The organism is Stenotrophomonas sp. 96582_Sma, assembly GCF_056480905.1.
Map to the genome: position 1 here is coordinate 2,586,159 of NZ_CM151122.1, position 114,588 is coordinate 2,700,746.

Sequence of the window (114,588 nt, forward strand, 5' to 3'; positions counted from 1 at the left end):
GCGGCATCATCGCCGCCGGCGAACGCCCACCATCCAGCGCCGGCGGCCAATGTGGCCACCGTAGCGGCAATGATCCAGGTCCTGCGGTTGCTCATCGAAACGCCCGGCTGCGTGCAGTCGCCCAATGCGACCGCCGAAACCGCAGTCTGGAAGCCGCGGATGGACGTTTCTTGGAGCCACTGTGGAGATTGCATGGAGGCGCGGCAGCCGTTCAGGCACCAGCCCCGCGCCTGAATGCTGCAGCCTGCGTCCACGCAATCTCGACACAATCTCGACCGAGTCTCCATCAACGGTCGCTAGCCTCGTCGGCCTCGCCGACTGCCCGCCTGCCGTGTCCCTTTCCCATCCAGACCTGCCACCCATCGATGTGCGCCGTGCCTACCTGGCGTGGTGTGCGCCTTCGCCGTGGTTGATCGCCGTCGTGTTGGCATCGACCACCAGCTGGATGCTGGCCGCGCCGGATCCGTTACCCCCGCTGCTGGCGGGCTTCGGGGCCGCCGCCCTGGTGGGGTTCCGCAGCGATGGGCCCGGTGGCACCGGCCGTTCCGGCGCTCTCGCGTCGCTGGCGCTGATTGGTCTGGCGGTCTGGGCGGCAACGCACCCGGTCGCCGACGTCACCCTGCATCTACTGGTCGCCCTTGCCACTCTCGCGATCGTCGCCCTGCTGGCACTGCGCCTGCGCGCCATCCTGGGCATGGCCTCGCGGCTGCAGGCCCGGGTAAACACCACCCCCATGGCATCGCGCTGGAGCAAGCTGCCGGCGGCGGTGTCCACCCTGGTGCTGCAGCAGCTGCGCGGCCCAGGTGCAGTGGAACCCAGCCTGCAGCGCACGCTGGTGCTGGCCACCCTGGCCTGGGCTGCCAACGAAGAGGCGCAGGACATGCAGTGCCGACGATGACCCTGCCCCAGATCCCGCCCTTGCCCACCCTTGCCCCGAACCCGCAGCACGCAATGAAACACGATCTCCGTACCCGACAGGCACCGTTGGTGCTGATTGCCGAAGATGAGGGCGAAATCGCCGACATCCTCAGTGCTTACCTGGCCCGTTCCGGCCTGCGCAGCGCCCGCGCCGCCGACGGTGAGGCGGCACTGGCCAGCCACCGCCAACTGCGCCCGGACCTGGTGCTGCTGGATGTGCAGATGCCAAAACTGGATGGCTGGCAGGTGCTGAGCGAACTGCGACGGATCGGCAACACCCCGGTCATCATGCTCACTGCGCTCGACCAGGACGTGGACAAGCTGACCGGGCTGCGCGTGGGCGCCGACGACTACGTGGCCAAGCCATTCAATCCGGCCGAGATCGTCGCCCGCATCCAGGCCGTGCTGCGCCGGAGTTCCCGGACCGTGGTCGAAGCGCCCAACGGACTGATCCGCCAAGGGCCCTTCGAGATCGACCTGCGCAGCCACGAGGTGACCGTGCGCCATGGCGAGCAACTGCACGCACTGACCTTCACCCTCACCGAGTTCCGGCTGCTGGTGCACATGGCGCGTGCGCCACGGCAGGTACATGCGCGGGCCGATCTCCTGCATGCCTGCCTGCCCGAGGGCGACGCGCAGGAACGCACCGTCGACAGCCATGTCAGCAAACTGCGGCGCAAGCTGGAGGATGTCGGCGTGATCGGCATTCCCGCCACCATCCGCGGCGTCGGCTACCGCTTCCTGGACTGAATGATGAACCCCAAAGGCAAGAGCATCGGACGCCAGATCACGCTGTCCATCACGGTGGCCTCGCTGTGTTCGACGGTGCTGTCGATCAGCGGCTTCTACCTGTTCTATTACCTCATGGAGGTGTTCTATCCGCGCTGGTACGACGAGCCGGAAACGATCATGCCGTCCGGGCTGGAATGGCTGTGGATCGGATTGACCGCCACCGTGGTCGTCATCTTCGCCACGCTGGTCGCCTCGCGCCTGACCCGGCGCATCATCACGCCGTTGAACTCGGTGGCCGAAAGCCTGCGCCGGGTCGCCAGTGGCGATCTGGAAGCGCGTGCACGCGGTGGTGATACCACGATGGCCGAAGCGGCCACGCTGGTCAGCGATTTCAACTCCATGGCAGAACGGCTGAGCCGGATGTCCGAGAACCGGGTGTTCTGGAACGCGGCGATCGCGCATGAACTGCGCACGCCGATGACCATCCTGCGCGGCCGCCTGCAGGGCATCGCCGAAGGCGTGTTCGAGCCGGGGCCTGAGCAGTTCAACAGCATGCTCACCCAGCTGGAAGGCCTGACCCGCATCATCGAGGACCTGCGCGTGGTCAGCCTGGCCGAGAGTGGCCACCTGGATCTGCGCCTGCAGCGCAGCGATGTCAGTGTGCAGGTGGCCGCGGTGGTTGAAGCGATGTCCGAGGCACTGACCGAGAGTGGTTTCTCGGTGACATTGGACGCACGACCTTCGCTGGCCGACTGCGATCCTGCACGCATCCGCCAGGCAGTACTGGCACTGTTGGAGAATGCACGACGCCATGCCATTCCCTGCCCGCTGCGGGTGTACGTGACGCTGGCCGAAGGCCATTGCACCGTCACGGTGGAAGATGGCGGCCCCGGTGTGCCGGACGACCTTCGCGACAGCATCTTCGAAGCCTTCCAGCGCACGGATGTTTCCCGCTCGCGGCAGAGTGGTGGCTCCGGGCTTGGCCTGGCGGTGGTGCGTGCGATTGCCGTGGCCCATCACGGAACAGCGCTATGCCGGGCCACCGAACGTGGTGGCAGTGCCTTCGAAATCCGCTGGCCGGTGCATGCCCGCCGTTGAGGCGGTAGACACTGCCCTGGTAGCGGCCCACCTTGGTGGACATTCGCATCGCTGAACGGCGCCGGTTTCTCCACGCAATCTCCATCGTCCCTCCATGCCTTCTCCAAAGGGCTGCAGATACTGGGCGCGATCCGGGAGATGGCAGGCATCCGTCCCCTGCTCTGACTCCGACCCACCCAGGCACCCGCATGAAACCCCCACACGATCCGGCGGCCGCCGCCGGCAGCATCGGCCAGCAGAACGCGGCCGCCACGCTCAAGGCCATCCTGCGAACCTATCCGTGGCAGCTCACCGGCACCTTTTCGCTGGTGGCGCTGGAAAATGCGCTGCTGCTGGCCTATCCGCTGTTTGCCGGCTTCGCGGTGGACGCGATCATCCGCGGCAACATCGGCCACGCAATCTCCTACGCCGGCGTGGTGCTGCTGTTCTGGCTGGTCGGTGCTGCCCGCCGTGCGGTCGATACCCGTACCTTCACCCGCATCTATGCCGACCTGGCGGTGAACGTGGTGCAGGCGCAGCGCAGGCTGGGCCACGCCACCTCCACCTCGGCCGCACGCGTTGTGCTGGCCCGTGAGTTCGTCGACTTCTTCGAAAAGCACGTGCCGATCATCGCCACCGCGCTCGTATCAATGTTTGGTGCGGCGGTGATGCTGCTGGTGATCGAACCGCTGGTGGGCGCCGCGAGCCTGATCGCCTTGCTCGGAGCGGTGTTGCTGATGCCGTCGTTCGCACGCCGCAACGAGCAGCTGCATGGGCGACTGAACAACCGGCTGGAGCATGAGATCCGCCTGGTCGACCGGGTCAGTCCTTCGGTGCTGCGTCGCCACTACACCACGCTGTCGCGGCTGCGCATCCTGCTCTCCGATCGCGAAGCCAGTGCCTTCGTAGTCGTTGGCGCAGCGGCAGCGGTGCTGTTCGCGCTCACCATCGGCCGACTCGCCACCACCGACGGTGTGACGCCGGGTCATGTGTATGCGGTGATGACCTACCTGTGGACGTTCGTCGGCAGCCTGGACGATGCACCGTCGATGGTGGATCAGCTGGCGCGCTTGAAGGACATCGGCCGCCGCGTCAGCCCGGGCATGGAAGATGCGGAGCGCAAGGATGTCGCTTGACCGGTAGATGCCCACCTTTGTGGGCACCGACACATCGCGGAGCCAACCAAGGTTGGCGACTACCGGGGCAACGGTGCCAACCAGGATTGGCGGTTACCTCGCGGAAGGACATCGGCCGCCGCGTCAGCCCCGGCATGGAGGATGCGGAGCGCAAGGACGCCGCGTGACCGGTAGATGCCCACCTTGGTGGGCAACGATGTATCGCGGCGCCAACCAAGGTTGGCGACTACCGGGGCAACGGTGCCAACCAGGATTGGCGGTTACCTCGCGGAAGGACATCGGCCGCCGCGTCAGCCCCGGCATGGAGGATGCGGAGCGCAAGGACGCCGCGTGACCGGTAGATGCCCACCTTGGTGGGCAACGATGTATCGCGGCGCCAACCAAGGTTGGCGACTACCGGGGCAACGGTGCCAACCAGGATTGGCGGTTACCTCGCGCCTGCCGTGCGCCCGCACATCGCCAATGCACCGATGATCAACGCTTCCATGCTGCGGTCGAACTCGGCCTCCTGCGCCTTCCGATCCAGCGGGCGTCGCGTGGTATCCACCACCGCATGGCGTGAGTACACGGTGTCGGCCAACGCCACGGCGTGATAGGCCACGGTCGACAGCAGCCACGCCGCCTGCTCGAGCGGCAGATCATGCACGCGGCTGAATTCGGCATGGTGGCGCTGGATGCGCGCCAGCATCTCCGGTGTCTTCGCGCCGTGGCTGACCAGGAACGGCGCCAGGCCCGGATTCCCGTCCACCAGCGTCCGCAGTGAACGTTGGAACGCACGCAGATCCTCCTCGATGCTGCGCCGGCCAGCGGCATCCAGTGCCGGTGCCTGCCAACGCTCGAAGATCGCCTCGGCCACCAGCTCGCGCAGTGCCGCCAGATTCGCCACATGCTTGTACAGCGCGATGTGGCTGACCCCCAACGCCGCCGCCACGCCCACGAAGCTCAGCCCCGGCAGCGTCATGGCAATGCCGGCGTCGGCGATGCGCTCGCGGGTGATGGTGGGCGGTCGCCCACGGGCAGCGGTCTTTTTCGGTGCAGCCATGCGGTAACGGTTCCTGCGCGGTGCGCGGGCAAGGGCCGTCATGGTGGTCCGCAGCGACGCCGTGGTCAACGCGTCGCTGCGGTCCGTGGACAGGCCCCGGTTGCGGCACGATCAATTTAGTTTACTATGATGTAACTAATTCGCATTTGCAGTGTCCAGGATCGTTGTCGATGTCCGCGTCCCCCACTTCAATCACCCCGGCCGGGCCGCTGCGCGGCGCCGACCATGATCGCGGCCTGCAGGCGCTGCAGGTCCAGGTGGTCGCGGTTGCACAGCCGTGCGCCAGCCTGCTGCGCCTCGTGGTCCAGCTGCCGGAACATGCAGAACTCGCGCCCTGGCAGCGTGCCAACACCGCCGTGCGCATCCAGCTCGGCGCCACGTTCGGCGATGTGTCACGGATCTACACCGTGCGCAGCCTCGATCCCAACACCCGCCAGTTCACCCTGGACGTAGTGCTGCACGAGGCGCCGGGGCCGATGCTGGCCTGGGTACGTGCGCTGCGCCCCGGTGATGCCTTCGATCTGACCGGACCGCGCCCCCATCTGCAGGTACCGCAGCGCGAGGGCACCTGCGCCCTCCTGTTCGCCGACCCAAGCGCCATCCCTGCCCTGTTTGCATTGCTGCAGCAGTGGCCGGCCGACCTGCGCGCAGAGGCCTGGATCGCCTCGGATGATGCATTCCCGGTAGACGAACTGCCCGCCATTGAAGGTGTCCGCGTGCTCCGCCTCGCCACCGGTGACGTGCCGTTGCTGCAGCAGGCGCGCCAACTGCGGCCGGAACCCGGCAGCACGGTCTGGGCGGCCGGCGAGCGCGAGGAAATGCGTGCCCTGCGCCGCCACTTCATCGAAACGGTCGGCCTGCCACGCAGCGACGTTGCCGTGGCCGGCTACTGGAAACGTGGCGAGACCACCACCGAGACCGACCAGCGTCGCCGCCGCAACTACGAGCGCGTGCTGGCACGCGGCGGTGGCCTGCAGGACCTCGACGACCTCGCCGACGATATCTGATCCACCCCGCAGTATCCGCGCCCCGCGCTTCGTTCCACCCAGCCACAGATCGCCCACGCACCTCGCGTGCAGCACTGCCACAGCGGCAGTGCCGTGCCCTCTGCCAGCCATTCCACAGCCCGCGTCGTCCTGCCCCTGCAGGTCACAGACGGCGCCGTGCTGGCCGATCGCACGACCCACCACACGAGAACCGCCATGTCCCTCCCCCTGCGAACCCTGCCCCTCCCACGCCGCTCGGCGCTGTCTCTGGCCGCCCGTGCGGCGTTGCTGCCCACCCTGCTGATCGCCACCGCCGCACACGCCAACGATGCACCCGATGGCGCCCGCCAGTTGCCCACCGTGAACGTGCGCGCCGACAAGACCGCACCCACCGATACCTACGCCGGCGGCCAGGTCACGCGCGGCAGCGGCGTCGGCCTGCTCGGCGAGCTCGACTTCATGGACACGCCGTTCAACACCACCCGCTACACCGCCGACTTCATCGACAACATCCAGGCGCCGGACCTGGTGCGGGTCATCGCACTGACCGACCCCAGCGTCTACAACAGTGGCTCCAGTGGTGGCATCACCGACTACTTCAACATCCGCGGTTTCGGTGTCGCCTCGTCGGATATCGGCTTTGGTGGCCTGTACGGGCTGATCCCCTACTACCGCGTCACTCCCGAACTGGCCGAGAGCATCGAAGTGCTGAAGGGCCCGTCCGCGCTGCTCAACGGCATGCCGCCCGGTGGCTCGGTGGGCGGTGCGGTTAACGTGGTACCCAAGCGTGCAGGCGACACGCCGCTGACCCGCTTCACCGCCAGCTACGGCAGCGACGCGCAGTGGGGCGGTCACCTGGATGTCGGCCGCCGCTTCGGCGCGGACAAGCAGTTCGGCGTACGCCTCAATGCCGTGCATCGCGACGGCGACACCGCCACCGACCACCAGCAGCACAAGACGCAGCTCGCATCGCTCGGCCTGGACTGGCGTGGTGAGCGCTCGCAGGTGTCGCTGGACCTGTTCAGCAGCCGCGACCATGTGGATGGCCTCAACCGTGGCGTCTCGCTGGCGCCCGGCCTGGCCGTGCCCCGCCCGCCGAAAGCCAGCACCCTGTTTGCACCGGACTGGACCTTCAGCACCGTCAAGGACCAGGCCGCCGCACTGCGCTGGTCGTTCGACATCAATGACTACCTGCAGGCGCATGCCAGCTACGGCCACGGCCATACCGATTTCGACTCCATCGCCAGTGCCACCACGCTGATCACCAACACCGCCGGCGACTTCCGCAACAACTTCGCCCACCAACGCTTCATCTACAGCAAGGACACCGCCGAAGCCGGATTGTCGGCGCGTTTCCGCACCGGCGCGGTCGATCACGCGCTGGCCATCAGTGCAGCCTGGTACCAGCACGACCAGAAGTTCGGCTTCAAGCGCAACCTGCTGGCCCGCGATTGGGTAACCAATATCTACACCCCGCAGTGGGGCCCTGCCATCGACCGCAGCTTCAGTGATGCGTCGCTGCCGAAGACCGCGGAAGTGCGCACCACCAGCTTCGGCATCGCCGATACGCTGTCCTTCATCGATGATCGTGTGCAGCTGACCCTGGGCATCCGTCACCAGACCGTGCTCAGCGATACCTTCGATGGCGGCACAGGCAAGCGCACCGCACGCTACGACGCCAGCGCCAACACCCCGGCCGGTGCACTGCTGTTCAAGGCCAGCGACCGCCTGTCACTGTATGCCAATTACATCGAAGGCCTGAGCCAGGGCAGCACCGCCCCGGCAACCGCCGCCAACGCGGGCGACGTGTTCCCGCCGTTCAAGACCCGCCAGCGCGAGGTCGGTGCCAAGTTCGACTTCGGCCGCTTGGCCAGCGCATTGAGCGTGTACGAGATCGAAAAGCCCAGCTCCTACACCGACCCGGCGACCAACGTGTTCTCGTTCGGAGGCCAGCAACGCAACCGGGGCGTGGAATGGACCGTGTTCGGCCAGGCCACCGAACAGCTGCGCGTGCTCGGTGGCATCGGCTGGCTGCAGCCGAAGCTGACCCGTACCCAGGGCGGCGTCAACGAAGGTCGGTTGGCGACGGCCACACCGCAATGGCAGGGCAAGCTCGGCGTCGAATGGGACGTGCCGACCGTGGCCGGCCTCACCCTCACCGGCAACGCGGTCAGCCTGTCCAAGGGCTACATCACTGCTGACAACAGCCAGTGGGTGGCGGGCCGCACCGTGTTCGATCTCGGTGCCCGCTATGCGACGCAAGCGGCCGGCCATCCGCTGGTACTGCGTGCCACCGTGCAGAACGTGACCAACAAGGCGTACTGGGCGGGCAGCCTCGGCTCGGGGCTGGGTACGCCACGCACCGCCCTGCTGTCGGCCACCATCGATTTCTGATCCTCGTTTCAAGGGCGCCACGCCATTGCGCGTGGTGCCCTGGAGAAGTGCTTTGACCGTTTCCCGTACCGCCTCCGTGCTGACCTGGCTGCCCCTGGTCTCACGCATCATCGCCGCGTTGTTCGGCGGCTATGTGCTGGCCGCACTGTGCAGCATCGCGGCACTGGCGCTGCCCATCGATGGTCGCCAGGCCGTGTTCACTGGCATGCTGGCCAGCTTCCTGCTGTACGCCGGCGCCGTGGTCTGGGTGTTCGCGGTGCGCTCGGCGTGGCGCGCGTGGCTGGGCCTGCTCCTCGTCGCGTTGCCCTTGTGGTTGATCGCACAGACGGTCGGCAACGGAGGCGCTGCATGAGCAAGGTCGATCGCACTCCGAAGCCACGCGGCATCCGCCAGACCATGTCCGACCTGCATATCTGGGTGGGGCTGCTGGCCGGATGGATCCTGTACGCGATGTTCCTCACCGGCACCGCCAGCTACTTCCGCGACGAGCTCTCGCGCTACACCCGCCCGGAAATCGCCACACCGTCCGTGTTGCCGGACGCCGCTGTGGTTGCGCAGCGTACCGTCACGGCGATCATGGCCGACACGCCTGCGGCCAGCCAGATCAACCTCAGCCTGCCGAGCACGCGCATGCCGTGGGTGTCGGCGATGTGGGCCAGCCCGGGCGGGCGTGTCCGGCATGGCTTCGACTCGGGCCTGTTCGACGCCAGCACCGGTGCACCGCTGCAGGCACGTGACACCGGCGGCGGCGACTTCTTCTATGCCTTCCACTTCAACCTGCACTACATGCCGGCGATGTGGGGCCGCTGGATCGTCGGCCTGTGCGCGATGTTCATGCTGGTCGCCATCGTCAGCGGCGTAATCACCCACAAGAAGATCTTCGCCGACTTCTTCACTTTCCGCTGGGGCAAGGGCCAGCGCTCTTGGCTGGATGGACACGCGGCGCTGTCGGTACTCGGCCTGCCGTTCCACTTCATGATCACCTGGAGCGGCCTGGTGATGCTGGCGGTACTGTACATGCCGTGGGGCCTGGCCAAGCTGCCGGACAAGCGCCAGCAGGCCGAGGTCGTCAGCGAGATGCGCCTGTTCCTGCCACCGCAGAAGGCCGCCGGCCACCCTGCTCCGCTCACCAACGTCGGTGCACTGGTGCAGCAGGCCGAGCAGCGCTGGGGAGCCGGCGCGGTGGGCAGCGTGCAGGTGCAGAATCCCGGCGACGAGAACGCACGCGTGGCCGTGGTGCGTGCGCAGTCCAGCCGTGTTTCGACCACCCCGAACTATCTGCTGTTCGACGGCAGCGGTGGGCAGCTGCTGCAGATCAAGGAACACTCGGGCGTTTCCGCCGATACCCAGGGCGTGCTGTATGGCCTGCACCTGGGCCGCTTCGCCGATGCCGCCCTGCGCTGGCTGTACTTCATCGTCAGCCTGGCCGGCACCGCCATGGTCGGCACCGGGCTGGTGCTATGGACGGTCAAGCGCCGCGCGCAGCTGCCTGATCCGCAGCGCCCCTACTTCGGCTTCCGCCTGGTCGAGCGTCTCAACATCGCCACCGTCGCCGGCCTGTCGGTGGCGATGGCGGCCTACCTGTGGGCGAACCGCCTGCTACCCACTGCCATGGACGGGCGCGCGGCGTGGGAGGTGCATGTGTTCTTCCTGGCCTGGGCGGCCATGTTCGTGCACGCCACGCTGCGCACACCGAAGCGTGCATGGATCGAACAGTTCCTGCTGGCGGCGTTGCTGCTGGCGCTGCTGCCGGTGCTGACTGCGGTGACCACGCTGCATCCGCTGTGGCGCACGCTGGCCGCGGGCGACTGGGCATTCGCTGGCACCGACCTGACCCTACTGGCATTGGCCGCCCTGCACACGCTGCTGGCCTGGCGCACCTGGCGGCATGCGCCGAAGGTGAGGCGTGCACGGCCGTCTGCCGCGTCACGCACTGCGGCACCGGAGGCCAGCGCATGATCCACGTCATTCTGTTCGTGTTGTCGCTGGCCGCGTTCGCCTGCCTGGCACTGGCGATGGAGCGTCATCAGCGGGACGTATTGCGTCGTGTGCTGAGCGCGCAGGCAACCCAGCAGCTGCGCGCGATTGGCTGGGCACTGCTGGTGTTCAGTACCGTGTTTGCCATGCGCGGGTTGGGCGTGGGTTTCGGTCTGGCCGCGCTGTCCGGTCACACCAGCGTTGCCGCGGGCGTGGTGGTGTTGGCGATGGTGGTGCATGGGCGGTGGAGTCGGTAGATGCCCACCTTGGTGGGCACCCATACACCACGGCGCCAACCAAGGTTGGCGACTACCAGGCCTTAGGAGCGTTGCTTCGGTAGATGCCCACCTTGGTGGGCACCGGGAGCGATAGGCACCCATGCGCCGCTGGGCGCTACAGGAACTCCGCCATGCGCTGCAGTTCGTCTTCAAGCGCGCCACGAAACACCTTGTCGCGGGCCAGCGACTTGCCGGCGTAGCCCACGCTGGACGCCAATTCACCGTCGCGTACGCTGAGATTGGCCCAGCCCACCACCTGGTCGTGCCACAGCACCGGCAGCGCGTAGTAGCCGTATTGCCGCTTCGGCGCAGGTGTGTAGGCCTCGAACTTGTAGACCCAGCCCCACAGCAGCTCGAAGCGGCGGCGGTCCCACACCACCGGGTCGAACGGCGCCAGCAGGCGTACCTCTTCGTCCGGCGCATGCCGGCGCGAGCGCGGGCTCTCGTCGGCCGGCCAGTACCAAGTGGTGCCGTCCAGCGTGCAGCTGGCCAGCTGTTGCTTGGCCAGCATCAACGCCTGCCGGGTCTGTTCGGCCAGATGCGGTGCGCCGTAGCCCAACAGGCGCACCAGATAAGTCAGGCTGCCCGACGGCAGCGGCGCGTACTTGCGTACCACCAGGTCGATCAAAGCAGCCGCACGTTCGATCTGCGCCTGCGCGCTGGCATCGGCTTCCCCGTGCTCAGCCACGGCATAGATGCGGGTGCCGCTGTCGCGCCGCTTCACCCGCAACAGCCCGCGGTAGTGCATGCCCTCCAGCAGGTGCGTGCTGGCATTGCTGGTGCCGCCCCAGTAGTTGGTCACCCGACCATGCGCGAACGCCTGGTCGACCTCACGCGGATGCACGCTGCCACGCTCGCGCACGAAGGCCAGTACGTCCGCCGCGCGGCGCTGGGTTTCGGCATCCCATTCGCGCTTGGACACGCGCGGGTGCATCAGCGCCAGATGTTCGCGCGGCAGGAAGCCGTAGTTCACCAGGCAATCCTCTTCCACTGGCAGGCGCGCATAACGCCGCTCCAGATCACCTGCACGGTAGTCCTTCACCCGATGGCGCAGGGTCAGGTCCTGCGCACGCGCGGGCGCACGGATCGGATCGGCCTGCACGAAGCCCAGGCGACGGATCGCGGTCAGCAGCGTGGTGGGCTTGAACAGCGTGCGCGCCACCGCATGGCGGCGCAGATCATCGAGGGTGGGCGTGGCAGGCATGGCCGCATTGTAGATCCACGCCATGCGTGGATGGGGCCGTGGGGAACCGTGCAACGGCATCCACGCATGGCGTGGATCTACCGAAGTTCCAACACCTGCAGCGAACCGATCACCAGCGCACGCATGCCCTGCTTGAACTCGGTGATCACCTGGCCCTCTTCGTCGTCGGCAATCCCGTAGACCGTATCCGCACCGGCAATGCAGTAGAACGCGATCGTGGCCAGCAGCCAGCGCGCCTTGTCCAGCGGCAGGCCGAACACCTCGGCCACATGGGCCTGGTGCGAGGCGATCTTCTCCAGCATCGGCGTGGTCGCCACCGAACGACGCAGCAGGTACGGCGGCAGCCCGGGGTGCGCTTTCACCACTTCGCACAGCGAATCCACGAACCCCAGCAGGTAAGCCTGCAGACCGCCCGGTGCATCGGCCGACGCTCGCGGAATCTGCCAGCGCTGGAACACCGTGTCGGCCACCAGCCGCTTCAAGGCCTCCAGATTGGCCACGCGCTTGTAGACCGCGGCCTGGGTCACCGCCAGCTCGGCGGCCACGTTGGCCATGGTCAGGTTCGGCAGGCCCAGCTTGATGCCGATGTCGGCCAGACGATCAGGGGTGATGGTGGGCGGACGGCCACGGGCCGACGCCGGGGTTTCAGGGTGCATGTTCATACCGTAGCGAGGGTGCCAGCAAAGGGACCCTCTTGTCCGCTTCATATGGTTTAGTTTAATTTACTCAACTAATTCGGAATGCGTGTGGTTCGCAACACCGCCGCCGTCCGCGATCGAGCCCATGGCTCACTTCCCGCCAGGTCCCCACCCAGCCGACAACCCTGCGCTGCGCCCTCTCCCGTGCTTGCCGATGGCAGCGCGCCAGGCGCGTTCGCACCTGCGATTCACAGGAATCTGGCATGACCGTGTACGACCTTCCCTCTCCGCTGCTACGCGCAGCTGCTGATCCGACCCGCGTGTTGATGCTCCCGCCGGGCATGGCCCGGCGCTACCAGAGCACCCCCAATGCGCGTAGCGGCCAGACGCAGGCGCTGGGCATCCGGATGTCGGCCCTGGCACTGGGCCTGCTGGCATCGTTTGCGGCGCTGGCCGAATCCGCGCCGTCCACCCTGCCCTCGGTGCAGGTGCAGGAACAGCGCCGGGTGACCGGCGACTATGCCGGCGGCCAGGTGGCCTCTGGAAGCCGGGTCGGCCTGCTCGGCGACAAGGACTTCATGGACACGCCGTTCAGCACGGTCAGCTACACCGAGTCCTTCATCCGCGACCGCCAGGCCAAGGACCTGACCGATGTCATCGCCGCCACCGACCCGACGGTGTTCAGCAACGGCGTGACTGGTTCCTGGAGCGAGAACTACGCCATCCGCGGCTTCGCCTCCAGCACCAGCGATACCACCTTCAACGGCCTCAGCGGCATGGCGCCGTACTACCGCACCTCGCCGGAGATGTTCGAGCGCATCGAGGTGCTGAAGGGCCCGTCCGCCCTGCTCAACGGCATGCCACCGGGCGGCTCGGTCGGTGGCAGCGTCAACCTGGTGCCCAAGCGTGCTAGCGAGCAACCATTGCTGCGGGTCAGCGCCAACTTCGCTTCCGATGCGCAATTCGGTACCCATGTGGATGTGGGCCGCCGTCTGGGCGCTGACAAGCAGTTCGGCATCCGCTTCAACGGCGCCTACCGTGATGGCGACGGCGCAGTGGGCAAGCAGAGCAAGAAGGTGCAGCTGGGTTCATTGGCACTGGACTGGCGCGGCGAGCGCGCCCGCCTGTCCGCCGATCTGTACAGCGCCGACGACCGCGTGGACGGCCCGGCCCGTGGCGTCGGCCTGGCGCCGGGCGTGGCGATTCCGCGCCCGCCCCGTGGCGACACCCTGATCAACCCGGACTGGGCCTACGTGGACAGCCAGGACAAGGGCGCGATGCTGCGCGGCGAGCTGGACATCAACGAACACCTGATGGCCTACCTGGCCTATGGCACCAGCAAGACCGACTACCGCTACAACGGTTCGATCAGCGCGCAGATCCTCAATCCAGCCGGCGACTTCAGCACGGTGATCGGCCAGCTCGCCTTCGACATCAAGAAGCAGTCCGGTGATGCCGGCCTGCGCGGCAGCTTCCGTACCGGCAGCGTGAGCCATCAGTGGGCCGCCAACGTGACCCACTACCAGCACACCCAGAACGACTACGGCCGCCGCAGCGTGCCGGGCTGGGACTGGACCACCAACCTCTACAACCCGGTGTGGGGCCCGGCTGCGCCGTTCATCGCGCCGCATATCTCGCACACCGAACTGCGGCTGGACAGCATCGGCTTCGCCGACACGTTGTCCTTTGCCGATGACCGCGTGCAACTGACACTGGGCGTACGCCGCCAGCAGGTGGTCAGCGAGACCTTCAACGTAGCCAGCGGTGCGCGCACCTCGCGCTATGACGAGAGCGCCGCCACCCCGGCCGCCGCCCTGCTGGTGAAGGCCACTGATAAGCTTTCGGTCTACGCCAACTACATCGAAGGCCTAAGCCAGGGCGCCACCGCGCCGATGACCGCCGCCAACGCCGGCGATGTGTTTGCACCCTTCCGCACCAAGCAGAAGGAGCTGGGCCTGAAGCTGGACTTGGGCAGCTTCGCGCACACCTTCAGCGTGTACGAGATCAAGCGCCCGAGCAGCTACACCGATCCGGTCACGAATATCTTCTCGTTCGGTGGCGAACAGCGTAACCGTGGCGTGGAATGGGGCTTCTTCGGCGCGCCCCTGGACGGCGTGCGCCTGCTGGGCGGCGTGGCCTACGTGCAGCCGAAGCTGACCCGCACCGCCGGTGGCGTGAATGAAGGCCGCATTGCTACCGCCGTTGCGCAACGCCAGGCCAAGCTGGGCGTGGAATGGGATGTGCCGGCGCTGGAGGGCTTGACCCTGACCGGCAATGCCACCGCGATGTCAAAGCAGTACATCAGTGCCGACAATCGCCTGTCGGTGCCGGGGCGCACGTTGTTTGATGTGGGTGCGCGCTACAGCACCACGGTGGCGAGCCGACCGCTTGCCCTGCGCGCCAGCGTGAACAACGTGACCAACAAGGCGTATTGGGGCATGCCGTTGTTGTCGAGCCTCGCATTGGGTGCGCCGAGGACGGTGCTGTTGTCGGCCACGATGGATTTCTGAAAGGCATCCACGCATGGCGTGGATCTACTGGCATTCGCCACCTAGAGAGTCGAGCCATGCTCGACTCGCTTCATCAGTAGAGCCAGGCCATGCCTGGCTGCCTCCATGTTGATCCGCCAGAAGCATCCACGCATGGCGTGGATCTACTGAACCTCGGCCTACCCGTTCAACCCGGCTGCAGGCGGAAAATGGCATGGCTGGTCAACGCCAGCGCAGCCAGCTTCAGCCCTTCCATCACTCGATCGCCGACGTACTGGTCCGGGCTGCCATTCTGCCGGGCGCGTTCCGCCGCCAGCAGGATTTCCTGCACGATGCGCAGACCGGCCAGCGCACCATCAGCATCGGCCAACGCCATGCATCGGCCCGGCAGTTGATGGCGCTCGGGCCAAGACTGACCGTCAGCAGCCGCGCCCAACCCGATGCGATGCAGCAGGGTCGTCAGGCTGTTGGGATCGGGCGGGATGTCGTGCCCCTCATCGGCATTGGCCGGGGCGCGCTGATGGGGGAACTCCGATGCATTCATGGCAGGTCTCCGTGCAAGGCATGCAGGACCACCGCCCTTAACAAAGGCGGCGGACGGTACGTGGCTGGAAATCCGGTGGTCGCGTAAGCACTAACCGGCAGGTGGGTTTTCACCCACCTCCACGCACCGCCCGCCATAAAGCTCGAACGGAATGCCAGCCGACGCCGCACAAGGCGACGCCGGCTGGCGAGCGCAAACTACACGCGACCAACGGGGTTTCCAGGCCCCGGCCATCCTTTTTCGATGGCACCCCATCATGAGCACAACGGGGTGGCAGGCGCCAACAACCCAAGTGCAAAGACAGCAACGTTCACGCAGTGGCAGCATTGTCGCATATCGACAATCGAGCCGAAGATTCAACAACTTGCACTACGCCGATGACGGCATGCTTCACCCGCATCGGCATCGCGCATTCCTTGACCGCATCCGGCATTCAGGGACATGCCACATGCCAGTTCCGACATTACGCAAGCAGACGAGCAATCAACGCCAGCACCGCCAGATGCCCCACGTAGTATCCATAAAACGCCCAGCGCCAGCGCGGCAGTTGCCACGGCACCCGCGCCGCCAACAGCAACACAGGAACGGCCAGCAACGCCCAGCCGTTGTGGTTGGCCCAGCACACTGCAGCAAGCCCGATCAGCAGCAGCCACCACGCACCATGGCGGAACGCCAGCCATCCGAGCAGCACGAAGCCGACGCCCGCCCATTGGTAGTCCACCAGCATCGGCGCCATGCCCGCCGCCAGCAGCAACAGCAGTGGGCGATTGCTGGCCAGTGCATGCACCGCCACCGCAGCCAGGGCAAAAGTAAGCAGTATGTTGAGTGGCAACCAGGGACCGAAGGCAAGTGCATGCAGCGGTTGCGCGACCACGCCCCATACGGCCAGGCGACGGATCGACTTGCGCAGGTCTGCACCCGGCTGGGCTAGGTTGCAGGCCATTACCAGTGCAAACAGCGGGAACGCGATGCGCCCCAGTTCGCTTATGACCGGCAGGTAGCCGCCGTAGACCACTTTTGCCACGTGGTCGCCGGTCATGGTCAGCAGTGCGATCCACTTCAGCAGCTCGCGTGCGCCGCTGCCGAGGGTGAGGTTGAAGGTGGACGTCCCGGCCGTGGTCGCTTGCATCGCGGCAGCTTATGCGCATCGGCCAGCCCATTTCCAGCACCGCGCAGGAGCCCGCCGCTGCAGGCCACAGGCGGCGGCGCTATGCTGGCCGCCCCTGCTTGTGAGACGCCTGCCATGCGCACCCTGTACCCCGCCATCGAGCCCTACCGCGAGTTCACCCTGCCAGTGAGCGATCTGCACACCCTGCACATCGAGGAATGCGGCACGCCCGACGGGATTCCGGTGGTGTACCTGCATGGCGGACCGGGTGCCGGCATTTCGCCCACCCATCGCCGCTTCTTCGACCCGGCACGCTACCGCATCGTGCTGATCGACCAGCGTGGCAGCGGACGCTCCACACCGTTCGGCGAGCTGCGCGACAACACCACGCAGGATCTGGTGGCCGACATCGAGAAGGTGCGCGAGCACCTCGGCATCGAGCGTTGGCTGGTCTATGGCGGTTCCTGGGGCTCGACCCTGTCGCTGGCCTACGCGCAGGCACATCCTGAGCGCGCCACTGGCCTGATCGTACGCGGCGTGTTCCTCGGTCGTGAGATCGAGAACCGCTGGTTTGCCGAGGCCAACGGTGGTGCGCGCTGGATCTTCCCGGAGCGCTGGGATCGGTATGAGGCCTATATCCCGGAGGACGAGCGCAACGACATGATCGCGGCCTACTGGACGCGCATGGACAGCGCCGATGAGGCCACCCGCATCGCCGCCGCGCAAGCCTGGCTAGGCTGGGAGGACAACGCCGCCACCTTGCAGCACGAGGTGGATGCGGTGTCCACCGATGATCCGCTGGACACGTTGGCCAAGGCCCGAATCGAAGCGCACTACTTCCGCAACGGCATCTTCCTGGAACCGGACCAGCTGCTGCGCGACATCGATCGCATCCGCCACCTGCCCGGCGTGATCGTGCAGGGCCGCTACGACATCATCTGCCCGCCGCGCAGCGCCTGGGACCTGGCCAAGGCCTGGCCGGAAGCAAAGCTGGAGATGGTGACTTCCGGCCACAGCGCCAACGAGCCGGCGACGGTCGATGCACTGGTGCGGGCCACGGACGCGTTTGCCGACCGCTTCTGACGGCGTGGGTAGTGGCGGCCGCTGACCGGCATCCCGCCGGTTGCAGGTAGAGCCGGCTGTTGGTCGCCTCTACCCAGCCGCTCTGCCCTCCTGTCACGGATTGGCGTCGAACACCACCGTCATGTTGCCCTGCCAATGCGAACCGGGCGACTTCAGCATCTCCGTCACCGCCTCGCGACCAGCGGTAAATCGCAGCGTCGAACGCCGCTGCATCAGATAGCCATCCGGGGTGAAGCGTGGCGCCCGCGCATCATCCGGCAGCAGCGCTGTGTTCTGCGCAGGCCGTCCATCGCGCACAGTGCTCATACCGGGAATCGTCACATCAATCTCCACTGGCGCTATCACGTCGTCGCGGGAGTTGCGTATCCCACAGCGATCACCCGCGTCGTACTCGCAACGAAGCTTCATACTGAAGTCCATCGACGTGGTCAGATGGAACGGCAGTTCCTGACTCAATCGTTTGGGTGGGCGACCATGGTCAATCCACTGCGACCAGCCTTCTTCTGGAGCCAGCTTCACGCTGGGCGCGGACTCTGAGAAGCGCACATTGAAGTCATGCATCACATCAAACACGAAGTTCAATCGTATTGACTCAACCCCCGTAATATTGTCTCCAAGATCAATGTCCGCCCCGGCTCCTCCAGTAGTCCAGCTTTCTGAAGCCTCATATCGCCCCGACTGCAGTGCGGTCGCATTCGGAAGCTCTACATTGAGGCCAATTCCAACATTCCGATATGAGTAGCTTCGGCCGTTTCTAGCAACGGTGCTGAAACATTCCTGAGGATTGGGCGGAGTGCGGACACCCCATCCTCCGTGTGACCAACCTAATCCGCCCGCCCCACGAATAGCGGTGCAGCCCCCCGCAGTACCGTAGTACCAAGGATCCTGACCCCGGCCGAAACTCAAGTACAGCGAAATCGCCATGAAACTGATGGTCACATCGAACTCTGCACCGGTTCTTACTTCCCGGACCGTGACGGCTCTTGGGGCGGGGAAGCGCACGTATGTGGTATCCCTGCGAGATGCTGGATCGCCATCTCCAGACTTGGTCCAATACGTTCTCGCGCCAAGATCGAAGATGTAGGCCCCGCTTCTGTCGCACTCAGCGGGCCGCCAATTGCAGAACCCCCCACGTGGTGTCGTGTTTTCAAAGGAAGTGTTGCCCGGGTTCAGCGCATTCGGCCGAAATTCACCGGAGACAGTCCTCTCCACCACCTGCGCTTCTGCAGGAAATGTCTGCGACAGAATGAACAAGACCACCACACCCATCACCGCTTTCATCTCAACTGAGACCTCCTATTGGTCCTGAATCACTTCACAGCCAATGACACGGGGCAACGAATGCCACCCACCATCAGCACATCCCCCTCCCGTGGATAGCGCCCCTCTTCCATCGTCAGCACGCAGCTCACCAGGTTCGGATAGCGCAGCTCCACCACCGGCGCGCGTGCGCTCAGCTCCAGCGTGAAGAATCCCTCCTCCTGGCTGACGCTGCGCCCGGCATGGTTGATCACTTGTACACCGCGCACGCCGTTGCCGTCGGCATCCAGCACCTGGCCCATTACGGTGAAGGTGCGCAACACATCCACGGTAGCGTGCATCACCCCACCCTTGTTGAGGTGGTAGCTGATGGTTGCCGGTTGCAGCGTGGCCGCGGGAGCATGCCGCCCATGGAAGTCGAACTGCACGTGGCCCGCACGGTACGCGGTTACCGGCACGAAGTTGCGCCCCGGCTTCAACTCCACACCGCCGCCCCGGCTGTCGTCGCCACGCAGCATCACGTCGGAGTAGTCGCTGCGCACGTCGACGATGATGCCGGTATCCACGCTGCCGCTGCGGCCCTGGCCAAGCACCGCAGCACGGCCACCGCCGATCACCAGCGTGCTGTCCAGGTTGGCGCTGCCACTGACGTGGCCCGAGCCCGCGCCACGGTACAGCTGCACATCACCTTCCAGCAACGAACTCTGCAGGTACGCACCTGCTCCAGCGCCAATGCCACTGCGCTCAGTACTGATCATCCCGTTCACGGTCTGCACAAGCTTGCCATCCACACGCTGCGTCGCTGCCGCGCTGACGTAGGTGTCGCGCTGGCCGCCCTCGCCGGTACGACTGCCCAGGCTGCCGCTGTAGCTGCGACGCTCGCTGCCCAGCGATACGCTGACGGTGAGGTCGATCCCGCGCTGACGGCGGTAATGGGTGAAGCGACTGCCAGGGCGGTCGTAGGCCGAGACCCGCCAGTTCACGTCGTGCCTGCCGAACAGGGTCTCCCGACGTCCATAGGACACATCGATGCCGGTGCCTTTGGTGAAGCCCGAGCTGCGCGCCACCCGCAGGCTGGCGTTGTCGCGATGGCTGAAGCGATGGGTGATCGATACCGCGGTGGTGTCCTGCCAGCCCCCGCGGGTTTCCCAACGCGGCACCGAGCCGTCACCGGGCAGGACGCGCTGGCGCTGTTCTGCCCAGCTGCGCGCATGGTTGGCCACTACCGATCCGGCGCGGTAGCGGTACAACCCCTGCAGGTCGACGCCGCGCCCGGCATCACTGGACGTATAGGCATTGGTGTAGGTGCTGAAGCGGTCGCTGGCCTGCCAGTCCATCGACAGCCCCGCCGCGCGGCGCGTGCCGATCTGCTGCACGGTGGCACCGGCCACCGCCCGCGGATGCACCAGGTAATTGACCACCGCACCCGCGGCCAGCCTGCCCTCCTGCAGTGCGCGACCGCTATCGAGCAGGCCCCGCTGTTGGCCAGCGAACACGCTGTAGCGCCAGCGGCGGCTGGGGTCGCTCCATCGACTTGGTTTGTGGATCGACGCGGTCTCACGCGAGGCTTCGTGGCCGTCCTCGATGACCCGCAGTTCCACGTCGTAGATGCCGCCGGGCAGGCGCCGGGTGTCGATCTCCTGGATGCCCGGCTTGACGGCCTGCGTGGACAGGAGGTTGCCGTCGCGCAGGATCTCCACCACGCCTTCGCGGCTGGCAGTGACATAGACCGGGTACACACTGGGGCTGCGCGTGTCCGCCAGCAGCACGTCCGAGGAGCCGAGCATGAAGCCCAGCGCGGTATCGTTCTGCGTGCCGGGTGCGCGCGGCTGGCGGATGATGCCTTCGAAGGTGGGCAGGAAGTAGCCTGCACGCACGAAATGGTCGCCCAGCTCGCGCTGGGCATGCAGGGCACTGAGATAGTGCTCGCGGCTACCCGGTTGGGCGTAGTACTGGTAACTGCCTACCGTGCTCCAGCGGCCGACGCTGCCGCGCAGTTCAGCGCTGTAGCGCGCGGAGGTCTGCTGTTCCTGGCCGCCATGCACGGCCACGCTGTTGCGGACGATCAGTCCATGGCTGCCGCGCTCCGGCAGCGCGACGTGGCGTCCTTCCTTGTGCGCACCTGCTTGGGTCAGCAGGCTGAGCAGGGAATTGGACAGGCTGTAGTGCAGCGCCGCCAATCCGCGACACTGCTGGCTGCACACACCCAGCGCCACCGGCTCGGCCAGCACGTCTGCCCAGCGCGAACGCTCCGTCTGCGGAAGCGGGCTGCCGTGGGCTTCGCCGAAACCGATCAGCTGCACGCGATTGTCTTCGTGCAGCAGCACCTCGGCGTCGCCCAGGTAGCGCCCGTCCAGCTCCACCCGCACGGTGAGCGGATTGCCGAACAGGTGCTCACGGAACTCCGCAGGCATGCGCTCGCGCTGCTCCAGCAGGCTGGGCAGCTCACCCAGCGCAAGACCGGCGGCATGGCTGGACGCGGCAAACACCACGGCGCCGATGCCGGCAGCCAATCGCGCAAGGGCCGGAGATGCGGGACGGACGGGTCGTTTCATGGGCGGATGCCCGTGCCCTCCCGCTGCATCTGCGATGCGGCAGGAAGGGCACGAAGCTGCATGATCGTCAGATATCGCTTTCGAAGATCATGTGGAACTGGCCGCCGTAGCTGCCCTGCTTGTAGCCATCGGTCGGCACGGTGGGGGTAATGGCAAACGCCAACGACTTGCCGGCCGCGGCCTGTGCGGCATTGGCCACCGTGATCTTGGCGGCCGAGGTGGCCGGCACCACCACGTTGTCCAGCTTCACGGCCAGGTCGACCACGTCGGCGGCCGAGGCCATCTGCGCCGGCGCAGACAGATAGGCGGTGATGGCCGCCGGCGACTTGATGTTGATGACACGGCCGGTCAGATCGCCCAGGGTCTGGCGGGCGGTATCCCACGGCAGGTTCTGCGGCAGGCCTTCCCAGCCATCGGGGGTGGACACCTGCAGGCCAGCGGTGTTCGGCACATCAGCGGTGACGTTGACTGTGATCGACTTGGTTTCGGTCGCGGCCAGGGCAATGGCCGGGGTGATCAGCAGGGCGGTAGCCGCTGCCAGCAGGGTGGTCTTCAGGGACATGGATGCACTCCAGGTTCAAGGGTAGGAATCAAGGTGCCAGGCAAGGGCAACGCCGTCCCAGCGGGCGCCTGGCAGGCCCGTTCGGGACAGATCCAACGGTGGAAGTGGGCTTAACGGCGTGAGTCGATGCTGCGTTGGCTGTCGCCTTCGCGAAGCTCGAAGCGCAGGAACTGGTGCTCGGCAGCCTGCAGCGCGTAGCTGTTGCCGGGACGCACATGCGCGATGATTCCCGGCGTGCAGGTATCGGGACGGTCGCGCTCGCACTGGCGCAGGTTGTCCAGCACCACGGTGGCATTACCGCGATTGCGTACCTGCTGTTGCTCGATGAGCGTGTCGTAGTGCGGGTTCTCCGGCGCGACGAAGAAGATCGTGCCGTAGCCGGTGAACACGCGGATGGCCGAGGTGAGCTCCGCAGCCTCCCGGGCCTGCTCTTCGCTGAGCGAGAAGTCCTCGGCCGTTGGCGCCACCGGGATGAAGCGCAACCGGTAGTAGCGCTCCTGGTCACGCGCACCGCGATACACCAGGCGTGTGGCCTGCTGTCCATTGCCTGCGATGATCAGGCGGCTGGGGCTGGCGATGACTCCTTGCGCATCCGGCGTGTTGCGGACCAGCGCTGTGGTATCCACCGGCGTTTCGCTGGCCTTGCCCTCCGCATCGAAGTGCATCTGGGTGACTTCAACCCGCACGTAAGCCGTGGCGTCACCGGTGTTGCGGATGCGCTTGAGCAGGTTGCTGTGCGTGGGTTGCAGGTAGTCGAACAGTACGCCGACGTTGATCTGGGGTGTGGATGCGTGCGCGCTACCAGACAGGATGACCAACAGAATCAATGAGAGAAGACGACGCATGGCGGGCCCGCAGGGAAAGGCGAGCGCGAATTTTCACGACCGCATCACAATCTCGATATGCAAAAAGTTGCAAAAGCCGGACATGTCCTACGCATCTGAAGCGATTCCTAGTCTGCCGGTCCTGACCCGCTGGACCGGCGCCATCGCGGTGAACGGCGCCCTACTTGCGTGCACGCTTGCCTGCATTCTTCGCAACCGGCTTACAGTCCCCCGCCGAAGATCCGGCCGTGGCCACCACACCGGTGGACCGCCCCCTCCTCAGGAGCACGCCATGACCGGTTTCCGCTACCTTCCCGCTCTCCTCATCCTCTCGGCCGGCATTCTGCTGGGCGGTTGTTCCAAAACGCAGGAAGCCAGCAAGGCCACCGCGGCCGAGGACGTAACCGAAGTGAAGTTGATTCCAGCCTATGAATCGCTGGACAAGGACAAGGACGGCATCGTCACCCTGGCCGAAGTCGATGCGGTTGCGCCGGACTGGGCAGAACGACTGCACGCCTGCGATACCGATCGCGACAAGAAACTGAGCCGCGGCGAGTACGATGTGTGCAAGCAGACCAGCACCTCGCATTGATTCCTTGATGCGCCGCCGATTGGCGCGATGCTTGCCCGGCTATACCAAGGTATAGCCGGGCTAACCCACGAGCCTCTAGGACTGCCCCATTCAGGGGCGGACAATAGCGCCACTGGCCAGGGCAACCCTGGCTGGCTCCCTCCCCTCATGGAGACGCAGATGGACCCCGACCCTGCCGGGCGCACCGCGCCCCGTATGCCCGCCTGTTGCCTGTTCCTGGCGCCTGCCCGCCGGTCCCTGCCTGCCTGAGTGACGGGGGATCGCCAGGCGCCGCCTGCCTGGAGATCACCCCCATGTCCTACAAGATCCTCTACATCACCCTACGCCGCCTGATCGGCGAGCGCGATGTTGCCGCCCTGCGCAGCCACCTGCTGCAGCACGGCCCCGTGATTTTCGCCCGTTCGCTGTCGCTCGGTTCGCCGCGCGTGGTCGCCGATGCACTGTCGCTGCTGCCGATCAGCGAACGTATCAACGTGCTGCGCCATCTGCCCTACCCCCTTCGCGATGCGATGAAGCCGCTGTGCATCGGCGGCAGCCAGCGCCTGCACATGCAGCCGTGGTCGCCGGCGGCGCTGGCGATGCGCCACGCCTGAACCGTTGCATCCGTTCCGTTCGTGTTCCGGCCGCGGCCGGCTCTGACATTCAAGGAGTTCCCATGAGCCTGCTCAACGCCTGGTTCAATGCCTTCCTGCGCAGCCGTCGCGCAGGCAACCTGTTCGGCCGTCGCGCCATGCCCGAAGCCGGCTTCGGCCCGGGCAGTGCCGAAGCCGCACCTTTCGCGCTCACCACCGGCCTGGTCACCCTGTCGCAGCTGGACGAGCCGCGCCTGCTGGCTGCGCTCGACTCGCACGTCGATGGCCTCAGCCCGCACGAGGCCGAGGAGCGGCTGGCCACGCTCGGCCCCAACGAGGTGGATCACGAAAAGCCGCTGCCGTGGTGGCGCCATCTGTGGCAGTGCTACCGCAACCCGTTCAACCTGCTGCTGACCGTACTGGCGGCGGTGTCCTGGCTGACCGAGGACATCAAGGCCACGATCGTGATCGGCGCGATGGTGCTGCTGTCCACGCTGATCCGCTTCGTGCAGGAAGGCCGCTCCAACCGTGCCGCCGAGCGGCTGAAGGCACTGGTCGGCAATACCGCACGCGTGCTGCGCCGCAATCCGGGCACCGAGGCCGCCGATGTGGCCGACCAGTACTTCGGTGCGCACCTGCACAGCCGTCGCCCGGCCCGCCTGCTGGACCTGCCGATCCGTGAGCTGGTGCCCGGTGACCACATCGTGCTGTCGGCCGGCGACATGATTCCGGCCGATTGCCGCGTGCTGACCGCCAAGGACCTGTTCGTGGCGCAGGCGGCGATGACCGGCGAGTCGCTGCCGGTGGAGAAGTTCGCGCACCCCGGCGACGGCCTGGCCGGCCTGCTGGAGCAGCACAACCTGCTGTTCATGGGCACCAATGTGGTGTCCGGCACAGCCACCGCCGTGGTGCTGGCCACCGGCAACCGCACCTACTTCGGCACCCTGGCCCAGCGCAGCACCGCCACCGACCGTGCGCCCACCGCGTTCCAGGCCGGCGTCAACAGCGTCAGCTGGCTGCTGATCCGTTTCGCGCTGGTGATGGTGCCGTTCGTGCTGCTGATCAACGGCTGGACCAAGGGCGACTGGACCGAGGCCTTCCTGTTCGCGCTGTCGGTGGCGGTAGGCCTGACCCCGGAAATGCTGCCGATGATCGTCACCTCCACCCTGGCCAAGGGTGCGGTGCTGTTGTCGCGGCGCAAGGTGATCGTCAAGCGCCTGGATGCGATCCAGAACTTCGGCGCGATGGAAGTGCTGTGCACCGACAAGACCGGCACCCTCACCCAGGACAAGATCGCGCTGGAACGGCACACCGACGTGTTCGGTCACGATTCGGAGGATGTGCTGAAGTTTGCCTACCTCAACAGCCATTTCCAGACCGGGCTGATCAACCTGCTCGACCGTGCGGTGCTGGAGCACGTGGAGCTGCAGAGCTCGCTGCGGCTGTCGCAGGACTACCACAAGGTGGATGAGATTCCTTTCGACTTCGAGCGCCGCCGCATGTCGGTGGTGGTGTCCGAACGCGAGGACCACCATGAGCTGATCTGCAAGGGTGCGGTGGAAGAGATGCTGGCGGTATGCAGCACGGTGCGCGAGAACGGCGAGGACAAGCCGTTGGATGAGCAGCGGCTGGCGCGCGTGCGGCAGACCACCGAAGAACTGAACGAACAGGGCCTGCGCGTGGTGGCAGTGGCGATGAAGGAAACCGCCGCCAGCCAGACCGTGTATTCGCAGGCTGACGAATGCGGGCTAACCCTGGTCGGCTACGTGGCCTTCCTCGATCCGCCGAAGGAATCGGCTGCGCAGGCGCTGCAGGCGCTGGCCGCGCATGGTGTGGAAGTGAAGGTATTCACCGGCGACAACGAGCTGGTCACCGCCCGCGTCTGTGCCCAGGTCGGGCTGGACGCGGACACCATCCTGACCGGACCACAGATCGAGCGCATGGACGACGGCACACTGTCGCGTGCATTGCACCACCACCGTGTGTTCGCCCGATTGACGCCACTGCACAAGGAACGGCTGGTGCGCGAGCTGCGTGCGCAGGGCAAGGTGGTCGGTTTCCTCGGCGACGGCATCAACGATGCGCCGGCACTGCGTGCTGCGGACATCGGCATCAGCGTGGACAGTGCGGTGGACATCGCCAAGGAGGCGGCCGACATCATCCTGCTGGAAAAGAACCTGATGGTGCTGGAGGAAGGTGTCATCCAGGGCCGGCGTACGTTCAACAACATGCTGAAGTACATCCGCATGACCGCCAGCTCCAACTTCGGCAACGTGTTCTCGGTGCTGGTGGCCTCGGCCTTCCTGCCGTTCCTGCCGATGCTGCCACTGCAGCTGTTGGTACAGAACCTGCTGTACGACATCTCGCAGATCGCCATTCCGTTCGACAACGTGGACGAGGAACTGGTGCGCAAGCCGCTGAAGTGGAACCCGGCAGACATTGGCCGCTTCATGGTGTTCTTCGGGCCGATCAGCTCGATCTTCGACCTGAGCTGCTTCGCGCTGATGTGGTACGTGTTCGATGCGCGCACACCGGCCGACCAGGGCCTGTTCCAGTCCGGCTGGTTCGTGGTGGGCCTGCTGACCCAGACGCTCATCGTGCACATGATTCGTACGCCGAAGGTGCCGTTCCTGCAGAGCATCGCTGCGCCGCCGCTGCTGGTGATGACCGGCCTGATCATGGCCATTGGCGTGGCCCTGCCGATGAGCCCGCTGGCGGGTTACTTCAAGCTGCAGGCCCTGCCGACCGGCTACTGGCCGTTCCTGGTGGCGATCCTGTTCGGCTACGCGGTGCTGACCACCGTGCTGAAGAAGATCTACATCCGTCGTTACGGCTGGCAGTAAGCGCCCGCCGCCTGGTCCAGGGAGAAACACAATGGACATCAATCCGAACCTGCCGGCGTTCAACGCCGGCGCGACCCTGAGCTCACTGATCAGCCTGTCGGTGGCCTTCGTGCTTGGCACCGTCATCGGCCTGGAGCGGCAGCTGCGCCAACGCACTGCCGGCCTGCGCACCAATACCCTGGTGGCGGTGGGCGCGGCAGTGTTCGTGGACCTCGCTGTGCGCTTCCACGACCTGTACGGCGGCCCGCCGTCGCCGCTGCATGTGGTGGCCTATGTGATCTCCGGTGTGGGCTTCCTCGGTGCCGGCGCGATCATGAAGGACGGTGCGCAGGTGTCCGGCCTGAACACCGCGGCCACCTTATGGGGCTCGGCGGCGGTGGGTGCCTGCGCGGGTATCAAGCTGCTGCCGGAGGCGGTGCTGGCGGCCGTGTTCGTGCTGGCCGCCAACACTTTGCTGCGGCCGGTGGTGAACCGCATCCAGCGGCAGCCGCTGCCGGAGGCGTTCAGCGAGGCGACCTATGCAATCAACGTGGTCTGCCAGCGCGAGCAGCAGGCCGAGGTGCTGGACCAGCTGTTGCTGCTGCTTGAACAGGCGCACTACCCGGTACGCGCGGTGGACCAGCGCCCGTTCGGCGAGCGCGACGTGGAGATTGAAGCGGTGCTGTATGCCACCACGGTGGATGCCGGTGAACTGGATGCGGTGCTGGCCACGCTGGCGACCACCCCCGGCGTGCTGCAGGGGTTCTGGAACGCCAGCCTGGAGGAGTAGTGCCGGCCGCTGGCCGGCAACCTCATGATCCCCGGACGCACCGTGCATCGCCTCGGCATGCCCACCGCTGGGGTAGTGCCGGCCGCTGGCCGGCAACCCCGTGATCTCCGGAAGTACCGTGCAGTTGCCGGCCAGCGGCCGGCACTACCAGGCATCGTTCTGGTTTGTGCCGGCCAACGGTCGGCACCCACCACACAAGAGCACGCCGACCCAGGTCGGCATCCACCAATGCCGGCTTTGCTATCCTTTCCGCCCACGCCCGGGAGCTTCCCCGATGCCATCGCTGTCGCCCCGCCGCCCGCTGGTGCTGCTGGCCCTGATCGTCGTGATGGCGGCGATCTTCCTGATCGACACCGTCACCGATTATGCGGTTGCCGCGGCCTGCTTCTACGCAGCGGTCATCCTCGCCGCGTCGCGCGTGCTGAGCGCGCGCGGGCTGATCACGCTGGCCATCGCCTGCATCGCGCTGACCGCCCTCAGCTTCTTCCTGACCCGCTTCGGCACCTACCGCATCGGCCTGGTCAACTCGGTGATCGGCATGCTGGTGATCGGCATCACCACCTACCTGGCGTTGAAGATGGAAGCGGCCAAGGCCGCAGTGCAGGAAGCACAGGGCCGGCTGCTGCGGGTGGCGCGCGCGTCGACCGTGGGCGAGCTGACCACCTCCATCGCACATGAAGTGAACCAGCCGCTGGCGGCCATCGCCAGCAGCGCCGAAGCCTGCCAGCGCTGGCTGGCGCAGGACCCACCGAACGTGGACAAGGCACGGCAGACCGTGGCCCGCATCCTGGCCGATGCCCATCGCGCCGGTGACGTGATCGCCCGCATCCGCGGCCTGACCCAGGGTGCGGCACCGGAACGACGCGCGTTCGACCTGAACCAGGCGGTGGAGGAAATGCTGGCGCTGTCGCGCAGCGAGCTCGACCAGCACGGCGTGGCCGTGGCCCTGCTGCTCGATGCCGACCTGCCGCTGGTGCAAGCCGATCGCGTGCAGGTGCAGCAGGTGATCGGCAACCTGATCCTCAATGCGGTGGACGCGATGGAAGCAGTGCCGGCTGCCGATCGCCGCCTGTCCCTGTTGACCCAACGCGACGGACAGCGGATCAGCCTCAGCGTACGCGACCGTGGTGTCGGCCTGCCCGCCGATCATCCCGAGCGTGTGTTCGATGCGTTCTGGACCACCAAATCACACGGACTCGGGCTGGGATTGAGCCTGAGCAGGTCGATGATCGAGGCCAACGAAGGCAGGATCCGAGCCGAGCGCCCCAGCGGCGGAGGTGCCTGCTTTGTGTTTGACCTGCCCGTTGCCACGGAACGCCCTCATGCGTAAGCCCGCTGCACCCGCCGCCGATCCGGCACCCATCGTCTACGTGATCGACGACGATCCGTCGGTGCGCGCCGCGCTGGAAGACCTGCTCGCCTCGATGGGCCTGCAGGTACGGGCCTTCGCCTCCACCCAGGCGTTCCTCGAACACGAACTGGAAGATGCACCGGCCTGCCTGGTGCTGGACGTGCGCATGCCCGGCCAGAGCGGGCTGGAGTTCCATCGCACGATGGGCAGCCACGGCCTGCAGCTGCCGGTGGTGTTCATCACCGGCCACGGCGATATCGCAATGGGTGTCAACGCGATCAAGGACGGTGCCATCGAGTTCCTGACCAAGCCGTTCCGTGACCAGGAACTGCTGGATGCGATCCACAAGGGCATTGAGATCGACCGCCAGCGCCGCCGTGACGGCGAGGCGCTGGACGCCCTGCAGCAGCGCTGGAACACCCTCAACCCCGGCGAGCGCGAGGTGGTCGACGGTGTGGTGCGCGGCCGCCTCAACAAGCAGATCGCCGGCGACCTCGGGGTCAGCGAGATCACGGTGAAGGTGCGCCGCGCACAGGTGATGCGCAAGATGGGCGCGCGTACGCTGGTCGACCTGGTGCGCATGTACGACCGCTTGCAGGCAGGTTCCCCATGAGCGTGCATGTCGCACTGCTGCGAGCAGTCAATGTCGGAGGTACCGGCAAGCTGCCGATGGTTGAACTGGTGGCGATGTGCGAAGACGCCGGCTTCACCGACGTCCGCACCTATATCGCCAGCGGCAACGTGGTGTTCCGCAGCGGACTTGACGAAGCCGGCGTGCGGAAAGCCCTTGGCCAACGGCTGCAGGCCTATGCCGGAAAACCGGTGGGTGTATTGGTGCGCTCCGCAGCCGAGATCGCAGCGGTTGCCGCCCGCAATCCGTTTCCGCATGCCGCCGGCAATCGCGTGGTCGCGCTGTTCGTGGATGAGGCACTGCCCACGGATCCCTTGGCCGGGGTGACCGGCCTGCGCGATGAGCAGCTGGCTCTGGGTACCCGCGAGATCTTCGTCCACTATGGCGACGGCATGGCCGACTCACGCCTGCGGATTCCCTATGCCCAGCAGGGCACCGCCCGCAACCTCAACACGGTCGGCAAGCTTGCGGCAATGGCCGCCGCACTCGGCCAGGTCACCGCAGACGGTAGAGGGCGGCGGTAGAGTCGACTGTCAGTCGACTATCGCGCGCAGCGCGGGATTTTCCGCAACCTTGTGGAAGAGCAGTCGACTAACAGTCGACTCTCCCCGGCACGGGCTGGATACCGGACAAGATCACGCCCGTTGCAGGCGGTGCTTCAACCGCGTATCCATCAACCCCACCGCCAGCAGCACCGCGCTGGTCAACCAGCCAGCGGCCAGCAGATGGGTCTGCGGCAGTACGACACCCAGCACGCCCAGCGCCACCGCACCGATCAGATGCGAGTACGGTGCGCGACCGTACACCACGCGCTTGTACAGCGCGCTGCCCAGCAGGTAGATCAATGGCCCTGCAACCAGCACGGCCGCATATACCGGCGTCACCGCAGCGTGCGGGTGGTCCATGACCAGGTCATTGCCCACCGCCGTAGCGATGATCCCGGCGATCAGCAGCGCGTGCACATAGTGGAAGTTGGCCCCCATCCGCCCGGGGTCTTCAGCATGGCTGATGGCCTCGGTGGCGTCGCGGCTGGAGATGCCGAAGTACAGCCACCACATGGCGATCGTGCCGGCGAAGGTGGCAAGCACCGCCGACACCACCGCCCCGCTCCACTGCTCGACTTCGCTGAGCACGCCACCGGTGGCCAGCAGCGTCTCGCCCAGTGCGACGATGACGAACAGCTGGCAGCGCTCGGCCAGGTGCCCACCTTCGATGGTCCACTCGCGGGTGTGCGAACGGCCCAGCCCCGGGAACGCGAAGCCGAACATCGGCGAGACGTACTCGCAGGCCACCGCCACCGCCCACAGCGCCAGCCGCGTATTGCCCTCGGCTGCCGCGCCTGCCAGCCAGAAGCAGGCCGATACGCTCACCCAGGCCAGCATGCGGCGGAAGTTCGGCGCCAGCGGATGCGTGCGACCGACCTCCAGCAACACGAAGGCGGTGCGCCCGACCTGCATGGTGGCGTAGGCCCCGGCAAACACCCAGGCGCGGTCAGCGAACGCCTCGGGAATGGACGACGACATCAGCAAGGCCAACAGCATGGTGGCAAACAGCAGGCCACGGATGCGCGGTGCCTCCGGATCGAACCAGTTGCTGACCCAGCAGGCATACTGCCAGCCCAGCCACACCGCAAACCACAGCACCAGGGTCTGCAGCACGCCGGCCAGGTCCAGGTGGTGCAACAGGTGGTGGCTGAGCTGGGTGACCGCGAACACGTAGACCAGGTCGAAGAACAGTTCTTCGTAGGTCACGCGGGCGTGGTGGCCGTCGCGCTGGCGCAGGGCCGGCAATCGCAGTCGTGTACTCATGGCTTTCCTTCAGCGCGCCAGGCGCCAGTAGAGCAGACCGGCCAGCAGGGCCGGCACCGCGAACACCAGCAGCAGGATCGGCAGTTCTTCACGTATCCCGTAGCCGGCCCTGCTGACGCCCACCCACAGGTTGGCCACCGTCACCAGCAGCCAGGTGGCAACGAATGCGATCAGGGCCGTGGGCAGTTGTGAGGTGCCCACGCTCCACAGCCGCCCGAACAGCAGGAACACCCCAAGCAGCACGACGCCACCCACCATCACCAGAAGCACATGCATGGTCCACCTCCTTGAGCCTGCAGGCAGGCTAGCCGTGGCCGATTCTGCGCTCCAGCCGATGATCGTGGATTCACTTTCCAGGCGCGGCGAACAATCGCCCTGATGATCGCGGCATGGCAAACGAGAACAGTTCCCATTAGTATTGCGTCAATGCGCAGGGATGACCTCCCGGCACCCGCCTTTCACCCTTGCTGCCCGTCCGGATGTCCCAGCCGACACTTCCCCGCCCACCTGCGCTGCCGCTGGTGACCTCGCTGGTGCGCCACTACGAGGAACTGGTGGACTACCTGCATCGCCGGTTCCGCTCGCCCGGGCTGGCCCGCGAAGTGGTGCACGATGTCTGCGTGCGCCTGCTGGAACGCCCGGCCGTGCATGACGCCCGCCAACCGATCGCGCTGCTGCGCAGGATCGCGCACGATGCGGCGGTCGACCGCTGCCGCGCCGAGGATCTGCGCCGGCACTGGGTGGAGCCCCGCGCCGAGCTTCCCGAAGGCGCCTGCGAGCGCCCCGGACCCGAGCGCCAGGCACAGGGCCAGCAGGCGCTGCAGCGGCTGACCACCAGCATCGAGCGCATGCCCTGCCGGCGGCAGCAGGTGTTCATCCTGCACAAGATCCACGAGCTGCCCCAGGCCGAGGTGGCGCAGCGGATGGGCATCGGCCTGAAGGCAGTGGAACGTCATCTGCGCCTGGCCATGGCCGACTGCCGGCTGCACGGTGCGCTGCGGTGAGTCCTGCATCACCCGATCCGGCACCGCCGTCGCAGCCCACCGAACCGTCCGCCGAGGACACGCTCGATCAGCACCGGGAGGCACTGAAGGAGCGTTTCCCGTTGCCAGGCCCGGAACAGCTGCAGCGGCGCCGCGGCGGATCTGGCGCGAAACGGGTACTGCCGGTGCTGTTGCTGGCGGCCGCCGCGCTGCTGCTGGCCGACCCGGCCTGGCAGGTGCGTGACTACCAGACCGCCGTCGGCGAGCGCCGCGACATCGAGCTGCCGGACGGCAGCCGCGTGCTGCTCGACGCGGGAACCCACCTGCAGGTCCGTCGCCATCTGCGTTCGCGGCGGGTGCTGCTGGCGCAGGGCCATGCGCGCTTCGAGGTGCAGCATTCGGCGTGGCGCCGCTTCCAGGTTGATGCCGGGCCGGTACAGGTACGCAACTACGGCACGGTGTTCGATGTTGACCGCCAGGGCGATCTCAGCGAAGTCACGCTGTGGCGCGGCGAGGTCGGTGTCAGCGTGGATGGCGGCGGCACCGAGCAGCGACTGAAGCCGGGGCAGCGCCTGCTGGCCCAGCCAGGCTCGCTGTCTCCGCCGGAAGCTGTGGATCCGGACCGGGCCGACTGGACCTCCGGCCGGCTGCAGTTCGACCGCATGCCACTGAGCGAGGTGCTGCGCATCCTGCAGCGCTATCACGACCGTCCGATCGTGCTGGACGACCCGGCACTGGGTCCGCTGCAGGTGTCGGGCGTGTTCGATGCCGATCGTGCCGAAACGGCGGTCGCGCTGCTGCCGGAGATCCTGCCGGTCCAGGTGCATACCGCCGCCGACGGCAGCCTGCATCTGCGCGCCCGCGATTGATTGCCACGCCGAGGGTGGGTTGCGCGCCGTCCCATCCGGCAAGTGCTTGAACCCTTCCGAAGGACCCCCGCATGACCCGCCCTGTTCCGCCCGCCGCGCTGCGCCGGCTGGCCCCCACCCTGCTCGTTGCCTGCCTGTGTGCGGCGCTGCCCGCCACCGCGCAGACCGCTGCGTCCGCACCCGTCGAACTGCACCTGCCGGCCGGCCCGCTGCAGGCTTCGCTCAACTCGCTGGCGCGGCAGAGTGGCATCCAGCTGCTGTTCGCGGCCGACAGCGTGAGCGGCCGCAACGCGCCCGCCCTCGACGGCCGCTACACCCCGCACGACGCCCTGCAGCGCCTGCTGGCCGGGCAAGGCCTGGCGATGCAGGAGCGCTCGCCGGGGGTGTTCGTGGTGAGTGCCGCGCCAGCATCGCCCAAGCTCCGCGCTCCGGCCCGGGCCGCGTCATCGGCAGCGTCCCCTGCCACGACCACTTCGCTGGCCCGCGTCACGGTATCGGCCTCGACCGCGCGCATGCCGCAGGGCGAGACCGCGATGCCCAACACCATCACCGTGCTGACCCGCGAGGACATCGCGCAGCAGCTGGCGCTGGGCTCGGATGTCTCGCGCGTGCTGTCGGCGCAGATCCCGGCGTTTGCCCCGGCGCGCGAGAAGATGTCCAACTACGGCGAAACCATGCGTGGCCGCGGCATCCTGTACATGGTCGACGGCGTGCCGCAGTCGACGCCGCTGCGCGATGGCTCACGTGATTCGCACACCATCGATCCGGCGATGATCGAACGCATCGAGGTCATCCACGGCGCCAACGCGCTGCAGGGCATCGGCGGTACCGGCGGCATCGTCAACATCATCACCCGCAGCGCGCCCAGCGAGCCGGGCGCCTTCCTGCTCGACACCAACATCAGCTACAGCTCGGCCCTGCCCAGCCGCCGCGATGACAATGGCCAGCGCGGCTCGGCACTGGTCGGCGTGCGCGGCGAGCAGTTCGATCTGGTGGCCGGCCTGGCCTATGAGAAGCAGGGCCTGTATCACGACGGCCAGGGCCGTTCGATCGGTACCAACGCGCAGGGCGAACTGATGGATTCGACCTCGTCGAACGTGTTCGCCAAGCTGGGCTGGAACATTGCCGAGGGCCACCGCCTGCAGCTGATGGCCAACCGTTACGAGCTGCGCGGGCTGGACAACTACCTGGCGGTGAACGGTGATTACCGCACCGGCCGCCCGACCATTTCGGTGCCCGGCGATACGCCGCTGGATCCACCGATGAACCGCTCGCGTTCGTTGACGCTGGACTACAGCGCCGCCGACCTGCTCGGTGGCCGCTTCCAGGCGCAGGCCTTCGCGGTGGACTTCGAAGGCCGTTATGGCGCCAGCCAGTGGGATCCGTGGGGCAACACCGGCGCCAACGCCGCCTGGGACCAGACCCAGAACGAATCGGACAAGCGCGGCTTCAAGCTGACCCAGAGCTGGGCCCGCATCGCCGACACCACGCTGGACGTGACCTTGGGCCTTGACGGCCTGCGCGACCGCACCCACCAGGTGCTGCTGGCCAGCGGCATGAACTGGGTACCGCAGACCACCTATCAAAGCCTGTCGCCGCTGCTGCAGCTGCACTGGTGGCCGACCGACCACCTGATGCTGTCCGGCGGCCTGCGCTACGAAAAGGGCGAGCTGGAAGTAGGCGACTACACCACCCTGCCCCGCTACGGCGCACGCAAGGTGGCCGGCGGCAAGCCGACCATGAGCGAGACCCTGCCCAACTTCGGCGCGGTCTGGTACATCAATGACCGCCTCAACGCCTACGCCTCGTATTCGGAAGGCTACACCGTGGCCGACGTTGGCCGCGTGCTGCGTGCAATCAACCGCGACGGCCAACGCGTAGACAATCTGATTGATCTGTCACCGGTGGTGTCGGACAACCGCGAGATCGGCCTGGAGTACGACGATGGTCGTTTCAGCGGTGACATCGCCTACTACACCTCCGAATCCAAGCTGGGCTCGGTGCTGATCTACGATCCGGGCATCGATGCCTATGCGGTGCAGCGCCAGGCCACCCGCGTGGAGGGCTTCGAAAGCAACCTGCGCCTGCGCCTGGGCGACAGCCAGCTGGGCCTGGGTTATGCACGGGCCAACGGCCGCTACGATGCCGACGTCGATGGCCGCCTCGACAGCGACCTGGCCGGCGTCAACATCGCGCCGAACCGGCTGACCGCATTCTGGGAGCAGAGCTGGACACCACAGCTGAGCACCCGCCTGCAGGCCAGCCACGCCTTCGACCGCGACTTCGACCTGCGTGGCGCGCGGGTGGCGGAGTTCAAGGGTTACACCACGTTGGACCTTGTGGCCCGCTACGTGCTGGACAAGCACGCCTTCACGCTGGGCGTGCAGAACCTGGCGAACAAGCAGTACATCAGCTACTACTCGCAGACCACGCCGTCGAACCCGAGCTATTTTTCGGGCCGCGGCCGGGTGCTGACGCTGGGGTGGCAGTACCGGTACTGATCCATGGCGCCCTTATGGGAGCCATGAAATCTATGCGCGACGCGATGAAGGAGGCCCATGCTAGTTTCTGGGCCTCCTTCAAACGGACGTGAACCATGCGTTTTTCCCTGCTCGCCGTCACACTGGCCGCTGTTCTTCCGGTCGCGCACGCCAGCGCCGCCGAGGCACCACTGCCGCAGTTGCGGGCCTACACCGTGGATGCTTCCTGGCTGCAGCCGATGGCACCGCTGCAGATTGCTGACCACACCTGGCAGATCGGCACCGAGAACCTGACCGCGCTGCTGGTACAGACCAGCGAAGGTGCGGTGCTGCTGGACGGCGGCATGCCACAGATGGCCGGCCACCTGCTCGACAACATGAAGGCACGCGGCGTGGCACCGCAGGACCTGCGTCTGATCCTGCTCAGCCATGCGCATGCCGACCATGCAGGCCCAGTGGCGGAACTGAAGCGCCGCAGCGGCGCGCACGTGGTCGCCAACGCGGAATCGGCGGTGCTGCTGGCACGTGGTGGCAGCGATGATCTGCACTTCGGCGATGGCATCACCTACCCGCCTGCCAGTGCAGACCGCATCGTGATGGATGGCGAGGTGGTCGAGGTGGGCGGCATCGAATTCACAGCGCACTTCATGCCCGGGCACACCCCGGGCAGCACCGCGTGGACCTGGAGCGATACCCGCGAGGGCAAGCCGGTGCGCATCGCCTATGCCGACAGCCTGAGTGCACCGGGCTACCAGCTGCAGGGCAATGCGCGCTATCCGCGCCTGGTCGATGACTACAAACGCAGCTTCGCGACGGTGCGGGCGTTGCCCTGCGACGTGTTGCTGACCCCGCATCCGGGTGCCAGCAACTGGGACTACGCCTCCGGCAGCAAGGCCAGCGCCAAGGCACTGACCTGCAAGGCCTACGCGGATGCGGCCGAACAGAAGTTCGACGCACAGCTGGCCAAGGAAACAGCCGGGGCCCGCTGATTCTGTAGAGTCGAGCTTGCTCGACTGAAGCAGAGCAGTCGAGCACGGCTTGTATGTTCCTCCCGGCTCCTACGCGGTATGTAGGAGCCAGGGTGGAGGGACCGTCAAGCATGCATCTGCGGATACTAGCCGACAGACGAGTCGAGCGATCCCCATCCCGCACACGAACGTCGATAAAGGATCGTACGGCCCCCAAAGGGGATCGTCGATGTAGGCAAGCTAACGTCGGTGCGGTACCACCCCAGCCCCTTAAAGATAGCTGGGAGCCGTACAAATGTCTGATTCTCTCGATATTGGCGTGGACGTGGACTCCAAGGAGTTCGTACCGGCAGTGGCCGACCGCAAGGCCGGCGACAGGATCGCCAACACCCGGGCCGGCATAGCCCAGTGGCTCAACACCTTGCCCCAGCGATGCCGGATTGGCATGGAGGCGACGGGGCGGTACTACGAGTTGTTGGCTCGGATGGCTGGCCAAGCAGGCCACGTTGTCTATGTGATCAATCCACGTCTGATCAAGTACTACGGCCGGGCGACGGGCTCGCGTGGCAAGACGGACGCCATGGACGCCGAAGCGATCGCCCGGTACGTGAAGAAGGAGAACGATCGCCTGCGTGAATACGTACCGCGTACCGACGAGCAGCAACAGATGCACGATTTGCTGCGCAAGCGGCAGACGCTGGTAAAGACACGCGCGCGGCTGGAGCAATCCTTCGGGGTAAGCAAAAGTGCCCCCGGGGAGCTGTCAGATCTGTTCTGCGCTCTGGCTGGGACGCTGTCCGAGCTGGAAAGCGAACTGCAGCGCTTGGGTCGCGATGGAGAGCATGGCACGCTCTACAAGCGCCTGTTGACCATCCCTGGTATCGGCCCCGCCGTCGCCGCTCACCTGATTTACTACATGACGCGCTGGCCGTTGGCCAACGCCAACGCGTGGATCGCCTGCACGGGCCTGGATCCCCGGCCCAACGAGTCTGGCGGCAGAACGGGACGGCGTCGGCTGTCCAAACAGGGCGCGCCAGTGCTGCGCCAGATGCTCTACATGGCCGCAATGGGGCTCAAGCGGTGTCGTCGGGGGCAACCGCTCTACGACGAGCTGTCAAAACGCGGTCACCCCAGCACCGCCGTCTTCAACATCCTGGCCAGAAAGCTGGCCAGGATCGCCTGGGGTGTCTTCAAAAGCGGCCGGGACTTCGATCCGGCCATGCTGAAGGTGGGTCAAGCCTGCTTCCAGCAGGCTTGACCACGAACATAGGATCTCGACTCTACAAAGAGCACGCCGAGGGTGGGCTCGGCTCTCCGAAGGGTGCCGGTCAGGACGACCGGCACCGCCGCCTGTCAGCCGCCCTGGCCGTGCTGGGCAAACGGCTCGGTGGTGCCATCGTTGCGCACCAGTTCAACGGTGTACGGCTGCACGTAGCCATCCGGCATTTCCATGCCCGGCGAGCCGGCCGGCATGCCCGGCAACACCAGGCCGCGCGCGGCCGGCCGCTCGGCCAGCAGTCGCTTGATGTCTTCGGCCGGGATATGGCCTTCAACCACGTAACCACCGATCTCGGCGGTGTGGCAGGACGCCTTGCCGACCGGCACACCCAGCCGGACCTTGATCGGGTTCATGTCATCGGTATTGCGCACATCCACCTGGAAGCCTTCGGCCTTCAGGTGGTCGACCCAGATACCGCAGCAGCCGCAGCTGGCGGTCTTGTGCACGATGGCGATAGGCAGTGCCGGATCCACCTGCGACGGGCTGGCCTTGATCGGTGCCGCCGGGGCTTGGCTGGAAACCGGCGCAGCAGGCGATTCTTCGGCAGCACGCGCGCAGGCGGTGGTGGCCAGCACGGTGCCCAGCAGCAGGCCGAGGGAGAGAGAACGGTTCATGGTGTTGATTCCTTTGCAGATGCGGGCAACGCGGCCCGCTGCCTGCGCATCGAAGGCACAGGCAGAGTCGAGAATGAGTCGAGCAGCTACGGCAGGCGCTTGAGGCCTGCAGGGAATCACACGATGGGCGGCCGTAGCGGATCCGGCAACGGCGGCGGTGCGCGTTGCTGGGTGCTGGCTGGCAAAGGCGCCTCGCGCCAGGGTGACGCTGGCGTTCCGCTCAGGGTGGCCAGCATGCCGAGGCTGGCCGGCGGGCATTCGCACTCATCGCTCTGGCAGACCGTTGATGCTGCCTCGTCGCAGCATCCGGCCATGGCCGCCGAATGCGGTGCGGCGCAATGGTCCGCGCTGGACTGCGCCGCGTACGAGGATGAGGCAACCGCAAGCGCCGGTGCATTCAGCACCAGGGCAAGGAGAAGCATCCATCGCAGCAACAGGCCAGGCAGGTTCACCGGACGATGATAGCCGATGAACGCATCACGCAATCGCCTCGGCCATCGCCCGCATCCTTACCGGAATCGACTTGGCCGCTGGGGTACCGCTGACCCGGTCGTAGTAGTCCAGCGGCAACAACGGGTTCAGTTCTGGGTAGTAACCGGCCAGGGCGCCGCGCGGCATCGGGTAGTCCAGCACGGTCAGGCCTTCGATGCGCCGCTGCACGCCATCGCCGCTGATTGTCTCCAGGCTGACCAGCGCCTCCTTCTCCAGCCCGCGCGCCAGCCGATCCTCGATGTTCATGAACAGCACCATGCGATCGTTGTACACGCCGCGGTAGCGGTCGTTGTAGCTGTAGATGGTGGTGTTGTACTGGTCGTGCGAGCGCACCGTGGCCAACCGCAGCATCCCGGGATCGTCCACCGGCGCGTCCACGTCCAGGCCTGGCATCACCAGGATGTTGGCCTTGCCGTTGGGCGTGGGCCACACTCGACGGCGCGGTGGAATGTCCAGATGGAAGCCGTGCGGCTGCTGGATGCGCTCGTTGAAGCCGGTGTAGATCTCCGGGTACACCGCCGCGATCAGCTCCCGGATGGGAGCGTAGTCATGCATGCACCTCGCCCAGTCGACCTTGCTGTGCGGCAATGTTGCCATCGCCATGCGGCAGACGATCTCGACCTCCGGGAGCACGTCCGTGCTGACCGGCTCGAGCACGCCGCGCGAAGCGGTCACGTTCGACATCGCGTCCTCGATGGTGACGAACTGCTCGCCGGCAGACGTAACGATGCGCTCCGAACGCGCGACCACCGGCAGGATCAAGGCATCGCGGCCGTGCACCAGGTGACCGCGATTGAGCTTGGTGGCGATGCCGACCGTCAGCTCCAGGCCGCGCATGGCCTCGTACGCGCGCGGTGTATCGGGCACGGCGTGGATGAAGTTGCCACCCATACCGATGAACACCTTGGCGCTGCCGTCCAGCATCGCCTCGATCGATTCGACCACGTGATGACCGTGCTCGCGCGGCGGATTGAAGCCGAACACCTGCTGCACGCGGTCCAGATAGGCCGGCTTGGGTTTCTCGTCGATGCCGACGGTACGGTCGCCCTGCACGTTGGAATGGCCACGGATCGGCCCGATGCCGGCACCGGGCTTGCCGAAGTTGCCACGCAGCAACAGCAGGTTGGCCACCTGCTGCAGCAGGGTCGAACCATACTGATGCTGGGTCAGGCCCATGCCATAGCAGATCACCGTGGCCTTGGAGCGGATGTAGATCTCGGCGCAGCGGCGGATCTGCGCCTGCGTGATGCCGGAAACCTGCACGATCTCGTCCCAGTCCTGCGCCAGCACGTCATCGCGCAGTGCGTCCAGGTCCACCGTGTGCTCGGCCAGGAAATCGTGGTCAAGCACGCGCTCGCCCTGCGCTTCGCGCTCGAACATCACCTTCATCATGCCCTTGATCAGGGCCAGGTCGCCGCCGATGCGGATGTGCACGAACTCACTGGTGATCTCGGTCGAACCGAACGTGGCCATCTGCACCATGTCCTGCGGTTCGGCGAAACGGATCAGCGCGCGCTCGGGCATCGGGTTGACCGCCACGATCGGGATGCCGCGTTTGCGCGCCTCGACCAGGTTGCTCATCATCCGCGGCGAATTGGTGCCGGTGTTCTGGCCGATCACGAAGATCGCCTCGGCGTGCTCGAAATCCTGCAGCACGATGGTGCCCTTGCCCACGCCGATGGCCGGCGGCAGGCCGCGGCTGGTCGGCTCGTGGCACATGTTCGAGCAGTCCGGGAAATTGTTGGTGCCGAACTCGCGCACGAAGATCGAATACAGGAACGCGGCTTCGTTGGGCGTGCGGCCGGAGGTGTAGAACTCGGCCTGGTGCGGACTGTCCAGCGCCTGCAGATGACGGCCGATCAAGGCAAACGCCTCGTCCCAGCTGCACGGAACGTAATGATCGGTGGACGCGTCGTAGCGCATCGGCTCGGTCAGCCGGCCCTGCATCTCCAGCCAGTAGTCGGTCTGCGCCATCAGCTCGGTGACCGTGTGCTGGGCGAACAGCTCGCGGCCAGCACGGAACTGGGTGGCTTCCCAGGCCAGCGCCTTGGCACCGTTCTCGCAGAATTCCAGTTTCTTGCGTTCGTCGGCATCGGGGAACGCGCAGCTGGGGCACTTGAAGCCACCGGGCTGGTTCATCGCCAGCAGCGCCTTCGAGCCCTTGCCGATCACACTCTGCTGCAACAGCACCTTGGCCGTGGCGCCGGCGGCACCCCAGCCACCGGCCGGCTGGTTGTAGGGCTTGTAACGCGGCGGCTTCTGCTCGGACATGTTCGGGAACCTGGCGGGAGGAACACAGCAATCAACGGCGCGAGACGGGCCAGATGCGGCTTCTGCAGCGCGGCCAGCCCCGCAGTCAAGCACGGACAAGGCCGCTTCGCCAGAGGCAGGCGCTGTTTTCAGCGCAGCGTGCCATGACAACGGTTACACCCGCGTCAGCGCCCGGCCACTGCGCTATTCTCGAAGCCGTGGGTGGTCCACCACCTGCGTATTTCCCTTGCCCGGACGCGCTGCATGCCTGACTCGACCCCGCCGCACATCCCGCCTGCCGGTACGGCCCAGCGCCCGTTGCAGCGCTGGCGCAGCGAGGGGCACCAGCAGCAGGTCGACGTGGTGGCCGAGGAAGTGCCGGTTGCACTGCGCTACAACGGGGCCGCCTTCGCGGTGATGATGGCCACGCCCTGCGACCTGGAAGACTTCGCGCTGGGTTTCTCGCTCAGCGAGGGGCTGATCACTGCGCCCTCGCAACTGCTGTCGATCGAGGTCCGTCCGCAGCTGGAGGGTATCGAACTGCAGATGACCGTTTCCGAAGACGCACCCGGTGCCGATCTGGATCCGGCCAATGGGCGCCTGCTGCCCGGTCGCGGTGGCTGCGGCCTGTGCGGCACGCGCCAGCTGGAGGATGTGCTGCGCCCGCTGCCGCAGATCCGCGAGCGTCGCACCTATCCGCATGCCGCGTTGCAGCGGGCACTGGCCACGCTGGCGCAGCATCAGCCGATGAATGCGGTGAGTGGATCGACGCACGCCGCAGCCTGGGCCGATGCCAGCGGGCGGATTGGCTGGGTGCGCGAGGATGTGGGCCGTCACAATGCGTTGGACAAACTGATCGGCGCCCTGCATCACAACGAGCACGCCATCGACGGTGGGTTGCTGGTGATTTCCAGCCGCGCCAGCTATGAGATGGTCAGCAAGGCGATACGTGCGGGTGCCAGCGTGCTGGCAGCGGTGTCGGCGCCGACCGCGCTGGCGATCGACCTGGCCCGCAGTGCCGGACTGTGCCTGGTCGGATTCGCGCGGGAGAGCGGGTTCAATGTGTATACGCACCCCGAGCGGCTGCAGGCGGACGACAGCCACGATAACTGAGAACGGCCGGGAGCAAGACGCCCCCGGCCTGATGGACCTCAGCGCAGCGCCACCTTGGGGAAGTCCACCGGCACGTCGAACGCCACGTTGACGTAGTTGGTGAACAGGTTGAGCGCCACATGGGCGAGGATCTCGACGATCTGCTCGTCATCGAAGCCGGCTGCGCGCAGCGCCTGCACATCACCGTCGGTGATCTGTGCACGCTGTTCAACCACCTTCAGCGCGAAGTCGAGTGCCGCCGAGGTGGCCGGATCGCTGGACTGGCCGATCTGCGCGGCGGCCATCTGCTCGCTGCTGGCACCAGCCTTGCGACCCAGTGCGGTGTGCGCCGCCAGGCAGTATTCGCAGGCATTGCGGTTGGCGATGGCCACGGCGATCTGCTCACCCAGCAACGGCGACAGGCGACCGCCGCCCAGCGCGCCGAACGAACCCCACATGCTCTGCAGGGCGGCCGGCGAGTTGGCCACGGCGCGGAACATGGCCGGAGTGGCGCCGAACGCGGCGTGGACCTGGCCCAGCAGGGCCTGGCGGTCGGCGGTGGTGTTGGCGGCATCGATCAGGGGGACACGGGACATGGTGGATCTCCTTGGGAAAGCGCCCGGATTGGACGACCCGCTCATCCTAGGTAGACTCTACGGACGTATTGGTCGTAATTAGCCACACATGTTGTCCAGTCGTCCATGAGCATGCCCACCGACACCTCCGCACCCGACCGCCTCTCCTCTCTGCTGGAACGCTTCCGAGTGCAGGCCGCGCTGTTCCACAGCGGACCTCTGTGCGGGCGCCATGTCTTCGAGCCGCAGCCCGGTCGTGCGTTCCTGCACATCCTGCGCCAGGGTGAAATGGAGGTCCGTCACCCCGACGGCGATATCGCGCTGCCGCGGTTGAAGATCGACACCCCGAGCCTGCTGCTGTACCCGCAGCCGCTGCATCATGTGTTCTTCAATGCGCCGCTGGATGGCCCGGACTTCACCTGCGCCACACTCGACTTCGATGGCGGCGCGCGCAATCCCATCGTGCAGTCGCTACCGCCGGTGATGGTGGTGCCACTGGCCGCGATCGACGAGCTGGACGACACCCTGCATCTGCTGTTCACCGAGGCCGACCGCCAACGCTGCGGTTCGCGGCTGCTGACCAACCGCCTGTTCGAGGTGGCGTTGATCCAGATCCTGCGCTGGGTGGTGGACCATCCGGATGCGGCCGGGGTCAGCCATGGGCTGATGCGCGGGCTGTCCGATGCGCGGCTCGCACGTACGCTGGTGGCAATGCACCAGGCGCCACAGGACGAGTGGACGCTGCCGCGCATGGCCGCCACCGCTGGCATGTCGCGCAGCGCGTTCGCAGCGGTCTTCAAGGAGGTGATGCAGGCGACGCCGGCCAGTTATCTGCTGGATTGGCGGCTGAGCCTGGCCTGCGCGCAGTTGCGTGCGGGCGTGGCGGTCAAGCAGGTGGCGATCGAGGTGGGGTTTGCCGATACCGCGTCGTTGTCGAAGGCGTTCCGCAAGCGGTTGGGGGCTTCGCCTAGGGCGTGGTTGGCGGCGACCGCAGCACAGGCTGGGTAAATGGAGAGGGGTAGAGTCGACCGCTGGTCGACTATCGCGCGCAGCGCGGGATTTTCGTGAGCAGCCGACCAGCGGTCGGCTCTACCAAGAGCGGCGTCCCCGCGTCGGTCGACGGCTCAGCTGGACGTCCCATCAGACTTCGCCAGCAGCCCGGCGATACGCTCCGCCACCTGGGCGCGCACGCTTTCATCCAGCTGCCCTTCGTACATCGCTTCGTAGATCCACAGGCCATCGGCGGCCAGCCGCGCTACGAAATTGTCGAGCGCGGCCGGATCCTGTTCCGCGACCGACGGTGGCAACGGCGCCCAGCGCCGTACCGCCGGGCCCCACGGGCGCTCGTCGGCGTCCGGGTCAGCCGATTCGAGCATGAACATCAGCTCGGCACGGGTGGCGCTCTGCGCCGACACACGCACGAAGGTCTGGTAGCGCTCCAGCGCCGTGGCCTCACCTGCGGTCTTGCCCAGCAGCGATTCCATCGACGCTTCCCAGGCCTGCACCAGATGCTCGTCGATGCCGCGCAGCAGCGCCTCGCGCGACGGGAAGTGATACAGCAGGCCGCCGCGGGTCAGTTTGGCCTCGGCCGCCACCGACTCGAAGGTCACCGCACGCACGCCGTCACGATTGATCACGTTGACGGCGGCGTCGAGGATGCGGTCGCGCTTGCTGGTTCTCATCGTTTCATTTTACGCGATCGGCCGCGCCCTCGCGGCTGCCAACGCGGCCACGCAGCAGGCGCGCCAGAATCGTCGCGCCCATCGCCAGCACTGCCGTGATCACCAGCAGCACGATCTGGTAGCCGCGGTCATACGCGGCCGTGGCCAGCGCGAACCACTCGCCCTGCCCGTTTTCGCGTGCCACGTGCAGCGCCTGGGTGAAGCCGTCACGGGCAAGCTCGGGCATGTCCGCCGAGACCGGCAGGAAGGCGCCGTACATTGCCGCACTCAGGCTGCCCAGCATCGCCACCGCGAGCAGGCCACCAAACTCGTAGGACACCTCTTCCACCGACGAGGCCATGCCCGCGCGGTGCGCCGGCACATTGTTGAGGATGGCAGTGGATGCCACCGAGATGGCCGAGCCCATGCCGAAACCGGTGATCGCCATGCCGGCCACCACCCAGCCGAGGCCGTGCGGGAAGCCGAACGCCACCACGCCGACACCCAGCGCACCTGCGGCCAGGCCGCCGCAGATCAGCGGGCGCAGGCCCACGCGGTGCAGGATGCTGCCGCCCAGCAGCGCACTGGGCAGGCTGCCCAGCGCCGCCACCGATACCAGCAGGCCTGCCTGCAGCGGTGTGAAGCCCGCCACCAGCTGGAAACGCTGGGTGGTAACCAGCTGCAGCCCGGCCATCGCGAACAGGGTGAACACCGCCGACAGCGTGCCGGCCAGGAACGCCGGATTGCGGAAGATCGCGAAGTCCAGCAACGGGTACGGCAACTGCTGCTGGCGACGTGCGAACGCCGCGCCGCTGATGACGGCCAGCAACAGCGCACCGGCACCCAGCGCATACGACGGCGGCGTGGCGATCAGCGACTTGATCGCCAGCACCAGGCCGGACAGCGCCGCCAATGCCAGCAATGAAGACACCAGATCCCACGGCCGCGAGGTATCGCGCTGGCCTTCCGGTGCCAGCAGCAGCGTGGCCACGAATGCGACCACCACCACCGGCACGTTGATCAGGAACACCGAGCCCCACCAGAAGTGCTGCAGCAGCCAGCCGCCGATGATCGGACCCAGCGCTGCACCGACGATGGCCACCGAGCCCCAGATCGCGATGGCGATGTTGCGCTCTCTCTCTTCGTGGAAGCTCAGGCCGATCAACGCCAACGTGGCCGGCATCATCGCGGCCGCGCCGATCGCCAGGAACGCACGGGCGGCGATCAGCTGTGCGGCGCTGTCGGCGAAGGCCGCCGCCAGCGAGGCGGTGCCGAAAACCACCAGGCCGATCAGGAACATGCGGCGATGACCGATGCGGTCACCGAGCGTGCCAGCGCCGAGCAGCAGGCCGGCCATCACCAGCGGATAAGCGTTGATGATCCACAGTGCCTGGCCGGCACTGGCCGAGAGTTCCTCGGTCAGGGTGGGTAGTGCGGTGTAGAGCACGGAGTTGTCGAGCGTAACCAGCAACAGGCCGGCGGCGACGGTGAACAACAGCGCCCAGCGACGGGCACGCGACAGGGCCGGAGCACCGGCCAAGGGCTGGGACAAAGCCATGGGGAAACCTAATGGGGTGAAGTACGGTCATAACTATACCGGATGTCCGGTATAGTTATGACCTTCGGAATCCACCAGTTCAGGGTCTGTAGGGGCAAGTCTGCTTGGCTGAACCGCCAGCCAGGCATGGCCTGGCTCCACTGGTAAACGCTTATCGGCAGTCTTCCGGCAGCGCGGCAATCGCCGACACCACCGCACCCTGCATGCCCTGCCCCACGGCCATGTCCAGTTCCCCGCCCGTTCCCCCATGCTGGCGCCGCAGCTCGTCCTCGCACAGGCCCCGCACCCGCGCACGGGCATTGGCGCGCAGGCTGCTGCATCGCCAATCGGTGCCACCCAGCGGCAGCACCGAATACACCACGCTGTTGCAGGCGTTACCGGCCCGCTGCTGCAGCGACAGACCGCCGAAATCACGCGGTTCGCTGCTGCGCTGCGGATCGAAATAGCTGTCCGGGAAGGTGCGCGCGTACTGCTCGATGTCCACCTCCATGCTGCGCCCACCGGCCAGCGGCATCTGCAGCGGCTGGCCACACGCCGTCGCGTCCGCCCGATGCTGGATGTACTGGTAGATCGGCCGGTCCAGCGTTGGATCCTGCTGGGTCACCGCACTGACCGCCGCCAGCACCGGCAGCGATGCACGATTGGCCATGCGCGCCAGCAAACCCGCCTGCGCCGGCTGGCAGCGGTCGCGCAGGGTGGCCGCGAGCAGGAACAGTACGTCGTTGCGAAAGGCATGGTCATCACCCAGGCGCTGTTCGATGCGCTGGCGGGCATCGGACGAAGGCGGCGGAAATGCGATCGCGGGTGGCGCGATGGGTGCAGCCTGCCGCTGCCACCACACCAGCAGCGCAACCACCACCAGCAAGGCTGCTGCAACGATGGTCCAGCGCGCACGCATCAATTGTGGATCGCCGTCAGTGTCGCCGCAGCCGCGTCGTAGGACGCGCTGGCGATATCCGCATCGAAGCGCTTGACCTGCAGGCGACCGGCCAACCGGTACGGATCCCACAGGTCGCCCAGTGCGATCGGCGTGGCCAGGGTCACATGGATGATCTGGTTCGGCGGCGGTGGCGGCACATGGATGCAGGCCCCGTAGAACGGCACGAACAGCAGTTCATCCACCAGCCCGGCGTCGTTGGTGCCCAGCGGCACCACGTAGCCATCCAGATCCACCGCGCGACCGTCGACAGCGTCGACCACGCGCGAAGAGCCGAACTGCTTGGCGCGATCCGGGCTGGAATGGTCGATCTCCTGCCCCGGTGGCGTGCCCGAGCCGGTGTCATCGATCAGCCCGCCCACCCCGTCCATGCCATTGCGTGACAGGCCGATCTGCGGCGGCGGGCGCTGGTAGGTCACTTCGTCGGGCCGCAACGCGTCCCAGCGAGCGATGGGCGCTTCGGTCGTGGCCGGCTGTGCCGGTGCTGCGGCGCCGGTGGTGGCTCCCCCACCCGCCTGCGTACACCCCAACAGGCCCAGGCAGCAGGTCAGTCCGATCAGGACGCTACGGTTCATACGGCCTCAGCTGTGCGTCACGCATGGTGTAGGCGGAACCGGCCAGATCATCGTCCAGCCGTTCGGCACGCAGGGTACCGGCCAGGAAGAACGGCGAATACATGTCCGGCATCTCGATCGGGCGCGGCAGCACCACGTGCACGATCTGGTTCGGCGGTGGCGGCGGCACATGGATGCAGGCGCCGTAGTACGGCACGAACAGGAATTCGGTCAGCCGCCCGTCCTGCGCGTTGGCCAGCGGCACCACGTAACCCGGCAAGCGCACCGGCCGCTGCAATACGGTGTCCACGGTGCGGAACGTACCGAACTGCGGCATGCGCCGGTTGCCGTTGTGCTCGACCCCCGGGCCCTCGCCACGCTCCAGCGCCGCCAGTTCTTCCTTCGGCATCATCTGCAACCAGTCCAGTTCCTGTTCCTCGGCAGCTGCCGGGGCATCGCGATCGATCACCGGCGACGGTGTCAGCGCCTGCACGCCGGTATCGACCGGGTGTTCGCAGGCGCTCAGCACCAGCAAGATTGGCAACAGCGGCAACCAGCGCATGCTCAGCCCCCGGGTGACAGGCCATCGGCCAGCGTGCGCCGATAGGCCAGCAGCGCCGGTACCAGGCCGGCCACCGCGCTGATCGCCAGCACACCTGCGACCCACGCCAGTTCGCGGCCATCCGGCCAGATGTGGGTGATCGACAGGCCAAAGTTGGCCAGCGCCCAGCCACGCCCGGCCAGGCTGGCCACCACCAGTGCGGCCAGTGCGAGCACGCAGGCAAACGCGCTGGTCGCAACCGCCTCCACCACCAGCAGGCTGGCGATATAGCCAGGGCGTGCACCGATGGCACGCAGCACCGCCATCTCGCGCCGGCGCTCCTGCAGGGTCGAGACCAGCAGCGCCACCAGCGAGAACATGCCCAGCAGCACCACCATCGCGCTGATCAGCTGCAGAGCCCGCTCGGCCGTGCCCAGTGACTGCCACAGCTGCTGCAGGGTCACGCCGGGCAGGATCGCCAGCATCGCCTCATCCGGATACTCGTTGATCCTGCGCTGTACCGAGAACGTGGCGATGCGCGAATTCAGGCCAAGCATGAAGGCGGTGATGCTGGTCGGGGCCAGGTCCAGATGGCGCGCCTGCTCGGCGCTGACGCTCTGGCTGCGCAGCTGCACGCCGGAGCGCCAGTCGACATGGATCGCCTCGATGGCCGGCAGCGAGACCAGCACCGACGAATCGACCGGCGTGCCGGTGCGCTGCAGGATGCCAGCCACACGGAACGGCTTGTCGGCATGCGTGGCCAACGTGACCGCGCCGGTGCCATGGGCCAGCACGATCTCGTCGCCGAGGCCGACCTTCTGCGCGTGCGCCACCTCTGCGCCGATCACGGCGTCGTAAAGATCGTCGAACGGCCGCCCCTGCGCAAATGCCAGCGCATGCCCCGCGCCGTAACGATAGTGCTCGAAGTAGCCGCCACTGGTGCCGACCACCCGGTAGCCGCGCCACGAATCGCCCAGCGACAGTGGCACCGCCCACTTCACCTGCGGCAGCGAGGACAGCTCCTGGTAGGACTGCCAGGACACGTTGTTGGTCGGGTCGCCGATGTGGAACACCGAATACAGCAGCAGGTTCACCGGCCCGGAGCGGGCACCGACGATCAGGTCAGTGCCTGAGACGGTGCTGGCGAAACCTTCATGCGCCTGCGTGCGCACGCGCTCAACACCGAGCAGCAGCACCACGCTGAGGGTGATCACCAGCACGGTGAGGCTGACGCTCAATGCGCGGCTGCGCAGGCTGGCCCATGAAAGTTCAAGCATGAGTGCCACCTGCGTGATTGATCTGCGACAACGCGATGGTGCGGTCGAACAAGGGCTGCAGGCTTTCATCGTGGCTGACCACCAGAACCGTGGTACCGGCGGCCCGGCACTGTGCGGACATCAGCTGCAGGAAGGCGGTCGCGGCCTCGCGATCCAGTGCCGAGGTCGGCTCGTCGGCCAACAGCACCGCCGGCCGGCCGATCAGCGCACGTGCGGCCGCCACGCGTTGTTGCTGGCCAACACTGAGCGTACCCGCGCGCCGCTGCATCAGCTCGGGATTGAGCTGCAGGGCCTGCAGCAGGCGGGCGATCTCGGCATCCAGCGGCCTACTGATGCGCGCGCTGCGCAGGCGCGAAAAGCGCAGGCCCAGCGCGATGTTGTCGCGTACGCTGAGAAACGGCAGCAGATTGAACTGCTGGAAAATCACGCCCAGGTGATCGGCACGGAAACGATCCCGCGCCGCACCTCCCATGCCCTGCAACGCCTGGCCGGCCACCTCGACACGGCCCTTGCCGGGCATCAGCACACCCGCCAGCAGGCCCAGCAGGGTGCTCTTGCCGCCACCACTCACTCCACGCAACAGCACGCTGCTGCCCTGCTCGATCCACAACTTCGGAATATCCAGCACCAGCCGCATGTCGTAGCCGAACTGCACGTCTTCCAACGCAATCACCGGTGCTGCGCTCACGGAGCCAGCACCACGCGCAGATTGTCCGGGGTCAGCACACTGCGGTTCTGGCCATTTGCGGTTGCGCTGTTGACGATGACTTCGTGCAGGCCGGGGAACAGCACGGGAAGGCGTAAGACGATGGCGCGCAGCTCGGCAGGTTTGGCACAGTGGTACTGCAGCGTTGCGCTGAAACCTGCGTGCCGATGCTGCCCTGGCGGCGGCGCGGCGGCCGTCGCGTCGAAGCCCTCTGCATCGGCTTTACCGCTGGCCAGACGGCAGCCTGCCGCGGTGGGCAAAGTAACCCAGCTGCCACCCTTCAGCACTGCCGTAGCCCGTGCCAGCGCGGCCTGCTCGGTCGCGTTGGCGGGCGGTCGCTCGAAATCAAGTATGCCGATACCCGGTGCCTGCAGGGCGAACTCCAGCGTTCCCTGGTCGAGAGCGAGATCAACAGTGGCCTGGCCGTGCACGTGTGGCGCGTGCTGGCGGACATCGTGTGCCTGGGCCGCGTTGGCAGCCAGCAGCAGGAAAAGAGCAGCAGGAAGCTTCATGGGGGAGACTCCAATTGTTACTATGTAACATAATGGACCACATCCCCCCGACCCCCGCAAGGGCTCTGGCCCAGCCGCCAACTTCGGCACGCTGGCATCCCCGTTTCGATCTGGCCGGCGCCTGGCTGTCGCTGGCCTGCGCCGCCCATTGCATCGCCCTGCCACTGCTGCTGGCCTTCGTGCCAGCGGCAATGATGGCGCTGCGCTCGTTCCAGCACCCCGGCCACGGCGTGATGACGCTGCTGTTGATGATGTCGCGCTGGGAATGGTTGTTCGCATTGATGGCCTCGACGCTGGCGCTGGCCAGTACCACGGCCGGGCTGCACCGGCATGGGCGCTGGCTGCCGGTGCGGCTGGCCGTGGTTGGCGCGATCCTGCTGGTGTCGGCGTCGCTGTACCTGCCCTTGAAGGAATCGCTGCTGTGGCATGGCGTGGCCACCGCCTGCGGTGGCGTGCTGCTGGCATGCGCGCACATCGGCAACCGGCGGGCATTGCACGGCCACAGGTAGCGTTCCGAAGATGCCGGCCAGCGGCCGGCACTACCGTTTCGTTGGACCGGTAGCGCCGGCCGCTGGCCGGCGCGCGGCCCGCCTCCTCAGAAGCGGTACCCCACTTCCGCGCCGAAGATCCGCGGGCTGTCCACCGGGCCGTAGTAGTTGCCGTCGCGCCCGAAGGCCAGGTTGTCGAAGATCAGGCCATTGATGCGGCGCTTGTTGGTCAGGTTCTGCACGAACACCCGCGCGCTCCACGGCCCGGTCTCATAGCCCAGCTGCGCACCAAGTACGGCCACCGCGGGCTGGAACGCGCGGTTACGTTCATCCAGTGCACTGGAGCCAGTGAACTGCGATTCCAGCCGTGCATGGATGCCGGAGTCGAACTGATAGCGCGCCGCCAGATAGCCAGTGTAGTGAGGGGTCAGCTTGACCCGCTTGCCATCCACGTTCTGGTCCACGCTGACCCACAGCTTGGTGTACTTCGCATCGACGTAGCCCACATTCGCCATCAGGGTGAAACCCGGCAGCACTTCAAACACGCCCTCCAGCTCGGCACCACGCGAACGGATCGAGGCATCCGAACCTACGTAGTCCGACGAGATCGGGCGGCCGTTGGCATCGGTGGCCACCTGGATCTCCTGCCAGTTGTCCGAGGTGATGTGGAACAGCGCGCCGCCGATGTGGCCACGACCGCCGGCCAGGTTCATCTTGAAGCCCAGCTCATGGCTCCACATGCGCTCGGACTCGTAGCGCAGCACCTTGTCGTTGACCACATCGCTCTGCGCCGCAGCCAGATTGAAGCCACCCGGAATGTAGCCCTTGGCCGAGGCCGCGTAGAAGGACAGGTCGTCAGTGGCGTCGTAGCGCAGCGACACCCGCGGCAGCGTGGCCGAGAAGGTATGCGCCAGCGCGGCATCGCGGTACAGCACGCGGCCACCGGCGCCCAGATCCAGCGCACCGGCACGCTGTTCGGTGGAGCGCCGTGCCTGCTCATGGCGCAGGCCGGCGCTGGCCGTCAGCTTCGGCACCGCCGGGAAGGTATAGCTGGCGGTGGCGAAGACGCTGTAGTCCTCGCCCTTGGAGGTCTGCCGCGGTGCCAGGTTGTAGCTGTCCAGCCCGTGCAGCGCCGGGCCGACGAAGGTGCCGAGGATCGAATCCTTGCTGTTGCGGTAGGTCGACACACCGGCCATCCAGGTCAGCGCCTGGTCGCTGGGCGAGCTGAAGCGCGCCTCGGCCGTCCATTCCTTCTTCCTGTCGTAGATGCGACCGGCCAATGCCGGGCTGTTGGTCATGTCGAAGTCGTAGCCGGCCGAGGTCACCTCCTCGTCCCGCCAGGAAGCGGCCACGTCCAGCGTGCCGGCCTGCAGCTGCCATTGCGCACTGAGGCCGGCCACCGTTTCGTCCTTTTCGGTGCGCTTGGGCGCGTCGTTGATGTAGGTGAAGTCACCCGCACGGCGCCCGCCATTGAGCGAAGTGCCGTAGGTGCGGTTGTAGAGGCCGGTATCCAGCGGCAGGTATTCATACTCGAACATGCCCGGCGCGCGGGTGCGCAGGTGATAGGCCAGCGCGTTCACCGACACGTAGTCGCTCGGCCGCCAGCGCAGCTTGCCCTGGAGGTAGCCTTCGCCGACCTTGCCGCGCGCACCGGAAGGCGTGAGGTTCTTCAGGTAGGCATCCTCATCGGAGCCCATGAACGCCACCGAGCCGGACAGGCTGCCGTCCCTGCTCAATGGCCCGGCGAGGAAGCCATCCAGGGCCGTGCCGTTGCCATTGCCGAACCAGGTGCTGCGCAGGTTGACCTCGCCCTCGCGCGCATCGGCCGGGCCGCGTGTACGCACCAGCACCAGGCCGGATTCGCTGTTGGCGCCATACAACGTGCCCTGCGGACCGCGCAGCACCTCCACCGACTCGACCTGGTTGAGCACGGCATTGCTCAGTTCGCGGAACGGAATGCCATCGATGTAGACCGAGGCACGATTGACCAGGAATGGATTGGACTCGATGCCGCGGATCGAGATGAACATGTTGCTGAGCTGGCCCATCGCGTTGAACTTGACGTTCGGCGCGAGCTTGTCGAGGTCACGGAACTCGGTGACGCCCGCTTCCTTCAGGGCCTGCCTGTCGAGCACCGTCACCGACAGATCGCTCTTCAGGTAAGGGGTATCGCGCTTGGAACCGGTGACGCGGACACCGTCGAGCGTGGCCGGGTCGGCCTGCTGGGCAAGGGCGGGCAAGGCAGGAACGAGCAGGGATGCTGCGATGAGCGCGGCAGCAGGCGTGGACGACTTCAAAGCGGGAACCTCGACGGATGGAGTGGCGGACGCGCGGGCGGCAGCAGCGCGGGACAAGAGTGTTATTCTGTAACATTCGCACCCTGCCGCCACTCCATTTCCGGCAGCGCCGCTCCATTCCCGGATCCGTGATGCCCGCCCTCGCCGACCAGTTGCTGCAGGAAACCCGGTCGCAGGTCCCTGCTGCCTACGCCAGCGATGACGGGGCGGTGGTGCTGCTGCGCCATCGCTTCGAGGCCAGCGAAGGCGAGATGGGCCATCCGCACCAGCTTCGCCTGGGCCTGGCCGTGGGCGGCGGCGGACGGCTGCAGCAGCGCACCCTCAACGGCCTGCTGCAGGCGCCGTGGCGGCCCGGCCAGTTCAATCTGGTGCTGCCAGGAGACACCGGCACCTATGCCAGCCCCGCGGTCGATCTGCTCGGCATCGCCATCGATACCCACGCCCTCCTCCATGACGCGCGGGCGTTGCAACACCTGCAGCCGCTGGCGGCGCGGCTGCACCACGACCCGGTGATCACTTCGGTGCTGCAGGCCTTGTGGTGCAGCGCGCAGGCCGACGTTTGCCTGCCCGGCTTCCTGGAGCATGGCGCGCAGGTGCTGCTGCACCGCCTGGGTCAGCTTGCCGGTCAGCCGCGCCAGGCGCGTGGCACGGTGTCCCCACTGTCGGCACGACGGTTGCGGCAACTGGAGGCCTACATCGACGCGCAACACGGCCAGGCGCTGACCGTTCCACAGCTGGCCGCTGCAGTGCAGATGGAGGCCGCGACGTTCGGCCGCGCGCTGCGTGCGGCCACTGGCCTGCCGCCCTATGCCTTCCTGACCCAGCACCGCATGCAGCGGGCGCGCGCCGAACTCGCGCAGGGCCGGCGTGTCACCGACGTTGCCCTGGCCAGCGGATATGCCAATCCCAGCAAGTTCAGCGCGGCGTTCCGGCGTGTGGTCGGTTGTTCGCCGTCAGCATGGATCGCGCAGTCACGGGCCCGGTAGTGCCGGCCGCCAACATTACGAACTGGTAATGTCCAGGTCAGGGCCTCGAAAGGCGGTGGACGTCACCCTGCAGGCCACTTCCTCATCGGTGATCCGCATATGACCCGCTCCCTGTTCCGCGTCGCCCCGCTCGCCCTGCTGCTGTCCGGCCTTTCGGCCGCGCCGCTGGCGCTGGCCCATCCCAGCCTGGTGCGTGCAACGCCGGCTGCCGACGCCACCCTGGCCCCGGCCAGCCAGATCGAGCTGCAGTTCAGTGAAAAGGTGATGCCGCGTGCCACCCGCATCGAACTGAGCATGGACCACGGCCGCATGAAGATGGCGATGCCAACCACGGCGCAGGAGATCTCCGAGGACGGCCACACCCTGCGCGCGCGCTTTGCCAAGCCGCTGCCCGCCGGCAGTTACGCGCTGCAGTGGCGCGCGGTCGGCCAGGACAGCCATCCGATCACCGGCACCTACCGCTTCACCGTGAAGTAAGGCCGCTGCTGTGGCCGAGCTTTCGCCGTATGCGCTGCGGCTGGCGCTGTATCTGGCCCTGATGCTGCTGTTCGGGCGGATGCTGTTCGTCCGCCCCGGACTGCCGCGCAGCGTCTCGCTGGCCCTCGTTCTGGTGGCACTGGTGCTGGTCGGCATCGATGTGGTCACCCGTTTGTCCGGCGTGCTTGGCATATCACCGGTCGACATCGATGGCGAGACAGCGCGCTGGTTTCTTACCGGTACGCCGGTGGGCGAGGCGGGACTGCTGCGCATCCTGGCCCTGCTGGCAATGCTGCCGCTGCTGGCAGTCAATCGCCCGGTACAGGGCCTGCGCCGCCCCGCACTGCTGGCACTCTCGGCGGTGACCCTGGCCAGCCTCGCCTGGAACGGCCACGCCGCTGCTGGCGATGGGGTCGCTGGCCGGCTGCGTCTTGCTGCCGGCATCGTGCACCTGCTGGCGGCCGGTGCCTGGATCGGTGCGATCGCCGCCATCGTACAGCTGGCACTGCGGCGGGAAGGGCCGAGCCTGCGCGAGCGCACCCACGAACTATGGCAGGCCGCGCACGGCTTCGCCCTGCCCGGCACGATCATCGTCGCCCTGCTGGCGATGACCGGCACCTATACCTATGTCGATCTCGGCGGTTCCATACAGACCCTGACCGGCGCCGCGCATGGACGCTGGCTGCTGCTCAAGCTGGCACTGGTGGGTGGCATGCTGGGCCTGGCCGCGCTGCATCGCTGGCGGCTGGTGCCGGCGCTGGCGGTTTCCATCCGCGGCGGCTGGCAACCCAGGCCACTGCGTTCACTGCGCCACAGCCTGGCCTGCGAATCGGTACTGGCACTGCTGGTGCTGGCCTGTGTCGCGATTCTCGGCACGCTGGATCCGCTGGCATGAGACTGCGCAGCCAGCCCACACCCAAGCTGCGATGATGGGCGCACCATGAAACTGCTGATCGTCGAAGACGAACCCAAGACCGGCAACTACCTGCGCCAGGGCCTGATCGAGGCCGGCTACGTGGTCGATCTCGCCTGCAACGGCGTCGACGGGCTGCACCTGGCCGGTAGCGGCGAGTACCAGCTGGTCATCCTCGATGTGATGCTGCCCGGCCTGGATGGCTGGACTGTGCTGTCGCGGCTGCGTGGAGCCGGCTGGCCGCTGCCGGTGCTGTTCCTGACCGCACGCAGCAGCATCGTCGACCGCGTGCAGGGCCTGGAACTGGGCGCCGACGACTACCTGGCCAAGCCGTTCGCCTTTGCCGAACTGCTGGCGCGCGTGCGCACTCTGCTGCGTCGCGGCCAGGCCGTGCCGCAGGCCGAACGCATCGTCATTGCCGACCTGGTGGTGGATACCCTGCGCCGCCGGGTGGAGCGTGGCGGCCAGCGCATCGCGCTCAGCCAGAAGGAGTACACCCTGCTGGAGCTGCTGGCACGGCGCCGTGGCGAAGTGCTGCCGCGCTCGCTGATCGCCTCGCAGGTGTGGGACATGAACTTCGACAGCGACACCAATGTGATCGACGTGGCGATCCGCCGCCTGCGCGCGAAGATCGACGATGACTTCGACGCCAAGCTGATCGTCACCGTGCGCGGCATGGGCTACGTGCTCGAAGCACCAGACGACGGCGCTGTGAGCAACGGATGAGCCTGCGCCGTTCCATCGCGGTGCGGCTGACCCTGCTGTTCGCCATCGTGGCCACGCTGGTGCTGGCCGCATTGGGCGTGGCCATCTATGTCAGCGCCCGCCATGACCTTGTTGCCCAGGACTTCATCGAACTGGAGAACAAGGTTGCGTTGATCCGCGATATTGCTGGCAATGGGCCCGCCGCCGCACGCGGCCCGCGGTTGGCAGAGGCGCTCAGCCATCATCCCGATATCGCCTTCCACATTGTCGATGGCCACGGAGCCGTGCTGTTCTCGACCGCACCGGCACTGCTGCGCGAGCACGCACGCAGCCAGCCCATCGACGCCGCGCCACGGCGGCACGACTGGATTCTCGACGATGGTCGCTGCATGCATGCCCTGCACCTGCGGCAGACCCTGGCCGACGGCAGCCAGCTGGTCACCCTGCTGGCCATCGATGACGACCGCCATGCCGATTTCCTGCAGCGCTTCCGCCATCTTCTGGCGATCGCCATCATCGGCGCCGCCGTGGCCAGCAGCCTGCTCGGCGGCTACGTAGTGCGACGCACGCTGCGACCGCTGCGCACGTTGGCCGATGAAGCCCGGCAGATCACCGCCGGGCGCCTGCAGCGGCGTTTGAACGCGCGCAGTGCGCCGGCCGAGCTGGAACAGCTGGCGCAGACCCTCAACGGCATGCTGGCGCGCTTGCAGCAGGACTTCGCGCGCCTGACCGAGTTCTCTGGTGATCTGGCCCATGAGCTGCGCACGCCGATCACCAACATGCTGACCCAGGTACAGGTGGTGCTGGCCCACCCGCGCAGCAACGAGGCCTACCGCGAGACGCTGGCCTCGTGCGCCGAGGAGCTGCAGCAGTTGGCGCAGACCGTAGGCGACCTGCTGTACCTGGCGCAGGCCGAAGCGCCGGGCGCACTGCCCTCGCGTGAGCCGGTGGCGCTGGATGCGGTGGTGGATTCGCTGCTGGAGTTCTATGACCTGCTGGCCGAGGACCGACACTTGACCCTGCGCCGCGACGGCGTGGCGAGCGTGGAAGGCAACCGTCTGATGCTGCACCGGGCGATCGCCAATCTGCTGTCGAATGCGTTGAAGCACGCAGCCGTGGGCAGCGAGGTGCGGGTGCAGCTGGTCGAGGGCGATGGCGTGTGCAGGGTCAACGTGCACAATCTCGGCCCGCCGATTGCCGAAGCAGCACTGCCGCGCCTGTTCGATCGCTTCTATCGCGGCGAGCGTGGCCGCCACGAAGGTGCCGGACTGGGCCTGGCCATCACCCGTGCGATTGCACAGGCGCATGGCGGAACGGTAAGCGTGACCTCCGATGAAACCGGCACCGTGTTCGAGCTGGTGCTGCCAAGCGCATCAGCCCGGTAGTGCCGGCCGCTGGCCGGCAACCTTGGCACATCACGCGTGTTGCAGTTGCCGGCCAGCGGCCGGCACTACCTCATCTGGTCGAACACCCCGGCCACCCAGTCGATGAACACCCGCAGCCGCGGCGATGGCGTGCGGTTGCGCGGGTAGACCAGGCTCAACGGGCTCGGTGTCGGCGGTGTGTCCGGCAGCAGCTCGACCAGTTGCCCGCGCGCAATGTACGGATCCATCCGGTAGCGCGGCGCCTGGATGATGCCCAGCCCTGCCAGCGCGGCACCGAGGAAGGCATCCGCACCGGAAACACGCACCCGGGCCGGCAGTGGAACGTAACGCACCTGCGCGCCCTGCTGGAATTCCAGCGGAATCAGCTGGCCGGTGGCACTGGAGCGGTAGCCGACCATCTGGTGGCCTTGCTCCAGCGATTCGATGGTCTCGGGCACACCGTGCGCCTGCACATAGCCCGGTGCGGCCACCGTAACTTCCCGCAGCATGGTCAACCGGCGCGCCGCCAGATCGCTGTCGGCCAGGGTCCCCACCCGCAACGCCGCATCCACGCCTTCGCGTAGCAGGTCGACATAGCGGTCGCCTTCGCTGACCTCCAGTTCGATCTCGGGGTAATGCTGCAGGAAGCCCGGTAGATGCGGAAACAGCAGGTGCCGGCCCAGCGTGCCATGCACTTCAATGCGCAGCGGGCCACGCGGCGGCACGTCACGGAACGCGGCTTCGGCATCGTCCATGTCGGCGATCAGGCGCAGGCAACGCCCATAGAACGCTTCCCCTTCCAGGGTGGGCACCACCAGCCGCGTGGTCCGGTGCAGCAGGCGCACGCCCAGCCGCTGTTCCAGTGCTTTGATCGCATCGGTCACCGTGGCCCGCGGCAGGCCGAGGTCCTCGGAGGCACGGGTGAAGCTGCGGCGCTCGACGATACGGACGAAGGCACGCATGGCCGTGAATCGGTCCATTGTTCGGCAATTCGGATGATGTTGGCGGATTATGCATGATTATCCGAACTGATGAGATGGCGAAGATGGCACTGCGCCAGTCCGGCGCGCCCTGCTGGAACCAACCATGCCCACCTCCTCCGCCCGCCGCGTCGCTCTGGTCACCGGCGGTTCCCGTGGCATCGGCGCGGCCATTTCGCGCCGCCTGGCCGCCGACGGCCATGCCGTGGCGATCAACTACGCCGGCCGCCGCGACGATGCCGAGGCACTGGCCGCCGAACTCACGGCCACTGGCGCGCACACCATCGCGCTGCAGGCCGATGTGGCCGACCCGCAGGCGGTGCGCCAGCTGTTCGACGCCATCGAGGCGCGCTTCGGCGGTATCGACGTGGTGGTGAACAGCGCCGGCGTGCTGCAGCTGGCGCCGCTGGCCGACAGCGACGACGCGCTGTTCGAACGGGTCATCGGCATCAACCTGAAGGGTGCCTTCAACGTGCTGCGCGAGAGCGCGCGGCGGGTGCGCGACGGCGGCCGCCTGATCAGCCTGTCCACCAGCGTGGTCGGCATCAGACTGGAGAACTACAGCGTGTACGCGGCCAGCAAGGCGGCGGTGGAAACGATGGCAGCGATCCTCAGCAAGGAGCTGCGTGGGCGCAACATCACGGTGAACACGGTGGCTCCCGGCCCGACCGCCACCGACCTGTTCCTGGAGGGCAAGTCACCGGAACTGATCGAGCGGCTGGCGAAGATGAACCCCCTGGAACGGCTGGGTATGCCGGAGGACATCGCCGGTGCGGTGGCCTTCCTGGCCGGTGCTGATGGCGGGTGGATCAACGGGCAGGTGCTGCGCGCCAATGGCGGGATGGTGTAAGGACCACCGGACTGGCTATGCTCGGCCAAACGGAGGGGGCACGCGCATGGAAAAGCCGGGCATCTGGTATCGACTCTGGATGATCACGTTTCTGCTGGGAGGCCTGTTGGCGCTGGCGACGCTGGTGTTATGGACCTGGCTGCCTGGCGACGTACGCAATCTGGCGATGGCCCTGATCTGGGTGCTGTGGGCACTGGCGACCGTCTGCTTCTTTCTGGGGGGCATCGCCGATGGCTTTACGATCTGGGGCGTCAACATCGCCAAGAAGGTATGGCGTGCTGAAACGCCAGGCCGTTTCTGGCTCTTCCACATCACCACGACGGTGCTGTGCGTCAGCTGCCTGGGCCTGCTGATCGTGCCGATGATGATCGCCTGGCAGGGGTCGGCGTGGTGAGCTTGCCAACTCCACACAAGACGTGGATCCCTGTGTAGAGCCGAGCGCATGCTCGGCTGCTCTTCGCGCAAAGGCCAGAAGCAGCCGAGCATGGCTCGGCTCTACACGTCGTCAGCCGGCGCGGGCCTCGCGACGCCGGTGCACCCAGTAGTAGAGCGTCGGCAGTACCAGCAGGGTCAGCAGCATTGCCGACAGCAGGCCACCGATCACCACCACCGCCAGCGGCTTCTGGGTCTCTGCACCGATCGCATGCGAGGTCGCCATCGGCAGCAGGCCGAACATCGCCAGCAGTGCGGTCATCAGCACCGTGCGCAGGCGCTGCAGCGAGCCCTGCACCACCGACTGCAGCAGGTCCATGCCCTGTTCGCGCAGCTGGGCGAAACGACTGAGCATCACTACCCCGTTCAGCACCGCTTGTCCGAACAACGCAATGAATCCGATCGCCGCCGACACTGACAGTGGAATGCCGGTCAACCACAACGCCAGGATGCCGCCGATCATCGCCAGCGGTACGTTGGCCAGGATCAGCGCCGCGCTGCTGATGTCCTTGAAGGCATCGAACAGCAGTACGAAGATGAGCAGCACCGACAGCGGAATCACCCAGCCCAGCCGCTTCATCGCACGCTGCTGGTTCTCGAACTCACCGGACCATTCCAACCGGTAGCCTTCCGGCAGCTGCACGCTGGCATCCACGCGCTTGCGCATGTCGGCCACCACGCTGCCCATGTCCCGCCCGGCGATGAAGATGCTCACTGCCTTCACCCGCTGTGCGTTCTCGCGCGAGATGTTGATCGCGCCGCTGGCCATGCGGAAGTCGGCCACGTCGGACAGCGTCACCGTGTGGCCATCGCCGATGCCCACCGGCACCGTGCGCAGCCGCTGCAGGTCACGATCGGCATCGTCCAGGCGCAACGTGATCGGGAACCTGCGGTCGCCCTCCCACAGCTCGCCGACCTGGCGCCCACCCAGCGCTGTCTCGATCACTTCGTCGATGTCACGCACATTCAGCCCATACCGTGCTGCACGGTCGCGGTCGATCTCGATCTGCAGCTGCGGCAACGAGCCATCGCGGTCAATGAAGGCACTCTCCACGCCCTCCACGCCACGCACCTGGCCCAGGATCGCCTGCGCCTGCCGGTTCAGTACGTCCAGATCCGAGCCACTGACCTTGATCACCACCTGGCCCTTGATCTGCGAGATGCTCTCCAGGATGTTGTCGCGCACCGGCTGTGAGATCGAGAACTCCGGCCCCGGAATGCGCTGCTCCAGCGTGCGCTGCAGGTCGCTCACCAGCTGCCGCTTGTCCACCCCCTTCGGCCATTCCTTCTCCGGCTTCAACGCCACCAGTGCCTCGATCTGGTTGGCGCCCTTGGCATCGGAGCCGTCTTCCGGCCGCCCCAGCTTGGCCACCACCGTCGATACCTGCGGGAAGGTTCCAACCAGCTCACGGATGCGCCGCGACTGCTGCTGTGCTTCGGCCAGGCTGGTGCTGGGGTCAAGCGTGGCGGTCAGCCAGATCGAGCCCTCGTCCAGCTCGGGCAGGAACTCCGAGCCCAGGCGAGTGCCCAGTGCCAACGTACCCACCAGCAACGCCACTGCGGTCAGCACCACCGCACGTGGCCGGGCCAGTGCGCGCTCCAGGATCGGCCGGTACCAGTCGGTCAGGCGGTCCATCAGCGGGTTGCCGTCGCGCATGCGGTCGCGCCGCAGCCACCAGTAGCAGAACAGCGGCACCACGGTCAGCGCCAGGATCAACGCACCGATCAGGGCCGAGGTCACCGAGTACGCCATCGGCGCGAACATGCGGCCTTCCTGGCGCTGCAGGGTGAAGATCGGGATGTGCGCGGCGATGATGATCAGCATCGAGAAGAACGTCGGCCGGCCCACTTCCGATGCGGCGGAAAGAATGGTCGAGAACCGCGTCTTCCGATCAGCCGTAGGTGGCAGCTTCGACAATCGCGAGACAATGTGCTCGGTGACGATCACCGCGCCATCGATGATGATGCCGAAGTCCATCGCACCCAAGGACAGCAGGTTGGCCGGCACGCCCCACAGGTGCAGGCCTAGGAAGGTCGACAACAGCGCCAGCGGCATCATCGCCGCCACGATCAGCGCGGCGCGGGCGTTGTACAGGAACAGCCACAGCACCAGGAACACCAGCACCGCACCTTCCAGCAGGTTGCGGAAGACGGTCTTCAAGGTGGTCGACACCAGCCAGGAGCGGTCGTAGAACGGCTCGATGCTGACCCCGGCCGGCAGCTGGTTCGCTTCGATCTCGGCGATGCGCGCATGCAGGGCGTCGAGCACGTCGGACGGATTCTCGCCCTTGCGCATGAGCACCATGCCGAACACCGCATCGTCATTGTCGTCCTGGCCGACCAGGCCCTGCCGTGGCAGGCCGGTATCGGCGATGCCGGCCAGGTCGCGCACCAGGATCGGCGTGCCACCTCGCTGCGCCACCACCACGTTGCCGATGTCACCCGGCGAACGCATCAGGCCCACGCCGCGGATCAGGAACTGCTGCTGGCCACGCTCCACGTAGCCGCCGCCGGCATTGGAGCTGCCCTTCTCCAGCGCCTCGGCGAATTCACCGAGGCTGATGCCGCGATCACGCAGCTTGTCCAGGTCCGGTTTGACCTGGAAGGTGCGCGCGAACCCGCCGAAGCTGATCACATCGGCCACGCCCGGCACGGTGCGCAGGCTGCGCTCCATCGTCCATTCCTGCACGGTGCGCAGCTGGGTCGGCGTCATGTGCGGGCCCTTGAGTACGTAGCGGTAGATCTCGCCCACCGCCGAACTCATCGCCTCCAGCTCCGGGGTCACGCCCTCCGGCAGCTCCACGCCCTGCAGGCGCTCCAGCACCTGCTGCCGCGCGAAATAGTCGTCGGCCTTGTCGTCGAAGGTCAGGATGATCATCGACAGGCCGAACTGGGTATGCGAGAACACCCGCACCGAATGCGGAATGCCGGACAAGGCCACTTCCAGCGGCATCGTCACTTCGCGTTCCACCTCTTCGGCGGCGCGGCCCGGGTGCAGCGACACCACCGTCACCTGGGTGTCGGAGACGTCCGGGAAGGCCTCCACCGGCAGCACGCGGAACGCGGCGATGCCGCCGCCGATGAACAACAGCAGTGCCAGCATCACCATCAGCGGCTGGCGCAGGCAATAGGCAATCAGGCGATCGATCATGGGGCGGCATGCCCCGCGCCGGTGCTGGCGGCCGCTGGCGCGCTGTCGACCAGCTGCTGCAGCAGCAGGCCCCCTTCGACCACCACCCTGCTGCCAGCCGCCAGACCGTCACGCACCCACAGTCGACCGTCACCCAGCTCCTCGGCGTGCACGGCGTGGCGCACGTAGCGGCCCTTGCCCTCTTCCACGAACACTACCTGCTTGCCGTCGATCAGCAGCACCGCCGCATCGGGCAACGAGACACCGCCCTCGGCCGGCAACGCCACCTGGGCGCGCACATACTGTCCCGCCTTGAAGCCGCGTGCGCGGTTGTCCAGCTCGGCGCGCGCCTGCACCACGCGGCGTTCGCTGTCGACGAAGTCATCCACATGCTGCAGGGTCGCCTGCAGCGGCTGGCCATCTGCACCCGGCACGCTCACCTGCATGCCGGCCTTCAAACGTCCGGCCAGGCTTTCGGGAATGTCCAGCAACAGCCACAGGCGGTCCGGATCGCCGATCACTGCCAACGGCTGATCGCTGTCGGGGCTGACCGACATGCCCGGGCTCATCCGCCGCTCCACCAGCACGCCATCGATGGGCGCGCGCAGCGGCAGGCGCTGGTCGACGCGCTGGCCGTTGCCATAGGCCTTGGCGAAGGCGGCCGCGCGTGCATGATCAGCCTGACTGCCAGCGAAGTTTGCCTCGGCCTCGTCCAGTTCACGACCCGACGCCACTCCCGCCGCATGCAGTTCGCGGGTACGGTCCAGTTCCTTGCGTGCCTGCTGCAGCTCGGCGCGACCACGGGCACCTTCAGCCTGAGCCTGGCCGAACTCGGGCGAGGTGATCCAGGCGATGACCTGGCCGGCTTTCACCTTCTGTCCCGGCTGTGCCTCGATGCGCGCTACCTGCCCCGGCAGCGGCGTGTGAAGTGCGCTGGAGCGCGTCTCATCCCAGACCACCCGGCCCGGCAGCTGTAGGCTGGCGCTGGCGCCGGCACTGACTGTCTCGCTGCGCAGCACGTCCAGCTGGCGGCTGTCGGCGGGAAACTGGATCTGGCCCGCGCTGACCTGGGGCGCATCCTCGGTATAGGACGCTGGCTCGCGGCCACAGCCGCTCAGCAGGGCCAGCGCCAGCAACGCCGGCAGCACGGCATGTCGCGCCCGTGGGCGATGGGCGACGGTGGACTTCATCGGGATTCTCCTTCGGCAACGGATGTGGCGGCTTCCCAGCGCGCCAGGGCAATGGCATGGTCGGTGCGCGCCTCGATCAGCGCGGCCTCGAAATCGCGCCAGCTGCGGCGCGCATCCAGCAGATCGGTCAGGTTGGCGGCACCGCGCCGGTACGCCAGTTCGATGCCCTGCACCGCCCTGCGTGCGGCGTCGGACTGCAGTCCCTCATAGTCGCTGCGGCGCTGTGCGGCGGACTGCGCGCTGGCCTGCAGCTGGTCCAGCTCGGCGCGTGCTTCGCGCTGCAGCACCTGCAGCTCCAGCGCGGCGCTGTCACGGTCGGCCTCGGCACGCTGGATCGCGCCGCGCGCGCGCGACGGCCCCCCCAGCGGAATGGTCAACGACACGCCCCAGGTAACACCGCTGATGTCGGTCGGCTCTCGTTCGGCCTCCACGCCCAGCTGGATATCGCGATGGCGCTCGCTGCGCGCCAGGGCCACGCCGGCATCGGCGGCCGCCAGGCGCGAGCGTGCAGCGCGAAGATCCACGCGCTGCTGCGCGTCGGAGACACGCACGCTGGGCACGCTGCTGGCAGCCGGCCACGGATCATCGGCGCTGAGGTCCTGGCTGTCGTCGCGTCCAAGCAGCAGGCCCAGCGCATGCCGCGCGTCACGCAGATCCAATGCTGCCTCGCGCGCCGCATCCGCCACAGCCAGGTCGTCCACCGCCAGGCGCGCGCGATCCACCGGCGCCATCGCCCCTGTCGCAACCTGCTTATCCGCCGCCGCCATCTGCTCGGCCGAACTCTGCCGGTTGGCGTCGGCAATCTGGGCCCGCTCCTGCGCGCCCTTCAGGCCGAAATAGGCTTCATGCAGTGCCACCTGTTGTCGGCGACGGGTATCGAGCATCTCCAGCCCTGCGACTTCCAGCAGCGCGTCGGCCTGGCGGATGCGCAACGCACGCTTGCCACCACGTTCCCAGGTCCAGCCCAGGCCCACGGTGCTGTCCACGCGCTTGTCCTGCCAGCGCCCCGGGCCGATGCCATGCTTGGGGCTGACCTTGCTGGTACCGAGCGACAGCTCGGTGGCCGGGCGCAATGCCGCCGTCTGCGCATCGCCCTGCACACCGCGCAGCTCCAGTGCCGCCGCACGCAGGTCAGGGTTGTGTGCGTCCATTGCGCGCTGCGCGTCCTGCAGGGACAGCGCCGAAGCCACAGGCGCGCACAGAAGAGTGGCCAGCACGGCCGCAAGACGAGAGGAGAAATTCATGTGCGTCAAGGTAAGGTGATGCACTTGCGCCAAACTTGCCCCAACCTTGCACGAAGCTTGCAATGCGAATCCTGCTGATCGAAGACGATGCCGCCCTGGCCGATGGACTGATCCGCGCCCTGCAAGGTGCCGGCCATCTGTGCGACCACCTCTCGCGCGGACTGCACGCACCTGCGGCGCTGGCCAGTGCACCCTATGACGTGATGGTGCTGGACCTTTCATTGCCGGACGTGGATGGCCTCGACCTGCTCTCGCGCCTGCGCAACGATGGCGCCACCTTGCCGGTGCTGATCCTGACCGCACGCGATGGCGTGGAGGACCGCATCCTCGGCCTCGACCGCGGTGGTGATGACTACCTGGCAAAACCATTCGCGCTGGGCGAGCTGGAAGCGCGCCTGCGTGCGTTGTCGCGCCGCCGCAGTGACGCACCGGCACAGAAGCGATTGGGCCGGCTGTGCTTCGACAGCATCCGCAACGAAGTGCAGGTGGACGGCCAGCGTATCGAGCTGACCGCGCGCGAGCTGTCGCTGGTCGAAGCGTTGATGCAGCACCCCGGCCGCACCGTGACCAAGCAGCGCCTGTTCGATGCGCTTTACAGCTGGGACCACGAGGCCAACCTGTCGGTGATCGAGGTGCACGTCAGCCGCCTGCGCCGCAAGCTGGAGCAGGCCCGCGCCGGCGTCGGCATCCGCATGCTGCGCGGCCTCGGCTACCGGCTGGAGGCCGTGGGTGACTGAGCGCGTGCACAGCCTGCGTGGCCTGTTGCTGCGGCGCCTGTGGCTGCCGCTGCTGGTACTGCTGCTGTGCAGTGCGGTGGGTTCATTCGCGTTGGCGCGCTTCTATGCCGGCCAGGTCTACGACCGCTGGCTGCTGGACTCGGCGATGTCATTGTCCGAGCTGGTGACGGTGCAGGACGGCCGCGCATCCATCGAGATCACCCCGGCGGTATCACGCATGTTCACCTGGGACACCGCCGACGAAGTGCATGGCGAGGTGGTCGACGCCGCAGGAGGGCGCCTGTATGGCGATCTGCCCGAGGCATTGCCGCGTCCGGCGAGCGCCGCCGCGAATGACGATGCGGTCTACTACGATGCGCGTCTGCGTGGTCAACCGGTGCGCATGGTCGAAGTGGTGGTCAGCGCCGGGCCGGGCCATGACATCCGGCTGCGCGTGGCCGAGACGCTGCGCAAGCGCCACCGGCTGGAACGCAAGCTGCTGCTGACCAGCGTGCCGTTCCAGGCCGCGATCCTGGCACTGGCGGCGTGGCTGGCCTGGTCCGGCACCGGCGCCGCCGCAGGCCACGCCAACCTGGTCGCACGGAAGCTGGCCAGCCCGCGGCCGGATCCGTTGGCACCGCTGGATCCGGCGCAGGAGGCACCGCGCGAACTGTGGCCGGCGGTTGAGGCCTACAACGCCCTGCTGCAGCGCCTGGACGCGATGCAGGATGCGCAGCGGCGCTTCGTCAGCAACGCCGCACATCAACTGCGCACACCGTTGGCGGCCATGCAGGTGGAGCTGGAGAGCTCATTGCGCCAGCATGATCCGCAGGCCCAGCAGCTGGCGCTGTCCGGCACGCTGGCCGGGTTGGCCCGCTTGCAGCATCTGGTCAACCAACTGCTGATGTTGAGCCGCTCCGAAGATCCACATGGCAGCGCACTGCCGCTGCAGCCAGTGGACCTGGCCGCGTTGGCGCGTGGCGTGGTGGAGCGCTATGCGGACCGCGCATTGGCTGCAGGCGTGGACCTGGGTTATGACGGGCCCGACGACGGCGTGCAGGTACAGGGCGATCCGCAGCTGCTGCGCGAGGCGTTAGGCAACCTGCTGGACAACGCGCTGCGCTACGGTTCCCTACCAGGTGTGATCACCCTCGGCCTTCGGCAGGAGACCGAAGGCGTACAGGTATGGGTGGACGATGATGGCGCCGGCATTGCCGAAGCCGAGCGCACGCGCGTCACGGAACGCTTCTACCGGGCCAGCACAGAAGGCGACGGCTGCGGACTGGGATTGGCGATCGTGGCCGAGATCGCGCAGCGGCATGATGCGGCGCTGGTGATCGATACCGCCCCGATCGGTGGCGCGCGGGTGGGGATGCGGTTTCGATCCCGCTGACGTCCTGCGTGCCAACCAAGGTTGGCACCCACCCGGTCACGCCATCCGGTAGACGCCCACCTTGGTGGGCGCTGTTGACGTCCCGCATGCCAACCAAGGTTGGCACCTACCAAAGGCACCCCAGCCGGCGGATTCCGGTAGACGCCAACCTTGGTTGGCGCCGTTGATGTCCTGCATGCCAACCAAGGTTGGCACCTACCAAAAGCACCCCAGCCGGCGGATCCCGGTAGATGCCAACCTTGGTTGGCGCTGTTGACGTCCCGTGTGCCAACCAAGGTTGGCACCTACCAAAAGCACCCAGCCGGCGGATTCCGGTAGACGCCAACCTTGGTTGGCGCCGTTGATGTTCTGCATGCCAACCAAGGTTGGCACCTACCAAAAGCACCCCAGCCGGCGGATTCCGGTAGATGCCAACCTTGGTTGGCACCTACCCATCATCAACGGCTCATCGAATACGGCGCCTGCGCGCCCTGCCCCGGCCAGTCCCTGTTCGGCTCGGCCTGCATGCTGAAGCGCAGTTCGCCACCTGCCAGGATCTCGTCGTGGCGCAGGAAGGTGCGCTGCAATGGCTTGCCGTTGAGGCTCACATTGCCCACATAGGTGTGCTTGTCATCCAGCCCATCGGCCACGATGGTGAACGTCTTGCCGTTCGGCAGGCGCATTGCGGTCTTCGGCAGGAACGGGCGACCCAGGATGTACTCGCCCGAGCCCGGGGCCACCGGGTAGAAGCCCAAGGCGGTCAACACGTACCACGCCGACATCTGGCCGACGTCATCATTGCCGGCCAGGCCATCGGGGCGGTCGGCGTACTGGGTATCCATGATCTGCTTCAGGCGCGCCTGCGTGCGCCACGGCTGACCGGCATACGAATACAGGTAGGCGACGTGGTGGCTGGGCTCGTTGCCGTGCGCATACCAGCCGATCAGCCCGGTGATGTCTTCCATGTGCTCGAAGATGGACGGGTCGACCTTGGCGTTGAACACCTCGTCCAGGCGCGCGAGCAGCTTGTCACTGCCACCGTGCGCTGCCGCCAGACCGGCCACATCCTGCGGCACGTACCAGGAGTACTGCCAGGCATTGCCCTCGGTGTAGTCGGTGCCGTATCCACTGGCGCTGGGATCGAATGGGGTGCGGAAGCTGCCATCACGCTTGCGCGCGCGCATGAAGCCGGTGTCCTCGTCGAAAGCATTGCGCCAGTTGCCGGCGCGCTTGTCGAAGGTGGCCGCAACATCGGTCTTGCCCATCGCCTGTGCCATGCGCGCGATGGTCCAGTCGTCGAAGGCGTACTCCAGTGTCTTGCTGGCCGCTTCGCCTTCCTCGTCGATCGGCACATAGCCCAGCTCGCGGTACTGCGCGATGCCGTCGTAGGGCCCGTAGTTGGCGGTCTCGACCATCGCCTTCAGTGCCTTGTCGGCGTCGAAGCCGCGGATGCCCTTCACGTAGGCGTCGGCGATCACCGGCACGGCGTGGTAGCCGATCATGCACCAGTCTTCCAGGCCATGGAATGACCACACCGGCAGCATGCCGTACGGGCTGTGCTCATGGTGGGCCAGCATCGAATTGACGAAGTCGCTGTTGCGCTTCTCCGGCTGCACCAGCGTCAGCAGCGGATGCAGCGCGCGGTAGGTATCCCACAGCGAGAACGTGGAGTAGTTGGTGTAGCCCTTGGCCTGGTGCACCGCGTTGTCCGAGCCGCGGTACTGGCCATCGGCATCCATGAACAGCGTCGGCCCCAGCAGGGTGTGGTACAGCGCGGTATAGGCACTGCGCCGGGCGTGCTCGGGGGCGTCGATATCCAGCACCGACAGCGCCTGCGTCCATTCCTGCTTGGCCTGCGCGCGAACGCGGTCGAAATCGAAGCCGGCCACTTCCGCGTCGAGGTTGGCAATGGCACCGGCTTCGCTGACCGGCGAGATCGCCACCTTGACCACCAGCGGTGCATCCAGCTTGCCGAAGGCGAAGGTGCCGACCAGCTGGCGCCCCTCGATCTGTGCGCGCTGCGCCGGATTCTTCTCGCCCGGCGGCGGGAAGCCCTTGTAGACAATGTCCTGCTCGGTGTTGTGCAGCTCATGCCCGGAAAGCGGCCGCGAGAAACGCATCGCGAAATACAGCTGGCGGCCCGGCGCCCAACCACGGGTTTCGCGGAAGCCGGTCACCGTGCCATCGGCGCGCACCCGCACCCGCGACCACAGCACCTTGCCCGGGTAGTCGTACATGCTGGTGCGCATGTCCAGCAGCACCTTGGCATCGGCGCCCTTGGGGAAGGCATAGCGGTGCACGCCCACGCGCGCACTGGTGGTCAGCTCCGCGCGCACCTGGTAGTCATCCAGGGTGACTGCGTAGTAGCCCGGCTCGGCCTTCTCGTCGTCGTGGCGGAAACGCGAGGCGTAGCCGCTGCGTGGCTTTTCCGGATCACCGCGCTCCAGGCCGGGAGTGCCGGTGAACGGCATCAGCAGGATGTCGCCGAGGTCCGAATGACCGGTGCCGGAAAAATGCGTGTGCGAGAAGCCGACGATGCTGCTGTCGTCGTAGCGATAGCCGGCTGCCCAGCCATAGGCCTTTTCGCGTGGTTGGATGCGTGTGTCCGGGCTGAGCTGGACCATTCCGAACGGCACTGTGGCACCCGGGTAGGTGTGGCCTTCACCTCCAGTACCAATGAACGGGTCGACCGAGGCGTAGGCCTTGTCGGCGGCGGTTTTGGCGGGAGCGGCCGACGCCAGGCCGGAAGCGAGCATTGCCGTGGCGGCGACAGCAATCAGGAGACGACGGTCCAGCGTGGGCATCGGCGTTTGGATCGATTCAGGTGGTAGCCGGATGCTAGCACCGGGCCTGTCACGCCGCATGCTGCAGTGCGACTGCCCGGTGTCCCGCGCCGGGTTCAATCATCAACCGGGAAGCGCGCTCTGCAACGACATGAGGTCCGCACTGTCCAGCGGCCTCACCACCCGCGCGACCTCTTCTCCATCGCGCAGCAGCACCACTGTCGGCCACAGCTTCACCTTGAACGCTCGCCCCAATGGCCTTCCCTTGCCATCCTCGATCTTCCAATGCGGCAGATCGTTCGCTTCGACGAAGGCCTGCAACGCGGGCTGCGCGGCCTGGCAATGACCGCACCAGGGCGCACCGAACTCCAGCACCTGCCACCCAGCCTGCGCCGCCACCCCCGCAAAGGTGGGCTCGGTCGGAAGGTGATCACGCATGAACGGCATGAGCGCTACGCCGCCAGTGCCTTCTGGATGTCTTCCAGCGGCGCGTTGGTCAGGTCCTTGGCAATATCCCCGAGCAATCGCGCCTGGACCTCTTTATGCAGCAGCGGACGAATGCGACCCAGCGTGGTCGGGTCGGCGATCAACACCAGGTGCGCATAGCGGTTCTTCAAGGCATCCTCATTGAGCTGTTCGGCCACCTGCTTGGCGAACGTCGCCTCGTTGAGCTGCGAGACCGACATGTCCTTCGGCACGGCACCCGCAGGCCCCTGCCCGGACACGCCCTGCTCACTGATGTCCTGCAGGCGCAGCTCGCCCTCCTGTTTCAGGGTCAACTGATGGTTGCTGCCCACGTTGGTAAACACCCGTGCCGAACCACCGTCGGCTACCACGATCAGCGTTCCTTCGGGAATCGTCCGCGCCATTGCATCCTCCATCAATTTGAAAAGTGGGTGTGTGCTCCACCTTATGCACGCCGATGTCACCAGAGCGCGTACAGGATGTGATTCCGTCATCGCAATCTGAAATCCGCCCTAAATTTACCGGGAGGCCTGCCGCTATGGCCTCCATCATCGCGAGGAACCTCTGTGCACGCTGGCTCACTGTTCCACATCTGCTTCGCCACCAGCCTGGCCATTGCCGGCTGCGCCGGCTGCATCCACCAGTTCCTGCAGGGCCAACCGTTTTTCGCCCTGGCCATCATGCTCTCGGTGCTCACGATGATCGGCGCCGCACTGGTCACGCGGAAACTGGCACTGCCGGGCGCCTTGGCGATGGCCTGCACGATGTTCGGTTTGCTGGCGAAGTCGGCCTGAGCCTTCTGAACAGGCGACGTGGAACACAGCGTGCAGATCAGCCCGCTTCGCTGCACGCTCACGCCGGTGCCGTTATGATGAACGGATGATCGACACGACCCACTACGTGACGGGCGCACCTGTTACGTGGGAAGCACTGCCGACCGGCGCTTCGCTTGCCACGATTGCTCCCGCCCTGCATTTCCATCGCCTCGCGCTGGATCCCGGCGGATGACGCCCGCAGGCCCACGGCCTGCCATCCCCACACGCTGATGTGACACGCGGCTGCCAACTGCGCGGCCGTTGTGATCCCGTTGCCGCGTTTCCGCCCTTGCGGCGGTGCTTTGCCGTGCGCGTGGCGTTGCGCCTGCACACATTCCCCGGCCCCCACGCCCCCTTCCGATGCCCCTGCGCCACTTGCGCCTGCATCGCCGTTTCCGATTTCCGGGACACACCACAGCACCCATTCCCCTATTCCATACCTACAAGGGAGCCCCTATGCAGGACACGCCCGATTCCCATGCCCACTTCGGCTGGTTCAAACGCCGCCGCCACCTGAAGGTCGATGAGATCACCGTCGTCGACAAGCCCATGCTCAAGCGCGCCGTCGGTGCCGCTGCACTCGGCAATGCCATGGAGTGGTTCGACTTCGGTGTCTACGGCTATCTGGCCGTCACCATCGGCCAGGTGTTCTTCCCGTCGAGCAATCCCACCGCACAGGTGATCGCAGCCTTCGCCACCTTCACCGTGGCATTCCTGGTGCGTCCACTCGGCGGCCTGGTGTTCGGCCCGCTCGGCGACCGCTATGGGCGCCAGAAGGTGCTGGCGTTCACCATGATCCTGATGGCGCTGGGTACCTTTGCGATCGGCCTGATTCCTTCCTACGAGCGGATCGGCATCTGGGCACCGGTGCTGTTGCTGCTGGCGCGTGTGGTGCAGGGCTTTTCCACCGGCGGCGAGTATGGCGGTGCGGCCACCTTCATCGCCGAGTATTCCACCGACCGCAACCGCGGCCTGATGGGCAGCTGGCTGGAGTTCGGTACGCTGGGCGGATACATCGCCGGCGCCGGTACCGTGACCGCGCTGCACATGCTGTTGAGCAGCGAACAGATGCTGGACTGGGGCTGGCGCATTCCATTCCTGGTGGCTGGCCCGCTGGGCCTGCTCGGCCTGTACATGCGAATGAAGCTGGAAGAGACCCCGGCATTCCGCGCCTTCGCCGAGGAAGCCGAGAAGCGCGAGCACGACCGGCCCGGGCTGACCGCGCTGTTCCAGGTGCACGGCCGCCAACTGCTGGTGTGCATGGGCCTGGTGCTGGTGTTCAACGTCACCGACTACATGCTGCTGACCTACATGCCCAGCTACCTCAGCGTCACCATGGGCTACGCCGAGAGCAAAGGCCTGCTGCTGATCATCATCGTGATGCTGGTGATGATGCCGCTGAACATCGTCGGCGGATTGTTCAGTGACAAGCTGGGCCGCCGGCCGATGATCATCGGCGCCTGCATTGCGTTGCTGGTGCTGGCCATTCCGTGCCTGCTGCTGGTCGGCAGCGGCAACGACTGGATGATCTTCCTTGGCCTGATGCTGCTGGGCCTGGCGCTGGTGTGCTTCACCAGTTCGATGCCGTCCACGCTGCCGGCGCTGTTCTATACCCCGGTGCGCTACAGCGCGCTGTCGATCGCCTTCAACGTCTCGGTATCGTTGTTCGGTGGCACCACGCCGCTGGTGACCGCGTGGCTGGTGGAACGTACCGGCGACCCGCTGGTGCCGGCCTACTACCTGATGGGCGCAGCGGTGATCGGCCTGATCACGATGCTGTTCGTGAAGGAAACCGCCGGCCTGCCGCTGCGCGGTTCACCGCCGGCGGTAGGCAGTGACAAGGAAGCCGCTGCGCTGCTGAAGAGCGATCTGCCAGTGACAGTGGACCCGAGCCTGCCGCCGTTGCCGGAAGCAAGTGAAGGTGAGGCGCCCAAGCCGGCCTGATACCACGCCGGCACCGATGTCACGCCCCGTCCGGGGGCGCCTCGGCGTCCCCGCCCTCGCGGGCCAGCTGTCCGGGCGTCCAGCGCAGGGTCCACTCATAGGGCCCCTCTGGCGGGCAGACGTGGCGAAAATCGCGGGGAATTTCGCAGACCGTTGCGCCCGCGGTAACAGTGAAGGCAACGATGATCCGGTTGCCCTCGATTCGGATCGCCTGCACCGCACCAGGAATCTGGATGCCGGCATCATCGCCATAGCCTGACTCCCGGATGGCCGCGAAATCCTCGGCCTCCATCCGCGACAGACTCTTCGGATTTGCCTGGCCGCGCGGATCGTTCGCCGTCAGCTCCGTCATCACCGCCACCACATTGCTTTGCGCGAAGCTGCCACCGGTGTAGGTAGATGTGTAGAAGTACACAACCTCCGAACGGCCATCACCATCGAGATCGGCAACAGCCGTCCACGCCGGGCGGAAGTCCGATTCGATATCGCCGCCTGGAATAAGTCGCAGACTGGCTTCGGCGGCGTGCAAGGCCTGCACCAGGCTGGGCGGCGATGGTCGCTTGGCGGCGGGCGACGCGGCCATCGCCGGCGTGCAGGACAGCGCCAGCGCTGCAAGCGTCAGGCGGATCGGGCTCGAGCGGAGCGTTGCAGGTCCGTGCATGTCATCCTCCTTGAGTGTGCGGTCAGTCTAACCGCAGCTCCGGTGGCGCCCAGTCGTGCACGGCGCGCCTTCGCGCGATGTGAAAGACATCCACACATGGCGTGGATCTACTGCGGGGTGTCCAACTCCATCGCACGCATCACGATCGGTTTGGCCCAGTCCGGCGTGTGCAGCAGTTCGGCCACCGAGACCGGGTACTGCAGCTGGCCGCGCTCCATCGCCAGCACCGGGAGGGGCGCGGCGCAGCCTTCTGCGTCGGCCGGCGCGCTGTTGTCGTAGACATGCAGCTCAGCCAGGTGCGGCAGCAGGTCCAACAGGTTCTCGCGCGCCGAATCGAAGCGGGCGTGGATCTTTTCCACCGGAATATCGTGGCCACCGGCCTCTACCCGCGCCGCCACGCGGGCGATGTGCAGCTCGACCGTGGCCAGGCCACAGAACCAGATCGCGACGTGATGGTGCTCGCAGGCCTCGCGCAGCAGGCGCGGAATGGTGTTGCCACCCAGCGTTGTTTCGAAGGCGAAGTCCGTGCCATCGGCCATGGCCTGGCGCAGGCGGCGGGTGCCTTCCTGCCAGGCCTCGGCATTGGCTTCGGGCAGCGGCCAGCCAGCCTCGACCAGGCGGCGGGTGAACGAATCGGGGTTGAACCAGCTCAGTCCTTCGGCTTCCAGCCAGGTACCCAGCAGCGAGCTTTTGCCGGCGCCATTGACGCCGGCCAGCACCAGGATCCGCCCCATCGTTCAGAGCGGACGGCCGAGGGTGACCTTGCGGCCACGGCGGATCGGCTGGCCCAGCACCTTGCCCAGCCCCTCACCGCGCTGCAGGCTGGCCAGGGTCTGGTCGAACTCACCGCGCAGGCGCAGCAGTTCTTCACTGCGCTCACCGGCGTCACCGCCGGCGGCCTTGGCCAGCAGCTCCTGGTACGTGCGGATATCCACGATCACCGCTTCCGGATGATTGTGGTTGGTGATGACCAGTGCCTGCTTCTCGCGCACGGTGCGCATCAGGCTCGGCCAGCCACGGGTCTTCACCGACGAGGCCGGGGCCTTTTCGAGGCCAGGCAGATCCAGCGGCAGGGTCATGGCACGGCTCCAGACGGGGATAGTTGAGGCCATTATGCCCAATTTGGCCCAATTGGGGATAAATGGACCTTTACCTGACGGAACCCTCCGCCGCCGCGCCCGGAGCATCGGTCTGCAGCAGGCTGTCGCGCTCCCGCAACGGGAAGCGGATCCAGGCATCCAGGCCTTGTGGGCCAAAGCGCAGCTCCCCGCTGCCAGCCAGCTCGTACGGCACGCGCTGCTCGATCAGCGCCCGGCCCAGGCCGCGCTGGCGTGGCAGCTCCCAGTCCTCCACCTCGGCATGACGCTCGCACCAGTGCAGGCCCAACCATGGCTGGCCGGCCTGAACCTGCAGATCCCAGGTGACCTCGATCCGGCCATCCTCATGGGTGAGCGCGCCATGCCTCAGCGCGTTGGTCGCTAATTCGTGGATCGCCAGGGACAGTACTTCGGCTGCTTTCGGCGGCAGCAGCACGTCCTCGCCCTGCAGGCGGTAGGCGGCCGCTGCCGGCGTCTGCGCAGCGATCTCCTCTTCGAGCATGCCACGCAGGCAGACGCCGGCATTGGCACCACGGGTCAGCAGGCTCTGCGTGCGTGCCAGCGACATCAGTCGCCCGCACAACCGTTCAGCGTATTCATCCACACTGCTGACCGACTCGCGGGTCCGCCAGGCAATGGCATGGATGGTCGACATGATGTTGCGCACCCGGTGCTGCAGTTCGGCCAGCAATACCGATTGACGCTCAGTGGCACGCTTGAGGTCGTCGATGTCCACCGCGATGGCAAATACCCCGCTGACCTCACCGTCGCCATCGCGCAGGGGCGCGGCAGCGACCCGGGTCCAGCGCGCGCGGCCATCATCATGCAGGTACTGGAACTCCAGCCCCGGCACCACGGTCTCGCCGCGCATTGCGCGCGCGATGGCGAAGTCGTGCGCCTCGATGGCGTTACCGTCCGCATGCCACCCACGCCATCGATGCAGGTTCACCTCATCCGTGGAAGGCACCTTGCCGCTGGGCAGGTAGGCACGCATCTGGTCGTTGGACAGCTGCAAGCGCCCCTCGGTGTCGACAATGCAGACACCTACCGGCAGCACCTTGAAGGCCAATGCCAAGCGCCGGTCCGCCTCCCGCCGCTTCTGCTCTTCGCGCTCGCGTGCCAATTGGGCCACATGTGCCGCTGTGGTCTCGAACATGGTCACCAACACGCCGTTGATGCGCCCCTCCTCGCCACGGATCGGGCTGTAGGTAATGGTGAACCAGACGTCCTCCAACCACCCGCGGCGCGCCAGGGGATAGAGTTTGTCCTCGTAAGTGATGGTTTCGCCCTGCCAGACGCGCTGGTAGATCGGCCCGTTGATATGCCACACCTCGGGCCAGCACTCGCGGGTCGGCTGGCCGAGCCCGCCGGGATGCTTGTCGGCCAGGATCTCGGCATAACCATCGTTGTAGAGCTGCACCAGCTGCTCGCCCCACAGCACGATCATCGGGAAGCCATGGGCCAGCATCAGGTCGACAGTGGCGCGCAGGTGGGGCGGCCACTGCTCACAGGCACCCAATGGCGTGGACGACCAGTCGTGACGGGCGATGCGCGCGGCCATGCCATCGTGGCGCGCATGCAGGCGCGGCGCAGGTGGCATCGAGCCACGCAGCTTGGCGGCGTGGATGCCTTCAGGACGGCGCGACATGCCGCGCAATCAGGCGATGCCCGCAGAGACCTGCGGCGCCGCCACCAGCCCGGCCAGCTGCTGCACCAGGGTTTCGATGTGATAAGGCTTGGTACAGCGCGGCGCGCTGGCGAAGCGGCTGGGCAAGTTGTCGTCGTAACCGGAGGTCAGCAGAAAGGGCGTACCGGCCTCGGCCAGCCGATCGGCCAGCGGATAGACCTGCTCACCGCCCAGGTTGATGTCCAGCAATGCCACATCGATGGGATGGGTATCGACCAGCTGCCCCAGCGCCTGCAGGTCACCGGCCGGCCCCACCACCTGTGCGCCTTTCAGCTCCAGATAGTCGACCAGGAACATCGCGATGGCGAATTCATCCTCCGCCACCAGTACACGCAGCCCTTTCAGGCCCTCTGGTTTGTTGCCCGCTTCCAGCACGACCGGCGCTCCTCGATACACGCGGCCCAGCTCTGCCGCAACGCCCGCAGGATGCGCGAACCGGGCTACAAGAGCGCGTGATGATGGATGAAGATCGTGGCCACGGCCCGTTCACCGCGGCATTGCAGCGGCGTGTTCAGAAGGCCCGCTCCCACTTCAGGCTGAGCAGGCTGCGGTCGTGGCTGTACAGCCAGCCAACGTTGCTGTCGATGCGCGCGTAGCGCAGGCTCAGGCTGGGTACCAGCCCGGCCACGGCAAGGCGCTCGCTGCGCACGATGGCGATCAGGTTCTGTTCGCTGTCCTCACGCCGCGCCTCCAGCAGCGGACTCCACGCGTCGTAGTCGCGCTCGCGCAACGAGACGAATACGGTGGCGGTGGTGCCACTCCATTGCCGCGCTGCACCCAGCCGCACGCCGCGCTGGCGATAGCCGTTGGCTGGGTTGGCGGCGCTGCTGTCACTCAGGTCCAGCCCGGCAAAGAGGGTCCAGCGCGGGTTGAGCGCACGGAACCAGGTGGCATACACCGCGGCCAGCTCACCGTCGTAATTGCTGGCCAGGCCACGCTGGCGATAGCGCTGGCGCTTCCAGTCGGCCTCCAGCTTGAGCAGGCTGCGCGCGTCCAGCGCATATTGCCATTCGCCATGCAGCCCGCTACCGCCTTGCAGGGCCCGGTTGCCGAGGCCCTGATAGTCATAGCTGGGGGCGATCTGCAGGGTATGCCGTGCGCTACGCCAGCTGTAACCCGCCTGCACGTTGGCATTGAGCTCGTTGTAGGCGCTGTGCCCACGCCATGCCTGGCCGAATGCGAGGCCACGCACGTACACGCCATGGTGGCCCTTCAAGGCCCAGCGACGTTCGAGGTTACCGTCGTAGTCCAGGCCCATGGCGCGCTGGGCATCGGGAAGATTGCGCTGAATGATGCAGGTGTCGCCTACCCCGAACAGGCAGGTGCGGCTGGCCGAACTGCGGTTGATGTTGTCGCTCCATGCCGGGCCGGCGGACAGCGCGCCTTTCCAGCGCTGGCGCGCCTGCAGCGCAGCCAGATAGGCGTCCACCCGTCCGCGTACACCTGCGGTGGCGGGGTCATCGGCACTGATGGCATCCGCGATCGCCGTGAACAACGCCACCGCATCGCGATCGCGCTGGTCTTCGGCGTAGACGCGCGCAAGTTCAAGGCGGGCCGGCAGGAAATCCGGCTGTGCCTCCAGCAGCGCCTCGTACTCGTTGGCCGCGCGATGGTGATTGCCGGCCACCCGCGCCAGGCCGCCCTGCGCATAGTGGCGCAGCAACGGGTCGTGGCCAGGCAGTTCGATGTATTCATCCAGGAAGCGTTGCGCGGCGCCCCATTGCTGATGCTGCAGCGACAGGTACAGCGCCTGGCCCAGATCATCGACCGTGCGCTCCACGCGCAGGGTCTGGCCGTCGATGGTGATGGTCGGTCGCTCCGACTCGGCCTGCTGCAGGCGCTGCTGGTCCTGCTGCTGGTGGCGCAGGTCGGTGCCCTGTTCGAGCACGCGGCGAAGATCGTCCTGCTGGGCGCGCACGTCGGCGGCCGCCAGCAGCAGTACGACAAGGAAGATGGGATGGCGCATGGTCGATCCGTGGTGGTGCATGCAGCGGGCCGAAGCAGGGACTGGCGGATCGCGGCTTGTCCCTGCCCTGCCCCGTCAGGGGCGTGGCAATCAGTTCTTGCTGCCGCCGAAGGCGGTGTCGTACTGGCTGTTGCCGCTGAAGGTGGCGATACCGGCCAGGGCGGCCGCGTTGGCGCCGAAGAACTGCCCCTGGGTGGTGCCGGCAACGCTGCCGTTGGCGGTGGCCGAACCGGCGAACGATGCGTCGGCACTGTTGATGTTGGCAACGATGGCCAGGTTCAGGCCGTTGCCCGACAGCGCACCATCCAGGGTGCCGGCGCCGAAGTCGGCGTCGAAGGTGCCGCTCAGCAGGTTGCTGCCGTTGAACTTGTTCAGGCCAGCAACGGTGTAGGACGCCACGCCAGCAGGCAACGTGGTGCCGGCGCGGTCACCGACGAAGTAGACCTGGCGGTTGTTGAAGCCACCGGCGGCGCCATCCTTGGACCACTCACCGAACCAGACATCGCCACTGCCGACCTTGACGAAGTTGAAGTGGCCCATGCCGGCGTGGCTGCCCGGTGCGCCGGTGATCGGCATGGCCAGGGTACGTACCGTCACGCCATTGACGGTGGTGGGTGCCGAGTAGGCGCTCAGGCCCTGGAAGTCCACCGGCTTGGCCTGGGACACGGTACCGACACCGATACCGGCCTTGCCAGCGCGGTGCGGGCCGCCATTGACCTGCGATTCGCCAACCGCCACATACAGCTCGGCATCGGTCTTGGCACTGGCGGCACCGACGATATCGGCAGCATGCGCGGCACCGACCAGAGCCAGCGAGGCAGCAACGGCGAGAACCGAACGGGAGATCATTTTCATGGTATTGCTCCTTGGTTGAGGGAACTACGGGTACAACGCTTGAAGGTGGGAGATCAGAAGCGTGCGGTGACGCCGAGCTTCAGGGTGCGACCCGGAGCCGGCAGCGTGGACCGCGTGGCTGGATCGACGTAGTAGCGGTTGCCGAGGTTGCTGCCGACCAGTTCGACGCTGGCATGCTCGTTGAAGCGCCAGCGCGCATAGGCATCGACGGTGGTGATGTTTCCCCAGGTGAACGGCACGTTCTGCCAGAGCAGGCCGCTGCCACCGCTCAGCAAACGGTCACGGTAGGCCTGCAGATCAGGGTTCTCGTGGCGCTGGTAGTGCACGATGCGGCTGCCAAGCTCCAGGCGTTCATCGAACAGGCGCGTGCCCAGCGACCAGTTGATCGACAGCTTGGGAATGGCCTGGGTCAGCAGGTAGCCACCGACGAAACCATCCTGCACGCAGTTCGGGACCAGGCCGCGGTTCGCATCCAGGAGCACCGCCGTGCTCTCGTCACACACCTCGTTTTCCAGCGTGCGGGTGATGCCCAGATCGGTGAAGAAGCGCCGGTTGTCGAAGCGGGCCTGCAGTTCGATGCCACGGATGGTCTGCTTGTCGATGTTGTCGAACAGGAAGTTGCCATCGCGCTCGATCACGTCACGGGTCTTGTGCACGTAGTACGCCAGCTTGACGTCGGCATCGGCGGTGTTGCCGAACAGGGCCGACAGGTTGTGCACGTAGCCCACTTCGTAGTTGTAGGCGTGCTCGGGCTTGAGCGCATGCAGCGGATTGAGGCTGCCGGAGAAGGCGATCGTGCTTTCGAACATGCTCGGGAAGCGCACCGCTTCGCTGTAACGCACGTAGGCACGGGCGGCCGGGGACAGGTGTGCAGTGGCCGAGAAGGTCGGCAGCCAGGCATGGTCGCGGCGGCGGCTGTTGCGTGCATCGACCGGCTGCGACTGTACGCTGTTACCGATGTTGCAGACCTGGTCGCTGCCGGCGAACACCGGCTGCACGCCGGGAATGGCCGCCACTTCGCCATTGAGGCACGGATTGCCGGCGCGGGTGTAGTTGCCATCGGCATCGGGCAGCCAGGGCCGCGTGTACCTGACCGGACGCGGCGTCTCGTACGGCGCCAGCAAGGCACGGATGCTGTCATCGATGAACCAGCCCATGCCGCGCTTTTCCCATACGGCGCGGCGTGCTTCCAACGCGTCGATGCGGGCCTGCAGATTGGCGGGACGGGGCGGCAACTCGTTCACGGTGTACTGCGCTTCCTTGCCACCTACGCCCTTGGTCAGCAGCTCGGGGTGCGCCTCGAGGAAATCGTCGAAGGCCCAGTAGCGGCTGTAGCGCACGCCTGCATTGAGGGTAAGGAAGTCGACCGGCCGCCACTCCAGGGTCAGGTAGCCCTCGCCCTCCTGTCGGCGCCCGGCACGCGGAAACATGCGCCAGCCATCGGTGGTACCGAAGTACGGATCGCTCGAGCCGAGCTTCTCGTACTGCCAGTTGCCGCCCACGGTCAGGTCCAGGGTCGAATGCAGGGCGAAACGATTGCTCAGGATCAGGCCGGTGCGGTCGTTGCGCGCGTTGGCCAGCGCGGTGTTGCGCAGGATCGGGCTGGCGTCCGGATTCCACGCCGGATTACCCACTGCGAAGTTCGGGAAGCCGCCAGCGCTGTAGGTATCGCTGTCCGTCTCCGTGCGCCACAGGTTGGCGTAGAGGTCCAGCCAACGACTGCCGGCGGGCTGGAAACGGTATTCCAGGTTCCACACATCCGAATCGACCCGGCTGAGCGGCCACTGGATGCGGCCGTAGTCCGGGGCCGACAGGATGCGCGACGGCATGATCTCGCCGTAGTGCGACAGCGTGCGCCGCCAGGTCGCCTTCAACTGCTGGTCATCGTTGATCTGCCAGCTGCCTTTGACCAGCCAGGACTCCTGTTCGCTGGAGGTATTGGGCACTTCATCGCCGGGCTTGAAGTAGCGCGCCAGCGTGGTGATGTAGTCGATGCCCTGGTACTCGTACTGCTCGCGCCGGTCCTGGTCGTAGTACGCGCTTCCCTTGCTGCCGGAGAAGTAGTTGCCGCGCTTGCGCCAGGCGTAGGCGGCCATCAGGTCGACGTTGTCGCCGCGTACGCCCAGTGCCAACCGCCAGGCCTGGTCTTCGCCATCGAAGGGGTTGTTGCCGCTGCGCGACTTCACCGGCACCACCAGGGTGCGGTCGTTATAGGGTGAGTTCGGCGAGCCCTGCGGGAACCCCGGCACGGTGCGGTAATCCTCGCCGGTGTGCAGGCGCGGCAGGCGCGGTGCCACCGCATTGCTGCTGCCTTCGATCTTCAGCTCCCCGCCGAAGCGTTCGCCGGCAGCAACAATGTCGTCAACGTCGATGGTCTTGATCACCAGCGCACCACCGATCCCGCTGTGCACATCGCGCACCAGCCCTGGCCCCTTGATGACCTGGATGCCACCAATCAGGTTGGGATCGATGTAGTTGCGGTTGCTGACGCCGTTGTAGCCACGCCAGACCGTGAGCGCCTGTTCGCCGCCATCGATGCTGACCGGCACCCGCCCGGGCCCCTGGATGCCACGGATATTGACGTCCAGCGCGCCGCTGTTGCGCGCATCGCCACTGAACACACCGACCAGATCCTTGACCACGTCGGCCGGATTGGAGCCACGGTAACGTTCCACCCGGTCGCGCCCCGAATACGCCGTGGTCATGTCCAGCGCGAACACATCGTCGTAGCCACGCCGATCGCGGGCCTCACCCCCTTCCGACTGAAGGCGACCGGCCACGTCCAGTGTTTCGGTCACCCGCACCCCTTCGCCCTCACCCGCCTCCGCTGCGGCCCGCAGGCTCCAGGTACCGTCCATGCCGCGCTGTGCACGCACGCCGCTGCCGCGCAACAGCTGCTGCAGGGCCTGCATCTGGCTGTACTCGCCACTCACCGCACTGGAGCGGCGGCCCTCCACCAGGTCACTGCGGAACACCACCTGCACATCGGCCTGGCGGCCAAAGGCACGTACGGCATCAGCCAGTGGCTGCTCCGGAATGGCGTACTGGCGCAGCGGCGCGACGATCGCCGGTTGTGCCTGCACGGTCGGCACCCAGGCCAGCGGCAGCAATGCGGTGGAAACGGCCAGGGCCAGAACGGTGGCGCGACGATGACAGGCGGATGCCGTGGACGGCATGGACAGGAACTCCTCAAGCGTGGCTGGACCACGGGCACATCCGGTGCCGGTGGTGTGTCTGGCTTGAGGAAAAACGGTGTTTCGCTCTGGCTATACCTCTATAGACAGCGGGACACTGCAGGTGCCCACGGCTTTTTTCATGTTTTTTTCATGCGGCCCGTTCATCCAGGTGCTGCGCGGGCCTCACCACACCACCAGCGCGCCGCCGGGCAAGCGCTGCACTCGCAGTCCTGCCTGCGCGGCCACCGCATCGATGGCCGTCTCCGGCTGCCGCAGGTGGAACAAGCCACTGACCCGTACGCCTGCACCCTGCCCACCCAGTACCCAGACCGGGGCGCGATGGTAGCGCGCCAGATCGGCGATGGCCTGCGTGGCCGACTGATCATCGATCACTACCTCGCCCCGCCGCCATGGCGCCACGGCCTCGGGATCTTCCAGCCGCACAGGCTGCAGCCAGCGACCGTCACGGAACACGCGTGACTGCCCCGCATGCAGGCGCTGTACGCTGCCATCGCCCGGACGCACGTCGACCACACCCTCGCTGACCTGGGTGGTGACCGTGGTATCCAGCATCGACACACTGAAGGCGGTACCGATGTCACGGACCAGGCCGCCCGCCGCCTCGACCTGGAACGGTCGCGCCTCATGGGCCACCTGGAACCAGGCCTGGCCGCGCAGCAGGCGCAGGTGCCGCTGCTGGCCATCGAACGCAACCGCCAATGCGGTGCCCGCATCGAGCACGGCGGTGCTGCCGTCTTCCAGCTGCACCACGCGTGGTGTATCGCTGCTGCGCAGGTCACTGCGTGCCAGCAACAGCGCCTGCGGTGCGGCCGCGACCATCAGAACCACAGCGGCGGCACTGGCCAGCAGCCATGGCAGGCGGCGCGGCGCGATCGGGCGCAGGCCCTCGCGATCGGTGGTGAGCTCGGGCAGCGCCGCCAGCACCTCGGGCCCGGCGGCATCCAGCCCCCGCCAGAACGCCGTCTGCTGGCGCCAGGCCAGCGCATGGCGTGGATCGGCCTGCAGCCAGCGCTGCAGGGTTCGTTGCTGGCGTTCCGGCAGCGGGCCTGCACTGCACCGGATCACCCAGCGCAACGCCTGCCTGGCCTGACGCGGCGAGGGTTCGGACGTGGTCATGGTTGTGGCCTGCCGCACCACGAACGGGTGCGCTTTCCTGTTGTGACAACGGCGGGCGCGATCTGCCCACTGCAATCGCCGCTCATCGATGCATTCCCTGCTGGTGCTGCTGGATCAACAGTGCCGCGCGCAGCACATGCTTGCCGACCAGGCTCTTGGAAATGCCGAGCCGAGTGGCGATTTCACGCTCGCTCAGGCCCAGGTAGCGGTTGAGCACAAAGCACTCACGCACCTGCGCTGGCAGCGCGAGGATGGTCTGGGTGATCTCGCGCAGCTGTGCCTGGTCCAGTGCCTGGGCCTCGCCGTCGTGGCCCGCCTCGGCCATGTCGGCGGCGTACTCGGCCATCGCGCGCCGCTCGCGGGCGTCGGCCTGGCTGCGGTTGAGCGCATGGTGATAGGCCATCCGGTACAGATAGCCGCGCGGCTCCAGGATCGGTGGATCACCGGGCACGCTGCTGGCCTTCAGGTACAGGTTCTGCAGGGTGTCCTCGGTACTGGCCGGGTCGAGATAGCGCGCGATGAAGCGAGACAACGCACGGCGCTCGCGGATCAGCAGCTCGACCAGCGCCAGGGCATTGGGAGACATAGGTGCCAAGGCCGGACCGGGGAATGATGGGCGTGATGGCGACGGTCCGGACATGGATTGTGGGCTGCGCGGCCGCAGGCGGCAAGCGAAAGCCTGTCGCGCGGCACCAGGATCATCCACACATGGCGTGGATCTCCCAGGCGGCGCCGGATCCAGTAGATCCACGCCATGCGTGGATGCGGAGCCTACGGTTCGTCCAACGCCTCGAAACGCTCGGCGAGGTAATCGATCAACGCACGCACTGCCGGCAGCAGCCCACGCCGCGAAGGGAACACCGCATGCACGATGCCGTGCTTCGGCACCCACTCCGGCAGCACCGGCACCAGCGCGCCGCTGTCCAGCTCATCGGTGATCATCATCCGCGGCAGCATCAACAGCCCGACCCCGGCCACCGCGGCTGCGCGCAGCGCGATCATGTCATCGCTGACCAGGCGCGGGCGGTGATGCACGCTGGCCTGCACGTCGTCCGGCCCGATGTACTCCCACACATGCTGCTGACTGGGCGAGGCCAGATCGACGGTCGGCATCATCGCCAGGTCGGCCGGCACCTGCGGCGTACCCAACCGTTGCAGCAGCGCCGGGCTGGCACTGGTGCACCAGACCCGGCGTGCCAGCACGCGCACCACCAGGTCGCTGTCTTCCAATGGCGGCGGCCTTACCCGGATCGCCACGTCCACACCCTCGCCCACCACGTCCACGCGGCGGTTGGTGGCGTCCAGCTGCATCGTCACCTGCGGATGCAGGGCCAGGAAGTCGGCCAGCATCGGGCCGATGCGCGCGTGCAGGATCGCGATCGGGCACGCCAGGCGGATGGTGCCGCGCGGCTCGGCGCGTGACATCGCAATCGCTTCTTCGGCCGCCTCCGCCTCGACCAGCATTGCCTTGCAATGGCGGTAGTAGTCCTGGCCGACCTCGGTGACCGAGAAACGCCGGGTCGAGCGCTGGATCAGGCGCACGCCCAACCGTTCTTCCAGCAGCGCGATGCGCCGGCTCAGTTTCGACTTCGGCATGGCCAGCGCCCGACCGGCCTGCGAGAAGCCGCCGTGCTCGACCACCATGGCGAAATAGAACAGGTCGTTGAGGTCACAACGGCGGATATCTGCGATGAACACGGGGCGATCTCCTGCGGCCCACGGCCTGCCGCCATTGTTCACCAGATAGGACTATGACGGCAAATATTGGCGTCTACCGGCCCAATTGTCGCGGCGATATCGTCTCCTGCAACGAAGAACAGCGGCCGGCAGCCCCGGCCAGGAGATCGCCATGAAGCGTGTCACCGGTACCTACAGCGCCCCCCGCCCGCACTGGGTGGGCGACGGATTCCCCGCCCGCTCGATGTTTTCCTACAACACCCACGGCCAGCACCTGAGCCCGTTCCTGCTGCTGGACTATGCCGGCCCCTACCGCTTCGCGCCCAGCGAAACGCCGCGTGGTGTCGGCCAGCATCCGCATCGCGGTTTCGAGACGGTCACGATCGTCTATGAGGGCGAGGTCGCCCACCGCGATTCGACCGGGGCCGGCGGCACCATTGGCCCGGGTGACGTGCAGTGGATGACGGCGGCCTCCGGCATTCTCCACGAGGAATTCCACACACCGGAATTCAGCAAGCGCGGCGGCACGCTGGACATGGTCCAGCTTTGGGTCAACCTGCCGGCGCGGGACAAGATGGGCGCACCGGGCTACCAGACCCTGCTTGACGCAGAGATCCCCTCGGTGGATCTGCCTGAGGGCGCCGGCCGCGTGCGTGTCATCGCGGGCCGCTTCGACCGCCACGCCGGTCCGGCACGTACCCACACGCCGATGGATGTCTGGGACATCCGCCTGCAGCAGGGCCACCACGCCGAACTGCCGGTGGCCGATGGCCGCACGCTGGCGGTGGTGGTGCTGAAGGGCTCGGTCCGGATCAACGGCGGCCAGCCGGTCGGCGAGGCGCAGCTGGTCACCTTCGATCGCAGCGGCGAGGACGTGTTCGTCGACGCCGACAGCGACGCCACTGTGCTGCTGCTCAGCGGCGAGCCGATCGACGAGCCGGTGGTGGGCTACGGCCCGTTCGTGATGAACAGCCAGGCCGAGATCAGCCAGGCGGTCAACGATTTCAACAGCGGCCGCTTCGGCCAGATCGCGCACTGAGCGCTTCCGCGCGGCGGGCGATGACCCGCCGCGCCAATGGGCCATCGCCCACCTTCCCCAGGAGACTGACCATGAGTACCCCCGCCAACTTCAACGGTGCCCGCCCGGTGATCGATCCGGACAACGCCGCGATGCTGCTGATCGACCACCAGAGCGGCCTGTTCCAGACCATCGGTGACATGCCATTCACCAGCGTGCGCGCCCACGCCACTGCGCTGGCGAAGATGGCCACGCTGGCAAAGATGCCGGTGATCACCACCGCCTCGGTCCCGCAGGGCCCGAACGGCCCGCTGATCCCGGAGATCCACGACGCGGCCCCGCATGCTCAGTACGTGGCGCGCAAGGGTGAGATCAACGCTTGGGACAACCCGGAATTCGTTGCTGCAGTGAAGGCCACCGGCCGCAAGCAGCTGATCATCGCCGGCACCATCACCAGCGTGTGCATGGCCTTCCCGTCGATCGCCGCCGTGGCCGATGGCTACCAGGTGTTCGCGGTGATCGATGCCTCGGGCACCTATTCGAAGATGGCTGAAGAGATCACCCTGGCCCGCGTGGTGCAGGCCGGCGTGGTGCCAATGGACACCGCCGCGGTGGCCTCGGAGATCCAGCGCAGCTGGAACCGTGACGATGCCCAGCAATGGGCCGAGGTCTACACGAAGATCTTCCCGAACTACCAGCTGTTGATCGAGAGCTACCTGAAGGCGCAGGACGTGCAGAAGAACCACGAGCAGCTGGATTCGCAGCGCAGCTGAGCTGCCCCCGGGGTGCCGGCCTGCCGCCGGCCCCCTCCCAACCGGAGACCCACCATGTCCAGTGAACCGATCCGCGACCCGGCCAGCGACCACCTGCTGACCCCGCAGAATTCCGCCTTCATCATCATCGACTACCAGCCGGTGCAGGTGAACTCCATCGCCTCGATGGACCGCCAGCTGCTGGTCAACAACATCGTCGGCACCGCCAAGGCCGCTGTGGCTTACGGTCTGCCGATCGTGCATTCGACGGTCAACGTCAAGACCGGCCTGAACAAGCCGCCGATTCCGCAGCTGCGCAAGGTGCTGGGCGACTACCCCACCTACGACCGCACCACCATCAATTCCTGGGAAGACGTCGAGTTCCGCCAGGCGGTGGAAGCCACCGGCCGTCGCAAGCTGATCATGACCGCGCTGTGGACCGAAGCCTGCCTGACTTTCCCGGCGCTGGACGCCTTGAAGGAAGGCTATGAGGTGTACGTGGTGGTCGACGCCGTCGGTGGCACTTCGCTGGCCGCGCACGATGCCGCGTTGCGCCGCATCGAACAGGCAGGTGGCCAGCTGATCAGCGTGCCGCAGCTGTTCTGCGAACTGCAGCGCGACTGGGCCCGCTCAGAAACGGTGCCGGCGTTCATGAACCTCTTCATCGAAACCGGTGGTACGGCAGGCATCCAGTTCTCGTACGATCGTACCGAGTGATTGGGTGGCGGCGCTGGCATTGGCTGGCGCCGCCTTTGGGAGCAGTCGAGCATGGCTCGACGCTACAGTGGGTTTGGTCGAGCGTGGCTCGACGCTAGAGACAGATGGAGAATGTGATGGCCTACGCGCGCATTGTTTCGACCGGCGACAACTACCTGCACCACATCAGCAATGGAAGCTTTGATGTAGACGCGGACGAGCCCGCCTCGCTGGGCGGTCAGGGCAAGGGCTTCGCGCCCTTCGATCTGTACCTGGCCTCGCTGGCCGCCTGCACCGCCATCACCCTGCGCATGTACGCGCAACGCAAGGACTGGGAGCTGGGCGAGTTCCATGCCGAGCTGCGTTCGGAACGCGATGCGGATGGACGCTTCCACGTGCACCGCGTGCTGCATGCCAGCGCCGAGCTGAGCGATGCGCAGTGGCAGCGGTTGCTGGAGGTGGTGGAAAAGACCCCGGTGACGCTGGTGATGCGCGAAGGTGCGCGCATCACCAGTGAGCGCGGCTGAAGGAGGTCTGGCCCACCTGCGGCGGATCTTGGCCGGTTCCTCGCTTGTTCCGGCCTCGCCCCTGTTCCAAGCTGCGCGTCCGCGTTCGGATGCAGTGAGCGCGCAGCAACAGGAGGACCGCACGCGATGTTACGTGCCCATGCTTTGGATCTGGATTTCAACGGCCGCGCCCTGCTGGCCGACGTCAACCTGCACCTGCCCTCAGGTGCCCGCATCGCCCTGATCGGCGACAACGGCAGCGGCAAGAGCTGCCTGCTGCAGATATTGGCCGGTACTCTGGTGCCCAGTGGCGGGACCATCATCCGCCGCGATGGCGCACGCATCGCCTACGTGCCGCAGCACGTACTGGATGACTCCTCTCGCAGCGGCGGCGAGCAGATGCGCCATTCGCTCGCCCGCGCGCTTGATGCCGACCCCGATGTACTGCTACTGGATGAACCCAGCAATCACCTGGACCGCAGTGCACGCCGCTCGCTGATCGCGCGCCTGCGCCAGTTCCACGACGCACTGTTGGTGGCCACCCACGATGAAGCCCTGATCGATGCGCTCTGTAATGAGCTCTGGCACATACGTGGCGGGCGCGTGAGCCACTTCGGCGGTCGCTACCGCGACTATCAGGCGGACCTGCAGCAGCGACGCGAGGCCAGCGACCGGCAGCTGCGCCAGCTGGATCAGGAGCGCGGCCAGGCCCATGAGGCGTTGATGCGCGAACAGCAGCGCGCCGCGAGCTCGCGGGAACGCGGCGTGCGCAAGGTCGAACAGCGCAAGTGGGGCGGCGTCCGTTCAGCCACCAAGCTCGGCCGTGGCAATACCACCGCCGGCGGCAAGCAACTGCAGATCCGTGAGCAGCAGGAAGACATCGAGGCTCGTCGCAATGACCTGCAGCGCGAGACCATCATCGAGCCTGCCTTCGCGTTGCCGGCCGGCTGGCGACGTGAGGGAGTGGTGGTGCAGCTGACCGACGCCAGCGTGGCGCATGCCACGGAAACGGTGCTGGGTGGACTGCATCTGCGCCTGGATGTCGGCGATCGCCTGGCGATCACCGGTGACAACGGCAGCGGCAAGTCCACGCTGGCCCGCGCGCTGTGCGGCGACCCAAGCATCCACCGTGATGGTGACTGGTTGCTGCCGCCAGCTGCTCAGATCGCCCTGCTTGACCAGCACTACCGGGACCTGCCGATGCAGGTCACGCCTCTCCAGGCGCTGTCTGCCCAAATGCCGGAGTGGAGCCAGACCCAGTGCCGGCTGCACCTGGCCGACTTCCTGTTCCGCGGCGACGCCACGGCGCAGACGCACGTGTCCGCATTGTCCGGTGGCGAACGGGCGCGGCTTTCATTGGCATTGATGGCGGCCAAACCCCCGACGCTGCTGGTTCTGGACGAACCCACCAACAACCTGGACATGACGCTGCGGATGCACTTGCTGCAGGTGCTGCGGGTGTTCCCGGGCACGTTGGTGGTGGTGTCGCATGACGACGCATTTCTGCAGGCGCTGGAACCGGGACAGGTGCTGGCGTTGTAGCTGCGGCCGGGCGTGTGCCATCCACGCATGGCGTGGATCTACTGTAGAGGCGAAGACAACGACAGGGGCTGTTGCCAACGTCGCGTGCAACCGCCCGAAAAGCCGAGCATGGGCCCGGCTCTACGGAAGGCTCAGCGCCGTGAATGCAGCACGGTGCGCTGGCGCATCGCGTTGAATTCCTGTTCGACCTGCTGGATGTCCTCGGCCTGGAAACCGGCCGCATCCAGCAGCTGGTCGGCGGCAGCCGCCGCCAGCGGATCATCGTCACGCTGGCGCCAGCAGCGCGCCGGTAGGAAGTAGCCCACTTCGCTGCGCCCGCGCATGATCACCACCGGCCGGCCCGCATACAGCAGGAACTCGGCCAGGTGCTGGCGCAGGCCCTCCACTGAAACATAGGCCGGTCCAACACCCAGCATCTGGCTGGACGGTTCGGGACTCTCGAACAGTTTGCGACGGCTCATCCACTCCTCCTTTTGAACAACGCGTGGTCTCCTTTCCTTAGACGGGCGCATCGCTGCGCCCCCGCCACGCACTACGTGATCCGCATCACGCCCGCCACTCAGAAGCCGGTGTTGAACTCCAGCTGGAACACGTCGATCGACAGCGGCGCACCGGACACTTCCTTGGCCGCCATCCACTTGCCGCTGATCCAGCTGCGCGCGTCCAGCGCGTAGGCACCGCCCACGTAGTAACCGCGGGCGTTGGTGCCGCCCAGGTGGAAGTTCGGATCGTTGTAGGCGTCGGGCAACGCGTCGGCCTCAATGTGCTTGTAGCCCAGCAGTGCCTGCCACTGGCCCTTCTCCTTCAGCTCGGTAGCACCGAAGGTGGCCTGCAGCATCCAGGCGGTGTCGCCGCTGCGGAAGGTATCGATGCCGACAGTATCGCCGGCGCCGTAGTTGTTGACGATGCCGTTCTGGGCACGACTGAACATGGCCTGCTTGTCGTAGGCCAGGTTGCGGATGTAATCGCCATCCAGGCGCAGACCGATGCCCTGCGCCAGCTGTGTATCCCAGCGCAGGTTCAGCGTGGCCAGGCGGAAGGCCGAGGCCAGGCCGACATACTGCGGGGTCGGCGTACCGGCCGGATCCACCGGATTGCGCGCGATGTTGCGGATCAGCATCAGGGTGTTGCCCTTCTGCATGAACGCCGGGCGCGACCAGTCAGTGTCGCAGCCCACCGCACCCGAATACAGCGAGCACGTTGAGGACAGGCGACCGCTGATGTTCTTGAAGTCGTAGTAGCCCAGCGCAGCACGCAGTGCGTTGTCATCGTTGAAGCGCCAGTTCACGCCCACCTGGGCACCGGACAGCCACTTGTTCTCGTTCGGAGTCTTGACCTTGCTCTGGCTCGGCGAGCTGTCGGAGGTGTACTCCAGCGGTACCACCGCGAGGTTGCCGAACAGGTCGAGGTCGCCACCATCGAAGTCATACTTCAGGTTCGCGGCCAGACCATCGAAATTGAGATCGTTGGAGAACAGCGTGTCGCTGGTCCAGAACGGATTGCCGAAGCGGCCGCCACGCACCGTCACCCAGTCCGCCGGGCTGTAGGCTAGCCAGGCCTGGTCCAGCCACACGTCCTTCTTGCTCAGGCCGCCACCCAGCTGCTCGGTGGTCGACACCGGGCCATTGCTGCTGCCGCTGGCCAGGCGCACGCCGGCCGTGGTGTGCTGGCCAATGGTGGCCTCGATGCCCAGGCGGGCACGGATGCGCCACAGGTTGCGGCGGTCCTGGCGGGTGTTCAGCAGCGGCGGCAGCTGCAGGTTGGTATTGGTGTTGGTATCGAAGCCGTTGCCGGAATTGATCGACGCCCAGTTGCTCACGATGTCGCTGTTGCGCTCGGAGTAGAAGCGCGACTCGCTGCGTACACGCATGTCACCGGTGACCTTGATGCGCTTGGTCCATTCGGCCACTTCGTTGGGTGCCGCCCAGCCTTCCGCCTTGGCCTGCGCCATCACGTCCTGGCGCACCTCGTCACGAATGCCGTCGCGTACGCTCTGCGGCACGTAGGGCACGCGCACGTCGCCGGCTTCCAGGGCCACGCCACCGCTGGCGGCCGTGCTGCCGCTGGCTGCGGTGCGTTGTGCGTCCACCGCTTCGGCTTCGGCCTGCACCAACAACGCCTGGCCGTCTTCGGGCTTCAGTGCACCACTGGCGATCAGGCCCTTGATCAGCTTGACCATGGTGGTTTCGGCGGCCATCGCACCGGCCGGTGCAGCCAGGCTGAGCAGCACGGCGCAGCACAGCAGCGCCCGTCGGGCCGGCCGCGGGCGGCGGGAGTCGGTTCGTGCGCGGACGTGGTCGTTCATCACGGTTCTCATCGAAAGAAGGGGAATCATGGAAGTCGGGAATCAGGCCCCGGGCCGGCGGCCCTGGATCAGGACGCGGGCGGGGAAATCGAGTGACGGCGGCGGTGCCTGGTCAACCTTGCCGATGCGACGCAGGGCATCGAGCACGGCCGCGTCGGCCTCCTCGTTGCCACTGCCGCGTACCAGCTCGACCTTCTCCAGGCGGCCGTCGTTGGCCAGCCACACATTCACCTGCAGCTGGAACGCCAGGCGCTTGACCTTGTCGTCGCGCGAGATCGCCTGCTGCATCAGGTAGCCCAGGTAGCGGCCGTAGGTAGCGTTGCCGGCGCCACCACGGCCAACGCCGGACGAACCGCCACCACTGCCGGACTGGATACCGAAGTTGTCACCACCGGCCTGCGCGTCGGCATTCATCGTCACCGGATCGCTGTTATCCGGCGTCGGCGTCGGCTCTTCGGCCGGCGTCGGCTGATCCAGCGGCTCCGGCTCGGGCATCGTCTCTTCCGGCGGCGTCTCCGGCTCCGGTGGTTTTTCCGGGGGCGGCGGGGGCGGCGGCGGAGGGGGGGCAGCGCCAGCATCGGCGGTTGCACCACCGGCCGGCGGGTGCTGGCGGTGTCCTTGAACAACAGCCACCACACCGCGATACCGAGCACCAGCAACGCGGCCAGCACCAGGGCCACGGTCACCAGCAACTGGCGACCGCGCATGCCGGGCTCCGGCCGAGGGGGTTGATGGGCCGTCATGCCTCAGCCCTGCGCCTTGCCGGTGACCAGGCCGACCTGGGCCAGCTCCAGCCGCCGCAGCAGGTCCAGTACCTCGACCACGCGGGCGTACTGCACCTGCGCATCACCGCGTACGATCACCGGAAAATCCGGTGTGGTCGCGCGCTCGGTACGCAGGCGGTCTTCCAGCTCGGCCATCGTCACCGGGTAGGCATCCAGGAACACCTGGCCGCTGGGGTCGATGGTGATCGCCTTGGTCTTCGGCTTTTCCAGGGCCACGCTGTTGCTGGCCTTCGGCAGATTGACCTCGATACCGGGGATGGAGGCATTGCTGGTCAGGATGAAGATCACCAGCACCACCAGCAGCACGTCGACGAAGGGCGTCACGTTGATGCCCTTCTCGCGCTTCTTGATGCCGAACTTCGCCTTCTGGCCCATGGCGCGCCCCTCAGCCCTGGACCGCGGCCGGGCCGCGCCCGTCCTGCTCTTCGGCCAGGCGCGCGGCGAACTCGTCGATGAACACCGCCATGTCCGCGCCGATCGCCTCGGCACGCGCGCCCAGGTAGTTATAGCCGAACAGCGCCGGAATCGCGACGCCGAGGCCGGCAGCGGTACACAGCAGCGCCGCGGCCATGCCGGGCGCCACCGAGTTGATGTCCACCGCGCCGGCCATCGCCGCCACCACGAACACCAGCATGATGCCGATCACGGTGCCGAACAGGCCCACGTAGGGCGCACCTTCGATGGTGGTCGACAGCCAGTTCATGCGCCGTGCCATTGCTTCCTGCTCGCGCACCATCACCGCATCCATCGAGGCACGGATCGCGGCGATGGTGGCACCGCTCAGGTAGCCACTGTTGCCATCGCGCTGGTGGCGCTGCTGCATTTCATCGATGGCCACCTGGTAGATGCGCCACAGCGAGCCGTCATGCATCGCGGTCGGCGCCTTGCCCTGGCGGTCCATCTCGGACAGAGTGCGCAGCGGCACACCGGACAACTTGCCGAAGCTCTCGGTGAATACCGCGTTGGCCTTGCTGGTGCGGCCGAAGTGGCGGCTCTTGGCAATCATGATCGCCCATGACATCAGCATCATCAGGCCGAGGATGGCGACCACCACCCAGGCATCGAACGGCATCGCCTTGAGGATGAAGCCGAAGTGGCTCTGGCCGGCCGACTGCTCGTCGGCGCCGTAGCTGATCAGGCGCGAGTCGGCGCCCTGAGCGGTGGCATCGGCCAGCAGCAGCGCGGCTGGACGTGCAACCCGCGAGACGCGCAACTCATCCAGCGCACCTTCGAAGTTGGCCAGCGGCTGCGCCGCGCCCGGCGCATCGGCGCCCACCACCGGCGCGGTACCCAGCGCCGGCAGCTCGCCGCTCAGCTGGGCCACTACACGGCCGTTGAGGTACAGCTGCAGCGCACCCTTCTCCGCGGTCAGTGCCACGTGCGCCCACTGCCCTTCCGGAATCGGCTGTGCCGGCGTGCTGCGCTGGCCATTGAGCTGAACGAACGGCACGCGGTTCTCGATACCGACCACCAGCTCGGAGGCGCCATCGCGACGGGCGTAGATCGCCTGCGCCGCATTGTTGCTGCCCGGCTTGATCCAGGCCGAGAGGGTCAACGGCGCCCCCGCTTCCTGTGCCAGCGAGGCGCTGGCCGGCAACGGCAGCGGGCCTGCGCCCAACTGCACGCCACGGCCGATCACCGAACCTTCGGACGGCGGCACCACAGCACCGGCATTGTTGCCGTAGGCGGTGGTGTCGCGTGCAGGCGCATTGGCTTCGGCGAAGTGGTAGACCAGCGTGTAGTCCGGGTCGAACACCTGCTGGCCGTTGCCGCTGGCCGGGGCCTTCTCGTTGCCGTAGTACATCCAGATCGTCTGCGGCGCCGCGGCGCTGACCGCCGGCACGTCCACCCAGACCAGGGCCAGGCCCAGCTTGGGATCGAACTGCTCGATCTGGTGGGCCAGCACGGTGCGGCCATCACCCGAGACGAAGCGCAGGTCATTGCCCGCATCCTGGGTGCCGTCAAAACCGAAGTTGCCGGTATGCAGGCGCAGCAGCAGCGGCGTACGGCCCGGGTCACCGGCCAGGCCCGCACCCTGCGGGCCGGCATCGACGGTAATCGGCTTGCGGTACTTCCATTCGGCCTGCCACCAATTGGCATCGGCCGCAGCAGCAGGCAGCGCAACCAGCGCGGCCAGCAGCAACAACACTCGGGAAAGCAAACGGTCCATGCGAAGGGTCTCCGGAGAACGCATGTTCAAGGGAAGGGTCAGTAACTGGTGCTGATGTTGAAATGCAGGCGCGGGTCGTCCTTGCGCGTGACCGGGCCATCGGCATAAGGCCAGGCGTAGTCCAGGCGCAGCTGCAGGTGCTCACCCAGGCGCAGCTGCGCGCCCAGGCCGACCGAGGCCAGGTTGTACTTGTCACGCTGCTCGGGCAGCGGCTGGCGCAGGCGCAGGTAGGCGGCGTCGGCAAAGCTGTAGACGCGCAGATCCGTGCCGCTCCACAGCGACCACGCCGGGGTACGCCATTCCAGGCTGGCCAGGCCGCCGTAGTCGCCGATCGCCTCGGCCGACAGATAGCCGCGCACGGTGTACATGCCACCGGCGGCGAACTGCTCGGCCGACACCAGCGGTGCGTCGGTCACCTGCAGCGAGCCGCGCGCGTACCACTGCCAATCGCTGCCGAAGGTGTGGGTGTTGGCCACATCGGCCTTGAACGCGATGAAACTGGGGTCCGCCCAGTAGCGCTTCTGCCCGAATCCGATGGCATCGCTGCCATAGCCGAACAGGCGGCGGGTACCGGCCACCAGCTGGGTATTGATGCTCAACTGATCCTGCTCGCCCTGGCGCACACCGACAAACGCCAGGGTGATCGGCGCGTACTTCAGCGGCGTCTTCAGGCTCTCCTTGCCCATCTGCGTGTCTTCCTCGGTGTCCTTGAAGTCCACGCCGAGGCTGAGCTGGCGCCACCACTGGCTGCTGCCGGCCAGTCGATAGTTGAGCTTGAGACCGATCGAATGGCCGTTGCCGATTACATTGGTTCCGGTGCCGGTACCCACCTGCCCACCCGCGTTCAGCACGCGGCTGTCGGACTTGTAGCCGGACGCTTCCAGGCTCCACGGCGTGCCCTCGAACGGCATCATGTACGAGGCCGAGAACACCTTGGCCTGCTTGGTATCTTCCGGCGCCAGGTACACGCCGATGTTGGCGCTGTGCCCGCGCTTCCACAGGTTGTCGTAGGCCAGCGATGCACTCAGGCGCAGCTTCTCGGTGTCGGCGCTGTGGTCGTTGTTGAGTGACGCGCTGGCACGCCACGGCGACTTCTCTTCGACCTGCAGGTCCACATCCATCGTGCCCGGCACCTGGCCCTCGCGCACCAGCGGCATCACCTGCCGACGTCCACCTTCATTCAGCGCGGTCAGTTCCTTCTGCGCCTGGTCGAAGTCCGGCACCTTGCCCTCGGCAAGTGCCGGCACGCGTTCGCGGATGCGTTCGGGCGATTCGTGCTTCGTGCCTACGACCCGCAGCTGCCCGATCGGCGTCTGCTGCACCTTCAGCAGCACGACGCCGCCACTGACCTGCTGCTCGGGCAGCTCGACGTAGACCGACTGGTAGCCTGCCTGCTGGTACAGCGCATTGACGGCATCGCGCGCCTTCTCGACATCGGCCAGGGTCTTGCCCGGGCCGAGGAACGGCTCCACCGCACGTTCGATCTGGCGCGGATCGAGCACGGTGTTGCCGCGCACGATGTATTCATTGATGTTCACGCTGGGCGCAGGCGCCGCGTCCTGCGCGAACAATGGCAGCGGCATCGCGGCCAGAGCCAGCACCAGCGGATGCAGGCGCAGCGGAAGGCGGACGGCTCGGCACGGAACAGGAGTCATCGAAGGCATCGCGTCGTATCGAAGGGAGTGGCCAGGGAGCGGCGCGTGGGTCTACCAACAGGACGTGTACGTCGCGTCAAAGCCGCCAATAGTTTTGTGACAGCACTGTCATCTTTTGACAGCGCCGGAACAGTTGCAGGCGGACACTGTCTTCGCCATACGTCTTCATTGCTGAGCGTCGGTTTTCGCAGGAGATTCAAGATGAGTGAGTCGTTGGAGGCGGGCCTTCGCCCTGCCCTCGCCCTTGCCTTGTTGCTGGCGTTGCCATCGGCCTGGGCCGGAGAGGCGAAGAAGCAGGACGATGCCGCGCCGTGCATCGAAGTACAGGTCAACGGCGAGCGCATCCCCGCCTGGGAGTGCCTGCAACGCAAACTGGCCCCGGCGCCGAAATCGGCGAAGTCACCGGCACTGCCTGAAGCCGAACGCCTGATGCGGCAGCCGGGCAACCAGCTGATGCAGTACAACCTGGAAGGCACACGACAGCGCATGGGCGATGCCTTTGGTCGTTCGGTGGAACCGCAGCGTCCGGCGCGTTGAGCCTGCGCAGCCGTGGAGCCGGGCCCGCGCTCGGCAGGATTTTGTAGAGTCGAGCCATGCTCCACTGGATTTTGTAGAGTCGAGCCTTGCTCGACTGTTCTTCCAGACGCAGCCGAGCGTGGGCTCGGCTCTACAGGGAGCTGGCGGGCACGATGCCATCGGTCGGCACCGCTGGCAGCGCGGGCACCGGCAGGCTGCGCGATTGCCCGGCCTGGTTCAGTTCCACTGCGCTGGCACTGATGCTGGCCAGTACCGTGCAGGGTCCGAGTCTTTGGCCGGGCGCATACGCTTCCGCTGGGCGTCCATCTACCGAGAGCAGGGCCAATGGCGCATGGTCACCCGCCATCACGCCCAGCACGACCACCTCGGTCTGCACCGCACCGGGCGACAGCAGCCGCACCAGTGGCAGGCTGGCCACTGCATCGAACATCGGCCGTACCGGCGCCTCGGCATGCGCTTCGCTCGCGGCCGCCGCTGGCGCCACCGCAGACAGGGTGACGCTCCAATAGGCCACCACGGCCAGCAGCAGCGTCGCCGCCAGCAGGGTCAACATCCGATTCCGATCCCAGCGCCTGCCGTCCATGTTCCACATCATCGCCACGTTCGTGTCCGCCTACGCTAGCAGGTGCGGCTGACGCTTTTGTTTCATCATGCGGGCCTACGCTGGCACGCATCGGCAAGGGACAGGAGGCAATGTCGATGCGACGCATCCCGCGTGGTTTCACCCTGCTGGAACTGATGGTGGTGCTGGTGATCATCGGCATCTGCACGGCAGGCATCGGCCTGGGCCTGGGCAGCCTGCTCGACCCCGCGCGCCAGCTGCGGCAGGAAGGCGAACGACTGGCGCAGCGCCTGCAGGTGGCGCGCGACGAGGCCCGCATCGATGGCCGCCCCCTGCGCTGGCAGGCCGACGCCGCCGGCTATCGTTTCAGCCGCCTCGAAGGCAGCCGCTGGGTCACCGTTGAACGCGATGATCTGCTGCGTCCACAGAAGTGGCAGGCTGCAGGCATCGCGGTGCAGCCCACCAACGCCATCGAGCTGAGCCCGGAGTGGATCGGTACCGCCTGGGAGCTTGGACTGTCGCTGGACGGCCGCGCACTGCGTCTTCGTGATGATGGCAGCGGACAATTGCAGGTCGTGCAGTGAAGCAGACGGCGTGCGGATTCTCCCTGATCGAGGTGCTGATCGCGCTGGCGATCGTATCGATTGCACTGGCTGCGGTGATGCGCTCGGTGGCAGTGGCGACCGACGATCAGTCACGGCTGCGCGACCGTCGCCTGGCGCTGTTGTGCGCGCAGGACCGCTGGCAGGAGCTGCGCCTCGTCGGGCAGCCGCCGCGGGATGCGCGGCAGCGCTGTGTGCAGGGACGCGGCAGCTTCCTGGTCCTGCAGCATCTGGGCACTGGCAGCGACGGGCAGCCGCAACTGGAATTGACCGTGGTGGCCGAAGATGCACCGCGACAGTCGCTGGCCCGGATGCAGCTGCCGTGGACGGCGGCGCAATGAGGCGCGCCGTGCGTGGCTTCACCCTGATCGAGGTGATGATCGCGATCACCATCATGGGCGTGCTGGCGCTGATCTGCTGGCGTGCGCTGGACAGCGTGGCCAGCAGCGACCAGCGCCTGCGCCAGGCCGATGCCGAGACCACGACGGCGCTGCGCGTGCTGCAGCAGTTCCAGCGCGATATTGAAATGCGTGCCGACGATGCGCTGATGAATGGCGCGGTGCGCCCGGCAGATCGTCCGCAGCGATTGCTGCCCCCGTCGCTGGTGAGCGAGCGGCACCCGGATGGCAGCTTCGCGCTGGAGATCACCCGCAGTGTCGGCAGTGATGGGCTGCACTGGCAGCGGGTGCGCTGGTGGCGGCAGGGCAGCACGCTGTGGCGGGCCAGTGGTGCGGCTACGGACCGGTATCCCCTGCCCGCACCAGATCCGTCGAAGGGCATTGCGGTGGCGCGCGATGTGCAGCGGTTCGAGGTGCGGGCGTGGCAGCCTGGAACGGGATGGGCCGTGTTGCCGAGCGAGGGCGAGGTATTGCCGGCCACCGGACTTGAACTGCGGTTGGGCCTGCGCGATGGGCGTGGGCCGTTGAGTTACCGGCGGGTACTGGAGCTTTAAGATTGGTTCGTGGCACCGCATCCACGCATGGCGTGGATCTACTGCCGAGCTGCTTCTACTGCAGAGCCTGCTCTGGTGGGTGCCGACCGTTGGTCGGCACTGACGCTGTCCGGGCATCCACGCATGGCGAGGATCTACCGCCGACCAAGGTCGGCATCTACCGTGACACATGCGCGTCCCTCCTGCCGCCGGGCGCTCTCCTGCACCCGGCGGCGCTGTGTCGGTGGTCCTCACCGCTGATGGCCTCTCCCTGCCCTCCGTGCCGTCCTGGCTGGGGCCGCCACCGTTCCCTGGCGGCTGGCCCGATGCTGCAGCCCGATGCGGTGCACCGGGCAATGCGTGCCGACCAAGGTCGGCACCTACCGTGGCGTGCAATGCCTATCGGCGCTGCGTGCCTTCGTCGCGGCTTGCCTGCGGGAACTGGAAGGCGCTGTTGGCGTCGTAGCCGCTGTTGGCAGTGGTACCGCGTGCCGGCGGCGCAATGCTGCTGGTGCCACTGCCGAAGCCGAGGATCTGCACGCTGATCACCGATGGCTGGTTGCGCCGCGCGTCGTCCTGGCTCTTGCGCATCACGTCCTGTGCGGCCTGGCTGGCACTGTTCGCTGCAGCACTGGCCGACGCCAGCGCATTGACGTTCACCGTGGCCAACACCGGCAGGCCCTTGCTCTCACCCTGCACCTGGATGTTGGCCGCGTTGAGCACCTGCAGCGCGGCAAGGTTGATGTTGCCCGAAACACGGATGCCCGCTTCGCCCGCATCGATGGTGCCCAGCGGCGCGATCAGGTCGACGTCGCCCGGCGGCACTTCGGCGATGGGGTTCAAGGTGGCGATGCCTGCGCCACTGGCGGGAGCCTGCGGCGACAGGATCACATTGCCCCAGCCGTCATAGACGCGACGCGGCGGCGTGTACAACAAGGTGGTCCGCGAACCGCGACCGGCATTGATGTCACCCTGCTCCGACCAGGCCAGGATGTCACCGCCGAACGTCGTCATCACCCGCGACAGGCCCAGCAGCACGCTGTCCTGGCTGAACAGCCGGATGTCACCCTGCCCTTGGGTCACCAGCCCGGCACTGGCCGGTGGCACCACGCCCTGTACACCCACCACGATCTGTCCGCCCGGTGCCATCAGCTCGATGTTGCCACCGGCTTCGGTACGTACGCCGGCGCCGCCATACATCAGGATATCGCCGGTGCGTTGGATCGTCGCACCTGCTGCATCCTTGTCCGGCATCAGCGTGGCGATGGCCTCACGGCCCCGCAGGTAAGAACCAACACGTGGCCCATTCCGATCGTTGTACTCGCGGCCGCCTTCGCGCAGTTCGGCGTAGTAGACCTGGCGCAGGAACATCCGTTGCTGTTCGCTCGGCAACCGGTCGAACGCAGCCAGCGCCTCGGCGCCGTCGACGGCCAGGCCGAAGCGCTGCTGCAGCCACTGCTTCAACTCCTTGTCATAGATCTTCACCGCCTTGCCGGGCTGCGATGCCAGCGACTGCGCCGGGTCGGCCAGGTTGACCGGGTCCAGGTAGCGCGTGCGCAGTGCATCGAAGTCAATGCCCTGATTGCCGGCAGTCACTGCGATGCTGGCACCGGGACGGGCATCGCCCTGGACGACGCCACCCAGGCTCACGATGCTTCCGGCCTCTTCCTGGCGCAGCTGCCGGCCCGCACTCACTTCAACGTTGCCAGGGCCGGCCACCGTCAGGTTGCTGCGGATGATGTCCCGGCCCGCCTCGATCCCGCTGATATCGGTACCGCTGGTGTTGAGCGCGGTGACGTTCGCATTGATCACGTCGCGACCGGCGCGCAGCTGTACGGCCGAGCCCGCTTCGTACCAGTCGAACAGTGTCCGGCTCTCCTCGCCGATGTTCCGCCTCAATTGCCTGCGCCCGCCGCTGCCCAACCCGATGATGTCACCGGCAACGGCATAGAAGCGGCTGGGCGACGTGGGCCGGGACGTCAGCGCACCCGTGGTCGGAGTACTGGGGCCGAACGCGAACAAGGGCAGGTTCGCCGACGGATCCGCTCCCTGCACCCCATCGTCGGAGAGATTGTGGCCGACCCGGGTCAGGCTGGCGCCCCGCTGGGCCACGAATGCAGGATCAAACGGGCCAGGCAGGCGGGCGTCGCTACCGGAACGTGCAATGCCGGTGGCGTTGATCGCGGCATGGATCGAGCCTCCGGCCAGAACATCGAGCTGGCCGCTGGCCGAAGGCGCGAGCAGGATCACATCGCCCGTAGTCGCCCCTGGTCCGAGACCTCGAAGCGGGGCGCTGATGATGTCACCACTCGCTGCCACCGCGCTGAACCTGGACGGATACAGCCAGTAATTGATGCTGGCGGGAACGGATTGCTCGCGCAGCGCGATGCCTTCAGCGAACATGTTGCTACCGGTTGCATGCAGAGTTCCGGCCAGGCTGGGTGCGAGATTTCCGCCTGCCGAGAACAGGTCCAGTGCCGTGCCTCGGGTCCAGAGCGAGAACCACGTCGTGCCAGCTGCATGCTGGCCATCGCCCAGAACCACGTCGTTGTAGTTGGCCGTCGGTACACGCCCTGCATCTGCGGCGCCACCGAGAACAATGTCACCACGGGCCTGCAGGCGGGCAGTGGAATCACCCAGAATGAGCAGGGGCCCCGCCATCGCCACCGGGGCGTCCGCCACGAACGGATCCATCAGGCCCAGCGTTCCGTAGCTGCTCTGTATCGCGCTGAGGCCACCGATGCGTGCCGCCTGCAGCAGGGTGCTGCCGCGCAGGTTGGTCATCGCGCCATTGAGATCCAGATCCTGCAGGAAACTCTCCGGCTGCTGCGCGCTGGCGCGCAGGCCAGGATTCAACGCACCGCCACTGCGCAGGGTCAGGTCGCCGCCACCGGTCAGATGCAGCTCACCATTGCTGACGCGCCCGGTCGACCCTACCGCAGCGACAATCGCGCTGGAATGAGGCGCGGTCAACAGACCCAGGGCATTGCCCATCGGGTCGAGCACGCCCGCGTGGCGGCCCGCTTCCAGTGACAGATTGCCGCCTCCCAGCGTGCCGAAGCCGGTGAACCCGACCATGCGGGGAGCTGCGTCCGCTTCGGCGCCCACGGTGCTGTACGTGCCGAAGTTGATCCACCAGCTCGTCGGTGTTGCCTGGACGCCTTCGGTGGTGCCCGTACCCTGCCGCCACAACCAGCCGCCCACGGCTGCGCTTGAATGCCCGGCCTGGTCGCGCTGCGCCGTACCGGATTCGGACCGGGCGGTCCAGGCGTCGCCGATGATGTCGCGCCCGGCTTCAACCCTGAGATCGCCGCCATGGTCGGGATACCACGCACGGTAACTGGCCAGTGCCGCATCATAGTTGCCCGAGACCTGGTTCTTTCCCAGCAGCGAGGTGTGCCAGGGCGCAGCCGTTCGCACCGGATTGAACTGGGGGTCGCTGCCATCGCCCAGCAGCGTCGGCGCACCTGCGGTGTACACGCCGAAGCCGGACTTCATGCGCACGTCCTGCGCGGCCAGCAGTGCCAGATCACCCTTGCCGGTACGCAGCACGCTCCAGGCCGGTGCGCCCAGGCGCTTGCCGTAGGTGGTGACTTCGGTAAGCGTGCCGCCGCCGTAGCAGTAGCCCATTGCCGCGCAGATCTCTTCCTCCGACATGCCCATCTCGGCGCCCAGTTCCGTAGCCGGGCGACCGACCCAGGATTCATCGCCCCACCATGCCAGCGAGCCTTCCTTGTCCACCAGGCGCGGGGCGGGGCCGCAGAAGGCGCCTGCGCCACAGATCTCCGCCTCGGTGGTCCCGATGATCTCGGCCACCTCGGCAGGTGACTTTCCGGCCAGACTCTCATCGCCCCACCAGTACAGAGAACCTTCCAAATTGACGATTCGATCACCCTTCCATTCCGTCGTCTTGGTCACCGTCCCGATGGTGCTGTAGTGGCTGTCGGCCAGCACGATGCTGCCGTCACTTCCCCAGCTGCGGGTACGCGGATCGGCAGCGGTCGTATCGGCACCGGCCACTGCAGTCAGATCCCACGAGGTGGTGCCTTCGGGCAGCATCGCCGCCAGCGCCCAGTTTCGCCCCTGGCGCCCGCTGGCGTCGGCCGCCCGCAGCTTCACCGGTGCATCGCCTGGCAGCTCCACCTTGGTCATCGACGGGATGATCGCACCGGCATGCAGGTTCAGCGCGCCTGAAAGCTTCATCGCCATGGGCAGGGTGACGCCGGCCGGCCACACCTGTGCGGCCAACGGCGCCGGCGTGCGCAGGCGGAAACCGGCACCCAGTCGGGCACCGGACTGCAAGGCCAGCGCCTCTGCCAGCACGGTGCCGGCCGCCATCACCTGCCCGCTGTCTGTGGTCACTACCGCGCCCAGCACGGTACCGGCCGGCAGCAGGAGCGGTCCGGACAACACCATCTCTGCCGGCAGCACGGTTCCCGCGGGCAGGGTCACGGCCTCGAAGGGCAGTGCATAGTTCAGCGTCGCGCCAGCACGGAATTCGGTGCCGCGCTGCAGCTGTACACCTTCGCCGGGCACGATCAGGTCGCCACCGAACGCCGTGTTGGGCGTACCGGCACTGCGCCCTTCCAGCAGCACCCAGCCGTCCTCATCGGGATTGGCAGGCGGCGGTGCGAATCCATCGTTGATGCTGCCGTAGACGTTGATATCGCCTTCGGCGCGCAGCACCAGCGCTGCCGATTCACCGAAGCCACGGCGCGCTGGATCGGTCCGGTTCGACTGCGGTCCGTAGCGGTAGCCGGACAGATCGATATCGCCGGCCACGACCAGATCGCCACGCGGGTTGTCACTGCTGGTCCGCGCCACGATCTGCACGCCGGGGCGCAGGCGATAGCTGCCCAGTGCGGCAGTACGCTGCTGCAGTACCGTATTGGTCAGCGCGGCGTTCATCCACTGGCTGTTGTCCGGGTCCACAACCGTGTCCAGCCAGTGTTGGTTGATCACCTGCGGACGATGGCCATGCACGTCCGGAGCGCTGGCCAATGGCGCCGAATCATAGCTGCGGAAGGCGTTGACCTGGACGTCGGCGGCACCGGCGATACGGATGCCGCTGGCCACGTCGATCGCGGCGTCGTTGCTGCCCACGCGTGGCACGTTGAGCTTGACGCTGCCGCGTGCGCGGCCATCGTTCTGGCCCGGGCTGCTACCCGCAGCCACCGACGTGCCGGCGCGCAGGTCCATCGAAGCGGACGCGCCCAGCTGCAGGCTGCCACTGGCCGAGTTCAGTTCGATCATCGCCCGGTTCGGGCTGTCGATGATCTTGCCGTAACTATCGACGCGCAAGGCGCTGCCATGCGCGTCCAATGTTCCGTCGATACGCAGCACATCGCGGGCGGACAGGCGGATGCTGCCGACCTGTTCGCCACTGGCATCAATGCGACCATTGACGAGCAGGCTGCCACCATCGACGCTGATATCCACGTTGCGTGCCTTCACTTCATCGCCGATCACCAGGTCGCCTTCGCTCAACTGGAACGTCCGGCCACCGGTAATGCCACCGGCGGTAAGCCGGGTGTTCAGCCCGGAGAAGTCCTGCAACTGGCGTGCACGTACCACCAGTTCGCCGCCGTCGTAGGGCACTTCAGTGCCACCGGCGTCGTAGCGGCCGCTGGCTCCGCCAAGCAACGTACCTGCCAGATCTATACGGCCGCCCTGCGGGCCCAGCGCAGCGACCGTCAAGCGGCCGCCGCGGTTGTTGCGGGCGGAAAGATCGATGCGCGACGCCGCGTCGGCAACGATGTCACCTTCACGGCTCGACAGCGCTACGTCGCCGCCCCAACTGTACTTGTCCACGTCGAACAGGCTGACCTTCCGCCCCGCCATGTCCAGCACTGCATTGCTGCCAAGCGCCACGCCCTGGCGGGCATTGGCTTCGAACCGGCCGGACGCCAGCGCCACCCGGCTGTCGATCACAACGCGTTCGGCCGTGATGGACAACTCCGCACCCAACGCATCGCTGCCCGCGGTTGCCGCGGCACCGCGCACCTGCACCGTACCGCCATTGCGGATTGCCAGCTGCGCGCCCGCACTGCCGGTCAGCAGCGGGGTAACGATATCCAGCGCGCCGCCGCTGAACTGCCAGCCGCTGCCTGCCACGTAATCGCCCTGCCGCTGGAAGACATCCAGGCTGCCCTTGCCGGAGAACAACATGCGATCCGACGCTGCCAGGGTAACGCCGGCGAAGCCGAGCACCTGCCGATCCGCGGCCACCGACGAACTGGGCCGGGTGAAGGGCGCACGCCCCAGCTCCAGCACCCGCGTATCGATTTCCAGCTGCCCTTGGCCAAGCCGACCCACCATTGCCTCGCCGGCTGGCTGGGCCTGCTCACCGCCGGGCAATGTGGTGCCGGCCAGCGTTCCGTCCCAGACCAGCGTATCGGCGAAGATGCGCGCGTGGTCGGCCGCAGTGCCGTAACCATGAATGGCAGGGGCGCCCAGCACCAGGCTGCGCAGGCTGCTGCGGCCGGTCGCACCGTCACGCGTATCCAGGTCCACGCTGCCGAACACATTGATGGCATCGCGCGCGGTCAGACTCAGCGCCTCCAGCGCCGGCGCGCCGGTGGCAGTGTTTCCACGCAGCAATCGCTGCAGGACCTCCTGGTTCATGGTCATGCCCGCCGGCAGGCCGCCGGCTGCCGCTGCCGCCGCAATGGCCTCGGCGCTGCCGAGATTGAGCGCCGACATGCCCAGGCCGAGCTGGCGCGTGCCGTAGCTCACCGCGTCGCCAATGCTCAGCGCGCCGTCGGTGACCACGTTGATGCTGCCTGCCGACAGCAACCGGGTCTGGCCATTGCAGTCCACCACGCATCCGCCGATGTCGATCGCCACCGGACCGCCGGCACTGCCGCCCTGCGCACTGAGCGCCGTCAAGCGCTGGTTGGACACGGCAAGCAGGCCGCCCGACACCAGGTAGGGCGCCGTGGGCTGCGCCACGCGCGAGGGATCGGCCCCGGCCAAGGTATCGATCGAAGCGCCCTGCTCGACCAGGATGCCCTTGCCCCCGAACGCAGCCGACAGCAGCACTTCCTGCGCCGTCAGGTTGACGCCGTTGCGCACCACGATGTGCTGCGCGCTGCCCTCCAACGAGTAAGTCGTCGCGTCACGTCGCAGCACGCCGCCGATCAGCATCGTTTCCGGGCGGAACGCATTGAGCGCCGAATCGAAGAGGGTGGCGCCGCTGCCGCTGCCGGCACTACCGCCCTGGGTGGCAATCTCCAGCGTTGCCTCATTGGAGGCGAGCAGATTGACTGAAAGCGTGCCCCCGCGTCCGTCATTGCTGCCGGCGTTGAAGCGTGACACGCCCTGGAAGATCGCGGCTGGCACGCTCGAACGTCCGGCGCCATCGCCCAACACCAGGTTGAGGTTGCCGGCGTCGGTTGGCCGCCAGCGCAGCGCTTCACCACGCCGCTCAGCCACGCCCTGTACGAAAGTGCTGTAGGAGGTCTCGTTGTAGCTGGCATGGCGGCGCACCACATCCGCCGGCGTCAGCACCAGATCGGTGAGCAGCGATGAGACTCCACCGCCCAGGCTCTGCGCCTGGTGTCCACTGACGCGCCAGGAACCCGTGCCGGTCGCCACTGCCTGGCGGCTGCCGACGGCGCTTTCGGCGCCGACTTCGACGCGGAATGCGCCCTTCTGCAGTGCGTAGCTTGCCGGCAGCAGCGTGTAGGTTCCGGCCGGGAGGCCGGGAACCCCGGCAGGAATGACAATCTGCTGGCCGATGCGCGGATCGGCGCTGCCGTCCGAGACCGCCTGCGGCGCCTGCGTGCCCGAGCGTCCCGGCATGATCGCGTAGACCGCATTGTCACTGCCGCTGAAGCGGTAGCGCGGGTTCGCATCCGCCAGCGCGTGCCTCAGGATGTCCACCGAGCCGCCGCGCCCCGCCACGAATGCGGCACCGGACAGCTCGCCTCCGCCGGAGACGTCCAGCACACTGCCCGCCACGCCATTGAAAGCGTTGGCGACGATGTCGATACCGATCGGGATGTTGGTCGAGCCGGGGCCCAGCACATCGAAGTCGGCACCGTTACGGCGCCAGCCCACACCATCCACGGTACCGCCAAACGGCAGCTGCAGGCCGGCACCGCTCACCGACGTCACGCTGCCTGCAAGCAGGTCGACGCGGCTGGCCGCATCGGCGTTGAATTCCCTGCCGCCCAGCTGCACATGGCCCCACGGCGCCTGCACATTGCCGCCCTGCACCACCGTCGCCGCCACCAGCTCCAGGCTTCCGAACGCAGAGTCCGGTGCCGGTTGCGCGCCGCCTGCAATGCCATGGATGCGCAGTACGGCGTCGGGGTTCTGCCAGGACAGGCCTGAAGGACCGATGCCGGGGACGCCCGCCACGATACGTCCCTTGGCCCGGGCCGCCGGATACATACGTGCGGCGCTGATATCGATCGAACCCGGGCTTGCCAGCGTGGAGACGAGCGAACTGCTGGCGACCGGGGCCAGCATGCGGATGTCACCGCGGCTGCGCAGCGCGACCTGGTCAAATCCCGCCAGCCAGGTGACGTCTCGCAGATCGATCAGATCGGCGCTCACGTCCAGGCGATGCTGCCGGCCGCTGTCGAACGCTGCCTCCAGTGGGCGCAACGTGCCTTCCCCGGCCGGCTGCCACCAGCGCCCCTGCGCAAGGCGGACATATGGCGCGGCCAGTTGCAGGCGGCCGCCCTCGCTGTTGCCCGGGACGAGGCCGAGGTAACGCTCATTCAAGCCCTGGATGCGCAGGCTCTGATCCATGCGCAGATTGACATCTCCCTGGGCGCGGATGTCGCCGAACAGCGCCAGATGATCGACCCCCCCGGCCTCGATCTGCTCCACCGACAGTGCCGCATGACCGTACTCAAGGCGTGCAGGCAGGTCCGCCGTCTGCGCGGCACGCTGGGTCAGCGAGATCACCCGCGGTGCCAGCACCTCCTTGCCGTCTGCCGTTCTGCCGTAGGTGCCACCACCGAAGGCAACCCCCAGGGTGCCGCCGCGCGCGCCGTCGCCGCCCGCTGCTGCGTCCAGGTCGCCCTGCAGGTACAGCGCATTGCCGGCGCGCAGCACGATGCTGCCGCCGTCGCTGTCCACCCGGGTGCGCCCGCTGCCATCAATGTCCAGCAGCGCCGAAGCACCGGACGCGTCCAGCCGCGCACCGCGCTCCACCACCACGAAGGTATCGGGCGGCAAGTGGCGTACGTTGTCCTGGTCTTCCCAGTCCAACGCCCCCCCGATCTCGATCGTTCCGCCCTTGCGCACCTGTCCGCGCAATGTCCCGCGCGCGTCGGGCAGGGAAACGCTATCGCCGCTCACGTCCAGCAGGGCGCCCTCGGCAATCGTCCAGCGACGTTCGCGGCGTTGATCGCCACGCACACCGGTCGGGTCGAATGCCTCGTCCAGGCGGATGCGGCCGCCGGCCGCCTTCAGACTGCCAGCCACGTCCAGGTTGCCGGCGCTGAACAGTTCGATCGACTGGCCGGCATCGACCTCGATCCTTGCGCCCTTGCCTACGCGCAGATCGGCCGTGGACAGCAGATGCCCTGCGCGCAGTGCCAGGCTCGCGCCGCCGCGCTGCGATACACGCCCGCTGGCCGGATCCGCCTCATACAACGATGGCGTCCAAGTCTGCACGCCCTGCTCGCGGGCCAGTGCCTGCTGTGCGCCCTCGGCCAGGCGCAGCGCCGGTCGTTCCACCTGCAGCCGGGTACCTTCTTCAACCGTCAAACCGTTGTGCCCGGCGATGTCATAGCCGGCGAAGCCACTCCTGAACAGTGCTGGCTGCAGTTGCAACGACGCCGCCGATGCGTCCGTGCCAGGCGCGCCGATAGACACCGCACCGCCTGTTGCCAACGTGAAGTTGCCGCTGCCATTGCCGAGCGCGCTGAAGCGTGCGCCATCGCCGATACGGATCCGCCCGCTGCCGTCGGTGGCAACCTCGGTGCTGGCCGCGAGCAGGCTGACACTGCCGCCCTTGCCTACGCGCCCTTTGCCACTGGCATCGATCGCGCCGCCGGCATCGACCAGAATCGTCGCTCCCTCGCCCACAGCGATGTCGTGGCTGCTGTTGAAGCGCACCTGCCCGCCGTCGATCCACGCCTGTGCCGGACCGCCCTCCGGCGCTGCAAGCGCGTTGCTCCAGCCACCGCCAAGATCGATCCGCGCGCCCGCCGCAACATCCACCGCGCCGCGTCCGGACCTCAGCAGGGCCGAGGGCCCGCCGAGCGCCGGAAGCAGGTTGCCGGCCTCCACCTGCCCGCCGGCAATCTGCACCGTTCCGCCGAAGCCGACGCGGCTTGCAGTGAGCCCAAGCCGACCGCCCTCCTGCAACCTGAGCGTGCCATCCAGGTCGATACGGCCCGCAGAAGCGAGGTCCACCTGCCCCCAACGTTGAGCGCTCAGGACCTCACTGTCCAACCACACGGTATTGCGCTGTGTTTCCCCGATCGGCGCCTGCAACGTCCATGACCGGGTGTCGGCCTGGAGCGCTCCGATGCGGATCTGCGAATCGAACACTGCACTTCGGCCGTTGTTGTCGAAACGCCCCAGCCAGAGCTGGGCGTTGCGGGCCGCCGCCGTCTGTGCCTGCGCGTATCCGTCCTGCGCCTGGTCGGGGCGGCGCGTCTGCTGCAGGCCCTGAAAGGCCACCGTATCCACCTGGCCCTGCAGGACAGCCGTGGGCGCCGAGATCAGCAGACGGCCAGCATCGCGTCCCACGGAATAGCCATTGTCGAAACGCTGGGTGGGTGCCACCAGCGGATTGCGGAACGATTCGGTCACTCCCCACCGTTCCTGCTTCACTTCATAGCCCTGGTACAGACCGTCGTACAGCATCTCGGCCGGTGCATCGTCAAGCCGGTACAACTGGCCATCGCGGCCACGCAGCCAGCTCTGCTGCACCACGCCGGACTGCACATCCAGGCTGCCGCCGGCCAGATTGATGCGCGAACCGGCGTGGCTCACCACTTCCTTGCCTGCCAGCTGGACGGTGCCGCCCTGCGCCGCCCATTCGCTGATCGAATGCCCCTGATTGTCCAGGTAGCCCCCCACTTCCAGCAGGCCGCCGCCGGCATACCAGCGCGTACCTTCATAGCCGCCGGTACCGGCGGCGACTTCGGTCAACTGGCGGCGATCGATCCACACCTCGCTGTTGATCAGCTTGCCGCTGTCACGGTTGTCTGGCGAATCGCGCAACTCATTGCCCTGCACCTTCACCTTGACGTTGTTGCTTTCCATCGCCACCTGCACGCCCACCGCACCGGAGACGTCCACGCGCGCGCCATCATCCAGATAGCTGCGCCGGCTGGCGTCGGCGATCACCTGGCCGCCGGTGGCCACTGCCAGTGCGCCGGCCTGGAAGTTCACATCGCCGCCGGAGACGACTTCGATGCGCGATTGCTCGCGGCGGTCCTGCAGGCGCGAAAGATTGTCGAAGGTGCCGCTGTTGCTGGAACCGCGCAGCTTGTCCTGCTCGGTGGATTCCTTGATGAGCGCGTCGCGCTGGCTGTCCAGCGCCGTGCTCTTGCCATCGTCTTCCAGCAGTACTGCAGTGGTCGAGCCGGAGGCCAGGGTCACACTGCCCGCCGCATCGGACGCCGAGTTCAACAGGTGCACCGTACCGCGTTGATTCAGCGTGGTGGACGCAACCGCAACGCCGGCCTGTTCGACCATGCGGCCGGCCAGGGTGATGTCGCCCTCGCGTGCCTGGATCAGACCGCTGTTGCGAACGCTGCCGGCCGTGCTGTCAGCGACGAAGCGCGGTGCGATCTCGTTGCCACGGGTGGTCGATGCAGTGTTCTGCGCCGTGCCCACGCCACGGCGGATCACGAAACTGTCGCCGGCGGCAAGCTGGGTCTGGCCTTTGCGCGTCTCGATCTGGCCCGCGTTCTCCACGCTGTGCCCAGCCAGCAGCACGTAACCACCGCCCCGCGTTGCCGTGGTCGGCTCGTGCGTGGTGATGCGCGCACCGCGTTCGACCATGACTTTGCCTACGGCGTCGGTCAGCGCCGAGGTGTTCGCGTCGGCACTGTACAGACCCTGCTCACGGAACTGCGCGTCGCTGATGCGCGCTGCCGCCGCCACCAGGTTGCGGACATTGACCTGGCTGTTGTTGCCGAACACCACGCCATTGCGGTTGGCAACGAACACCGTGCCATTGGCCTTCAGCTGGCCAAGAATCTGGCTGGGCCGTGCGGCGGGATCATTGACCCGGTTCAACACGGCCCAGTCGGGGTTCTGCAGGAAATTCAGTGTGGTGTTGCCACCAACGTTGAAGGTTTCCCAGTTCAGGATCGCTTGGTCGGCTGTCTGCTCAATGTTGACCAGCACCCGCCCGTCGGCGGCCTGCGACTGGATCGCCTCGCGGGCGTTGATCCAGCCGCGGGTCAGCGGATTCTCGTCGACCTTCAGGCCATCCTTGCCCAGGCCATCGGCGATCACGAAGCCCGCCTCGCGGCGCGCCTGCCGTGCCTGTTCCTGCAGGCGCTGCTGCAGGGCGATGGCCTGCGCGGCCGTACCAAGGTTGTCGATCGACTGCTGCAGCTTCTGCCGTGCCGCATCCTGCTGCTGCGCGGGTAGCTGGAACTGGATCGGCACGCCGTTGGGCATGCGCCCGCTCTGTGCCGCCGCGCCCTGCGCCGCACCGCGCTCGGCGAACCAGCCGGGGCTGAATGCCTGCTGGGCCTGGCTGGCCGGGGCCACCATGCTGCCAAGGGCCACGGCGACGGCCCAGGCCATCGGGTGGCTGCGCCACAGGGCGGCAGGGAAACGGGCGGTGGGCGAATGCGGGTGCGACATCGGGGACCTCGTCAACCTGATGGGCCGCGTCGGCGGCGGCGTGTGTACGGATGGGCCTGCTCGAGGCACGCCCTGCACCTCATAGACGGTGGCGACGGCGTGAAGGCGACAGGCGCATCACTGTCATGCAGCGGACATACGCACAAGGGCGCCGGCATTGCTGCCGGCGCCCTTGTGCGTCTCCTGCAACTACAGAAGCAGTTGCAGTTAGAGCGGACGGCCGATTCCCGAGCAGGTGCTCGGATTGTTCAATGCTCCAGCGTTGCTGGCGTTGACGAAGCGGGAACGGACCGCATCGCGCCAGGCTTTGTTCAGCGGAATGAACCTGTGCGCAACGATGGCGGGATCCTGCGGGCCCTGTTCGACACCGTTGACCACGGTGCTGCCATAGATTCGAAGAAGTCCGCCGCGAATTCTTGCAGCCACCAGTACATCCTTGTAGCACTGCCCAAACAGGAGATTGGTGGTACCCACGATTGGATATCCTGAGCTCGGGTTGCCGAACCACGGCACCCAGTTCGCTGGGTTCTCGGCAGCGGCACCGGCCGGCGGTGGCACGTTATCCAGTGTCGCTTGAGTACTCACGTCCTTTGGAGAGAAGCCCTTGACCTGTGCAACTCGAGTAGCATCCGAGAGATCAAGAGACAGGTCTGGACCTGTGTATCCCATTGTTCCGACGGTCGTAAAAATGGCGGCGTACACCGCCGCGTCACCGGACGCCGGAGCTGCAACAAAGTTCTCGGGAACACTAGTGAACAGATCGGCGAAGGTCGACTGCACCGAAAACGCCGGCACGCCGTTGGTCAGCTTCAGCGTGGTGCCTGAGACATCGGCCGGCTGGCAGGCGCTGGTCAGGAAACGGGCCAGCAATTCAGTGGCGCCGCTGGTCTCGCCACGGTAGACAACCCGAATGGTGCCGGTGCGGGCGCTGTCGATGCTCGACCAGTTGGTGATCTTGCCGGAGAATATCCCGCAGATCCGGGTGACCGACAGGTCAATTGCTGAACCAGGCTTGTTGAAGGGAATAATCACCGGAGCCAGCGCAACGGGAATCTGGATCAATGCCCCATAACGGGTTGGATCACCAGCCCGGTTGAAGGTGCTGTTGTAGCTGTACAACTCGGTGCTGCTCAGTACCGCATCGCTGCCAGCAAAGTGGACAGTCCCTGTCGTCGAAAACAGTGATGGGTCATTGCTCAGGAATGCCCGCTTGCCAACGCCCGAGCCCCTGGGAGCATAGCTGAACGACGTCGGAAGAATGCTGTCCGGACTCCCTTGGTACAGGGCCGCGGGCATCGTCGCACCACCACCCTGGACAAGAACCTGGGCATTTGCTTCTAGCGTTCCGACCAACACGCAACTGGCGAGCCAGAACGCCTTCAATAGCAAGTTCATGAGATTGACAACTCCCTGCCTTCTCTGGATACGGTCGTTCATACCGCAGTGCGCCGGCCTGACGGCCGGCGCACCTGGAGAACACTTCTATGTCGCAGTTACAGCGGACGGCCGATGCCCGAGCAGGTGCTCGGATTGTTCACCGCACCGGCGTTCGTGGCGGTGGCGAAGCGAGCACGGACCGCATCGCGCCAGGCCTTGGTCAGCGG

99 protein-coding genes and 1 pseudogene (2 of these 100 running past the window's edge) are annotated in these 114,588 nt (G+C 66.8%); 47 read left to right on the forward strand and 53 right to left on the reverse strand.

What is annotated here, in order from left to right; all coding sequences use genetic code 11:
• A protein-coding gene (locus ACZK2R_RS12015) for an efflux RND transporter periplasmic adaptor subunit (RefSeq protein WP_125894815.1) crosses the window boundary here: on the reverse strand, nt 1-95 show its 5' end (the start). It extends 1,087 nt beyond the left edge of the window; 95 of the gene's 1,182 nt are visible here — the first part of the coding sequence; its start codon is at nt 93-95; its stop codon lies beyond the left edge, outside the window.
• A gap of 236 nt (nt 96-331) precedes the next feature.
• Between ACZK2R_RS12015 and ACZK2R_RS12020 the strand changes: the two genes are divergently transcribed.
• The 4 genes from ACZK2R_RS12020 to ACZK2R_RS12035 all read left to right on the forward strand — a co-directional run bounded on the left by ACZK2R_RS12020 (nt 332) and on the right by ACZK2R_RS12035 (nt 3,863).
• Nucleotides 332-898: a hypothetical protein gene (locus ACZK2R_RS12020; protein WP_180837232.1), complete on the forward strand. Its 567-nt coding sequence runs from the start codon at nt 332-334 to the stop codon at nt 896-898.
• 53 nt (nt 899-951) lie between these two features.
• Nucleotides 952-1,668: a response regulator gene (locus ACZK2R_RS12025; RefSeq protein WP_180837234.1), complete on the forward strand. Its 717-nt coding sequence runs from the start codon at nt 952-954 to the stop codon at nt 1,666-1,668.
• A 3-nt stretch (nt 1,669-1,671) separates the two neighbouring features.
• Nucleotides 1,672-2,748: an ATP-binding protein gene (locus ACZK2R_RS12030; RefSeq protein ID WP_121503630.1), complete on the forward strand. Its 1,077-nt coding sequence runs from the start codon at nt 1,672-1,674 to the stop codon at nt 2,746-2,748.
• A gap of 188 nt (nt 2,749-2,936) precedes the next feature.
• Nucleotides 2,937-3,863 (forward strand): ABC transporter six-transmembrane domain-containing protein, encoded by a 927-nt coding sequence (locus ACZK2R_RS12035; protein ID WP_180837236.1) that lies wholly within the window; start codon nt 2,937-2,939, stop codon nt 3,861-3,863.
• Between the two features lie 427 nt (nt 3,864-4,290).
• On the opposite strand, the gene ACZK2R_RS12040 is transcribed toward ACZK2R_RS12035, so the two are convergent.
• Nucleotides 4,291-4,905 (reverse strand): TetR/AcrR family transcriptional regulator, encoded by a 615-nt coding sequence (locus tag ACZK2R_RS12040; protein WP_125894821.1) that lies wholly within the window; start codon nt 4,903-4,905, stop codon nt 4,291-4,293.
• Between the two features lie 170 nt (nt 4,906-5,075).
• Between ACZK2R_RS12040 and ACZK2R_RS12045 the strand changes: the two genes are divergently transcribed.
• From ACZK2R_RS12045 to ACZK2R_RS12065, 5 genes are all read left to right on the forward strand, one after another.
• Nucleotides 5,076-5,912, forward strand: coding sequence for a siderophore-interacting protein (locus ACZK2R_RS12045; RefSeq protein ID WP_012511171.1), 837 nt, complete (start codon nt 5,076-5,078; stop codon nt 5,910-5,912).
• Nucleotides 5,913-6,107: 195 nt separating this feature from the next.
• On the forward strand, nt 6,108-8,285 hold the full coding sequence (locus ACZK2R_RS12050; RefSeq protein ID WP_180837238.1) for a TonB-dependent receptor: 2,178 nt from the start codon (nt 6,108-6,110) through the stop codon (nt 8,283-8,285).
• A 52-nt stretch (nt 8,286-8,337) separates the two neighbouring features.
• Nucleotides 8,338-8,637 carry a DUF3649 domain-containing protein gene (locus tag ACZK2R_RS12055; RefSeq protein WP_032129500.1) on the forward strand — a complete coding sequence of 100 codons (300 nt, stop codon included), beginning with the start codon at nt 8,338-8,340 and terminating at the stop codon, nt 8,635-8,637.
• On the forward strand, nt 8,634-10,244 hold the full coding sequence (locus tag ACZK2R_RS12060) for a PepSY-associated TM helix domain-containing protein (RefSeq protein WP_180837240.1): 1,611 nt from the start codon (nt 8,634-8,636) through the stop codon (nt 10,242-10,244). Before ACZK2R_RS12055 ends, ACZK2R_RS12060 begins: the two co-directional genes overlap by 4 nt.
• Entirely contained in the window at nt 10,241-10,519 is a 279-nt protein-coding gene (locus ACZK2R_RS12065; RefSeq protein ID WP_125894829.1) for a DUF3325 domain-containing protein, read from the forward strand. The genes ACZK2R_RS12060 and ACZK2R_RS12065 overlap by 4 nt, the downstream gene beginning before the upstream one ends.
• Before the next feature lie 136 nt (nt 10,520-10,655).
• Here ACZK2R_RS12065 and ACZK2R_RS12070 read toward each other — a convergent pair whose 3' ends face one another.
• The gene (locus tag ACZK2R_RS12070) at nt 10,656-11,768 is read right to left on the reverse strand and encodes a DNA glycosylase AlkZ-like family protein (RefSeq protein ID WP_258015735.1); all 1,113 of its coding nucleotides are present in this window, start codon (nt 11,766-11,768) and stop codon (nt 10,656-10,658) included.
• 53 nt (nt 11,769-11,821) lie between these two features.
• Entirely contained in the window at nt 11,822-12,406 is a 585-nt protein-coding gene (locus tag ACZK2R_RS12075; protein WP_125894831.1) for a TetR/AcrR family transcriptional regulator, read from the reverse strand.
• A 239-nt stretch (nt 12,407-12,645) separates the two neighbouring features.
• Between ACZK2R_RS12075 and ACZK2R_RS12080 the strand changes: the two genes are divergently transcribed.
• Nucleotides 12,646-14,892 carry a TonB-dependent receptor gene (locus ACZK2R_RS12080; RefSeq protein WP_125894833.1) on the forward strand — a complete coding sequence of 749 codons (2,247 nt, stop codon included), beginning with the start codon at nt 12,646-12,648 and terminating at the stop codon, nt 14,890-14,892.
• Between the two features lie 166 nt (nt 14,893-15,058).
• On the opposite strand, the gene ACZK2R_RS12085 is transcribed toward ACZK2R_RS12080, so the two are convergent.
• Complete coding sequence (locus ACZK2R_RS12085; protein ID WP_049401465.1) at nt 15,059-15,415, reverse strand: hypothetical protein; 357 nt, start codon at nt 15,413-15,415, stop codon at nt 15,059-15,061.
• 463 nt (nt 15,416-15,878) lie between these two features.
• Nucleotides 15,879-16,544: a TraX family protein gene (locus tag ACZK2R_RS12090; protein WP_125894837.1), complete on the reverse strand. Its 666-nt coding sequence runs from the start codon at nt 16,542-16,544 to the stop codon at nt 15,879-15,881.
• A 114-nt stretch (nt 16,545-16,658) separates the two neighbouring features.
• Here ACZK2R_RS12090 and pip point away from each other — a divergent pair, with 114 nt between their 5' ends.
• Nucleotides 16,659-17,606: a prolyl aminopeptidase gene (gene pip / locus ACZK2R_RS12095; RefSeq protein ID WP_100434789.1), complete on the forward strand. Its 948-nt coding sequence runs from the start codon at nt 16,659-16,661 to the stop codon at nt 17,604-17,606.
• Between the two features lie 93 nt (nt 17,607-17,699).
• Here the strand turns inward: pip and ACZK2R_RS12100 are convergent, their stop codons facing one another.
• The 4 genes from ACZK2R_RS12100 to ACZK2R_RS12115 form a co-directional block, all read right to left on the reverse strand.
• Nucleotides 17,700-18,887 (reverse strand): hypothetical protein, encoded by a 1,188-nt coding sequence (locus tag ACZK2R_RS12100; protein WP_180837242.1) that lies wholly within the window; start codon nt 18,885-18,887, stop codon nt 17,700-17,702.
• A gap of 29 nt (nt 18,888-18,916) precedes the next feature.
• A complete protein-coding gene (locus tag ACZK2R_RS12105) occupies nt 18,917-21,421 on the reverse strand; it encodes a TcfC E-set like domain-containing protein (protein ID WP_125894840.1) in 2,505 nt (834 codons plus the stop codon).
• A gap of 67 nt (nt 21,422-21,488) precedes the next feature.
• Entirely contained in the window at nt 21,489-21,983 is a 495-nt protein-coding gene (locus ACZK2R_RS12110) for a CS1 type fimbrial major subunit (RefSeq protein ID WP_100434714.1), read from the reverse strand.
• Between the two features lie 110 nt (nt 21,984-22,093).
• Entirely contained in the window at nt 22,094-22,828 is a 735-nt protein-coding gene (locus ACZK2R_RS12115; RefSeq protein ID WP_100434715.1) for a CS1 fimbrial subunit B flags: Precursor, read from the reverse strand.
• 271 nt (nt 22,829-23,099) lie between these two features.
• Between ACZK2R_RS12115 and ACZK2R_RS12120 the strand changes: the two genes are divergently transcribed.
• The 7 genes from ACZK2R_RS12120 (at nt 23,100) to ACZK2R_RS12150 (ending at nt 30,089) form a co-directional block, all read left to right on the forward strand.
• Nucleotides 23,100-23,399 (forward strand): EF-hand domain-containing protein, encoded by a 300-nt coding sequence (locus tag ACZK2R_RS12120; RefSeq protein WP_100434716.1) that lies wholly within the window; start codon nt 23,100-23,102, stop codon nt 23,397-23,399.
• A gap of 293 nt (nt 23,400-23,692) precedes the next feature.
• Nucleotides 23,693-23,992, forward strand: coding sequence for a hypothetical protein (locus ACZK2R_RS12125; protein WP_125894842.1), 300 nt, complete (start codon nt 23,693-23,695; stop codon nt 23,990-23,992).
• Nucleotides 23,993-24,054: 62 nt separating this feature from the next.
• Nucleotides 24,055-26,814, forward strand: a complete 2,760-nt coding sequence (mgtA, locus tag ACZK2R_RS12130; RefSeq protein ID WP_125894844.1) for a magnesium-translocating P-type ATPase — start codon at nt 24,055-24,057, stop codon at nt 26,812-26,814.
• 31 nt (nt 26,815-26,845) lie between these two features.
• Nucleotides 26,846-27,583, forward strand: a complete 738-nt coding sequence (locus ACZK2R_RS12135) for an MgtC/SapB family protein (RefSeq protein ID WP_012511185.1) — start codon at nt 26,846-26,848, stop codon at nt 27,581-27,583.
• A gap of 274 nt (nt 27,584-27,857) precedes the next feature.
• Entirely contained in the window at nt 27,858-28,913 is a 1,056-nt protein-coding gene (locus ACZK2R_RS12140) for a sensor histidine kinase (protein WP_125893552.1), read from the forward strand.
• The gene (locus tag ACZK2R_RS12145; RefSeq protein ID WP_125893554.1) at nt 28,906-29,547 is read left to right on the forward strand and encodes a response regulator transcription factor; all 642 of its coding nucleotides are present in this window, start codon (nt 28,906-28,908) and stop codon (nt 29,545-29,547) included. Before ACZK2R_RS12140 ends, ACZK2R_RS12145 begins: the two co-directional genes overlap by 8 nt.
• Complete coding sequence (locus ACZK2R_RS12150) at nt 29,544-30,089, forward strand: DUF1697 domain-containing protein (protein ID WP_125893556.1); 546 nt, start codon at nt 29,544-29,546, stop codon at nt 30,087-30,089. Before ACZK2R_RS12145 ends, ACZK2R_RS12150 begins: the two co-directional genes overlap by 4 nt.
• 111 nt (nt 30,090-30,200) lie before the next feature.
• Here the strand turns inward: ACZK2R_RS12150 and ACZK2R_RS12155 are convergent, their stop codons facing one another.
• Nucleotides 30,201-31,373, reverse strand: a complete 1,173-nt coding sequence (locus ACZK2R_RS12155) for a low temperature requirement protein A (protein ID WP_125893558.1) — start codon at nt 31,371-31,373, stop codon at nt 30,201-30,203.
• 9 nt (nt 31,374-31,382) lie between these two features.
• Nucleotides 31,383-31,649: a hypothetical protein gene (locus ACZK2R_RS12160; RefSeq protein ID WP_125893560.1), complete on the reverse strand. Its 267-nt coding sequence runs from the start codon at nt 31,647-31,649 to the stop codon at nt 31,383-31,385.
• A gap of 203 nt (nt 31,650-31,852) precedes the next feature.
• Here ACZK2R_RS12160 and ACZK2R_RS12165 point away from each other — a divergent pair, with 203 nt between their 5' ends.
• The 5 genes from ACZK2R_RS12165 (at nt 31,853) to ACZK2R_RS12185 (ending at nt 37,931) form a co-directional block, all read left to right on the forward strand.
• Entirely contained in the window at nt 31,853-32,377 is a 525-nt protein-coding gene (locus ACZK2R_RS12165) for an RNA polymerase sigma factor (RefSeq protein ID WP_065723390.1), read from the forward strand.
• Complete coding sequence (locus ACZK2R_RS12170; RefSeq protein WP_125893562.1) at nt 32,374-33,225, forward strand: FecR family protein; 852 nt, start codon at nt 32,374-32,376, stop codon at nt 33,223-33,225. The genes ACZK2R_RS12165 and ACZK2R_RS12170 overlap by 4 nt, the downstream gene beginning before the upstream one ends.
• Nucleotides 33,226-33,296: 71 nt before the next feature.
• Nucleotides 33,297-35,726: a TonB-dependent receptor gene (locus tag ACZK2R_RS12175; protein ID WP_125893564.1), complete on the forward strand. Its 2,430-nt coding sequence runs from the start codon at nt 33,297-33,299 to the stop codon at nt 35,724-35,726.
• Nucleotides 35,727-35,821: 95 nt separating this feature from the next.
• Nucleotides 35,822-36,694, forward strand: coding sequence for a L1 family subclass B3 metallo-beta-lactamase (gene blaL1, locus ACZK2R_RS12180; RefSeq protein WP_125893566.1), 873 nt, complete (start codon nt 35,822-35,824; stop codon nt 36,692-36,694).
• Nucleotides 36,695-36,968: 274 nt separating this feature from the next.
• Entirely contained in the window at nt 36,969-37,931 is a 963-nt protein-coding gene (locus tag ACZK2R_RS12185) for an IS110 family transposase (RefSeq protein ID WP_478453501.1), read from the forward strand.
• A gap of 95 nt (nt 37,932-38,026) precedes the next feature.
• Here the strand turns inward: ACZK2R_RS12185 and ACZK2R_RS12190 are convergent, their stop codons facing one another.
• The 3 genes from ACZK2R_RS12190 to ACZK2R_RS12200 all read right to left on the reverse strand — a co-directional run bounded on the left by ACZK2R_RS12190 (nt 38,027) and on the right by ACZK2R_RS12200 (nt 41,329).
• Nucleotides 38,027-38,566 carry a DUF411 domain-containing protein gene (locus tag ACZK2R_RS12190; protein WP_125893568.1) on the reverse strand — a complete coding sequence of 180 codons (540 nt, stop codon included), beginning with the start codon at nt 38,564-38,566 and terminating at the stop codon, nt 38,027-38,029.
• 116 nt (nt 38,567-38,682) lie between these two features.
• Nucleotides 38,683-39,018 carry a hypothetical protein gene (locus ACZK2R_RS12195; RefSeq protein ID WP_125893683.1) on the reverse strand — a complete coding sequence of 112 codons (336 nt, stop codon included), beginning with the start codon at nt 39,016-39,018 and terminating at the stop codon, nt 38,683-38,685.
• 25 nt (nt 39,019-39,043) lie between these two features.
• Nucleotides 39,044-41,329 carry an FdhF/YdeP family oxidoreductase gene (locus ACZK2R_RS12200; protein ID WP_180838709.1) on the reverse strand — a complete coding sequence of 762 codons (2,286 nt, stop codon included), beginning with the start codon at nt 41,327-41,329 and terminating at the stop codon, nt 39,044-39,046.
• A 243-nt stretch (nt 41,330-41,572) separates the two neighbouring features.
• Between ACZK2R_RS12200 and fdhD the strand changes: the two genes are divergently transcribed.
• On the forward strand, nt 41,573-42,421 hold the full coding sequence (gene fdhD, locus ACZK2R_RS12205; protein ID WP_125893572.1) for a formate dehydrogenase accessory sulfurtransferase FdhD: 849 nt from the start codon (nt 41,573-41,575) through the stop codon (nt 42,419-42,421).
• 38 nt (nt 42,422-42,459) lie between these two features.
• On the opposite strand, the gene ACZK2R_RS12210 is transcribed toward fdhD, so the two are convergent.
• A complete protein-coding gene (locus tag ACZK2R_RS12210) occupies nt 42,460-42,996 on the reverse strand; it encodes a carboxymuconolactone decarboxylase family protein (protein WP_125893574.1) in 537 nt (178 codons plus the stop codon).
• A gap of 105 nt (nt 42,997-43,101) precedes the next feature.
• Here ACZK2R_RS12210 and ACZK2R_RS12215 point away from each other — a divergent pair, with 105 nt between their 5' ends.
• Complete coding sequence (locus ACZK2R_RS12215) at nt 43,102-43,983, forward strand: AraC family transcriptional regulator (protein WP_180838710.1); 882 nt, start codon at nt 43,102-43,104, stop codon at nt 43,981-43,983.
• A 116-nt stretch (nt 43,984-44,099) separates the two neighbouring features.
• Here ACZK2R_RS12215 and ACZK2R_RS12220 read toward each other — a convergent pair whose 3' ends face one another.
• From ACZK2R_RS12220 to ACZK2R_RS12255, 8 genes are all read right to left on the reverse strand, one after another.
• Complete coding sequence (locus tag ACZK2R_RS12220) at nt 44,100-44,657, reverse strand: TetR/AcrR family transcriptional regulator (protein WP_180838711.1); 558 nt, start codon at nt 44,655-44,657, stop codon at nt 44,100-44,102.
• Nucleotides 44,658-44,661: 4 nt separating this feature from the next.
• Complete coding sequence (locus ACZK2R_RS12225; RefSeq protein ID WP_180838712.1) at nt 44,662-46,194, reverse strand: MFS transporter; 1,533 nt, start codon at nt 46,192-46,194, stop codon at nt 44,662-44,664.
• Between the two features lie 151 nt (nt 46,195-46,345).
• Nucleotides 46,346-47,092 carry a hypothetical protein gene (locus tag ACZK2R_RS12230; RefSeq protein ID WP_180838713.1) on the reverse strand — a complete coding sequence of 249 codons (747 nt, stop codon included), beginning with the start codon at nt 47,090-47,092 and terminating at the stop codon, nt 46,346-46,348.
• Nucleotides 47,092-47,706 carry a DUF3299 domain-containing protein gene (locus ACZK2R_RS12235; RefSeq protein WP_125893584.1) on the reverse strand — a complete coding sequence of 205 codons (615 nt, stop codon included), beginning with the start codon at nt 47,704-47,706 and terminating at the stop codon, nt 47,092-47,094. The genes ACZK2R_RS12230 and ACZK2R_RS12235 overlap by 1 nt, the downstream gene beginning before the upstream one ends.
• Nucleotides 47,696-48,247: a DUF3299 domain-containing protein gene (locus tag ACZK2R_RS12240; protein WP_180838714.1), complete on the reverse strand. Its 552-nt coding sequence runs from the start codon at nt 48,245-48,247 to the stop codon at nt 47,696-47,698. The genes ACZK2R_RS12235 and ACZK2R_RS12240 overlap by 11 nt, the downstream gene beginning before the upstream one ends.
• Before the next feature lie 2 nt (nt 48,248-48,249).
• Nucleotides 48,250-49,503, reverse strand: a complete 1,254-nt coding sequence (locus ACZK2R_RS12245; protein ID WP_180838715.1) for an ABC transporter permease — start codon at nt 49,501-49,503, stop codon at nt 48,250-48,252.
• Nucleotides 49,496-50,191: an ABC transporter ATP-binding protein gene (locus ACZK2R_RS12250; protein WP_180838716.1), complete on the reverse strand. Its 696-nt coding sequence runs from the start codon at nt 50,189-50,191 to the stop codon at nt 49,496-49,498. Before ACZK2R_RS12250 ends, ACZK2R_RS12245 begins: the two co-directional genes overlap by 8 nt.
• Nucleotides 50,188-50,721, reverse strand: a complete 534-nt coding sequence (locus tag ACZK2R_RS12255) for a ZrgA family zinc uptake protein (protein ID WP_180838717.1) — start codon at nt 50,719-50,721, stop codon at nt 50,188-50,190. The genes ACZK2R_RS12250 and ACZK2R_RS12255 overlap by 4 nt, the downstream gene beginning before the upstream one ends.
• Nucleotides 50,722-50,753: 32 nt before the next feature.
• Between ACZK2R_RS12255 and ACZK2R_RS12260 the strand changes: the two genes are divergently transcribed.
• On the forward strand, nt 50,754-51,230 hold the full coding sequence (locus ACZK2R_RS12260) for a MerC domain-containing protein (RefSeq protein ID WP_125893594.1): 477 nt from the start codon (nt 50,754-50,756) through the stop codon (nt 51,228-51,230).
• Nucleotides 51,231-51,316: 86 nt separating this feature from the next.
• Here the strand turns inward: ACZK2R_RS12260 and ACZK2R_RS12265 are convergent, their stop codons facing one another.
• Nucleotides 51,317-53,449 carry a TonB-dependent receptor gene (locus tag ACZK2R_RS12265; protein ID WP_180838718.1) on the reverse strand — a complete coding sequence of 711 codons (2,133 nt, stop codon included), beginning with the start codon at nt 53,447-53,449 and terminating at the stop codon, nt 51,317-51,319.
• A gap of 188 nt (nt 53,450-53,637) precedes the next feature.
• On the opposite strand from ACZK2R_RS12265, the gene ACZK2R_RS12270 reads away from it, so the two are divergent.
• From ACZK2R_RS12270 to ACZK2R_RS12290, 5 genes are all read left to right on the forward strand, one after another.
• Nucleotides 53,638-54,492: a helix-turn-helix transcriptional regulator gene (locus ACZK2R_RS12270; RefSeq protein ID WP_180838719.1), complete on the forward strand. Its 855-nt coding sequence runs from the start codon at nt 53,638-53,640 to the stop codon at nt 54,490-54,492.
• A gap of 99 nt (nt 54,493-54,591) precedes the next feature.
• Nucleotides 54,592-54,969, forward strand: a complete 378-nt coding sequence (copC, locus tag ACZK2R_RS12275; protein ID WP_180838720.1) for a copper homeostasis periplasmic binding protein CopC — start codon at nt 54,592-54,594, stop codon at nt 54,967-54,969.
• 10 nt (nt 54,970-54,979) lie between these two features.
• Entirely contained in the window at nt 54,980-55,864 is an 885-nt protein-coding gene (gene copD, locus ACZK2R_RS12280; RefSeq protein ID WP_180838721.1) for a copper homeostasis membrane protein CopD, read from the forward strand.
• Between the two features lie 45 nt (nt 55,865-55,909).
• Complete coding sequence (locus ACZK2R_RS12285) at nt 55,910-56,608, forward strand: heavy metal response regulator transcription factor (RefSeq protein ID WP_180838722.1); 699 nt, start codon at nt 55,910-55,912, stop codon at nt 56,606-56,608.
• On the forward strand, nt 56,605-57,972 hold the full coding sequence (locus ACZK2R_RS12290) for a heavy metal sensor histidine kinase (protein WP_180838723.1): 1,368 nt from the start codon (nt 56,605-56,607) through the stop codon (nt 57,970-57,972). Before ACZK2R_RS12285 ends, ACZK2R_RS12290 begins: the two co-directional genes overlap by 4 nt.
• 65 nt (nt 57,973-58,037) lie before the next feature.
• Here the strand turns inward: ACZK2R_RS12290 and ACZK2R_RS12295 are convergent, their stop codons facing one another.
• The gene (locus ACZK2R_RS12295; protein WP_180838005.1) at nt 58,038-58,931 is read right to left on the reverse strand and encodes a LysR family transcriptional regulator; all 894 of its coding nucleotides are present in this window, start codon (nt 58,929-58,931) and stop codon (nt 58,038-58,040) included.
• Nucleotides 58,932-59,037: 106 nt separating this feature from the next.
• Here ACZK2R_RS12295 and ACZK2R_RS12300 point away from each other — a divergent pair, with 106 nt between their 5' ends.
• Together ACZK2R_RS12300 and ACZK2R_RS12305 are read left to right on the forward strand one after the other, a co-directional pair.
• Complete coding sequence (locus ACZK2R_RS12300; protein ID WP_180838006.1) at nt 59,038-59,781, forward strand: SDR family oxidoreductase; 744 nt, start codon at nt 59,038-59,040, stop codon at nt 59,779-59,781.
• Nucleotides 59,782-59,827: 46 nt separating this feature from the next.
• Nucleotides 59,828-60,175 (forward strand): hypothetical protein, encoded by a 348-nt coding sequence (locus ACZK2R_RS12305; RefSeq protein WP_180838007.1) that lies wholly within the window; start codon nt 59,828-59,830, stop codon nt 60,173-60,175.
• Nucleotides 60,176-60,286: 111 nt separating this feature from the next.
• Here ACZK2R_RS12305 and ACZK2R_RS12310 read toward each other — a convergent pair whose 3' ends face one another.
• Genes ACZK2R_RS12310 through ACZK2R_RS12320 form a run of 3 tightly spaced genes read right to left on the reverse strand, consistent with a single transcriptional unit; the run spans nt 60,287 to nt 65,777 of the window.
• The gene (locus ACZK2R_RS12310) at nt 60,287-63,364 is read right to left on the reverse strand and encodes an efflux RND transporter permease subunit (protein ID WP_125893612.1); all 3,078 of its coding nucleotides are present in this window, start codon (nt 63,362-63,364) and stop codon (nt 60,287-60,289) included.
• Entirely contained in the window at nt 63,361-64,533 is a 1,173-nt protein-coding gene (locus ACZK2R_RS12315) for an efflux RND transporter periplasmic adaptor subunit (RefSeq protein WP_180838008.1), read from the reverse strand. The genes ACZK2R_RS12310 and ACZK2R_RS12315 overlap by 4 nt, the downstream gene beginning before the upstream one ends.
• Nucleotides 64,530-65,777: a TolC family protein gene (locus ACZK2R_RS12320; RefSeq protein WP_180838009.1), complete on the reverse strand. Its 1,248-nt coding sequence runs from the start codon at nt 65,775-65,777 to the stop codon at nt 64,530-64,532. The genes ACZK2R_RS12315 and ACZK2R_RS12320 overlap by 4 nt, the downstream gene beginning before the upstream one ends.
• Before the next feature lie 62 nt (nt 65,778-65,839).
• Here ACZK2R_RS12320 and ACZK2R_RS12325 point away from each other — a divergent pair, with 62 nt between their 5' ends.
• Both ACZK2R_RS12325 and ACZK2R_RS12330 read left to right on the forward strand, forming a co-directional pair.
• Nucleotides 65,840-66,514, forward strand: a complete 675-nt coding sequence (locus tag ACZK2R_RS12325; protein WP_006370279.1) for a response regulator — start codon at nt 65,840-65,842, stop codon at nt 66,512-66,514.
• Nucleotides 66,507-67,886, forward strand: coding sequence for a sensor histidine kinase N-terminal domain-containing protein (locus ACZK2R_RS12330; protein ID WP_180838010.1), 1,380 nt, complete (start codon nt 66,507-66,509; stop codon nt 67,884-67,886). The genes ACZK2R_RS12325 and ACZK2R_RS12330 overlap by 8 nt, the downstream gene beginning before the upstream one ends.
• A gap of 437 nt (nt 67,887-68,323) precedes the next feature.
• On the opposite strand, the gene ACZK2R_RS12335 is transcribed toward ACZK2R_RS12330, so the two are convergent.
• The 3 genes from ACZK2R_RS12335 to ACZK2R_RS12345 form a co-directional block, all read right to left on the reverse strand.
• Nucleotides 68,324-70,669: a GH92 family glycosyl hydrolase gene (locus ACZK2R_RS12335; RefSeq protein WP_180838011.1), complete on the reverse strand. Its 2,346-nt coding sequence runs from the start codon at nt 70,667-70,669 to the stop codon at nt 68,324-68,326.
• A 102-nt stretch (nt 70,670-70,771) separates the two neighbouring features.
• The gene (locus ACZK2R_RS12340; RefSeq protein WP_180838012.1) at nt 70,772-71,095 is read right to left on the reverse strand and encodes a thioredoxin family protein; all 324 of its coding nucleotides are present in this window, start codon (nt 71,093-71,095) and stop codon (nt 70,772-70,774) included.
• A 5-nt stretch (nt 71,096-71,100) separates the two neighbouring features.
• Nucleotides 71,101-71,517, reverse strand: a complete 417-nt coding sequence (locus tag ACZK2R_RS12345) for a baeRF12 domain-containing protein (protein WP_019337746.1) — start codon at nt 71,515-71,517, stop codon at nt 71,101-71,103.
• 162 nt (nt 71,518-71,679) lie between these two features.
• Between ACZK2R_RS12345 and ACZK2R_RS12350 the strand changes: the two genes are divergently transcribed.
• The 3 genes from ACZK2R_RS12350 (at nt 71,680) to proP (ending at nt 73,872) form a co-directional block, all read left to right on the forward strand.
• Nucleotides 71,680-71,907 carry a hypothetical protein gene (locus tag ACZK2R_RS12350; protein WP_180838013.1) on the forward strand — a complete coding sequence of 76 codons (228 nt, stop codon included), beginning with the start codon at nt 71,680-71,682 and terminating at the stop codon, nt 71,905-71,907.
• Nucleotides 71,908-71,992: 85 nt separating this feature from the next.
• Nucleotides 71,993-72,121, forward strand: a complete 129-nt coding sequence (locus tag ACZK2R_RS12355; protein ID WP_256200907.1) for a hypothetical protein — start codon at nt 71,993-71,995, stop codon at nt 72,119-72,121.
• Nucleotides 72,122-72,384: 263 nt separating this feature from the next.
• Nucleotides 72,385-73,872, forward strand: coding sequence for a glycine betaine/L-proline transporter ProP (gene proP / locus ACZK2R_RS12360; RefSeq protein ID WP_180838014.1), 1,488 nt, complete (start codon nt 72,385-72,387; stop codon nt 73,870-73,872).
• Nucleotides 73,873-73,891: 19 nt separating this feature from the next.
• Here proP and ACZK2R_RS12365 read toward each other — a convergent pair whose 3' ends face one another.
• The 11 genes from ACZK2R_RS12365 to ACZK2R_RS12415 all read right to left on the reverse strand — a co-directional run bounded on the left by ACZK2R_RS12365 (nt 73,892) and on the right by ACZK2R_RS12415 (nt 86,149).
• Nucleotides 73,892-74,533 carry a hypothetical protein gene (locus ACZK2R_RS12365; protein ID WP_180838015.1) on the reverse strand — a complete coding sequence of 214 codons (642 nt, stop codon included), beginning with the start codon at nt 74,531-74,533 and terminating at the stop codon, nt 73,892-73,894.
• Between the two features lie 107 nt (nt 74,534-74,640).
• Nucleotides 74,641-75,267: an ATPase gene (locus tag ACZK2R_RS12370; protein ID WP_132810239.1), complete on the reverse strand. Its 627-nt coding sequence runs from the start codon at nt 75,265-75,267 to the stop codon at nt 74,641-74,643.
• 3 nt (nt 75,268-75,270) lie between these two features.
• Nucleotides 75,271-75,612, reverse strand: a complete 342-nt coding sequence (locus tag ACZK2R_RS12375) for a type II toxin-antitoxin system prevent-host-death family antitoxin (protein ID WP_005413623.1) — start codon at nt 75,610-75,612, stop codon at nt 75,271-75,273.
• Between the two features lie 70 nt (nt 75,613-75,682).
• Nucleotides 75,683-77,278 (reverse strand): sensor histidine kinase, encoded by a 1,596-nt coding sequence (locus ACZK2R_RS12380; RefSeq protein ID WP_125893634.1) that lies wholly within the window; start codon nt 77,276-77,278, stop codon nt 75,683-75,685.
• A 9-nt stretch (nt 77,279-77,287) separates the two neighbouring features.
• Entirely contained in the window at nt 77,288-77,692 is a 405-nt protein-coding gene (locus tag ACZK2R_RS12385; RefSeq protein WP_019337750.1) for a response regulator, read from the reverse strand.
• 136 nt (nt 77,693-77,828) lie between these two features.
• Nucleotides 77,829-79,283: a surface lipoprotein assembly modifier gene (locus ACZK2R_RS12390; protein ID WP_180838016.1), complete on the reverse strand. Its 1,455-nt coding sequence runs from the start codon at nt 79,281-79,283 to the stop codon at nt 77,829-77,831.
• 90 nt (nt 79,284-79,373) lie between these two features.
• On the reverse strand, nt 79,374-80,138 hold the full coding sequence (locus ACZK2R_RS12395) for a Slam-dependent surface lipoprotein (protein ID WP_032129432.1): 765 nt from the start codon (nt 80,136-80,138) through the stop codon (nt 79,374-79,376).
• Nucleotides 80,139-80,191: 53 nt separating this feature from the next.
• Nucleotides 80,192-83,314 (reverse strand): TonB-dependent receptor, encoded by a 3,123-nt coding sequence (locus ACZK2R_RS12400; RefSeq protein ID WP_180838017.1) that lies wholly within the window; start codon nt 83,312-83,314, stop codon nt 80,192-80,194.
• Nucleotides 83,315-83,497: 183 nt separating this feature from the next.
• Nucleotides 83,498-84,451, reverse strand: coding sequence for a FecR family protein (locus ACZK2R_RS12405; protein WP_180838018.1), 954 nt, complete (start codon nt 84,449-84,451; stop codon nt 83,498-83,500).
• Nucleotides 84,452-84,533: 82 nt separating this feature from the next.
• The gene (locus ACZK2R_RS12410; RefSeq protein ID WP_049462496.1) at nt 84,534-85,037 is read right to left on the reverse strand and encodes an RNA polymerase sigma factor; all 504 of its coding nucleotides are present in this window, start codon (nt 85,035-85,037) and stop codon (nt 84,534-84,536) included.
• A 185-nt stretch (nt 85,038-85,222) separates the two neighbouring features.
• Nucleotides 85,223-86,149 carry a LysR family transcriptional regulator gene (locus ACZK2R_RS12415; protein ID WP_180838019.1) on the reverse strand — a complete coding sequence of 309 codons (927 nt, stop codon included), beginning with the start codon at nt 86,147-86,149 and terminating at the stop codon, nt 85,223-85,225.
• Nucleotides 86,150-86,300: 151 nt separating this feature from the next.
• Between ACZK2R_RS12415 and ACZK2R_RS12420 the strand changes: the two genes are divergently transcribed.
• The 5 genes from ACZK2R_RS12420 to ACZK2R_RS12440 all read left to right on the forward strand — a co-directional run bounded on the left by ACZK2R_RS12420 (nt 86,301) and on the right by ACZK2R_RS12440 (nt 90,642).
• Entirely contained in the window at nt 86,301-87,167 is an 867-nt protein-coding gene (locus ACZK2R_RS12420; RefSeq protein ID WP_180838020.1) for a pirin family protein, read from the forward strand.
• 71 nt (nt 87,168-87,238) lie between these two features.
• Entirely contained in the window at nt 87,239-87,919 is a 681-nt protein-coding gene (locus ACZK2R_RS12425) for a hydrolase (RefSeq protein ID WP_032129426.1), read from the forward strand.
• 54 nt (nt 87,920-87,973) lie between these two features.
• Nucleotides 87,974-88,615 (forward strand): hydrolase, encoded by a 642-nt coding sequence (locus ACZK2R_RS12430; RefSeq protein WP_180838021.1) that lies wholly within the window; start codon nt 87,974-87,976, stop codon nt 88,613-88,615.
• Nucleotides 88,616-88,731: 116 nt separating this feature from the next.
• Nucleotides 88,732-89,121, forward strand: a complete 390-nt coding sequence (locus ACZK2R_RS12435; RefSeq protein ID WP_180838022.1) for an OsmC family protein — start codon at nt 88,732-88,734, stop codon at nt 89,119-89,121.
• 126 nt (nt 89,122-89,247) lie between these two features.
• Complete coding sequence (locus ACZK2R_RS12440) at nt 89,248-90,642, forward strand: ABC-F family ATP-binding cassette domain-containing protein (protein WP_125893644.1); 1,395 nt, start codon at nt 89,248-89,250, stop codon at nt 90,640-90,642.
• 131 nt (nt 90,643-90,773) lie between these two features.
• Here the strand turns inward: ACZK2R_RS12440 and ACZK2R_RS12445 are convergent, their stop codons facing one another.
• The 6 genes and pseudogenes from ACZK2R_RS12445 to ACZK2R_RS12470 all read right to left on the reverse strand — a co-directional run bounded on the left by ACZK2R_RS12445 (nt 90,774) and on the right by ACZK2R_RS12470 (nt 97,557).
• Nucleotides 90,774-91,103, reverse strand: coding sequence for a hypothetical protein (locus ACZK2R_RS12445; RefSeq protein ID WP_005409871.1), 330 nt, complete (start codon nt 91,101-91,103; stop codon nt 90,774-90,776).
• 98 nt (nt 91,104-91,201) lie between these two features.
• Nucleotides 91,202-92,947, reverse strand: a complete 1,746-nt coding sequence (locus ACZK2R_RS12450) for a putative porin (protein ID WP_180838023.1) — start codon at nt 92,945-92,947, stop codon at nt 91,202-91,204.
• Between the two features lie 42 nt (nt 92,948-92,989).
• Nucleotides 92,990-93,654: pseudogene (gene tolA / locus ACZK2R_RS12455) on the reverse strand (cell envelope integrity protein TolA).
• Nucleotides 93,655-93,693: 39 nt separating this feature from the next.
• Entirely contained in the window at nt 93,694-94,107 is a 414-nt protein-coding gene (locus tag ACZK2R_RS12460) for an ExbD/TolR family protein (protein WP_005409874.1), read from the reverse strand.
• 10 nt (nt 94,108-94,117) lie between these two features.
• On the reverse strand, nt 94,118-95,902 hold the full coding sequence (locus ACZK2R_RS12465) for a DUF2341 domain-containing protein (protein ID WP_125893648.1): 1,785 nt from the start codon (nt 95,900-95,902) through the stop codon (nt 94,118-94,120).
• Nucleotides 95,903-95,940: 38 nt separating this feature from the next.
• Nucleotides 95,941-97,557, reverse strand: a complete 1,617-nt coding sequence (locus tag ACZK2R_RS12470; protein WP_125893650.1) for a ShlB/FhaC/HecB family hemolysin secretion/activation protein — start codon at nt 97,555-97,557, stop codon at nt 95,941-95,943.
• Nucleotides 97,558-97,758: 201 nt separating this feature from the next.
• Between ACZK2R_RS12470 and ACZK2R_RS12475 the strand changes: the two genes are divergently transcribed.
• Complete coding sequence (locus tag ACZK2R_RS12475) at nt 97,759-98,094, forward strand: hypothetical protein (protein ID WP_121503439.1); 336 nt, start codon at nt 97,759-97,761, stop codon at nt 98,092-98,094.
• Nucleotides 98,095-98,224: 130 nt separating this feature from the next.
• Here the strand turns inward: ACZK2R_RS12475 and ACZK2R_RS12480 are convergent, their stop codons facing one another.
• On the reverse strand, nt 98,225-98,689 hold the full coding sequence (locus ACZK2R_RS12480; RefSeq protein ID WP_180838024.1) for a general secretion pathway protein: 465 nt from the start codon (nt 98,687-98,689) through the stop codon (nt 98,225-98,227).
• A gap of 104 nt (nt 98,690-98,793) precedes the next feature.
• Here ACZK2R_RS12480 and gspH point away from each other — a divergent pair, with 104 nt between their 5' ends.
• From gspH to ACZK2R_RS12495, 3 genes are read left to right on the forward strand one after another with little or no spacing between them, the layout of a single operon-like run.
• Complete coding sequence (gene gspH / locus ACZK2R_RS12485) at nt 98,794-99,240, forward strand: type II secretion system minor pseudopilin GspH (protein ID WP_049462512.1); 447 nt, start codon at nt 98,794-98,796, stop codon at nt 99,238-99,240.
• Complete coding sequence (gene gspI / locus ACZK2R_RS12490) at nt 99,237-99,599, forward strand: type II secretion system minor pseudopilin GspI (RefSeq protein WP_180838025.1); 363 nt, start codon at nt 99,237-99,239, stop codon at nt 99,597-99,599. Before gspH ends, gspI begins: the two co-directional genes overlap by 4 nt.
• Entirely contained in the window at nt 99,596-100,210 is a 615-nt protein-coding gene (locus tag ACZK2R_RS12495) for a prepilin-type N-terminal cleavage/methylation domain-containing protein (protein WP_125893654.1), read from the forward strand. The genes gspI and ACZK2R_RS12495 overlap by 4 nt, the downstream gene beginning before the upstream one ends.
• A 378-nt stretch (nt 100,211-100,588) precedes the next feature.
• Here the strand turns inward: ACZK2R_RS12495 and ACZK2R_RS12500 are convergent, their stop codons facing one another.
• The 3 genes from ACZK2R_RS12500 to ACZK2R_RS12510 form a co-directional block, all read right to left on the reverse strand.
• Nucleotides 100,589-112,984 carry a filamentous haemagglutinin family protein gene (locus ACZK2R_RS12500; RefSeq protein WP_180838026.1) on the reverse strand — a complete coding sequence of 4,132 codons (12,396 nt, stop codon included), beginning with the start codon at nt 112,982-112,984 and terminating at the stop codon, nt 100,589-100,591.
• Nucleotides 112,985-113,191: 207 nt separating this feature from the next.
• Entirely contained in the window at nt 113,192-114,379 is a 1,188-nt protein-coding gene (locus ACZK2R_RS12505) for a substrate-binding domain-containing protein (protein ID WP_180838027.1), read from the reverse strand.
• A 98-nt stretch (nt 114,380-114,477) separates the two neighbouring features.
• Nucleotides 114,478-114,588 carry the final stretch of a substrate-binding domain-containing protein gene (locus ACZK2R_RS12510; protein WP_180838028.1) on the reverse strand. 1,083 nt of this gene lie beyond the right edge of the window, so 111 of the gene's 1,194 nt are visible here — the last part of the coding sequence; its start codon lies beyond the right edge, outside the window — the gene reads right to left on this strand; the stop codon is at nt 114,478-114,480.

Excerpts from the sequence above, each read along its gene's own strand:
- ACZK2R_RS12390 (WP_180838016.1), bottom strand. The coding sequence starts at position 79,283 with ATGCGCCATCCCATCTTCCTTGTCGTACTGCTGCTGGCGGCCGCCGAC.
- ACZK2R_RS12045 (WP_012511171.1), top strand. The coding sequence starts at position 5,076 with ATGTCCGCGTCCCCCACTTCAATCACCCCGGCCGGGCCGCTGCGCGGC.
- ACZK2R_RS12245 (WP_180838715.1), bottom strand. The coding sequence starts at position 49,503 with ATGCTTGAACTTTCATGGGCCAGCCTGCGCAGCCGCGCATTGAGCGTC.
- ACZK2R_RS12080 (WP_125894833.1), top strand. The coding sequence starts at position 12,646 with ATGACCGTGTACGACCTTCCCTCTCCGCTGCTACGCGCAGCTGCTGAT.
- ACZK2R_RS12470 (WP_125893650.1), bottom strand. The coding sequence starts at position 97,557 with ATGACTCCTGTTCCGTGCCGAGCCGTCCGCCTTCCGCTGCGCCTGCAT.
- ACZK2R_RS12300 (WP_180838006.1), top strand. The coding sequence starts at position 59,038 with ATGCCCACCTCCTCCGCCCGCCGCGTCGCTCTGGTCACCGGCGGTTCC.
- mgtA (WP_125894844.1), top strand. The coding sequence starts at position 24,055 with ATGAGCCTGCTCAACGCCTGGTTCAATGCCTTCCTGCGCAGCCGTCGC.
- ACZK2R_RS12405 (WP_180838018.1), bottom strand. The coding sequence starts at position 84,451 with ATGACCACGTCCGAACCCTCGCCGCGTCAGGCCAGGCAGGCGTTGCGC.
- ACZK2R_RS12285 (WP_180838722.1), top strand. The coding sequence starts at position 55,910 with ATGAAACTGCTGATCGTCGAAGACGAACCCAAGACCGGCAACTACCTG.
- ACZK2R_RS12115 (WP_100434715.1), bottom strand. The coding sequence starts at position 22,828 with ATGCGTCGTCTTCTCTCATTGATTCTGTTGGTCATCCTGTCTGGTAGC.
- ACZK2R_RS12450 (WP_180838023.1), bottom strand. The coding sequence starts at position 92,947 with ATGAACGACCACGTCCGCGCACGAACCGACTCCCGCCGCCCGCGGCCG.
- ACZK2R_RS12335 (WP_180838011.1), bottom strand. The coding sequence starts at position 70,669 with ATGCCCACGCTGGACCGTCGTCTCCTGATTGCTGTCGCCGCCACGGCA.
- ACZK2R_RS12135 (WP_012511185.1), top strand. The coding sequence starts at position 26,846 with ATGGACATCAATCCGAACCTGCCGGCGTTCAACGCCGGCGCGACCCTG.
- ACZK2R_RS12500 (WP_180838026.1), bottom strand. The coding sequence starts at position 112,984 with ATGTCGCACCCGCATTCGCCCACCGCCCGTTTCCCTGCCGCCCTGTGG.
- ACZK2R_RS12105 (WP_125894840.1), bottom strand. The coding sequence starts at position 21,421 with ATGAAACGACCCGTCCGTCCCGCATCTCCGGCCCTTGCGCGATTGGCT.
- ACZK2R_RS12295 (WP_180838005.1), bottom strand. The coding sequence starts at position 58,931 with ATGGACCGATTCACGGCCATGCGTGCCTTCGTCCGTATCGTCGAGCGC.
- ACZK2R_RS12155 (WP_125893558.1), bottom strand. The coding sequence starts at position 31,373 with ATGAGTACACGACTGCGATTGCCGGCCCTGCGCCAGCGCGACGGCCAC.
- ACZK2R_RS12150 (WP_125893556.1), top strand. The coding sequence starts at position 29,544 with ATGAGCGTGCATGTCGCACTGCTGCGAGCAGTCAATGTCGGAGGTACC.
- ACZK2R_RS12345 (WP_019337746.1), bottom strand. The coding sequence starts at position 71,517 with ATGGCGCGGACGATTCCCGAAGGAACGCTGATCGTGGTAGCCGACGGT.
- ACZK2R_RS12325 (WP_006370279.1), top strand. The coding sequence starts at position 65,840 with ATGCGAATCCTGCTGATCGAAGACGATGCCGCCCTGGCCGATGGACTG.
- ACZK2R_RS12110 (WP_100434714.1), bottom strand. The coding sequence starts at position 21,983 with ATGTCCCTGAAGACCACCCTGCTGGCAGCGGCTACCGCCCTGCTGATC.
- ACZK2R_RS12320 (WP_180838009.1), bottom strand. The coding sequence starts at position 65,777 with ATGAATTTCTCCTCTCGTCTTGCGGCCGTGCTGGCCACTCTTCTGTGC.
- ACZK2R_RS12225 (WP_180838712.1), bottom strand. The coding sequence starts at position 46,194 with ATGGCTTTGTCCCAGCCCTTGGCCGGTGCTCCGGCCCTGTCGCGTGCC.
- ACZK2R_RS12375 (WP_005413623.1), bottom strand. The coding sequence starts at position 75,612 with ATGACCCTGCCGCTGGATCTGCCTGGCCTCGAAAAGGCCCCGGCCTCG.
- ACZK2R_RS12410 (WP_049462496.1), bottom strand. The coding sequence starts at position 85,037 with ATGTCTCCCAATGCCCTGGCGCTGGTCGAGCTGCTGATCCGCGAGCGC.
- ACZK2R_RS12235 (WP_125893584.1), bottom strand. The coding sequence starts at position 47,706 with ATGAACCGTAGCGTCCTGATCGGACTGACCTGCTGCCTGGGCCTGTTG.
- ACZK2R_RS12365 (WP_180838015.1), bottom strand. The coding sequence starts at position 74,533 with ATGCACGGACCTGCAACGCTCCGCTCGAGCCCGATCCGCCTGACGCTT.
- ACZK2R_RS12290 (WP_180838723.1), top strand. The coding sequence starts at position 56,605 with ATGAGCCTGCGCCGTTCCATCGCGGTGCGGCTGACCCTGCTGTTCGCC.
- ACZK2R_RS12475 (WP_121503439.1), top strand. The coding sequence starts at position 97,759 with ATGAGTGAGTCGTTGGAGGCGGGCCTTCGCCCTGCCCTCGCCCTTGCC.
- ACZK2R_RS12125 (WP_125894842.1), top strand. The coding sequence starts at position 23,693 with ATGTCCTACAAGATCCTCTACATCACCCTACGCCGCCTGATCGGCGAG.
- ACZK2R_RS12395 (WP_032129432.1), bottom strand. The coding sequence starts at position 80,138 with ATGAAAATGATCTCCCGTTCGGTTCTCGCCGTTGCTGCCTCGCTGGCT.
- ACZK2R_RS12120 (WP_100434716.1), top strand. The coding sequence starts at position 23,100 with ATGACCGGTTTCCGCTACCTTCCCGCTCTCCTCATCCTCTCGGCCGGC.
- ACZK2R_RS12425 (WP_032129426.1), top strand. The coding sequence starts at position 87,239 with ATGAGTACCCCCGCCAACTTCAACGGTGCCCGCCCGGTGATCGATCCG.
- ACZK2R_RS12505 (WP_180838027.1), bottom strand. The coding sequence starts at position 114,379 with ATGAACTTGCTATTGAAGGCGTTCTGGCTCGCCAGTTGCGTGTTGGTC.
- ACZK2R_RS12480 (WP_180838024.1), bottom strand. The coding sequence starts at position 98,689 with ATGATGTGGAACATGGACGGCAGGCGCTGGGATCGGAATCGGATGTTG.
- ACZK2R_RS12090 (WP_125894837.1), bottom strand. The coding sequence starts at position 16,544 with ATGCAAGCGACCACGGCCGGGACGTCCACCTTCAACCTCACCCTCGGC.
- ACZK2R_RS12400 (WP_180838017.1), bottom strand. The coding sequence starts at position 83,314 with ATGCCGTCCACGGCATCCGCCTGTCATCGTCGCGCCACCGTTCTGGCC.
- ACZK2R_RS12315 (WP_180838008.1), bottom strand. The coding sequence starts at position 64,533 with ATGAAGTCCACCGTCGCCCATCGCCCACGGGCGCGACATGCCGTGCTG.
- ACZK2R_RS12100 (WP_180837242.1), bottom strand. The coding sequence starts at position 18,887 with ATGAAAGCGGTGATGGGTGTGGTGGTCTTGTTCATTCTGTCGCAGACA.
- ACZK2R_RS12370 (WP_132810239.1), bottom strand. The coding sequence starts at position 75,267 with ATGGGGCGGATCCTGGTGCTGGCCGGCGTCAATGGCGCCGGCAAAAGC.
- ACZK2R_RS12060 (WP_180837240.1), top strand. The coding sequence starts at position 8,634 with ATGAGCAAGGTCGATCGCACTCCGAAGCCACGCGGCATCCGCCAGACC.
- ACZK2R_RS12340 (WP_180838012.1), bottom strand. The coding sequence starts at position 71,095 with ATGCCGTTCATGCGTGATCACCTTCCGACCGAGCCCACCTTTGCGGGG.
- ACZK2R_RS12240 (WP_180838714.1), bottom strand. The coding sequence starts at position 48,247 with ATGCGCTGGTTGCCGCTGTTGCCAATCTTGCTGGTGCTGAGCGCCTGC.
- ACZK2R_RS12380 (WP_125893634.1), bottom strand. The coding sequence starts at position 77,278 with ATGTCGCGCCGTCCTGAAGGCATCCACGCCGCCAAGCTGCGTGGCTCG.
- ACZK2R_RS12030 (WP_121503630.1), top strand. The coding sequence starts at position 1,672 with ATGAACCCCAAAGGCAAGAGCATCGGACGCCAGATCACGCTGTCCATC.
- ACZK2R_RS12430 (WP_180838021.1), top strand. The coding sequence starts at position 87,974 with ATGTCCAGTGAACCGATCCGCGACCCGGCCAGCGACCACCTGCTGACC.
- ACZK2R_RS12435 (WP_180838022.1), top strand. The coding sequence starts at position 88,732 with ATGGCCTACGCGCGCATTGTTTCGACCGGCGACAACTACCTGCACCAC.
- ACZK2R_RS12495 (WP_125893654.1), top strand. The coding sequence starts at position 99,596 with ATGAGGCGCGCCGTGCGTGGCTTCACCCTGATCGAGGTGATGATCGCG.
- ACZK2R_RS12175 (WP_125893564.1), top strand. The coding sequence starts at position 33,297 with ATGACCCGCCCTGTTCCGCCCGCCGCGCTGCGCCGGCTGGCCCCCACC.
- ACZK2R_RS12185 (WP_478453501.1), top strand. The coding sequence starts at position 36,969 with ATGTCTGATTCTCTCGATATTGGCGTGGACGTGGACTCCAAGGAGTTC.
- pip (WP_100434789.1), top strand. The coding sequence starts at position 16,659 with ATGCGCACCCTGTACCCCGCCATCGAGCCCTACCGCGAGTTCACCCTG.
- ACZK2R_RS12215 (WP_180838710.1), top strand. The coding sequence starts at position 43,102 with ATGAGCATGCCCACCGACACCTCCGCACCCGACCGCCTCTCCTCTCTG.
- ACZK2R_RS12200 (WP_180838709.1), bottom strand. The coding sequence starts at position 41,329 with ATGTCCGAGCAGAAGCCGCCGCGTTACAAGCCCTACAACCAGCCGGCC.
- ACZK2R_RS12255 (WP_180838717.1), bottom strand. The coding sequence starts at position 50,721 with ATGAAGCTTCCTGCTGCTCTTTTCCTGCTGCTGGCTGCCAACGCGGCC.
- ACZK2R_RS12460 (WP_005409874.1), bottom strand. The coding sequence starts at position 94,107 with ATGGGCCAGAAGGCGAAGTTCGGCATCAAGAAGCGCGAGAAGGGCATC.
- ACZK2R_RS12070 (WP_258015735.1), bottom strand. The coding sequence starts at position 11,768 with ATGGCGTGGATCTACAATGCGGCCATGCCTGCCACGCCCACCCTCGAT.
- ACZK2R_RS12025 (WP_180837234.1), top strand. The coding sequence starts at position 952 with ATGAAACACGATCTCCGTACCCGACAGGCACCGTTGGTGCTGATTGCC.
- gspH (WP_049462512.1), top strand. The coding sequence starts at position 98,794 with ATGCGACGCATCCCGCGTGGTTTCACCCTGCTGGAACTGATGGTGGTG.
- ACZK2R_RS12445 (WP_005409871.1), bottom strand. The coding sequence starts at position 91,103 with ATGAGCCGTCGCAAACTGTTCGAGAGTCCCGAACCGTCCAGCCAGATG.
- ACZK2R_RS12190 (WP_125893568.1), bottom strand. The coding sequence starts at position 38,566 with ATGAACCGTTCTCTCTCCCTCGGCCTGCTGCTGGGCACCGTGCTGGCC.
- copC (WP_180838720.1), top strand. The coding sequence starts at position 54,592 with ATGACCCGCTCCCTGTTCCGCGTCGCCCCGCTCGCCCTGCTGCTGTCC.
- ACZK2R_RS12465 (WP_125893648.1), bottom strand. The coding sequence starts at position 95,902 with ATGGACCGTTTGCTTTCCCGAGTGTTGTTGCTGCTGGCCGCGCTGGTT.
- ACZK2R_RS12260 (WP_125893594.1), top strand. The coding sequence starts at position 50,754 with ATGGACCACATCCCCCCGACCCCCGCAAGGGCTCTGGCCCAGCCGCCA.
- ACZK2R_RS12035 (WP_180837236.1), top strand. The coding sequence starts at position 2,937 with ATGAAACCCCCACACGATCCGGCGGCCGCCGCCGGCAGCATCGGCCAG.
- ACZK2R_RS12075 (WP_125894831.1), bottom strand. The coding sequence starts at position 12,406 with ATGAACATGCACCCTGAAACCCCGGCGTCGGCCCGTGGCCGTCCGCCC.
- fdhD (WP_125893572.1), top strand. The coding sequence starts at position 41,573 with ATGCCTGACTCGACCCCGCCGCACATCCCGCCTGCCGGTACGGCCCAG.
- ACZK2R_RS12085 (WP_049401465.1), bottom strand. The coding sequence starts at position 15,415 with ATGAATGCATCGGAGTTCCCCCATCAGCGCGCCCCGGCCAATGCCGAT.
- ACZK2R_RS12440 (WP_125893644.1), top strand. The coding sequence starts at position 89,248 with ATGTTACGTGCCCATGCTTTGGATCTGGATTTCAACGGCCGCGCCCTG.
- ACZK2R_RS12165 (WP_065723390.1), top strand. The coding sequence starts at position 31,853 with ATGTCCCAGCCGACACTTCCCCGCCCACCTGCGCTGCCGCTGGTGACC.
- ACZK2R_RS12050 (WP_180837238.1), top strand. The coding sequence starts at position 6,108 with ATGTCCCTCCCCCTGCGAACCCTGCCCCTCCCACGCCGCTCGGCGCTG.
- ACZK2R_RS12140 (WP_125893552.1), top strand. The coding sequence starts at position 27,858 with ATGCCATCGCTGTCGCCCCGCCGCCCGCTGGTGCTGCTGGCCCTGATC.
- ACZK2R_RS12210 (WP_125893574.1), bottom strand. The coding sequence starts at position 42,996 with ATGTCCCGTGTCCCCCTGATCGATGCCGCCAACACCACCGCCGACCGC.
- ACZK2R_RS12310 (WP_125893612.1), bottom strand. The coding sequence starts at position 63,364 with ATGATCGATCGCCTGATTGCCTATTGCCTGCGCCAGCCGCTGATGGTG.
- proP (WP_180838014.1), top strand. The coding sequence starts at position 72,385 with ATGCAGGACACGCCCGATTCCCATGCCCACTTCGGCTGGTTCAAACGC.
- ACZK2R_RS12145 (WP_125893554.1), top strand. The coding sequence starts at position 28,906 with ATGCGTAAGCCCGCTGCACCCGCCGCCGATCCGGCACCCATCGTCTAC.
- ACZK2R_RS12420 (WP_180838020.1), top strand. The coding sequence starts at position 86,301 with ATGAAGCGTGTCACCGGTACCTACAGCGCCCCCCGCCCGCACTGGGTG.
- ACZK2R_RS12220 (WP_180838711.1), bottom strand. The coding sequence starts at position 44,657 with ATGAGAACCAGCAAGCGCGACCGCATCCTCGACGCCGCCGTCAACGTG.
- ACZK2R_RS12230 (WP_180838713.1), bottom strand. The coding sequence starts at position 47,092 with ATGCGTGCGCGCTGGACCATCGTTGCAGCAGCCTTGCTGGTGGTGGTT.
- ACZK2R_RS12355 (WP_256200907.1), top strand. The coding sequence starts at position 71,993 with ATGATCGACACGACCCACTACGTGACGGGCGCACCTGTTACGTGGGAA.
- ACZK2R_RS12160 (WP_125893560.1), bottom strand. The coding sequence starts at position 31,649 with ATGCATGTGCTTCTGGTGATGGTGGGTGGCGTCGTGCTGCTTGGGGTG.
- blaL1 (WP_125893566.1), top strand. The coding sequence starts at position 35,822 with ATGCGTTTTTCCCTGCTCGCCGTCACACTGGCCGCTGTTCTTCCGGTC.
- ACZK2R_RS12305 (WP_180838007.1), top strand. The coding sequence starts at position 59,828 with ATGGAAAAGCCGGGCATCTGGTATCGACTCTGGATGATCACGTTTCTG.
- ACZK2R_RS12270 (WP_180838719.1), top strand. The coding sequence starts at position 53,638 with ATGCCCGCCCTCGCCGACCAGTTGCTGCAGGAAACCCGGTCGCAGGTC.
- ACZK2R_RS12040 (WP_125894821.1), bottom strand. The coding sequence starts at position 4,905 with ATGGCTGCACCGAAAAAGACCGCTGCCCGTGGGCGACCGCCCACCATC.
- ACZK2R_RS12065 (WP_125894829.1), top strand. The coding sequence starts at position 10,241 with ATGATCCACGTCATTCTGTTCGTGTTGTCGCTGGCCGCGTTCGCCTGC.